103 protein-coding genes, 2 pseudogenes and 1 riboswitch (2 of these 106 running past the window's edge) are annotated in these 111,795 nt (G+C 67.6%); of the genes and pseudogenes, 57 read left to right on the top strand and 48 right to left on the bottom strand.

Going from position 1 to position 111,795, the window contains the following annotated elements; translation table 11 throughout:
• Positions 1–47, bottom strand: the 5' portion of a protein-coding gene (locus ACYJSS_RS11120) for an REP-associated tyrosine transposase (RefSeq protein WP_111259639.1). The gene continues 385 nt to the left of window position 1, outside the view; 47 of the gene's 432 nt are visible here — the first part of the coding sequence; the start codon lies at positions 45–47; its stop codon lies off the left edge, out of view.
• A gap of 112 nt (positions 48–159) precedes the next feature.
• Entirely contained in the window at positions 160–1,608 is a 1,449-nt protein-coding gene (locus ACYJSS_RS11125) for an aminotransferase-like domain-containing protein (protein ID WP_111259640.1), read from the bottom strand.
• 179 nt (positions 1,609–1,787) lie between these two features.
• On the opposite strand from ACYJSS_RS11125, the gene ACYJSS_RS11130 reads away from it, so the two are divergent.
• Complete coding sequence (locus ACYJSS_RS11130) at positions 1,788–2,021, top strand: DUF1127 domain-containing protein (RefSeq protein ID WP_111259641.1); 234 nt, start codon at positions 1,788–1,790, stop codon at positions 2,019–2,021.
• Between the two features lie 39 nt (positions 2,022–2,060).
• Here ACYJSS_RS11130 and ACYJSS_RS11135 read toward each other — a convergent pair.
• Positions 2,061–2,600: pseudogene (locus tag ACYJSS_RS11135) on the bottom strand (methyl-accepting chemotaxis protein); the annotation flags it as partial.
• Positions 2,601–4,279: 1,679 nt separating this feature from the next.
• Positions 4,280–5,086, bottom strand: a complete 807-nt coding sequence (locus ACYJSS_RS11140) for an HDOD domain-containing protein (RefSeq protein WP_244862971.1) — start codon at positions 5,084–5,086, stop codon at positions 4,280–4,282.
• A 228-nt stretch (positions 5,087–5,314) separates the two neighbouring features.
• On the opposite strand from ACYJSS_RS11140, the gene ACYJSS_RS11145 reads away from it, so the two are divergent.
• Positions 5,315–5,572: a DUF1652 domain-containing protein gene (locus ACYJSS_RS11145; protein WP_158545564.1), complete on the top strand. Its 258-nt coding sequence runs from the start codon at positions 5,315–5,317 to the stop codon at positions 5,570–5,572.
• A gap of 6 nt (positions 5,573–5,578) precedes the next feature.
• Here the strand turns inward: ACYJSS_RS11145 and ACYJSS_RS11150 are convergent, their stop codons facing one another.
• Complete coding sequence (locus ACYJSS_RS11150; protein WP_218281306.1) at positions 5,579–6,331, bottom strand: substrate-binding periplasmic protein; 753 nt, start codon at positions 6,329–6,331, stop codon at positions 5,579–5,581.
• Positions 6,332–6,575: 244 nt separating this feature from the next.
• Positions 6,576–7,076, bottom strand: coding sequence for a M48 metallopeptidase family protein (locus ACYJSS_RS11155; RefSeq protein WP_111259646.1), 501 nt, complete (start codon positions 7,074–7,076; stop codon positions 6,576–6,578).
• 508 nt (positions 7,077–7,584) lie between these two features.
• On the opposite strand from ACYJSS_RS11155, the gene ACYJSS_RS11160 reads away from it, so the two are divergent.
• A complete protein-coding gene (locus tag ACYJSS_RS11160) occupies positions 7,585–8,274 on the top strand; it encodes a polysaccharide lyase family 7 protein (RefSeq protein ID WP_236205486.1) in 690 nt (229 codons plus the stop codon).
• Positions 8,275–8,353: 79 nt separating this feature from the next.
• On the opposite strand, the gene fba is transcribed toward ACYJSS_RS11160, so the two are convergent.
• The 7 genes from fba to ACYJSS_RS11195 all read right to left on the bottom strand — a co-directional run bounded on the left by fba (position 8,354) and on the right by ACYJSS_RS11195 (position 15,768).
• The gene (fba, locus tag ACYJSS_RS11165; RefSeq protein WP_021222606.1) at positions 8,354–9,418 is read right to left on the bottom strand and encodes a class II fructose-bisphosphate aldolase; all 1,065 of its coding nucleotides are present in this window, start codon (positions 9,416–9,418) and stop codon (positions 8,354–8,356) included.
• Between the two features lie 150 nt (positions 9,419–9,568).
• Entirely contained in the window at positions 9,569–9,889 is a 321-nt protein-coding gene (locus ACYJSS_RS11170) for an MliC family protein (RefSeq protein WP_111259648.1), read from the bottom strand.
• A gap of 42 nt (positions 9,890–9,931) precedes the next feature.
• Positions 9,932–10,126, bottom strand: coding sequence for a hypothetical protein (locus tag ACYJSS_RS11175; RefSeq protein WP_111259649.1), 195 nt, complete (start codon positions 10,124–10,126; stop codon positions 9,932–9,934).
• Between the two features lie 68 nt (positions 10,127–10,194).
• Entirely contained in the window at positions 10,195–11,358 is a 1,164-nt protein-coding gene (locus tag ACYJSS_RS11180; RefSeq protein ID WP_236205487.1) for a phosphoglycerate kinase, read from the bottom strand.
• A 4-nt stretch (positions 11,359–11,362) separates the two neighbouring features.
• Entirely contained in the window at positions 11,363–12,430 is a 1,068-nt protein-coding gene (epd, locus tag ACYJSS_RS11185) for an erythrose-4-phosphate dehydrogenase (protein ID WP_111259651.1), read from the bottom strand.
• 93 nt (positions 12,431–12,523) lie between these two features.
• Entirely contained in the window at positions 12,524–14,521 is a 1,998-nt protein-coding gene (gene tkt, locus ACYJSS_RS11190) for a transketolase (protein ID WP_236205488.1), read from the bottom strand.
• Between the two features lie 113 nt (positions 14,522–14,634).
• The gene (locus ACYJSS_RS11195; RefSeq protein WP_236205489.1) at positions 14,635–15,768 is read right to left on the bottom strand and encodes a TDT family transporter; all 1,134 of its coding nucleotides are present in this window, start codon (positions 15,766–15,768) and stop codon (positions 14,635–14,637) included.
• A gap of 105 nt (positions 15,769–15,873) precedes the next feature.
• Here ACYJSS_RS11195 and ACYJSS_RS11200 point away from each other — a divergent pair, with 105 nt between their 5' ends.
• The 5 genes from ACYJSS_RS11200 (at position 15,874) to ligB (ending at position 21,543) form a co-directional block, all read left to right on the top strand.
• Positions 15,874–16,755 (top strand): LysR family transcriptional regulator, encoded by an 882-nt coding sequence (locus ACYJSS_RS11200; RefSeq protein ID WP_236205490.1) that lies wholly within the window; start codon positions 15,874–15,876, stop codon positions 16,753–16,755.
• 76 nt (positions 16,756–16,831) lie between these two features.
• Complete coding sequence (locus ACYJSS_RS11205; protein WP_236205491.1) at positions 16,832–17,836, top strand: ArsR/SmtB family transcription factor; 1,005 nt, start codon at positions 16,832–16,834, stop codon at positions 17,834–17,836.
• Between the two features lie 12 nt (positions 17,837–17,848).
• Positions 17,849–19,039, top strand: coding sequence for a methionine adenosyltransferase (metK, locus tag ACYJSS_RS11210; protein WP_111259656.1), 1,191 nt, complete (start codon positions 17,849–17,851; stop codon positions 19,037–19,039).
• Between the two features lie 242 nt (positions 19,040–19,281).
• Complete coding sequence (locus tag ACYJSS_RS11215) at positions 19,282–19,545, top strand: hypothetical protein (RefSeq protein WP_111259657.1); 264 nt, start codon at positions 19,282–19,284, stop codon at positions 19,543–19,545.
• 294 nt (positions 19,546–19,839) lie between these two features.
• The gene (ligB, locus tag ACYJSS_RS11220; RefSeq protein WP_236205492.1) at positions 19,840–21,543 is read left to right on the top strand and encodes an NAD-dependent DNA ligase LigB; all 1,704 of its coding nucleotides are present in this window, start codon (positions 19,840–19,842) and stop codon (positions 21,541–21,543) included.
• Here the strand turns inward: ligB and ACYJSS_RS11225 are convergent.
• On the bottom strand, positions 21,537–21,986 hold the full coding sequence (locus ACYJSS_RS11225; RefSeq protein WP_111262567.1) for a c-type cytochrome: 450 nt from the start codon (positions 21,984–21,986) through the stop codon (positions 21,537–21,539). The two genes, ligB and ACYJSS_RS11225, sit on opposite strands and share 7 nt — an antisense overlap.
• A gap of 173 nt (positions 21,987–22,159) precedes the next feature.
• Here ACYJSS_RS11225 and ACYJSS_RS11230 point away from each other — a divergent pair, with 173 nt between their 5' ends.
• Positions 22,160–22,546, top strand: a complete 387-nt coding sequence (locus tag ACYJSS_RS11230; RefSeq protein WP_111262568.1) for a DUF1090 domain-containing protein — start codon at positions 22,160–22,162, stop codon at positions 22,544–22,546.
• A gap of 16 nt (positions 22,547–22,562) precedes the next feature.
• Here ACYJSS_RS11230 and ACYJSS_RS11235 read toward each other — a convergent pair whose 3' ends face one another.
• Entirely contained in the window at positions 22,563–22,949 is a 387-nt protein-coding gene (locus tag ACYJSS_RS11235) for an MAPEG family protein (protein ID WP_236205493.1), read from the bottom strand.
• Between the two features lie 164 nt (positions 22,950–23,113).
• Between ACYJSS_RS11235 and ACYJSS_RS11240 the strand changes: the two genes are divergently transcribed.
• Positions 23,114–23,713 (top strand): LemA family protein, encoded by a 600-nt coding sequence (locus ACYJSS_RS11240; RefSeq protein ID WP_111262570.1) that lies wholly within the window; start codon positions 23,114–23,116, stop codon positions 23,711–23,713.
• Positions 23,714–23,715: 2 nt separating this feature from the next.
• Positions 23,716–24,624: a TPM domain-containing protein gene (locus tag ACYJSS_RS11245; RefSeq protein WP_111262571.1), complete on the top strand. Its 909-nt coding sequence runs from the start codon at positions 23,716–23,718 to the stop codon at positions 24,622–24,624.
• 3 nt (positions 24,625–24,627) lie between these two features.
• Here the strand turns inward: ACYJSS_RS11245 and ACYJSS_RS11250 are convergent, their stop codons facing one another.
• A complete protein-coding gene (locus ACYJSS_RS11250; protein WP_111262572.1) occupies positions 24,628–25,017 on the bottom strand; it encodes an acyl-CoA thioesterase in 390 nt (129 codons plus the stop codon).
• 178 nt (positions 25,018–25,195) lie between these two features.
• Positions 25,196–25,289, top strand: a riboswitch (S-adenosyl-L-homocysteine riboswitch).
• 21 nt (positions 25,290–25,310) lie between these two features.
• Between ACYJSS_RS11250 and ahcY the strand changes: the two genes are divergently transcribed.
• From ahcY to ACYJSS_RS11280, 6 genes are all read left to right on the top strand, one after another.
• Positions 25,311–26,720 (top strand): adenosylhomocysteinase, encoded by a 1,410-nt coding sequence (ahcY, locus tag ACYJSS_RS11255; protein ID WP_111262573.1) that lies wholly within the window; start codon positions 25,311–25,313, stop codon positions 26,718–26,720.
• A gap of 92 nt (positions 26,721–26,812) precedes the next feature.
• Complete coding sequence (metF, locus tag ACYJSS_RS11260; protein ID WP_111262574.1) at positions 26,813–27,658, top strand: methylenetetrahydrofolate reductase [NAD(P)H]; 846 nt, start codon at positions 26,813–26,815, stop codon at positions 27,656–27,658.
• Between the two features lie 52 nt (positions 27,659–27,710).
• Positions 27,711–29,936 carry a hypothetical protein gene (locus ACYJSS_RS11265; protein ID WP_236205517.1) on the top strand — a complete coding sequence of 742 codons (2,226 nt, stop codon included), beginning with the start codon at positions 27,711–27,713 and terminating at the stop codon, positions 29,934–29,936.
• Between the two features lie 10 nt (positions 29,937–29,946).
• Positions 29,947–30,660 (top strand): DUF3142 domain-containing protein, encoded by a 714-nt coding sequence (locus ACYJSS_RS11270; protein ID WP_373875120.1) that lies wholly within the window; start codon positions 29,947–29,949, stop codon positions 30,658–30,660.
• A gap of 60 nt (positions 30,661–30,720) precedes the next feature.
• Positions 30,721–31,500, top strand: a complete 780-nt coding sequence (locus tag ACYJSS_RS11275) for a substrate-binding periplasmic protein (RefSeq protein WP_111262577.1) — start codon at positions 30,721–30,723, stop codon at positions 31,498–31,500.
• Positions 31,501–31,667: 167 nt separating this feature from the next.
• The gene (locus ACYJSS_RS11280) at positions 31,668–33,545 is read left to right on the top strand and encodes a DEAD/DEAH box helicase (RefSeq protein WP_236205494.1); all 1,878 of its coding nucleotides are present in this window, start codon (positions 31,668–31,670) and stop codon (positions 33,543–33,545) included.
• 177 nt (positions 33,546–33,722) lie between these two features.
• On the opposite strand, the gene ACYJSS_RS11285 is transcribed toward ACYJSS_RS11280, so the two are convergent.
• The 3 genes and pseudogenes from ACYJSS_RS11285 to ACYJSS_RS11295 form a co-directional block, all read right to left on the bottom strand.
• Positions 33,723–34,298 carry a YceI family protein gene (locus ACYJSS_RS11285; protein ID WP_021218384.1) on the bottom strand — a complete coding sequence of 192 codons (576 nt, stop codon included), beginning with the start codon at positions 34,296–34,298 and terminating at the stop codon, positions 33,723–33,725.
• 27 nt (positions 34,299–34,325) lie between these two features.
• On the bottom strand, positions 34,326–34,880 hold the full coding sequence (locus ACYJSS_RS11290) for a cytochrome b (protein ID WP_236205495.1): 555 nt from the start codon (positions 34,878–34,880) through the stop codon (positions 34,326–34,328).
• A gap of 224 nt (positions 34,881–35,104) precedes the next feature.
• Positions 35,105–36,583: pseudogene (locus ACYJSS_RS11295) on the bottom strand (flavin monoamine oxidase family protein); the annotation flags it as partial.
• A gap of 169 nt (positions 36,584–36,752) precedes the next feature.
• Between ACYJSS_RS11295 and ACYJSS_RS11300 the strand changes: the two are divergent.
• Both ACYJSS_RS11300 and ACYJSS_RS11305 read left to right on the top strand, forming a co-directional pair.
• Positions 36,753–38,159 (top strand): adenosylmethionine--8-amino-7-oxononanoate transaminase, encoded by a 1,407-nt coding sequence (locus ACYJSS_RS11300; protein ID WP_111262581.1) that lies wholly within the window; start codon positions 36,753–36,755, stop codon positions 38,157–38,159.
• Between the two features lie 77 nt (positions 38,160–38,236).
• Entirely contained in the window at positions 38,237–38,956 is a 720-nt protein-coding gene (locus tag ACYJSS_RS11305; protein ID WP_236205496.1) for a 16S rRNA (uracil(1498)-N(3))-methyltransferase, read from the top strand.
• 75 nt (positions 38,957–39,031) lie between these two features.
• Here ACYJSS_RS11305 and ACYJSS_RS11310 read toward each other — a convergent pair whose 3' ends face one another.
• The 8 genes from ACYJSS_RS11310 to pilG all read right to left on the bottom strand — a co-directional run bounded on the left by ACYJSS_RS11310 (position 39,032) and on the right by pilG (position 53,065).
• Positions 39,032–39,502: a chemotaxis protein CheW gene (locus ACYJSS_RS11310; protein ID WP_236205497.1), complete on the bottom strand. Its 471-nt coding sequence runs from the start codon at positions 39,500–39,502 to the stop codon at positions 39,032–39,034.
• A 56-nt stretch (positions 39,503–39,558) separates the two neighbouring features.
• Entirely contained in the window at positions 39,559–40,578 is a 1,020-nt protein-coding gene (locus tag ACYJSS_RS11315; protein ID WP_236205498.1) for a chemotaxis protein CheB, read from the bottom strand.
• Positions 40,571–48,484 (bottom strand): Hpt domain-containing protein, encoded by a 7,914-nt coding sequence (locus ACYJSS_RS11320; protein ID WP_236205499.1) that lies wholly within the window; start codon positions 48,482–48,484, stop codon positions 40,571–40,573. Before ACYJSS_RS11320 ends, ACYJSS_RS11315 begins: the two co-directional genes overlap by 8 nt.
• A 9-nt stretch (positions 48,485–48,493) precedes the next feature.
• On the bottom strand, positions 48,494–49,354 hold the full coding sequence (locus tag ACYJSS_RS11325; protein WP_111262621.1) for a CheR family methyltransferase: 861 nt from the start codon (positions 49,352–49,354) through the stop codon (positions 48,494–48,496).
• 62 nt (positions 49,355–49,416) lie between these two features.
• Complete coding sequence (locus ACYJSS_RS11330) at positions 49,417–51,465, bottom strand: methyl-accepting chemotaxis protein (protein WP_111262586.1); 2,049 nt, start codon at positions 51,463–51,465, stop codon at positions 49,417–49,419.
• A gap of 193 nt (positions 51,466–51,658) precedes the next feature.
• The gene (locus ACYJSS_RS11335; RefSeq protein ID WP_111262587.1) at positions 51,659–52,195 is read right to left on the bottom strand and encodes a chemotaxis protein CheW; all 537 of its coding nucleotides are present in this window, start codon (positions 52,193–52,195) and stop codon (positions 51,659–51,661) included.
• 48 nt (positions 52,196–52,243) lie between these two features.
• Positions 52,244–52,609 (bottom strand): twitching motility response regulator PilH, encoded by a 366-nt coding sequence (gene pilH, locus ACYJSS_RS11340; protein WP_003458790.1) that lies wholly within the window; start codon positions 52,607–52,609, stop codon positions 52,244–52,246.
• Between the two features lie 48 nt (positions 52,610–52,657).
• Entirely contained in the window at positions 52,658–53,065 is a 408-nt protein-coding gene (gene pilG, locus ACYJSS_RS11345; protein ID WP_021218373.1) for a twitching motility response regulator PilG, read from the bottom strand.
• 270 nt (positions 53,066–53,335) lie between these two features.
• Here pilG and gshB point away from each other — a divergent pair, with 270 nt between their 5' ends.
• The 7 genes from gshB to ACYJSS_RS11380 all read left to right on the top strand — a co-directional run bounded on the left by gshB (position 53,336) and on the right by ACYJSS_RS11380 (position 59,186).
• On the top strand, positions 53,336–54,307 hold the full coding sequence (gene gshB / locus ACYJSS_RS11350; RefSeq protein WP_111262588.1) for a glutathione synthase: 972 nt from the start codon (positions 53,336–53,338) through the stop codon (positions 54,305–54,307).
• Positions 54,308–54,394: 87 nt separating this feature from the next.
• Positions 54,395–55,288 (top strand): energy transducer TonB, encoded by an 894-nt coding sequence (locus tag ACYJSS_RS11355; RefSeq protein WP_111262589.1) that lies wholly within the window; start codon positions 54,395–54,397, stop codon positions 55,286–55,288.
• Between the two features lie 61 nt (positions 55,289–55,349).
• On the top strand, positions 55,350–55,919 hold the full coding sequence (locus ACYJSS_RS11360; RefSeq protein ID WP_111262590.1) for a YqgE/AlgH family protein: 570 nt from the start codon (positions 55,350–55,352) through the stop codon (positions 55,917–55,919).
• On the top strand, positions 55,916–56,356 hold the full coding sequence (gene ruvX, locus ACYJSS_RS11365) for a Holliday junction resolvase RuvX (RefSeq protein WP_111262622.1): 441 nt from the start codon (positions 55,916–55,918) through the stop codon (positions 56,354–56,356). Before ACYJSS_RS11360 ends, ruvX begins: the two co-directional genes overlap by 4 nt.
• A gap of 12 nt (positions 56,357–56,368) precedes the next feature.
• Positions 56,369–56,881 carry a bifunctional pyr operon transcriptional regulator/uracil phosphoribosyltransferase PyrR gene (gene pyrR / locus ACYJSS_RS11370; RefSeq protein WP_111262591.1) on the top strand — a complete coding sequence of 171 codons (513 nt, stop codon included), beginning with the start codon at positions 56,369–56,371 and terminating at the stop codon, positions 56,879–56,881.
• A gap of 26 nt (positions 56,882–56,907) precedes the next feature.
• The gene (locus tag ACYJSS_RS11375) at positions 56,908–57,915 is read left to right on the top strand and encodes an aspartate carbamoyltransferase catalytic subunit (protein WP_021218367.1); all 1,008 of its coding nucleotides are present in this window, start codon (positions 56,908–56,910) and stop codon (positions 57,913–57,915) included.
• Complete coding sequence (locus tag ACYJSS_RS11380) at positions 57,915–59,186, top strand: dihydroorotase (protein ID WP_236205500.1); 1,272 nt, start codon at positions 57,915–57,917, stop codon at positions 59,184–59,186. The genes ACYJSS_RS11375 and ACYJSS_RS11380 overlap by 1 nt, the downstream gene beginning before the upstream one ends.
• 53 nt (positions 59,187–59,239) lie before the next feature.
• On the opposite strand, the gene ACYJSS_RS11385 is transcribed toward ACYJSS_RS11380, so the two are convergent.
• From ACYJSS_RS11385 to ACYJSS_RS11395, 3 genes are all read right to left on the bottom strand, one after another.
• Entirely contained in the window at positions 59,240–60,424 is a 1,185-nt protein-coding gene (locus tag ACYJSS_RS11385; RefSeq protein WP_111262593.1) for a trans-sulfuration enzyme family protein, read from the bottom strand.
• A complete protein-coding gene (locus tag ACYJSS_RS11390) occupies positions 60,421–61,800 on the bottom strand; it encodes a pyridoxal-phosphate dependent enzyme (protein WP_111262594.1) in 1,380 nt (459 codons plus the stop codon). The genes ACYJSS_RS11385 and ACYJSS_RS11390 overlap by 4 nt, the downstream gene beginning before the upstream one ends.
• A gap of 112 nt (positions 61,801–61,912) precedes the next feature.
• Positions 61,913–62,308 carry an NINE protein gene (locus ACYJSS_RS11395; RefSeq protein WP_111262595.1) on the bottom strand — a complete coding sequence of 132 codons (396 nt, stop codon included), beginning with the start codon at positions 62,306–62,308 and terminating at the stop codon, positions 61,913–61,915.
• Positions 62,309–62,410: 102 nt separating this feature from the next.
• On the opposite strand from ACYJSS_RS11395, the gene ACYJSS_RS11400 reads away from it, so the two are divergent.
• A complete protein-coding gene (locus tag ACYJSS_RS11400) occupies positions 62,411–63,625 on the top strand; it encodes a putative DNA modification/repair radical SAM protein (protein ID WP_021218364.1) in 1,215 nt (404 codons plus the stop codon).
• Complete coding sequence (locus tag ACYJSS_RS11405; protein WP_236205501.1) at positions 63,625–65,118, top strand: UdgX family uracil-DNA binding protein; 1,494 nt, start codon at positions 63,625–63,627, stop codon at positions 65,116–65,118. The genes ACYJSS_RS11400 and ACYJSS_RS11405 overlap by 1 nt, the downstream gene beginning before the upstream one ends.
• Here ACYJSS_RS11405 and ACYJSS_RS11410 read toward each other — a convergent pair.
• Together ACYJSS_RS11410 and pilT are read right to left on the bottom strand one after the other, a co-directional pair.
• Positions 65,051–66,196, bottom strand: coding sequence for a PilT/PilU family type 4a pilus ATPase (locus ACYJSS_RS11410; RefSeq protein ID WP_021218362.1), 1,146 nt, complete (start codon positions 66,194–66,196; stop codon positions 65,051–65,053). The two genes, ACYJSS_RS11405 and ACYJSS_RS11410, sit on opposite strands and share 68 nt — an antisense overlap.
• Before the next feature lie 130 nt (positions 66,197–66,326).
• On the bottom strand, positions 66,327–67,361 hold the full coding sequence (gene pilT, locus ACYJSS_RS11415) for a type IV pilus twitching motility protein PilT (protein ID WP_111262598.1): 1,035 nt from the start codon (positions 67,359–67,361) through the stop codon (positions 66,327–66,329).
• Positions 67,362–67,429: 68 nt separating this feature from the next.
• On the opposite strand from pilT, the gene ACYJSS_RS11420 reads away from it, so the two are divergent.
• The 13 genes from ACYJSS_RS11420 (at position 67,430) to ACYJSS_RS11480 (ending at position 78,140) form a co-directional block, all read left to right on the top strand.
• Positions 67,430–68,125: a YggS family pyridoxal phosphate-dependent enzyme gene (locus tag ACYJSS_RS11420; protein WP_111262599.1), complete on the top strand. Its 696-nt coding sequence runs from the start codon at positions 67,430–67,432 to the stop codon at positions 68,123–68,125.
• 14 nt (positions 68,126–68,139) lie between these two features.
• Positions 68,140–68,958: a pyrroline-5-carboxylate reductase gene (gene proC, locus ACYJSS_RS11425; protein WP_236205502.1), complete on the top strand. Its 819-nt coding sequence runs from the start codon at positions 68,140–68,142 to the stop codon at positions 68,956–68,958.
• Positions 68,959–68,963: 5 nt separating this feature from the next.
• Positions 68,964–70,181 (top strand): hypothetical protein, encoded by a 1,218-nt coding sequence (locus ACYJSS_RS11430; protein WP_146603034.1) that lies wholly within the window; start codon positions 68,964–68,966, stop codon positions 70,179–70,181.
• Positions 70,182–70,331: 150 nt separating this feature from the next.
• On the top strand, positions 70,332–70,925 hold the full coding sequence (locus ACYJSS_RS11435) for a YggT family protein (RefSeq protein WP_111262602.1): 594 nt from the start codon (positions 70,332–70,334) through the stop codon (positions 70,923–70,925).
• Positions 70,925–71,221: a DUF167 domain-containing protein gene (locus ACYJSS_RS11440; RefSeq protein ID WP_111262603.1), complete on the top strand. Its 297-nt coding sequence runs from the start codon at positions 70,925–70,927 to the stop codon at positions 71,219–71,221. The genes ACYJSS_RS11435 and ACYJSS_RS11440 overlap by 1 nt, the downstream gene beginning before the upstream one ends.
• A gap of 198 nt (positions 71,222–71,419) precedes the next feature.
• Positions 71,420–73,399, top strand: coding sequence for a dynamin-like GTPase family protein (locus ACYJSS_RS11445; RefSeq protein ID WP_111262604.1), 1,980 nt, complete (start codon positions 71,420–71,422; stop codon positions 73,397–73,399).
• Between the two features lie 100 nt (positions 73,400–73,499).
• A complete protein-coding gene (gene metX, locus ACYJSS_RS11450; RefSeq protein ID WP_111262605.1) occupies positions 73,500–74,639 on the top strand; it encodes a homoserine O-succinyltransferase MetX in 1,140 nt (379 codons plus the stop codon).
• A 10-nt stretch (positions 74,640–74,649) separates the two neighbouring features.
• Positions 74,650–75,270: a methionine biosynthesis protein MetW gene (gene metW, locus ACYJSS_RS11455; protein ID WP_111262606.1), complete on the top strand. Its 621-nt coding sequence runs from the start codon at positions 74,650–74,652 to the stop codon at positions 75,268–75,270.
• A gap of 15 nt (positions 75,271–75,285) precedes the next feature.
• Positions 75,286–75,705 (top strand): DUF4426 domain-containing protein, encoded by a 420-nt coding sequence (locus ACYJSS_RS11460; protein WP_111262607.1) that lies wholly within the window; start codon positions 75,286–75,288, stop codon positions 75,703–75,705.
• On the top strand, positions 75,702–76,295 hold the full coding sequence (gene rdgB, locus ACYJSS_RS11465; protein WP_111262608.1) for an RdgB/HAM1 family non-canonical purine NTP pyrophosphatase: 594 nt from the start codon (positions 75,702–75,704) through the stop codon (positions 76,293–76,295). Before ACYJSS_RS11460 ends, rdgB begins: the two co-directional genes overlap by 4 nt.
• Entirely contained in the window at positions 76,292–77,488 is a 1,197-nt protein-coding gene (gene hemW, locus ACYJSS_RS11470) for a radical SAM family heme chaperone HemW (RefSeq protein ID WP_236205503.1), read from the top strand. Before rdgB ends, hemW begins: the two co-directional genes overlap by 4 nt.
• Before the next feature lie 16 nt (positions 77,489–77,504).
• Entirely contained in the window at positions 77,505–77,828 is a 324-nt protein-coding gene (locus tag ACYJSS_RS11475; protein WP_111262610.1) for a DUF3392 domain-containing protein, read from the top strand.
• Positions 77,829–77,885: 57 nt separating this feature from the next.
• Positions 77,886–78,140, top strand: coding sequence for a hypothetical protein (locus ACYJSS_RS11480; RefSeq protein WP_111262611.1), 255 nt, complete (start codon positions 77,886–77,888; stop codon positions 78,138–78,140).
• Positions 78,141–78,288: 148 nt separating this feature from the next.
• Here the strand turns inward: ACYJSS_RS11480 and ACYJSS_RS11485 are convergent, their stop codons facing one another.
• The 5 genes from ACYJSS_RS11485 to ACYJSS_RS11505 form a co-directional block, all read right to left on the bottom strand.
• Positions 78,289–79,632: a DUF1329 domain-containing protein gene (locus ACYJSS_RS11485; protein ID WP_236205504.1), complete on the bottom strand. Its 1,344-nt coding sequence runs from the start codon at positions 79,630–79,632 to the stop codon at positions 78,289–78,291.
• A 176-nt stretch (positions 79,633–79,808) separates the two neighbouring features.
• Entirely contained in the window at positions 79,809–80,525 is a 717-nt protein-coding gene (gene trmB, locus ACYJSS_RS11490; RefSeq protein ID WP_111262613.1) for a tRNA (guanosine(46)-N7)-methyltransferase TrmB, read from the bottom strand.
• 8 nt (positions 80,526–80,533) lie between these two features.
• Positions 80,534–81,328: a thiazole synthase gene (locus tag ACYJSS_RS11495; protein WP_111262614.1), complete on the bottom strand. Its 795-nt coding sequence runs from the start codon at positions 81,326–81,328 to the stop codon at positions 80,534–80,536.
• Positions 81,329–81,348: 20 nt separating this feature from the next.
• On the bottom strand, positions 81,349–81,549 hold the full coding sequence (gene thiS / locus ACYJSS_RS11500; RefSeq protein WP_111262615.1) for a sulfur carrier protein ThiS: 201 nt from the start codon (positions 81,547–81,549) through the stop codon (positions 81,349–81,351).
• A 114-nt stretch (positions 81,550–81,663) separates the two neighbouring features.
• A complete protein-coding gene (locus ACYJSS_RS11505) occupies positions 81,664–82,041 on the bottom strand; it encodes a DUF423 domain-containing protein (protein WP_111262616.1) in 378 nt (125 codons plus the stop codon).
• 69 nt (positions 82,042–82,110) lie between these two features.
• Here ACYJSS_RS11505 and mtgA point away from each other — a divergent pair, with 69 nt between their 5' ends.
• A complete protein-coding gene (mtgA, locus tag ACYJSS_RS11510; RefSeq protein WP_111262617.1) occupies positions 82,111–82,821 on the top strand; it encodes a monofunctional biosynthetic peptidoglycan transglycosylase in 711 nt (236 codons plus the stop codon).
• On the opposite strand, the gene ACYJSS_RS11515 is transcribed toward mtgA, so the two are convergent.
• From ACYJSS_RS11515 to ftsY, 5 genes are all read right to left on the bottom strand, one after another.
• Positions 82,822–83,427 (bottom strand): hypothetical protein, encoded by a 606-nt coding sequence (locus ACYJSS_RS11515; RefSeq protein WP_111262618.1) that lies wholly within the window; start codon positions 83,425–83,427, stop codon positions 82,822–82,824. It lies immediately after the preceding gene.
• A 58-nt stretch (positions 83,428–83,485) separates the two neighbouring features.
• Positions 83,486–84,340, bottom strand: coding sequence for an RNA polymerase sigma factor RpoH (gene rpoH / locus ACYJSS_RS11520; protein WP_111262619.1), 855 nt, complete (start codon positions 84,338–84,340; stop codon positions 83,486–83,488).
• A 113-nt stretch (positions 84,341–84,453) separates the two neighbouring features.
• On the bottom strand, positions 84,454–85,473 hold the full coding sequence (gene ftsX / locus ACYJSS_RS11525) for a permease-like cell division protein FtsX (protein WP_236205505.1): 1,020 nt from the start codon (positions 85,471–85,473) through the stop codon (positions 84,454–84,456).
• Positions 85,473–86,141: a cell division ATP-binding protein FtsE gene (ftsE, locus tag ACYJSS_RS11530; RefSeq protein WP_021218338.1), complete on the bottom strand. Its 669-nt coding sequence runs from the start codon at positions 86,139–86,141 to the stop codon at positions 85,473–85,475. Before ftsE ends, ftsX begins: the two co-directional genes overlap by 1 nt.
• A complete protein-coding gene (ftsY, locus tag ACYJSS_RS11535; RefSeq protein WP_236205506.1) occupies positions 86,138–87,544 on the bottom strand; it encodes a signal recognition particle-docking protein FtsY in 1,407 nt (468 codons plus the stop codon). Before ftsY ends, ftsE begins: the two co-directional genes overlap by 4 nt.
• 141 nt (positions 87,545–87,685) lie before the next feature.
• Here ftsY and ACYJSS_RS11540 point away from each other — a divergent pair, with 141 nt between their 5' ends.
• Genes ACYJSS_RS11540 through ACYJSS_RS11555 form a run of 4 tightly spaced genes read left to right on the top strand, consistent with a single transcriptional unit; the run spans position 87,686 to position 92,094 of the window.
• Positions 87,686–89,041, top strand: coding sequence for a M16 family metallopeptidase (locus ACYJSS_RS11540; RefSeq protein WP_236205507.1), 1,356 nt, complete (start codon positions 87,686–87,688; stop codon positions 89,039–89,041).
• On the top strand, positions 89,034–90,515 hold the full coding sequence (locus ACYJSS_RS11545; protein WP_236205508.1) for a M16 family metallopeptidase: 1,482 nt from the start codon (positions 89,034–89,036) through the stop codon (positions 90,513–90,515). Before ACYJSS_RS11540 ends, ACYJSS_RS11545 begins: the two co-directional genes overlap by 8 nt.
• Positions 90,515–91,114, top strand: coding sequence for a 16S rRNA (guanine(966)-N(2))-methyltransferase RsmD (rsmD, locus tag ACYJSS_RS11550; protein WP_236205509.1), 600 nt, complete (start codon positions 90,515–90,517; stop codon positions 91,112–91,114). The genes ACYJSS_RS11545 and rsmD overlap by 1 nt, the downstream gene beginning before the upstream one ends.
• Positions 91,111–92,094: a hydrolase gene (locus ACYJSS_RS11555; RefSeq protein WP_111264451.1), complete on the top strand. Its 984-nt coding sequence runs from the start codon at positions 91,111–91,113 to the stop codon at positions 92,092–92,094. Before rsmD ends, ACYJSS_RS11555 begins: the two co-directional genes overlap by 4 nt.
• On the opposite strand, the gene ACYJSS_RS11560 is transcribed toward ACYJSS_RS11555, so the two are convergent.
• Entirely contained in the window at positions 92,091–92,756 is a 666-nt protein-coding gene (locus ACYJSS_RS11560; protein ID WP_111264450.1) for a TetR/AcrR family transcriptional regulator, read from the bottom strand. The two genes, ACYJSS_RS11555 and ACYJSS_RS11560, sit on opposite strands and share 4 nt — an antisense overlap.
• Positions 92,757–93,029: 273 nt before the next feature.
• Here ACYJSS_RS11560 and ACYJSS_RS11565 point away from each other — a divergent pair, with 273 nt between their 5' ends.
• From ACYJSS_RS11565 to ggt, 6 genes are all read left to right on the top strand, one after another.
• Positions 93,030–94,460 carry a coniferyl aldehyde dehydrogenase gene (locus ACYJSS_RS11565; RefSeq protein ID WP_111264449.1) on the top strand — a complete coding sequence of 477 codons (1,431 nt, stop codon included), beginning with the start codon at positions 93,030–93,032 and terminating at the stop codon, positions 94,458–94,460.
• Positions 94,461–94,494: 34 nt separating this feature from the next.
• Positions 94,495–95,040, top strand: a complete 546-nt coding sequence (locus tag ACYJSS_RS11570; RefSeq protein ID WP_111264448.1) for a twin-arginine translocation pathway signal protein — start codon at positions 94,495–94,497, stop codon at positions 95,038–95,040.
• A gap of 86 nt (positions 95,041–95,126) precedes the next feature.
• Positions 95,127–96,722, top strand: coding sequence for a GMC family oxidoreductase (locus ACYJSS_RS11575; RefSeq protein ID WP_459479880.1), 1,596 nt, complete (start codon positions 95,127–95,129; stop codon positions 96,720–96,722).
• Positions 96,723–96,814: 92 nt separating this feature from the next.
• Positions 96,815–97,294 (top strand): pantetheine-phosphate adenylyltransferase, encoded by a 480-nt coding sequence (gene coaD / locus ACYJSS_RS11580; protein ID WP_111264446.1) that lies wholly within the window; start codon positions 96,815–96,817, stop codon positions 97,292–97,294.
• A gap of 116 nt (positions 97,295–97,410) precedes the next feature.
• On the top strand, positions 97,411–97,662 hold the full coding sequence (locus tag ACYJSS_RS11585) for a YfhL family 4Fe-4S dicluster ferredoxin (protein ID WP_111264445.1): 252 nt from the start codon (positions 97,411–97,413) through the stop codon (positions 97,660–97,662).
• Between the two features lie 4 nt (positions 97,663–97,666).
• Positions 97,667–99,373, top strand: a complete 1,707-nt coding sequence (gene ggt, locus ACYJSS_RS11590) for a gamma-glutamyltransferase (protein ID WP_111264444.1) — start codon at positions 97,667–97,669, stop codon at positions 99,371–99,373.
• Between the two features lie 10 nt (positions 99,374–99,383).
• On the opposite strand, the gene ACYJSS_RS11595 is transcribed toward ggt, so the two are convergent.
• From ACYJSS_RS11595 to ACYJSS_RS11615, 5 genes are all read right to left on the bottom strand, one after another.
• Entirely contained in the window at positions 99,384–101,216 is a 1,833-nt protein-coding gene (locus ACYJSS_RS11595; RefSeq protein ID WP_236205510.1) for a Na/Pi cotransporter family protein, read from the bottom strand.
• A gap of 111 nt (positions 101,217–101,327) precedes the next feature.
• Positions 101,328–101,666, bottom strand: coding sequence for a multidrug transporter (locus ACYJSS_RS11600; protein WP_111264442.1), 339 nt, complete (start codon positions 101,664–101,666; stop codon positions 101,328–101,330).
• Between the two features lie 77 nt (positions 101,667–101,743).
• The gene (locus tag ACYJSS_RS11605; RefSeq protein WP_111264441.1) at positions 101,744–102,322 is read right to left on the bottom strand and encodes a lysophospholipid acyltransferase family protein; all 579 of its coding nucleotides are present in this window, start codon (positions 102,320–102,322) and stop codon (positions 101,744–101,746) included.
• Between the two features lie 71 nt (positions 102,323–102,393).
• Entirely contained in the window at positions 102,394–103,206 is an 813-nt protein-coding gene (mutM, locus tag ACYJSS_RS11610; RefSeq protein WP_111264440.1) for a bifunctional DNA-formamidopyrimidine glycosylase/DNA-(apurinic or apyrimidinic site) lyase, read from the bottom strand.
• Between the two features lie 30 nt (positions 103,207–103,236).
• Positions 103,237–104,049 carry an HDOD domain-containing protein gene (locus ACYJSS_RS11615; RefSeq protein WP_173175271.1) on the bottom strand — a complete coding sequence of 271 codons (813 nt, stop codon included), beginning with the start codon at positions 104,047–104,049 and terminating at the stop codon, positions 103,237–103,239.
• A gap of 188 nt (positions 104,050–104,237) precedes the next feature.
• Between ACYJSS_RS11615 and ACYJSS_RS11620 the strand changes: the two genes are divergently transcribed.
• The 5 genes from ACYJSS_RS11620 to ACYJSS_RS11640 all read left to right on the top strand — a co-directional run.
• On the top strand, positions 104,238–104,777 hold the full coding sequence (locus ACYJSS_RS11620; protein WP_111264438.1) for a type 1 glutamine amidotransferase domain-containing protein: 540 nt from the start codon (positions 104,238–104,240) through the stop codon (positions 104,775–104,777).
• A gap of 76 nt (positions 104,778–104,853) precedes the next feature.
• Complete coding sequence (locus ACYJSS_RS11625) at positions 104,854–106,050, top strand: class I SAM-dependent rRNA methyltransferase (protein WP_236205511.1); 1,197 nt, start codon at positions 104,854–104,856, stop codon at positions 106,048–106,050.
• A 190-nt stretch (positions 106,051–106,240) separates the two neighbouring features.
• Positions 106,241–108,271 carry a hemopexin repeat-containing protein gene (locus ACYJSS_RS11630; protein ID WP_111263476.1) on the top strand — a complete coding sequence of 677 codons (2,031 nt, stop codon included), beginning with the start codon at positions 106,241–106,243 and terminating at the stop codon, positions 108,269–108,271.
• Positions 108,272–108,515: 244 nt separating this feature from the next.
• Positions 108,516–110,357 (top strand): dihydroxy-acid dehydratase, encoded by a 1,842-nt coding sequence (ilvD, locus tag ACYJSS_RS11635; protein WP_111263477.1) that lies wholly within the window; start codon positions 108,516–108,518, stop codon positions 110,355–110,357.
• A 339-nt stretch (positions 110,358–110,696) separates the two neighbouring features.
• On the top strand, positions 110,697–111,795 hold the 5' portion of the coding sequence (locus tag ACYJSS_RS11640; RefSeq protein ID WP_111263478.1) for a nucleobase:cation symporter-2 family protein. Its footprint extends 281 nt past the window's final position; only the first 1,099 of its 1,380 coding nucleotides appear in the window; the start codon lies at positions 110,697–110,699; the stop codon falls past the right edge of the window.

Genomic DNA, 111,795 nt, shown 5'->3' on the forward strand with positions numbered 1-111,795 from the left:
CTGCCGAGTTCGGAAACGCGCCCTTTGCGCAGGTCGCGACTGCCCACTGGCCAGCCCTCCTTCCATGGAAAGCTGGGACTCTAATCAACGGGGAAAGACATGGCTGCGCGAGCGCGCCCAGGAAAACGCCGGTCTATCGGTAGCCGAAGGCCGCCGAGTTCAAAGCATCGCGAATGAATTCGCTTCCACGGTCGTCTCCTCCATCAACGCCTTCACCGTCTCGCCCACCTTGCGCACGGCGGCTTCCTGCTCGGCATCGGGCTTGCGCGAGTAGTTCATGCGCAGGCAGCTGCGGTATTTGCCGGAGGCGGAGAACAGGCTGCCGGAGGCGATCTGTACGCCCTTGTCGAGCAGGGCGCGATTCAGCCGCAGGGTGTCGAACCCCTCGTCCAGCTCGACCCAGAGCATGAATCCACCCTGGGGCCGGCTGGCGCGGGTGCCTTCGGGGAAGTACTTCATCACCCAGTCGATCATCTGGTCGCGGCCGTTCTGGTACTGGCTGCGCATGCGCCGCACATGGGGCTCGTAGGCGCCGCTGGCGAGGAATTCGGCCAGGGCGATCTGCGGCTGGGTGGCGGTGGCGCCGGTGGAGATGTACTTCATGTGCAGCAGCCGGTCGAAGTAGCGGCCGGGGGCGATCCAGCCGATGCGGATGCCGGGCGCCACGGTCTTGGAGAAGGAACTGCACAGCAGCACGCGGCCGTCCTCGTCGAAGGACTTGATGGTGCGCGGACGCGGGTAGCGGTAGGCCAGGTCGCCGTAAACGTCGTCTTCGATGATCGCCACGTCGTAGCGCTGGGCCAGGGTCAGCAGGGCGCGCTTGCGGGCCTCCGGCATGATGTAGCCCAGGGGGTTGTTGCAGTTGGGGGTGAGCTGGATGAGCTTGATCGGCCACTGCTCCAGGGCCATCTCCAGCGCCTCCAGGCTGATGCCGTTGATCGGGTCGGTGGGCAGTTCCAGGGCCTTCATGCCGAAGCCCTTCAGCGCCTGCATGGCGCCGTGGAAGCTTGGCGAGTCCACCGCGACTATGTCCCCCGGCTGGCAGATGGCGCGGATGGAGGCGGACAGCGCCTCGTGGCAGCCGGTGGTGATGATCAGGTCGCTGGCCGGTATCTGGCAGCCGGCATCCACCAACAGCCGGGAAATCTGTTCCCGCAATGGCAGCGAGCCCTGGATGGCGTCGTAGTACAGGCCGCCCAGGTCCGGACGCCGGGCGACCTGCGCCAGGCTGCGCAGCAGCGGTCGCAGGGTCGGGCTGGTGACGTCGGGCATGCCCCGGCCCAGTTGCACCAGGCCGTCGCGGGCGCCGCGCTTGACCAGCTCCAGCACGTCACTCCATTGCGACACGTCCACCGGGCGCTGCGCCGCGCGGGTCATGGCCGGCAGCGCCGGGGCCGCGCGACGGGGCGGCACGAAGTAGCCGGACTTGGGCCGGGGCACGGCCAGGCCGCCATCCTCCAGCAGGCGGTAGGCCTGCTGGACGGTGCTGAGGCTGACGCCGTGCTCCTGGCTCAGGGCGCGGACCGAGGGCAGGCGGTCGCCGGGCCGGTAGTAGCCCTGCTCGATGCGAGCGGCGAGGGTTTCGGCGAGCTGGGTGTAGAGCTTCATGACAGTTCCCCTTGCGTGGAGCCCGCTTTCTACGGACCGGTACAGATGACGGGTAAATTGTGGATTCAGACGCTCCACTGCGCAATCTGTATGAAAAAAATAACAGATCCTTGAATCTGTATCGCTTTTTACCCGCCGCGCATCATGTCTTCCATACACCCCGGCATGAGGAGATCGACATGAACGGCCTGAGCGATACGCGGCTGAGCCTCCACGCGAAAGAACTGGAGCTGGAGCACCTGCGCGTCCGTGCGAGCACCCGCTCCGCGGGAGACGGCCGCTGGCATCGCTTCTGGCGCCGCCTGCAAACCCGCAAGGCGCTGCTGGACCTGGACGAGCAGGCCCTGCGCGACATCGGCCTGACTCGCGAGCAGGCCCGCGACGAGGCGCTGAAACCGTTCTGGAAGCTCTGATGAAGGCCGGCCGCCCACAGGCGGCCGGTTGCCCGGCAATCAGGCCAGGCGGAAGCGCGACGTGTTCTGGTTCAGGGCCTGGCTGCCGCGATGCAACTGCTCGGCGGCGGCCTGGACCGACTGGGCCCCTTGCAACAGCAAGCTGGCGGCCTGGTCGACCTGCTGGATATTGCCGCTGACCTCGTCCGCCGTTGCGGCCTGTTCCTCGGCGGCGGTGGCGATCTGCGCCAGGCGGTCGCTGACCCGCTGCACCGCATCGGCGATACCGGACAGGTCCTCACCCATGCTCAGCACGCTGCCCACGTCGCCTTCGGCCTGCTTGAAGGCGGCCTCCATCAGGGCGACCGCCTGGCCGACCACGCCCTGCAGGCTGGCGACGGTGTCGCCGATCTCCTGGGTGGAGTCCTGGGTACGCTGCGACAGGCTGCGCACCTCGTCGGCCACCACGGCGAAGCCACGGCCCTGCTCCCCGGCGCGCGCCGCCTCGATGGCGGCGTTGAGCGCCAGCAGGTTGGTCTGCTCGGCGATGCCCTTGATCACGTCCACCACGCGGTTGATCTGCTGCGCCTGGTCACGCAGCTGCTGCAACGCGGAGACGGTGTCGCCCAGGCGCGTGCTCAGTTCGCGCATGCTGGCTCCGGTGCGGGCGCTGCGCTGGTTGCTCTGCATGGCGATTTCACGGGTCTGCTGGGCATCCTGGGCCGCCCCCTCGCAACTCTCCGCCACGCTCTGGGCGGTGGCCGCCAACTCGTGCGCGGCAGCGGCGATCTGGCTGACCTGGCCCTGCTGCTGCTCCACCGAGGTGAGGGTGTCCTGGGCCTGGGCGTTGAGCTGTTGCACGGTCCCGCCCAGTTGCCTGCTCTCCAGGTTCACGCCTTCCAGCGAGCTGCGCAGCTGCGCCAGCGCGGCATTCAGCGCTTCGGCGATCTGCGCCAGGTCATCGCGGCCATGCACGGCCGCGGCCACGCGCAGGTCGCCGGCGCGCAGGCCCTCGGCGGCCTCGGTGATGGCAGCGGTGCCACGGCGGATGGCGGCGTTCAGGCACAGCAGCATGTACAGGGCCAGCAGGGTGAGCAGGCTGAAGGCGCCGATCACCTGGACCATGCTGCGCAGCGCCTGGGTACGGAAGTCGCCGAGGCGTGCCTGGAAGCGCTCGGTCAATGCCTGCTGCAGCGCTACCAGCTGCCCATCGAGGCGCTCGACCTGCTGGACGAACTCGGCGGTGCCGAGGGTGAAGGGGTTGGCCTCGAACATGCCCTTGTCGACCCGGGCGAGGAAGTCGCTCATGGCCTGGTCGGCCTGGCGGAACGGACCTTCCAGCGCGGCGTTGACGTCGGACGCCTGGGCGATGGCGTCCTGGGCCTTGCGCAGTTGCCGCGCGGTGTCGTCCAGGGAGCGGCGCAGGTCACGCACGGCGACCCGGCTCTGCAGGGTGAAGTGCTGCGACACCACGGCGCCATGGGCGTTGGCAGCGAAGCTGCCGAGCAGCTCCTGGGCGCGCGGCTGCACGTAGGTGAGCTGCTCCATCATCAGGTAGGTGTCCATCCCCGGGTCGAGGATGAGGCCGGTCTCGGTGGCCACCTGCTCGCGCAGGGATTGCAGGCTTTGCAGCACGTCCTGGAAGCGCTCCAGGGCATCGGGCAGGGCCAGCGGAGCCAGGGCCTGGAAGCCGATGCGCTCACTGCGCGAACGGGCCTCCTCGTACAGCTTGCGGCTCTGCGCGCCGAGCCCTTCCGCCTTCAGCTGCGCGTCGACCTTGGCCAGGGCTTCCTGCAGGCGGCCGCCACGTTGTTCGAGTTGCGACCTGGCGGCGTCCTCGGTGCCCTTCCAGCGGGCCAGGAGCAGGCGCTGGGCGCCCACTTCGTGCTGGGCGTCGGCCAGGGTGGCGATCACCCGCATGCCGCTGAGCTCGCCGTCGACCAGGCCGAGGCGGTCCAGGTAGGACGCGGTGATCACCCACAGGGCATAGCCCAGCGGCAGGATGAACAGGAGGAAGAGCAGCTGGAACTTGCGTGCGAAGCTGAACCCTTCGAGCAGACGCACGCCCGGCGTGAGTAATGCTGTCATGACGACACCTCAGTGGACCCGGATCGGCAGGTAAGCCGAAAGCCTGCATCATGCAAAAGCCGAACCCGGGGTGGCACCCAAGAACGCCGATGCCGCCGGAAAGGCTGCGCACGGCGCATTACGAGGCTCTCCGGCCAGCGGAACCCCGCAGCGACCCTGCGACGGGAAGGCAATGCACCCGAACGGTGCAACTACTGGAGCAGCGACTCCACCCGCTGGATCTCGGCGCGCTGGCTGGCTACCAGGGCCAGGCCATTGCCGCTGGGGTCCAGGGCATTGAGGGGCGGCTGCAACTTGCGATAGGCAGCCAGCTCCCGCAGCGGCGGCAGCAGGGCGGTGGGCCCGGCCTCGCGGAGCGCGTGGAACAGGCCGAGGTTGATCAGGTCGACGAGCTCGACGCCGGGACCGCTGGATTCGTCCCAGGCGCCCAGGCCGCGCACCACTGCAATATAGCTGTCGTCCACCGCCCACTTCTTCAGGACGATGACGCCGAGGGACTTGCCGTATTCCCGGCACAGGCGCGAGTAGAGCTCGGGCGAGGGGATCTGCTGGGCGTCCTTGAACGCGGACAGGATCGCCAGGGCACCGATGTCGCTGAGCACGCTGGCCAGCAGCACGTGCTCGGAAGAGGCGTGCCCGAGCAGGCGCGCGAGCACGGCGCTGATGCTGCCGCGCCGGGCCAGGCGGCTCCAGGTGTCGACGAAGAGCTTCTTGTGCGAGGCGCTGTGCAGGGTGAACAGGCTCTTGATGCTGTGGACCATGGTGATGCGGTCCACCTCCAGCATGCCCAGGGTGCGGATCACATCCTCCAGGGTCTTGGGCGGCAAGGCGGTGCGCAGGCGGGTGCTGGCCGCATGCTTGACCAGCGTTGCGCTCAGCGCCGGGTCCTTGTTGATGACCCGCGCTAGGGAAGAGGTACTGGCATCCGGATTGGCCAGGGCCCGGCGGATCTCCATGGTGATCATGGGCAAGCTGGGGAGCTGCTCTTCACCGTTCATCAATTGCGAAACCAGACGCCTATAGATCGAATAACCCGACTCTTCAGTACTCACGACAGTCCCCACATGGCCTTGTGCCAGTGTAGCCATCGGCGCTGCCGGCAAACAGTGCAGCGCCACTCCGCCGACGAGCGACACGCAGGTACGGGGAACCGAACGCCCGCCGCACGTTCCACTCCATGGGTGGGTAGCGTCCACCTTCCCACCCACAGCACCGAGGCCATTCCCGTGGAAACCGAACGACTGTCCAGGACCCTGGACTTCATGCGTACCCAGTTGCTGCCACTGGGGTTCTCCGGGCACATGGACAGCGACCGCAGCCTGCATGTGCTCATTTACGACCAGCGCACCCGCAAGACCATCCTCGAGTCCGCCGGCATCCCCTTCTCCGCCACCTGCGGCAAGGCCGAGGCGCTGCACCTGGTCCAGCGCCTGAAGCGCGACATCGACGCGCAGTTCCAGGCCCCGCCACGTATCGCGCCATGACGCCCCTCAGGGGATGGTGACGCCCTGGCGCAGGGCAAGCGCGCTCAGGCGGCCCTCGGCGACCAGGCTGGCGAAGGCGTGGTCGAAGTCCTTGCGCAAGGCGGCATGCTCGTCGGTCCTGGGGAAGGCGAAGTAGCCGTCCTGGGTATCGATGATCGGTTGCAACTGGCTGATGGCCCCGTGTTCCAGGGTGTCGATGCGTGGCCGGGTGTTGCGCTCGTTGCTCGCCAGCAGGTCGATGCGGCCCATCACCAGCATGCGTATCGCGTTGTCGACGCTCTCGATGCTGTGCAGGTCCATCGCCTGGCGGCCCTGGTCGAAGCTCGGCCCGTAGGTCCAGCCACGGATGACCCCGATGCGCTTGCCGGCCAGGTTGGCGTAGTCGCCCTGCCAGGCGAGAGCGAGGCCGGAACGGGCGAAGAACACGATGCGGTCGCGGTAGAAGGGGCGCTGGCTGAAGAGGAACAGCCCCTCGCGCTCCGGCGTGCGATAGGGGCCGATGAGGATGTCCGCGCGCCCCTGTGCCACCATCTTCTGCGCCCGGGCCCAGGGGTAGACCTCGAAGCGCACCGTGTCGCCCATGCGCTGCACCACCTCGCGCAGCACGTCAGGGCCGAGTCCGATGAAGCGACCTTCCACGGTCTGTCCGAACAGGCGCGGGAACTCGGCCCCCACGGCCAGCCATTCGCGGGCCGGCGCGGATGGTGCGAACACCAGGCACAGCAGCACTGGACACAACATCCGTAGGTAGCGGCTCATGCCCGCGAATACTCGACGACAGGGATGGGGAGAGCCTAGCAGGCTTTTTCCGGCGGACGCGAGCCGGTACGGGGAGCTCACCGGAGCATTCGGCGGAGCCTTTGGGACGGGGCCTACATCGACCAACCGGGACGCATGGGTATAGTCGGCCCCGTCATGCCCGCCTCAGGACTGCGCTCATCCTGCAGCCCTCCACAGCTGGGGTTGGGCATGACACTCCCCCTCCCTCCCCACCCATTGCCCTTCAGTTTCCCGCCTCCAGCTCGCGCTGGATCAGGTACAGGCGCAAATCGAACTCCAGTTGGTGATAGCCCGGCAGCATGTGTTCGCAGAGCTGGTAGAACGCCTTGTTGTGGTCGCGCTCGCGCAGGTGCGCCAGCTCGTGCACCACGATCATCCGCAGGAACTCCGGCGCCGCCTCCTTGAACAGCGAGGCCACGCGGATCTCCTTCTTCGCCTTCAGCTTGCCGCCCTGCACCCGCGAGATCGCCGTGTGCAGCCCGAGGGCCTTCTGCACGACATCCAGCTTGTTGTCGTAGACCACCTTGTCGATGGCCGGCGCATTGCGCAGGTGCTCCTGGCGCAGGGCATTGGTATAGCCGTAGAGGGCCTTGTCGCTTTGCACCTCATGACGATCCGGGTAGCGCTTGGCGAGGTATTCGCCCAGGCGGCGCTGCTCGATCAGCAGGCGGATCTGCTCCTGCAGGTGGGCGGGGTAGGACTGGATGTAGCGGAGCGGGTTCATGGGGGATCGGTGCGGCCGGGGGAAAGCCCGCATTCTACCGCCGGTGACAGTTTGCGACGCAGCCTGTCAGCGCAGCGGCAGACGCCCGGCGACCGTTCATCGGATGCCCTCGAAGCCCCTGCCCGCCCCCAGCGAAACGGGGCTGCCGCTGCGCTTACGGAAAAATGACGCCAATGATTCGGCGCAAGCCGCATTCCACCTGAGGACGGCATTCCGGACATGAACCATCTGGTTAGTTTTTGCGATTGCACCTTGATGGCAAAGCCCGTTCCAGACGGCTTTTTGACAGGCCCGACGGCGACGATCGGTGATTAACAAGGGGCTTGCACAACCCTATAAAGCGTTCCGCGAGACGGCGTAAATGCCTTCGGACGACACGGCAGCCCCCTGCCACTCCCTAGCTTTCACTTTTAGTTCGTGTGCAGTTGGCCGGATGCCGCAGTAAGTGATTACGTCTCGTGGATGAGATAGCACCCGACTGAAAGTTCTCTTAGAGAACTCAGTCAAAATGATCGATCTCGGAACCTGGAACCTCACCATCCCCGTCGGTAGCCCTTCGGTGACCATCGAAACCCCCGCCCTGATGGGTGGCTATCAGGACAACTACTTCAAGGCGGCCAACGGCACCCTGTTCTTCTGGACCCCGGTGAACGGCAGCGCCACCGCCAACGCCGTCTACCCGCGCAGCGAGCTGCGCGAGACCTACGCCGACGGCAAGCTGCGCAACTGGACCTATGGCGCCGCCGACAACTACATGAGCGCCAACCTGGCGGTCGGCCAGGTCCCGTCCACGGGCAAGATCGTCATCGGCCAGATCCACGCCTTCGGCAGCACCAGCCCGCTGCTCAAGCTGGAGTACCAGTTCAAGACCAAGACCGGCACCGGCAACATCGTCGCCAAGGTGCGCAACACCCCCACCGACGAAGCCGGTGCGGTGGTCACCCTGCTCAGCGGCGTGAAGCTCAACCAGCGCTTCACCTACGTCATCAACATGTCGCCCACCGGGCAGTTGAGCATCCTGGTCAACAGCACGATGTTCACCCAGCAGTTGGACCCCACCTGGGCGCCCAAGCCGCTGTACTTCAAGGCCGGGGTCTATGCCCAGGACAACGTCGGCGACGCCACCGAAGCCGGCAGCGCCACCTTCTACAACCTGAAGCTCGAGCACCGGGCCCTGGCGAGCAGCACCGCCCAGTAAGGACGCCGCATGCGGGTTCCAGGCCCCGAAAAGCAGAAAGCCCCGCGAATGCGGGGCTTTCCGTTTACAGCACCAGAACTCAGTTGACCTTGGCGGTCAGCTCGCCCTTGGCGTAGCGCTGGTACATGCCTTCCAGGGAGATCGGCTTGATCTTCGAGGCGTTGCCGGCAGTGCCGAAGGCTTCGTAGCGGGCGATGCAGATATCACGCATGGCGACGATGGTCTTGGCGAAGAACTTGCGCGGGTCGAACTCGCTCGGCTGCTCGGCCATCATGCGGCGGATGGCACCGGTGGAGGCCAGGCGCAGGTCGGTGTCGATGTTGACCTTGCGCACGCCGTGCTTGATGCCTTCGACGATCTCCTCGACCGGCACGCCGTAGGTTTCCTTGATGTCGCCGCCGAACTCGTTGATCACCTTCAGCCACTCCTGCGGTACCGAGGAGGAGCCGTGCATCACCAGGTGGGTGTTGGGGATGCGCTTGTGGATCTCCTTGATGCGCTCGATGGAGAGCACGTCGCCGGTCGGCGGCTTGGTGAACTTGTAGGCGCCGTGGCTGGTGCCGATGGCGATGGCCAGGGCATCGACCTGGGTCTTCTTGACGAAGTCCGCGGCCTCTTCCGGGTCGGTCAGCAGCTGGCTGTGATCCAGCACGCCCTCGGCGCCAACGCCGTCTTCCTCACCGGCCATGCCGGTTTCCAGGCTGCCCAGGCAGCCCAGCTCGCCTTCCACCGACACGCCGCAGGCATGGGCGAAGGCCACGGTCTGCTGGGTCACGCGGACGTTGTAGTCGTAGTCGGCCGGGGTCTTGCCGTCTTCACGCAGGGAGCCGTCCATCATCACCGAGGAAAAGCCCAGCTGGATGGAGCGCTGGCAGACGTCCGGGCTGGTGCCGTGGTCCTGGTGCATGCACACCGGGATGTGCGGGAACTCTTCGATGGCCGCCAGGATCAGGTGGCGCAGGAAAGGCGCGCCGGCGTATTTGCGGGCACCGGCGGAAGCCTGGACGATCACCGGGGAATCGGTCTTGTCGGCCGCTTCCATGATGGCGCGCATCTGTTCCAGGTTGTTGACGTTGAAGGCCGGGACGCCGTAGCCGAATTCGGCGGCGTGGTCCAGCATCTGGCGCATGCTGATGAGTGCCATGGTGTTTCAGTCTCCCGAGTGGGTGGGCATTCGAAATGCGAAGCCTGCCGCAGGGGCAGGCCAGGTTCAAGTTCCATGGAGGACGGCGAGCGTCCTCCCGTAAAAACCGGCCGGCGATGACGCCGGCCCGGTGCAATCGTCGGCGCCGGTTCAGGGCGCCTTGCAGCCGCGACCGATCAGGTCATCGGTGGCGACCCAGTACACCAGTCCCTCGTCACCCTTGGTGTGGAAGGCCAGGCGGCTGTCGCTATAGAGCGCGCCGGACCCCGAAGGTTCTTGCTTGAGGCGGTAGACGATATCGCCGCCGCCCAGGCGCAGGTCCACCTGCTCCCGGTCGGCATCGACGAAGCGCCACAACACCTCGGCCTGGCTGTCGCAGACCCAGCGGGTCCACTCGTCGTCCGCAGGCGCCTGGACACCCGCACAGCCGCCCAGCGCCAACAGCGCCGCAAGGGCGAACATGCCTTTCATCCTTTCACTCCCTTGGCCAGAAGGCCGTTCACCCGCAACGGGTCATGGACAGTGCTGCTCCTGGCTGCCGTTGACGGTGGGGTCACCGCTGCTCTGGGCCTCGACGCGCTGGTCGTCCTGGGATTGCGGCAGGATGACCTGGGGCGGGCTCAACACCTCGCAGGTGGCGGGGGAAGAACCTCCCGCACAACCGGTGAGCATCGCGAACAACGACAGCAGGATCAGGTTGGTACGCATGGCGGCAACTCCTTTTCTCGGGTCCTGTTCAAGGGACCACGGGCCACCGCCATGGTTTAGCCGCTATTTCAGGCCTTGGCGCGCTGTTCCAGCACGTCCACGGCCGGCAGGACCTTGCCCTCGACGAACTCGAGGAACGCGCCGCCGCCAGTGGAAATATAGGAGATGCGCTCGCCGACGCCGTACTTGTCGATGGCCGCCAGGGTGTCGCCACCGCCCGCGATGGAGAAGGCCGGGCTCTCGGCGATGGCCTGGGCCAGCACCTGGGTGCCGTTGCCGAACTGGTCGAACTCGAAGACGCCGACCGGGCCGTTCCAGAGGATGGTCTTCGACGACTTCAGCAGCTCGGCGAACTGGGCGGCGGTCTGCGGGCCGATGTCGAGGATCATGTCGTCATCGGCCACGTCGCCGATGAGCTTGACGGTGGCCTCGGCGGTCTCGGCGAATTCCTTGGCCACCACCACGTCAACCGGCAGCGGCACGCTGACCTTGGCGGCGATGGCGCGTGCGGTATCCAGCAGGTCGGCTTCGTGCAGGGACTTGCCGACCTTGTAGCCCGCAGCGGCGAGGAAGGTGTTGGCGATGCCGCCACCGACGATCAGCTGGTCGCAGATCTGGCTCAGGGAATTGAGCACGTCGAGCTTGGTGGAGACCTTGGAGCCGGCGACGATGGCGGCCATCGGGCGGGCCGGGTTGCCCAGGGCCTTGCCCAGGGCGTCCAGTTCGGCGGCCAGCAGCGGGCCGGCAGCGGCGACCTTGGCGAACTTGGCCACGCCGTGGGTCGAACCCTCGGCGCGGTGGGCGGTGCCGAAGGCGTCCATCACGAACACGTCGCACAGGGCGGCGTATTTCTGCGCCAGCTCGTCGACGTTCTTCTTCTCGCCCTTGTTGAAGCGCACGTTCTCGAACAGCACCACCTGGCCGGGGGCGACGTCGACGCCGTCCAGGTAGTCGGCCACCAGCGGCACGTCGCGGCCCAGGGCCTTGGCCAGGTACTCGGCGACCGGCTTGAGGCTGTTCTCCTCGGAGAACTCGCCTTCGGTGGGACGACCCAGGTGCGAGCAGACCATCACCGCCGCGCCCTTCTCCAGTGCCAGCTTGATGGTCGGCAGGGAGGCGAGGATGCGCGCATCGCTCTTCACGACACCGTCCTTCACCGGGACGTTGAGGTCTTCGCGGATCAGTACGCGCTTACCCTGGAGGTCGAGGTCGGTCATTTTCAACACGGTCATGGGGTCAGTCCTTCACGGGGCTGGATGTTGTGGAAACAGCGGAAACCCGCAGGTAGTGGCCTGCGGTGTCGAGCATGCGGTTGGCGAAGCCCCATTCGTTGTCGAACCAGGCCAGCAGGTTGACCAGGCGCGGCCCGGACACACGGGTCTGGCTGCCGTCGACGATGGCGGAATGGGGGTCGTGGTTGAAATCGCAGCTGGCGTGGGGCAGCTCGGTGTAGGCCAGGAGGCCCTTGAGCGGGCCGCTTTCGGCGGCCTCGCGCAGCACGCGGTTGATCTCGGCGGCACTGGTGTCGCGGGCGGTCTGCAGGGTGATGTCCAGGCAGGACACGTTCACCGTCGGCACGCGGATGGCCTTGGCCTGGATGCGCCCGGCCAGCTCCGGCAGCAGCCGCTCGATGCCCCTTGCCAGGCCGGTGGAGACCGGGATCACCGACTGGAAGGCCGAGCGCGTGCGGCGCAGGTCCTCGTGGTGATAGGCGTCGATTACCGGCTGGTCGTTCATCGCGGAGTGAATGGTGGTGATGGAGACGTATTCCAGACCCACGGACTCGTCGAGAAGTTTCAGCAAGGGCACGCCGCAGTTGGTGGTGCAGGAGGCGTTGGAAACCAGGGTCTCGGTGCCGACCAGGCTGTCCTGGTTGACGCCGTAGACGATGGTGGCGTCGATGTCCGCCTCGCTGGCCATCGGCTGGGAGAACAGCACGCGTGGCGCGCCGGCCCGCAGGAAGCGCTCGGCCTGGGCGCGGTTGGTGTACTGGCCGGAGCACTCGAGCACCAGGTCGACGCCCAGCGCCGTCCAGTCGATGCCCTCGGGCGCCGGGTTGCGCAGCACCTTCACGCAGTCGCCGTTGATGTGCAGGCAATCGCCGTCGACCTTCACGTCACCCGGGAAGCGGCCGTGGGTGGAGTCGAAGCGCGTCAGGTACTCGATGCTGGCCTGGTCGGCCAGGTCATTGAGGGCGACGATCTCGAAGCCATCACGCCCGCCACGCTCATGCAGGGCACGCAGGACGCAACGACCGATACGGCCGTAGCCGTTCAGGGCAACGCGGAAGGGAGTGCTGGGCATCTGATCGCGAAGAGCTCGAAGCCGGAAGCTTGAAGCCGGAAGAAGGGCGCACGGGGCGCTCCAGCTTCCAGCTTCCGGCTCTCGGCTTCCGGCTCAGTCCTCCAACAGTTCTTCAGCAGTGGCGACGATGTTCTCGACGGTGAAGCCGAAGTGCTCGAACAGGGCCGGGGCCGGGGCGGATTCGCCGAAGCTGGTCATGCCGATCACGCGGCCTTCCAGGCCCACGTACTTGTACCAGTAGTCGGCGTGGGCGGCTTCGATGGCGATGCGCGCACCGACTTCCAGCGGCAGCACGGACTGCTTGTAGGCGGCGTCCTGCTGGTCGAACAGGCTGGTGGACGGCATGGAGACGACACGCACCTTGCGGCCGGCAGCGCTCAGTTGGTCGAAGGCCTGTACCGCCAGGCCGACTTCGGAGCCGGTGGCGATGAGGATCAGCTCGGGCTCGCCGTCGCAATCCTTGAGCACGTAGCCGCCACGGGCGATGTTGGCCAGCTGGGCGGCATCGCGCGCCTGGTGGGGCAGGTTCTGGCGGGAGAAGATCAGCGCGCTCGGGCCGTCATTGCGCTCGATGGCGGCCTTCCAGGCCACGGCGGATTCCACCGCGTCGGCGGGGCGCCAGGTGTCCAGGTTCGGGGTCGAACGCAGGCTGGCCAGTTGCTCGATGGGCTGGTGGGTCGGGCCGTCTTCGCCCAGGCCGATGGAGTCGTGGGTGAAGACATAGAGCACGCGCTGCTTCATCAGGGCGGACATGCGCACGGCGTTGCGGGCGTATTCCATGAAGATCAGGAAGGTCGCGCCGTAGGGGATGAAACCGCCGTGCAGGGCGACGCCGTTCATGATGGCGCTCATGCCGAACTCGCGGACGCCGTAGAACAGGTAGTTGCCGGCGGCATCCTCGGCGGAGACGCCCTTGCAGCCTTTCCACAGGGTCAGGTTGGAGCCGGCCAGGTCGGCGGAGCCGCCGAGGAACTCGGGCAGCAGCGGGCCGAAGGCGTTCAGCGCGTTCTGGCTGGCCTTGCGGCTGGCGATGGTCTCGCCCTTGGCGGCGACTTCGGCGATGTAGGCAGCGGCCTTCTCGGCGAAGTCGGCCGGCAGCTCGCCCTTGATGCGACGCTGGAATTCAGCGGCCAGTTCGGGGTGGGCGGCGGCGTAGGCGGCAAAGCGCTCGTTCCAGGCGGCCTCGCGTGCGGCGCCGGCTTCCTTGGCGCTCCACTCGGCGTAGATGTCGGCCGGGATCTCGAAGGGCGCGTGGCTCCAGCCCAGGTTGGCGCGGGTCAGGGCGATCTCGTCGTTGCCCAGGGCAGCGCCGTGGCACTCTTCCTTGCCCTGCTTGTTGGGCGAACCGAAGCCGATGATGGTCTTGCAGCAGATCAGGGTCGGCTGCGCGCTCTTGCGCGCGGTCTCGATGGCGGTGCGGATCTCGTCGGCGTCATGGCCGTCGACATTGCGGATCACCTGCCAGCCGTAGGCTTCGAAGCGCTTCGGCGTGTCGTCGGTGAACCAGCCATGGACCTCGCCGTCGATGGAGATGCCGTTGTCGTCGTAGAAGGCGATCAGCTTGCCCAGGCCCAGGGTGCCGGCCAGGGAGCAGACCTCGTGGGAAATGCCTTCCATCATGCAGCCATCGCCCAGGAAGGCGTAGGTGTAGTGGTCGACGATCTCGTGGCCTTCACGGTTGAACTGCGCACCCAGCACCTTTTCGGCGAGGGCGAAGCCCACGGCGTTGGCGATGCCCTGGCCCAGCGGGCCGGTGGTGGTCTCGACGCCGGCGGTGTAGCCGTATTCCGGGTGGCCCGGGGTGCGGCTGTGCAGCTGGCGGAAGTTCTTCAGGTCATCGACGGTGACGTCGTAGCCGGTGAGGTGCAGCAGCGAGTAGATCAGCATCGAGCCGTGGCCGTTGGACAGCACGAAACGGTCGCGGTCGGCCCACTGCGGGTTGTTCGGGTTGTGCTGCAGGTAGTCCCGCCACAGCACTTCGGCGATATCGGCCATGCCCATCGGGGCGCCGGGGTGGCCGCTGTTGGCTTTCTGCACCGCATCCATGCTGAGGGCACGAATGGCATTGGCACGCTCACGACGGCTGGGCATCGCTGATCTCCTGCGGGTCTGAAAAGACGCTGAACGAAAAAAGGCGGCTATTTTCGCCCAGCGGGCAGGCTTCGGGCAATGACAGATGGTCGAAGATGCGCCGTCGCCCGATTTCAGCCCCGCGCCGGGCCCGCGAGGGGGCACAGGCAGGGCGCGCGGAACAGCTCGCCATGCCAGATGCCGGCCAGGGTGCGACGCATCACCAGGACCCAGACGGTGGCCAGTTGCAGCGCCAGCAGGGCGCCGACGCCGGCGAACAGCGCGAGGCCCGTCTGCCGTTGCAGCTCGAAGGTGGCCAGGGCGAACACCCCGAGCGGGAAGGTGAAGCCCCACCAGCCCAGGTTGAAGGCCATGCGCTGGCGGATATAGCGACGGGTGAACAGGCAGGCCGTGACCAGCCACCAGAGGCCCGCCCCCCAGAGCACCAGGCCGCCCACCAGGCCGATGGCCGGCAGCAGCTCGGCCACGCCCTGCAAGGGCGAGCCGGCCAACGCAGCGGGTGCGGCGCGGCCCAGCGCCAGCAGCCCCAGGCAGCCGGTGGCCAGCGGCCCCAGGGGCAGCCAGCTGGTGGCGGCGAAATCGGTATCCGGCAGCTTGTGCAGCGCCAAGCGCAGCAGCACCAGGGTGATCAGGGAAAAGGCCAGGGCCATCGACAGGCCCCATAGCAGGTAGCCCATCACCAGCAGCAGGCGCGCATCGGCGGCCTCCAGATGCGGAGCGATGACGCCGGCACTGGCGGCTGCCACCTCGGGCGCGACGATGGGCAGCAGCCAGACGGCGGTGAGCTTCTCCAGCGCGTGCTCCTGGCGGGTGAACATCAGGTAGGGCACCAGCAGCGCCGCCCCCAGGGCCAGCGCCGCATCCAGCCACCAAAGGCCGTGGGCGACGGCATGGGCGGCCTCCCCCCAGCGCGGACCGCCATAGAGCACCAGGCCGTTGATCAGGGTCGCCAGCCCCATGGGGATGGCGCCGAGGAACATCGACTGCACCGGGTGCGCCAGCATCGGCGCGACGGTATCCGGGTGCAGCAGCAGGCGGGCCACGAACAGCACTGCGCAGGCCGCGAACAGCAGGGCATTGAACAGCCACAGCGCCTCGCCGAGGCGATTCAGGGCCGGCACCTGCCAGGGCAGGGCGCCCAGCACCAGCGCCAGTACGCCGGTGCCCATGGTCACGGCGAACCAGCCGGGAATGAAGTGGCGAACCAGCGCACGCGGTTCGACGAGTCGGGAAAGGGGACGAGGCATGATGGCTCCGGTCGGGTGGACCCGTTGCAGAAGATGACTGCACGGTAAACCCGGGCGTGCTATACGAAAAATACATCCTCGATATGCACGGCATGCCTTTCATTTATGAATCTCCATCACCTCAAGGTGTTCCTCGCCGTCGCCGAGAGCGGCAGCATCAGCGCCGGCGCCGAGCGCCTGCACATCAGCCAGCCGGCGGTGACCCGCGAAGTGCGCGAGCTGGAGGCGCGCCTGGGGATCACCCTCTTCGACCGCCAGCCCCGCGGCGTGACCCTGACCGAAGGCGGCGTGCGCCTGCACCGCTATGCGCAACGCATCTTCGCCCTGGAACAGGCGGCCGAGGCGGACCTGCGCAGCTTCGCCGGCCTCGACGACGGCGAACTGCGCCTGGGCGCCAGCGCCACCCTGGGCAGCTACCTGTTGCCCGGCCTGATCGCCCGCTTCCACCTCCGGCACCCGGAGATCCGCGTCGACCTGCAGGTGAGCAACACCCGCGAGATCACCCAGGCACTGGCCGACGAACGCATCGCCCTGGGCTTCGTCGAAGGCGACTTCGATCGCGCGAGCCATGCCTTCAGCCTCCTGGAGCGCGACCGCCTGCTGCCCGTCTGCGGTCCCGGCCACCCCCTGGCGGCCCGTGGCCGCCTGCATGCGGCCGAGCTGGCCGACCAGGCGCTGTACCTGCGCGAGGAGGGTTCGGGCACCCGCGCCAGCATCGAGCAGGCCTATGCCCGCCAGGGCCTGGAGGCACGCCCGCGCATGGCCATCGCCAGCACCGAGGCGCTGAAACGCCTGGTGCGCGACGGCCAGGGCATCGCCTGGCTGTCGCAGCGGGTCATCGAGGACGATCTCGCCGCCGGCCGCCTGCTGGCGCTCGATGTGCACGACCTGCGTATCGAGCGCGAACTGCACCTGCTCTGGCACCCCACGCGAACCCTGAGCCCCGCGCCGGCCGCCTTCCTCGCGACGATCCTGGACAAAAAATAACCACCCATCGGCAATATCAAAACTTTTTGATATTGCTGTTGCGAGCCGCAGGAGCGGGGACTAGACTGCGCCACCTATGAACCTGCGCGTACCCCAGATCCGCCACGACGACTGCGACGAGCTGGCCGCACTGTGCAAGGCCGGGGGCGACCCGCTGCGCCTGAACGTGCTGCGTGCCCTGGCCAACGATTCGTTCGGGGTGCTGGAGCTGGCGCAGATCTTCGCCATCGGCCAGTCCGGCATGAGCCATCACCTCAAGGTGCTGTCCCAGGCAGGGCTGGTGGCCACGCGCCGCGAAGGCAACGCGATCTTCTACCGCCGCGCCATCGCCCAGGGCGATCGCCTGGGCGGCACCCTGCACGGGGCGCTGCTGGAGGAGGTCGATGCGCTGCAACTGCCGCTGGAGGTGCAGGCGCGGATCGCCGAAGTGCATGCCCAGCGCGAGGCGGTGAGCCGCGAGTTCTTCGCCCGCTCGGCGGAGAAATTCCAGGCCCAGCAGGACCTGATCGCCGGCCTGCCGCAGTACCGCGACAGCGTGCTGGCCCTGCTGGACGCACTGAACCTGCCGGCCAGCGCCTGCGCCCTGGAAGTGGGTCCGGGCGACGGGGGCTTCCTCCCCGACCTGGCCCGGCGCTTTGCCCGTGTCACCGCGCTGGACAACAGCCCGGCGATGCTGGAACTGGCGCGCAGCCGTTGCGCCGCCGAAGGATTGGGCAACGTCGAGCTCAAGCTCGCCGACGCCCTGGATGACGAACACGAGGCCGCCGACTGCGTGGTGCTGAACATGGTCCTGCACCATTTCGCCGCCCCGGCCGAGGCCCTGAAGCAGCTGGCCCACCACCTCCTTCCGGGAGGCAGCCTGCTGATCACCGAGTTGTGCAGCCACAACCAGAGCTGGGCCAGGGAGGCCTGCGGCGATCTCTGGCTCGGCTTCGAACAGGATGACCTGGCCCAGTGGGCCGCCGCAGCAGGGCTTGCGCCCGGCGAGAGCCTCTACATTGGTTTAAGAAACGGCTTTCAGATTCAGGTACGGCACTTCGCCAAGCCGGATTCGCGAAGCGACCTCACCCACCGGTATTAAAGGAACCGTTAGATGAGCGAATACTCCCTCTTTACCTCCGAGTCCGTGTCCGAAGGCCATCCGGACAAGATCGCCGACCAGATCTCCGATGCCGTCCTCGACGCCATCATCGAGCAGGACAAGCACGCCCGCGTGGCCGTGGAAACCCTGGTCAAGACCGGTGTCGCCATCGTCGCCGGTGAAGTCACCACCAGTGCCTGGGTCGACCTCGAGCAGATCGTCCGCGACGTCATCTGCGACATCGGCTACACCAGCTCCGACGTCGGCTTCGACGGCGCCACCTGCGGCGTGATGAACATCATTGGCAAGCAGTCCCCCGACATCAACCAGGGTGTCGACCGCGCCAAGCCGGAAGACCAGGGTGCCGGCGACCAGGGCCTGATGTTCGGCTACGCCAGCAACGAGACCGACGTGCTGATGCCGGCACCGATCCGCTTCTCCCACGCCCTGGTCGAGCGCCAGGCCGAGGCCCGCAAGTCCGGCCTGCTGCCGTGGCTGCGCCCGGACGCCAAGTCCCAGGTCACCTGCCAGTACGAGAATGGCAAGGTCGTCGGTATCGACGCCGTGGTGCTGTCCACCCAGCACAACCCGGAAGTCTCGCTGTCCGACCTGCGCGAAGCGGTGATGGAGCTGATCATCAAGCACGCCCTGCCGGCCGAACTGCTGCACAAGGGCACCCAGTTCCACATCAACCCGACCGGCAACTTCGTGATCGGTGGCCCGGTGGGCGACTGCGGCCTGACCGGCCGCAAGATCATCGTCGACTCCTACGGCGGCATGGCCCGTCACGGTGGTGGCGCCTTCTCCGGCAAGGACCCGTCCAAGGTCGACCGCTCCGCTGCCTACGCCGGCCGCTACGTGGCCAAGAACATCGTCGCCGCCGGCCTGGCCGAGCGTTGCGAGATCCAGGTCTCCTACGCCATCGGCGTGGCCGAGCCCACCTCCATCTCGATCAACACCTTCGGCACCCACAAGATCGCCGAAGAGAAGATCATCAAGCTGGTGCGCGACGTGTTCGACCTGCGTCCCTACGCGATCACCAAGATGCTCGACCTGCTCCACCCGATGTACCGCGACACCGCGGCCTACGGCCACTTCGGCCGTACCCCGGAGCAGAAGACCGTCGGCAACGACACCTTCAGCACCTTCACCTGGGAGAAGACCGACAAGGTCGACGCCCTGCGTGCCGCCGCCGGCCTGTAAGGCTTCGCGACACAAGGAAGCCCGGCCCTGTGCCGGGCTTTTTCATGGGCGGCCTTCAGCCTCCTCATCCCCGCCGGCAGAGGCGCGATAGCCATTTGCCGCATTCGTGAATCGGTCGAGCTTTCCCCTGCCCCAGCAAAGGGGCGCCGCTGCTAGAATCCGCGCCCTCTCGCCCCTCCCTCACGGATGACTCGAGCGCCCGGGGCGAGCAAGCATTGGCGCTGGAGCCCAAGGAGATACCCATGCGCAGCACCTCCATTCTTCCCGCCGCCCTCTTCGCAGCCCTGTTCGCCGTCCAGGCGCAGGCCGTCGACCTGGGCAACCCCCTGGGCGACAAGCTCAACAAGGGCTGCGAGGAAAAGAGCGCGGAAGCACAGGCCAAGCTGGACGAGGCCAAGAAGGAACAGAACGGCCTGGGCGCCAGCCTGCTCGGCTCGGTGGCCGACAAGGCCGAGAAGCAGCTTTCCGAAGGCTGCGAGAAGCTCGACGAAGCCAACAAGGGCTGAGCAGAGGGGGCCGACGAGCGTCGGCCCTTCCTGTAGGACGCCGCCGCACACCCCCTTCCCACACGCAGCGCCAGCCCGTCGAATCCATCCATTGGCGCATCCCCCCTTGCCGTGGCAGCACACGGCAGCCGCCCCCACCCCCGCCAGCCACCTGCCCACCCTGGCGCCGCACCGCCCTCCCACCTGCCAAGCTCCCGCCCTGGGTCCCGCGGTTCGCGCCAGCGATGACCCCGCACAGGGTGTATTCCTGCGTCCCCCGGGCACGGAGCCCGGATCGTTCGCATGGAGGCCCGCATGCCCAACCCCCTGTCTACCCACCTGCTCGCCCTGGCCCTTTGCCTGCCCGGCCTCGCCCTCGCCGCCGGCGCGTGCCCACCCTGGAGCGATGCCCACGCCAAGCGCGAGCTGCACGCCCTGCATGAACGGCTGTCGGGCTGGGAGCACAGCTACCACCGCGACCGCCTCTCGCCGGTCCCCGACGAGATCTACGACCAGGCGCGCTCGCGCTTCGCCGAACTGCGCCAGTGCTTCCCCCAGGCCGAGGCGCAGGAAACGCAGCCCCTGTCGACGGTGGGCGGCAAGCACCCGCACCCCGTCGCCCAGACCGGCCTCGACAAGCTGGAGGACGCCAAGGCGCTGCGCACCTGGATGCGCGGCCGCGACGACCTCTGGGTGCAGCCCAAGGTGGACGGCGTGGCGGTGACCCTGGTCTACCGTGGCGGCCGCCTGCAGCAAGCCATCAGCCGCGGCGATGGCGAGCGCGGCGAAGACTGGACGGCCAACGCCCGGCGCATCCCGGCCATCCCCGAGCGCCTCGCCGAACCGGGCGACCTGGTGCTGCAGGGCGAGCTCTACTGGTCGCTGCCCGGGCACGTGCAGGCGCAGGCCGGAGGACGCGGCGCCCGGGGCAGGGTCGCCGGGCTGATGGCCCGGCAACGCCTGGGGGATGAGGAGGCACGCGGCATCGGCCTGTTCGTCTGGGACTGGCCGGGCGGCCCCGGCGGCATGCTGCAACGCCTGGACGGACTGACCCGCCTGGGCTTCGCCGACACCCAGCGCCATACCCTGCCGGTGCGAAGCGCCGACCAGGTGGCGCACTGGCGCGAGCACTGGTACCGCAGCGGCCTGCCTTTCGCCAGCGACGGCGTGGTGGTCCGCCAGGGCGTGGTGCCCGCCGCGCGCAACTGGGAAGCACGGCCGCCGCACTGGGCCATCGCCTGGAAGTATCCCTTCGCCCAGGCCCTGGCCGAGGTGCGGCGGGTGGAATTCCTCGTCGGTCGCACCGGGCGCATCACCCCGCGCCTGCTGCTCTCGCCCGTGACCCTGGAGGACAGGCGCATCCAGCGGGTCAGCCTGGGTTCCCTGGAGCACTGGCGCGAACTGGACATCCGCCCCGGCGACCAGGTCGCCATCGCCCTGGCCGGTCTGACCATCCCGCGCCTGGAGTCGGTGGTGCTGCGAGCAGGCGAGCGCGTGGAGCTGGAGGTACCGGACCCGGCCGCCCTGCACGCCCTGAGCTGCTGGCACCCGACGCCCGGCTGCGAGGCGCAGTTCCGTGCACGCCTGGAGTGGCTGTCCGGGAGCGGTGGCCTGGCGATGCGCGGCGTCGGCCCCGGCACCTGGGAGCGACTGCTGGCGGCCGGCAGGATGGACGGCCTGCTGGACTGGCTGGAGCTGGAAGAAGAAGAGTTGGCCAGGCTACCGGGCTTCGCCCAACGCAATGCCCGGCGCTTCAGGGAGGCGACAGCCGAAGCCAGGCGCCAGCCCTTCGCCCGCTGGCTCAAGGCCCTCGGCCTGCCGCCCAGCGGCAAGGCCGACCTGGAAGACGGCTGGGAGGTCCTGGCCGCACGCAGCGAAGCGGACTGGCGAGCGACCCCGGGGCTGGGGGCCGAGCGGGCGCGTCAATTGCGGGCGTTCTTCGAACACCCCGAGGTGCAGACGCTGCGCGAGCGCCTGGCCGAAGCGCAGGTGGACGGCTTCGCGGGCGCGCCTCAGTAGGCGCGGAATTCCTTGTGGCAGGCCTCGCAGGCGTCCTCGGCCTTCTGCACCAGCGGTGCCATGGCGTCCGGGGCCAGGGGGCGCTTCGTCGTGGCGGCAGCCAGCTGGCCGGTAGCGGCCTCCAGTTCGCGGGCCAGGCTCTGGAAGCGCTCCTGCCGCTGCCAGACGTCGTCACGGGCGTCGCTGTCGCCTTCGTCACGCACCTTGGGGAAGTGCTGCCAGGGCTCATGGGACAGCTGGTCGAGCTTCACCGCGTTCTCGGCGAACTTCTGCTCGTTGAACTCGACGCGGCCACGCAGCATGCCGCCGAGGTCCTCGCTGGTGTGCAGCATCTGCTTGAAGATCGCCTGGCGCTTGCCCAGCGGCGAGTTGGGGTCGACGCCACCGCAGGCGGCGAGAGTCAGGCAGGCGCAAAGCAGGGTCAGGGCGGTCGTTCTTTTCATGGCGGATCACGGGGTACTGCGACGGGCGGGGCGCACAGTATCGATAGATGCCCGGCAAATACCAAGGGTGGCGACAGTTTGTCGCAGATCATGGAAAGCCCGATCAGCCATGTGGGACGGCGCATCCGCGGTCACAATGCAGGCAACCGACACCATCCAAGCGAGGTAGATCCATGCGCCATTCCACTGCATTCCTGCTAACCGCCGGCCTGGCCCTGGCGGGCATCGCCCACGCGGCCGAGGCGCCGCTCACCGGCTGCGCGGCGAAGCGCCAGGCCCTCGAAGCCCGCATCGAACAGGCGCGCGCCCATGGCAACGAGGCCCAGGTGGCCGGCCTGCAGAGGGCCCTGGCGCGCGTCCGGACCTACTGCACCGATGACGGCCTGCGCCGGGACCGCGAAGCCGCCGTCGAGAAGCGCCGCGCCGAGGTGCGCGAGCGCGAGGCCGAGCTCCGCGAAGCCCGGGCCAAGGGCGATGCCGGCAAGATCGCCAAGCGCGAGGCCAAGCTGGCCGAGGCTCGTCGCGAATTGAACGCCGCCGAGGCGCAGCTGCAACGCTGAGCCCCGGCGCGAGCGATCAGGCGGCGACGAAGAAGAAGCTGGCGATCAGCCCCATGCCGGCGAACCAGACCAGCGAGCGCAACGCCGCCCAGTCGGCCAGGTAGCAGATGAAGTAGGCGATGCGGCTGGCCACGAAGGCGATGGCCAGGGCATCCAGCGTTCCCTGCTCGGCGCCCCCGGCGAGATGACCGATGACGACGGCGATGGCGAACGCCGGGGTGACCTCGAAGGCATTGAGCTGGGCGTTGTGGGCACGCTTGCGCCAGCCTTCGAGCCCGGCGAGGAAGGTACGCGGATCATGGTTCTGCCGAGGGCCGAAATCGCCTCCGGTGAACTTCGCCGCGGCGGTGGACAGGTAGGGCAGGAACAGCGCGATCAGCACGCACCAGTAGGCGAGGGTCATGTGGACTCCAGGAACGAAGGGTGAGCGTAGAGCCTGGTGATTCCGACGGTCGGCGTCCATGGCTGCGGAAAACGTGGCGATCGGCACATCGGCCAATGGCCACGATTGTCCGCAGGGCGCATCGCCTGTACTAATGCGTGTTTTTCACGGACGAGAAACCCCCCATGCCTCGATTCGCCATCCTCCTGATGTCCCTGCTGCTGCTCAGCGGCTGTGGCTACAACGCCATGCAGAGCGCCGACGAGCAGGTCAAGGCCGACTGGGCCGAAGTGCTCAACCAGTACCAGCGCCGCGCCGACCTGATCCCCAACCTGGTCAGCACCGTGCAGGGCTACGCGACCCACGAACAGGCCGTGCTCGCCCAGGTCAGCGAGGCCCGCGCGCGGGTCGGCAGCGTCCACCTCGAAGCCGGCCAGCTCACGGATGAGCAGGCGGTGAAGAACTTCCAGAACGCCCAGGGCCAACTCAGCTCCGCGCTCTCGCGCCTGCTCGCGGTGAGCGAGAACTACCCGCAGCTGAAGGCCGACGGGCTGTTCCAGGACCTGCTGGCGCAGCTGGAGGGCACCGAGAACCGCATCACCGTGGCGCGCTCGCGCTACGTCAAGGCCGTGCAGGCCTACAACGTGCTGGTGCGCCAGTTCCCCGGCAACCTGACCGCGATGGCGTTCGGCTACGAGCCCAAGGCCAACTTCAGCGTCGCCAACGAGGCGGAGGTCTCGGTCGCACCCAAGGTCGACTTCGCCACGCCGCATCGCGAGGGCTGACCATGCGCGCCTCACTGTTCAGCCTGCTGCTGGTGCTGGTCAGCCTCGGCGCCGGCGCCGCGCAGCCGGTGCCGGCCCTCACGCAGCGGGTCACCGACCTCACCGCCACCCTGGACGCCGGCCAGAGTGCCGCCCTCGAACACCAGCTCGCTGCCCTGGAGAAGGAGAAAGGTGCCCAGCTCGCGGTGCTGATCATCCCCAGCACCGGCGAGGAAAGCATCGAGGCCTATGCCATCCGCGTGTTCGAGCAGTGGAAGCTGGGGCGCAAGGGCGTGGACGACGGCATCCTGCTGCTGGTGGCCAAGGACGACCGCGCGCTGCGCATCGAGGTGGGTTACGGGCTGGAGGGCGCGGTGTCCGACGTGCTGGCCTCGCGCATCATCCGCGAGCGCATCACCCCGGCCTTCCGCGAGGGCGATTTCTTTGGCGGCATCCAGGCTGGCACCGATGCCCTATCGGCCCTGGTGCGCGGCGAGGCGCTGCCGGAACCGGTTGGCGGCAACCGCCAGGCGGACAGCATCAACCTGTTCAGCCTGATTCTGTTCTTCGCCCAGTTCTTCATCGCACCGGCCCTGGTCAAACGCATTCCCAGGCCCTGGGCGCGGCAGCACAGCGGGCAGCGCTACTTCGCCTGCGTCGGCCTGGTGACGGTGGCGACCCTGGCATATTGCCTGGTCACCCTCACGCCCACCGACCTGCTGCTGTTCTTCACCCTCACGGCGGGCTTCATCGGCCTGTTCGCGTTCATCTTCATCATCGCGCCGCTGTCGACCTGGCAGTTCGGCAGCGGCTCGGGCTCCTCCGGCAGCTCGTCGGACAGCAGCTCGGGCAGCTCGTCCGGCAGCTCCGGCGGCGGCTTCAGTGGTGGCGGTGGTTCCAGCGGCGGTGGCGGTGCCTCCGGCCGCTGGTAGCCGTCAATCCTTGAACTGGTCGCGGATGTAGGTGATTTCCGTCTTGCCGTGGGGGGCGGGCTTGCCGTCCTCGCCCAGGTTGACGAAGACCATGCGGTCGATGGTGAGGATGCTCTTGCGGGTGATCTTGTTGCGCACCTCGCAACGCATGGTCATGGAGGTGCGGCCGAACTCGGTGGCGGTGATGCCCAGTTCGATGATGTCGCTCTGGCGGGCCGAGCTGAGGAAGTTGATCTCCGACATCATCTTGGTCACCACGCGCTGGCTGCCGAGCTGGATGATGGCGTAGATCGCCGCCTCCTCGTCGATCCACTTCAGCAGGCTGCCGCCGAAGAGGGTGCCGTTGGGGTTGAGGTCCTCGGGCTTGACCCATTTGCGCGTATGGAAATTCATGCGTCCTTCTCCTTGCGTCGATGACGCCGGGGATCATGGCAGAGGCCCGACGCGCTGTCCCGGCAACGAAATCGATCGCCCTGATAGTTCGTTCGCCGGACGACGGAAAACCTTGGGCAGATCGCCTCGCGCAGCTATAATCCCCCGGCTTCACGCGGCCATCGGCCGCGCCCGCCACCTGTCCGAGGGGCGCTGCAGCAGGCCTGTTCTCCAAGGGGTCTGTCAGGCTCGGATGGGGCGTTATCCAAACGCATCAACGGCGCCCATTCGCACACAACGAATGGAGAGTACGCATGAGCGCTGTCATCACGCCTGCCGATTTCAACGACTACAAGGTCGCCGACATTTCCCTGGCCGCCTGGGGCCGTCGCGAGCTGATCATCGCCGAGTCCGAAATGCCCGCCCTGATGGGCCTGCGTCGCAAGTACGCGGCCAGCCAACCGCTCAAGGGCGCGAAGATCCTCGGCTGCATCCACATGACCATCCAGACCGGCGTGCTGATCGAGACGCTGACCGCCCTGGGCGCCGAAGTGCGCTGGTCGTCCTGCAACATCTTCTCCACCCAGGACCAGGCCGCTGCCGCCATCGCCGCCGCCGGCATCCCGGTGTTCGCCTGGAAGGGCGAGACCGAGCAGGAGTACGAGTGGTGCATCGAGCAGACCATCCTCAAGGACGGCCAGCCCTGGGACGCCAACATGGTGCTGGACGACGGCGGTGACCTGACCGAGATCCTGCACAAGAAGTACCCGCAGATGCTCGAGCGCATCCACGGCGTCACCGAAGAAACCACCACCGGTGTGCACCGCCTGCTCGACATGCTCAAGGCCGGCACCCTGAAAGTCCCGGCGATCAACGTCAACGACGCGGTCACCAAGAGCAAGAACGACAACAAGTACGGCTGCCGCCACAGCCTGAACGACGCCATCAAGCGCGGCACCGACCACCTGCTGTCCGGCAAGCAGGCCCTGGTGATCGGTTACGGCGACGTGGGCAAGGGCTCCGCCCAGTCCCTGCGCCAGGAAGGCATGATCGTGAAGGTCTCCGAGATCGACCCGATCTGCGCCATGCAGGCCTGCATGGACGGCTTCGAGCTGGTCTCCCCCTACAAGGACGGCATCAATGACGGCACCGAAGCCAGCGTCGACGCCGCCCTGCTGGGCAAGATCGACCTGATCGTCACCACCACCGGCAACGTCAACGTCTGCGACGCCGGCATGCTCAAGGCGCTGAAGAAGCGTGCCGTGGTGTGCAACATCGGTCACTTCGACAACGAGATCGACACCGCCTTCATGCGCAAGAACTGGGCGTGGGAAGAGGTCAAGCCGCAGGTGCACAAGGTCCACCGCACCGGCGCCGGTTCCTTCGACCCGGCCAACGACGACTACCTGATCCTGCTGGCCGAAGGCCGCCTGGTGAACCTGGGCAACGCCACCGGCCACCCGAGCCGCATCATGGACGGCTCCTTCGCCAACCAGGTGCTGGCGCAGATCTTCCTGTTCGAGCAGAAGTTCGCCGACCTCTCCGCCGAGAAGAAAGCCGAGCGCCTGACCGTGGAAGTCCTGCCGAAGAAACTGGACGAGGAAGTGGCGCTGGAAATGGTCAAGGGCTTCGGTGGCGTCGTCACCCAGCTGACCAAGCAGCAGGCCGACTACATCGGCGTCGACGCCTCCGGCCCGTTCAAGCCGGACAGCTATCGCTACTAACCAATAAAGCCAGAAGCTGGAAGCTGGAAGCCAAGCACGCAGGTGCTCCCACTTCCGGCTTCGAGCTTACGGCTTCAAGCTTGGAACTCTCCATGTCTCAAGAACGCCGCTACAGCTTCGAGTTCTTCCCCACCAAGACCGAAGCCGGGCATGAAAAACTGCTGAACACTGCGCGTCAGCTGGCCTCCTACAAGCCGGACTTCTTCTCCTGCACCTACGGTGCCGGTGGCTCGACCCGCGACCGTACCCTCAACACCGTGCTGCAGCTCGATGGCGACGTGAAGGTGCCGACCGCGCCGCACCTCTCCTGCGTCGGCGACAGCAAGGCCGACCTGCGCAGCCTGCTTGAGCAGTACAAGGCCGCCGGCATCAAGCGCATCGTCGCGCTGCGTGGCGACCTGCCCTCGGGCATGGGCATGGCCAGCGGCGAGCTGCGCCACGCCAACGAACTGGTCGAGTTCATCCGCGCCGAAACGGGCGACCATTTCCACATCGAAGTCGCCGCCTACCCGGAAGTGCACCCCCAGGCACGCAACTTCGAAGACGACCTGGCCAACTTCGCCCGCAAGGCTAAAGCCGGTGCCGACAGCGCCATCACCCAGTACTTCTTCAGCGCCGACTGCTACTTCTACTTCGTCGACCGCGTACGCAAGCTGGGCGTGGACCTGCCGATCGTCCCGGGCATCATGCCCATCACCAACTACAGCAAGCTGGCCCGCTTCTCCGATGCCTGCGGCGCCGAGATCCCGCGCTGGGTCCGCAAGCAGCTGGAAGCCTACGGCGACGACCTGGAGAGCATCCAGGCCTTCGGCGAACAGGTGGTCAGCGAGATGTGCGAGCGCCTGCTCCAGGGTGGCGCACCAGGGCTGCACTTCTACACCCTGAACCAGGCCGAACCCAGCCTGGCCATCTGGAACAACCTCAAACTGCCACGTTGAGGCGAAGGGCCGGCGGCAGGATGCGCCGGCTCCTTCACTCAAGGAAGAGACCATGAAGACCACCCTCCGCCTTGCCCCGCTCGCCCTCCTGATCGGCTGCGCCAGCCCCGGCGCCTTCGCCAGCTTCGACTTCGTCTGCAGCCCTACCTGGGCCATCGCCGGCGACCAGTTGCAGGGGTGCAGCAACCTGCCCTTCCTCAGCCCCGGCAACGACAGCCGCGCCAACCTGCAACTGCTGCTGGCCGACGCCGGCCGCCTGCGCCTGCCGGAGACGCTGAAGTCCACCAGCGGCTACGAGGATGGCTACGCCCAGGTGCCCTTCACCCTGGAAATGCTCGACCCGGCCGTGGCCGAGGCGGCCGAGCGTGAAAAGGCCAGCGAAGGCCAGGAGAACGACACCGAGAGCACCGAGACCGAACAGGAAGACCCGCGCAAGGAAAACCTGTCCCTGGCGCTCGAGCAGTTGGGGGTCGAACTGGGTGATACCGACCTGGCCGAGCACTACTTCGCCGAAGGCGAAGGCAATCGCTGCCGCAGCAACGACTTCGACAGCGCCCATGCCTTCGTCGACCAACTGGCCGGCACCGAGGCACTTTCGGCCGGCGAGCGCAAGGCGCTGGCCGACAGCCGCGTCAACCTGCTCACCGTCTGCGGCGAGGGCGACCCGCAACCCGACGAGGTGCTGCCCGCCGCGACCCTGCTCACCTCCCCCGTCGCCCAGGCCTTCGCCACCTACCTGGCCGGTGCCGACGCGTTCTACCGGGGCGACTTCGCCGGCGCCCGCCAGCAGTTCACCAGCCTCGCCAGCAGCGAGCAGCCCTGGCTCAGGGAAACCGCCCTGTACATGCAGGCGCGCGTCGCGCTGAACCAGGCCCAGCAGGACGCCTTCGACGAGTACGGCATCCCCGACCTGGCCAGGATCGACCGCAACGCCATGGCCAGCGCCGAGTCCGGCCTCAGGGCCTACCTGCAGGCCTACCCCGAAGGGCTCTACCACGCCTCCGCGCGCGGCCTGCTGCGCAAGGTCTACTGGCTGCTGGACGACCCGCGCAAGTTCGCCGCCGAGTACGCCTGGCAGTTCGCCCAGGACGAGGACAGCGCCCAGCGCAACATGAGCGGCCGCGCGCTGATCGAGGAGCTCGACGTCAAGCTGCTGCCGGCGCTCAAGCCCGAGGACGTGCAGGACCCGACCCTGCTCGCGGTGATGGACCTGATCCGCCTGCGCAAGCCCGGCAGCGAGCTCAGCCCGAGCATCAGCCTGGAGCAGTTGCAGGCGCAGAAGCAGCGCTTCGCCAGCCAACCCGGCCTGCACGACTACCTCGTCGCCGCCTGGCACTTCTACCGCGGCGGCGATGCCGCCAAGGCCCTGGCGGCCCTGCCCGCCGGCGACACCCAGGCGCCCATGAGCCTGCTGGTGTTCAGCCAGGAAACCCTGCGCGGCCTGGCACTGGAAGCGACCGGCAAACCCGACGCGGCACGCGAGCTCTGGCTGCAGCTGCTGTCCCGCCAGCCTTCCGCGCTGCAGCGTGGCCAGCTCGAACTGGCCCTGGCACTGAACCTCTCGCGCAATGGCAAGGTGGCCGAGATCTTCGCCGCCGACTCACCGATCCGCACCGCGCCGATCCGCGAGATCGTCCTGCGCAACCTCGCCTCCGCCGACCTGCTGCGCCAGCAGGCCAAGGACGGCGCCGCGCCTGCCACCGAGCGTGACACCGCCCTGTTCACCCTGCTCTACAAGGAGCTGGTGTTCGGCGACTACGCCCACTTCCAGCAAGACCTCGCCCTGCTGCCGAGCCCGGCGCCCAAGGTAGAGGAAGGTGCCACCTGGGCCCTCGGCCGCTTCGCCTGGGCCGGCCAGTCCGGTGCCGGCGAGTACGCCTGTCCATCGCTGGCCAAGGTCGCCGAGCGGCTGCAGGAGAACGACGGCGACGGCCTGGCACTCAACTGCCTGGGCGATTTCATCCGCACCAACGGCCTGGACGGTTTCAGCCTCAACGACCAGCCGCCGAAAGACGAGCTGGGCGGCTCGACCACCGACTTCCCCGGCTCGCCCTGGTCGCGCCTTGCCGGCTACCAGCGGACCATCGACGACCCCCACGCCAGCGCCGACGAAATGGCCTATGCGCTATTTCGCGCGGTGAACTGCTTCGCCCCCGCCGGCTACAACACCTGCGACGGCCAGGACATCGCCAAGTCCCAGCGCAAGCAGTGGTTCCAGGACCTGAAGAAGAACTACCCGGGCAACCCCTGGGCGCAGAAGCTCAAGTACTACTGGTAAGCGACGCGTGATCGCCAGGGCGCTGGCCCTGCTGCTGGCCCTGGCGAGCCTTCCCGGCTTCGCCGGGGAGCGGGTGGATGCCGCCGACTACGACGCCTTCTGGGTCTGGAGCGGCGTGCGTTCCCAGGCGGTACTGGCCGAGGCGCGCACGCTCTACATCCTCCAGGGCCAGATCGACGGGCCGCGCCAGAGTGGCGACCCGCAGGCGCGCTTCATCGCCCAGGGCATGGCGGTGCCGCGCCTGTCGCGGGGCCAGGTCTGGGTGGTGTACCGCGCCCATACCCTGCGCTGGACCGAGCCCGTCTACGCCACCCTCCTCGCCCAGCTCGAACGCTGGCGCCGTGCGGGCAACCCGGTGGTCGGCGTGCAGATCGACTTCGACGCCCGCACCCTGCACCTGGACGGCTACGCCGATTTCCTCGAGCAGCTGCGCCAGCGCCTGCCCCGCCAGTACCGCCTCGGCATCACCGGGCTGCTCGACTGGGGCAGCAACGGCGACCCGGCGGTGCTCAACCGCCTGGGCAAGGTGCTCGACGAGGTGGTGGTGCAGACCTACCAGGGCCGCCACAGCATCCCCGACAACGCCCGCTACCTGCCCCGCGTCGCCAGGCTGCATCTGCCCTTCCGCATCGGCCTGGTCCAGGGCGGCGAATGGGAGGCCCCGGACCACCTGGAAGACAGCCCCTGGTTCCGCGGCTACGTGGTGTTCCTGCTCAATCGCTGAGCCATCGAGGAGCCGCTACGCTCACTTCCCAGCCTGGAGGGCGCCGCGTATTCTGGCCTTATGCCAGCATTCCGTCGCCTCCTCGCCCTGCTGCTGATCGCCTGCCTCGGCCCCCTTGCCCAGGCGGGGCCGCTGCGCATCGTCACGGATCCCTGGGCGCCCTATGTGTTCGAGGAGGACGGCCAGGCACGTGGCCTGGACCACGGCGCCGCCGAGGAGGTATTCCGCCGCCTGGGCGTGCAGGTGCAGTGGCAGTTCATGCCCTGGAAGCGCTGCCTTACCGAGATGGAGAACGGCCAGGCCGACGCGATCCTGGACATCTTCATGACCGCCGAACGCCGCACGCGCATGCATTTCGCCGAAGAGCCGCTGTCGCATACCGAGTTCGTGCTCTTCTACGACCGCTCGCGGCCCTACCCCTTCACCGGCCTGGAGGATCTCCAGGGCCTGAAGGTCGGGGTCTCACCCGGCTACTGGTATGGCGATACGGCCTTCCGCACCTCGCCGCTGTTCATCCGCGAGCCCGCGCCCAGCCATGAGGCCAACTTCGGCAAACTGGTGCGCGACCGCGTCGACCTGGTGGTCAACGACCGCCGCGCCGGGCTCTACCTCGCCGAACGGCTGGGGCTGTCGCGGCAGATCGCCCACCATCCCCTGCCCGTGGGTGAGGACGCCCTCTACATCGCCTTCCGCCAGGCACCGGAACTGCAGGAACTGGCCCGGCGCTTCGCCGAGGAATTGCGCCGTTTCAAGCAGGAGCCGGGCTACGCCGCGCTGCAGGCCCGCTACCTCGCACCCGGTCGGGCCGTCGCGGCGCGAACGCCGTTGAGCAGTCGATAGGCTGCACGCCGGAAATGCTCTGTTATACTCCCGGCTCCCGCCAGGCATACGCCCGGATGTTGGCCCCCCAGGCCAGCAGGACCGGACGGGAATCGCGCCTCCCCGCTGCGATTTTCTAGCCAGGCAGACACTCCCCCGGGCCAAGCCCTAACTAGACAGGATCTCCCATGTCCTTTGCCTCCCTCGGTCTCTCCGAGGCTTTAGTCGGTGCTGTGGAAGCAGCCGGCTACAACCAGCCCACTCCGGTGCAACAGCGGGCCATCCCCGCCGTGTTGCAAGGTCGCGACCTGATGGTTGCGGCACAGACTGGCACTGGCAAGACCGGCGGCTTCGCCCTTCCGGTTCTCGAGCGCCTCTTCCCCAACGGCCACCCGGACAAGTCGCACCGCCATGGCCCGCGCCAGGCCCGCGTACTGGTCCTGACCCCGACGCGCGAACTCGCCGCCCAGGTGCACGACAGCTTCAAGGTCTATGCACGCGACCTGCCGCTGGCCAGCGCCTGCATCTTCGGCGGTGTCGGCATGAACCCGCAGGTCCAGGCCGTAGCCAAGGGCGTCGACGTTCTCGTCGCCTGCCCCGGGCGCCTGCTGGACCTCGTGGGCCAGGGCAGCATCGACCTCTCCCACGTGGAAATCCTCGTGCTGGACGAAGCCGACCGCATGCTCGACATGGGCTTCATCCACGATGTGAAGAAGGTCCTCGCGCGCCTCCCGGCCAAGCGCCAGAACCTGCTGTTCTCGGCGACCTTCTCCAAGGACATCACCGACCTCGCCGGCAAGCTCCTGCACAACCCCGAGCGCATCGAAGTGACGCCGCCGAACACCACGGTCGAGCGCATCGAGCAGCGGGTGTTCCGCCTCCCGGCCAACCACAAGCGCGCGTTGCTGGCCCACCTGGTCACCGTCGGCGCCTGGGAACAGGTGCTGGTGTTCACCCGTACCAAGCACGGTGCCAACCGCCTGGCCGAGTACCTCGACAAGCATGGCCTGCCGGCTGCCGCGATCCACGGCAACAAGAGCCAGAACGCGCGCACCAAGGCCCTGGCCGACTTCAAGGCCAACAACGTGCGCATCCTGGTGGCCACCGACATCGCCGCCCGCGGCCTGGACATCGACCAGTTGCCCCACGTGGTCAACTACGAGCTGCCCAACGTCGAGGAAGACTACGTTCACCGCATCGGCCGCACCGGTCGTGCAGGCCGTAGCGGCGAAGCCATCTCCCTGGTCGCCCCCGACGAAGAGAAGCTGCTCAAGGGCATCGAGCGCCTGACCAAGCAGCGCATTCCCGATGGCGACATGCAGGGCTTCGACGCCTCCACCGTGGAAGCCGAACGCCCCGACGTGCGCCCGCCGCAACCGGCGCGCCAGCCGCGTGCCGACCGTCCGAAGCGCGAAGGGGCCACCCCGCCCGCTGCCGACGGCGAAGGCAAGCCGCGCAAGAGCCGCAACCGCCGTGGCAAGGGCAAAGGCAAGGAAGGCGAGAACGCCCAACCGGCCGCCGGCAACAACAGCCAGCCACAGCAGGCGCGTCCGGCACGCCCGCCACAGCCCACGCGTGATCGCGACCCGGAAGAGTTCCTCGACGACGACGTGGACAACTTCGGCAACCGCGCCGACTACGTCAGCCCCTACCCGGACAAGACCCAGAGCCGCAACCGCCGTGGCGGCCAAGGGCAGGGCCAGGGTCAAGGCCAGACCCCGGGCAGAAGCCAGGGCCAGGGCGCCGGTGCGCGCAGCCAGGGCGCAGGCCAGGGCAAGGCCCGCAGCGGCGGCGGTGGTTCCGGCCAGGGCGCCGGCAACGGCCAGCGCCGCAATGGCCAGGGCCAAGGCCGTGGTACCGGTGGTGGCCAGGGTCGTCGCGACGAGCAACGCAGCTCCCGCACCCGTGAAGAACCCGCCGTCCAGGAGCCGCGCAAGCCGCAGCCGAAGATCATCCACAAGGAATCCAAGGGTGATCGCTTCCCCACTGCGGAACAGCTGGACCAACTCTCCAGCAGCAACCGCCCCCGTGGCGAGAAGCCGGCGCTGCTGACCCGCAACCGCTGAGCTGCAACGCCATGGAAAACGCCGGCCCCTGGGCCGGCGTTTTCATTTGTGGCTCGGAGCGCCGCATCGTGGCCCGGGCTTCAGCCCGGGATGGGCGTTCAGTCCGACACGGCGCTGCGTGGTGCCGGAAATGAAAAACGCCGGCATCAGCCGGCGTTCTTCGTCATCCGCGCCGTCTTACTTGCGCACACCCTCGAAGGAGATGATCAGCTCGACTTCCTGGGAAGCCGGGCCGAGGTCCTTCTGGATGTCGAAGTCCTTCAGCTTCAGGGTGGTGGTGCCCTCGAAGCCGGCGCGGTAGCCGCCCCACGGGTCATCGCCTTCACCGATGAACTTGGCCTTGACCACGACCGGCTTGGTCACGCCGTTCAGGGTCAGGTTGCCGGTCACGTCGGCGGTGCCGTTGCCGGTGGATTTCACGCCAGTGGACTCGAAGGTGGCGGTCGGGTTCTTGCTCACATTGAGGAAGTCGCCGCTCTTGATGTGCTTGTCGCGTTCGGCGTGGTTGGTGTCGACGCTGGCGGTCTGCAGGGTGACCTTGATCTTGCTCGCTTCCGGCGCCTTGGCGTCGAAGCTGAAGGAGCCGTCGAAGTCCTTGAAGGTGCCGTACAGCCAGCTGTAGCCCAGGTGGCTGATCTTGAAGTTGACGAAGGCGTGCTGGCCTTGCTTGTCGATGGCGTAGTCGGCGGCCATGGCCTGGCCGGCGAACAGGGCGGCACCGAGGGTCAGCGCAGCGATGGATTTCTTCAGCATCGGTATTTCTCCTTGTGAGGGTGCAGCTTATTTGGCGGCGCGCCCGAACATGCGGGTCAGGGTGGCGTCGCGATCGATGAAGTGGTGCTTGAGCGCAGCGAGCGCATGGATGCCGGCGAAGATCACCAGGCCCCAGGCAAGGTATTCGTGAATGACGCCGGCGACGTCTTCCTGGTCGGGAATGCTGGTCAGGGTGGCCGGCACCTCGAACAGGCCGAAGACGGCGATGTCGCGACCGTCGGCGGTGGAGATCAGGTAGCCCGAGACCATGATGGCGAACAGGCCCAGGTAGAGCGCCAGGTGGCCCAGCTTGGAGCCCAGGCGGGTGAGCTGGCCGTGGTTGGGCAGGGCCGGCGGCGGCGGGCTGACGAAGCGCCAGAGCACACGGGCGAGCATCACCAGGAACAGCAGGATGCCGATGCCCTTGTGGATGTCCGGGGCTGTCTTGTACCAGCCGCTGTAGTAGTCGAGGCCGACCATCCACAGCCCCAGGCCGAACAGGCCGAAGACGACCAGGGCGACGCCCCAGTGCAGGACGATGCTGACGAGGCCGAAGCGGTTGGGAGTATTGCGCCACTGCATCAGGAGGGTTCCTTGAAAAACGGATGGGCAAAGCCTAGCGGCAAAAATATCGAAGAAAAGTAGAAAATGTCGCTTTGAAATATCGGGCAATACGATAGGTAGGACGAATTGGCCCGGGCGGGAATTAGGCGTGGGAAGGTGCTTTAAGTTCTGTCCGAGGTGCACGAACGGCACCCCGGAGGCGACTGGAGGTCAGGGGCGTTGCGCCCGCGTCCCCGTCAGTTGAACAGGCGGGAGAAGAAGCCTTTCTTTTCTTCCTTGCCATCGGCCTTGGCCTTGGCCGGGGCCGTCGGCGCGGCGGTGGCGACCTGCTCCACCGGTTCCAGGGTCTTGCCGGCGAACAGGTCGCGAGCCTGGCCGGCGGCGCGCTGGCCGCTGCGCAGGGCGCCTTCGAGGGTGCCCGGGTACAGGGCGTCGGTGTGCTCGCCGGCGAAGATCACCCGCCCCAGGGGTTTCTCCCACATGCGCCAGTAGAGGCTGATCTCGCCGGGGCCGTAGGCCAGGTAGGCGCCGCCCACCAGGGAGTCCTTGCCGTAGCGGCGCAGCTCGTAGCCGGTGAACTGCTCGCGGGCACCGGGGAACAGCTTGTCGAAACGGATCAGCACCTGGTCGACCATCTGCCGATCGCCGAAGGCCTGCAGCAGGCGGGCGTTGTCGCCGGAGATGTTGACCAGCAGGTTGGCGCCGCCCTTGAGCGCGGGCTCGACCCACATCATGCCCAGGCCCTGGTCGCTGTAGACCTCGCCGGAGAGGCGCGATTTGCCCCACACGGGCTTCTTGAACTTGAGCAGCATCTGGTCGCGCCAGCCGTAGTTGATGTCCTTCAGCGAGCGCAGCTGCAGGGCCGACAGGGACGGTGTCAGGCTGATCTTGTCCAGCGCCGGCAGCGGCACGGCGAGCACCACGTAGTCGGCGCTGTAGCCGGCGCCGCCCACTTTCACGGTGACGCTGTCCTTGTCCTGGACGATGGCGGAGACCCGCGCATTGGTCTTGATGGTCTTGATCTTCTTGGCGAAGGCCTGGGCCAGGGCCGCACTGCCACCCGGCAGGCGGGCAGCGCGCAGGTCGCCTTCCGGCAGGCCGCGATAGACCCGGCCCTGCTGGGCGAGGTAGAGCAGCGACAGGCGCGAAGGCTCGTCGTAGCGCGAGCGGATGCGCTGGTCCACCAGCGCGCGGGCGGTCGGCGGCAGCGCCAGCTTGTCCAGCCAGCGTGCCACGCTGATGGAGTCGAGGGTCTTCAGGGTGGTGTTGACCAGCGGCTGCAGCGGGTCCTCGATGGAGGCCGCGAGGTCGTCCAGGCTCTTGTCGAATCGCTTGAGCCCCTCGATCGTGGTGGGTGCTTCCTTGAGCAGGTCGGCCTCGTTGAAATAGCGACCGGCGATCAGGTAGCCGGGGGCGCGCACGTATTCGGGCGCGGCCACGGTCGCCAGCTTGAAGTCCTTGAGGTAGGCATGCAGGGTCGGTTGCAGCTTGCCGGAGCCGATCCATTCGGTACTGGCCAGGCCCGAACGCCCGCCGATGCTCGGCTTGGCTTCCAGCAGGGTCACCTGCCAGCCCTGCTGCTGCAGTTCGTAGGCGGCGGTGAGGCCGGCCATGCCACCACCGACCACGATGGCGGCCGGTTGCTTTTCCTTGCCCTGCGCAACGGCACTGAGCACTCCCAACAGAATCAGCGCGCAGGTGCGCAGCCAGGCAGCAGACATTGGATTCCCCCGAGGAACGGTCGTATTTCTTGGATGGCGCGCAGGATACGCCAGGCACCCGGCAGCCACCAGAGATGCCCGTCGGCGCCCGTCATTGTGCCGGCGCGGCGCGCTTGTCCATCTCACCCCTATTGCATAGTCTTCCCCGACCCTTTCCGGAGACCACCCCATGGGCCAAAACGCCGACTGGATGCAGCGCGACCTCGCCGTGCTCTGGCATCCCTGCACCCAGATGAAGGACCACGAACGCCTGCCGGTGGTGCCGATCCGCCGTGGCGAAGGTGTCTGGCTGGAAGACTTCGAGGGCAAGCGCTACCTCGACGCGGTCAGCTCCTGGTGGGTCAACGTCTTCGGCCACGCCAACCCGCGCATCAACCAGCGCATCAAGGACCAGGTCGACCAGCTCGAGCACGTGATCCTCGCGGGCTTCAGCCATCAGCCGGTGATCGAACTGTCCGAGCGCCTGGTGAAGATCACGCCCCGGGGCCTGGACCGCGTCTTCTACGCCGACAACGGCTCCTCGGGCATCGAGGTGGCGCTGAAGATGAGCTACCACTTCTGGCGCAACCAGGGCCGCGAAGGCAAGAAGCGCTTCGTCACCCTGACCAACAGCTACCACGGCGAGACCATCGCGGCGATGTCGGTGGGCGACGTGGCGCTGTTCACCGAAACCTACAAGTCGCTGCTGATGGACACCCTCAAGGTGCCCAGTCCCGATTGCTACCTGCGCCCCGAAGGCATGTGCTGGGAAGAGCACTCGCGCAACATGTTCGCCCACATGGAGCGCACCCTCGCCGAACACCACGCGGAGGTCGCCGCGGTGATCGTCGAACCGCTGATCCAGGGAGCCGGCGGCATGCGCATGTACCACCCGGTCTACCTCAAGCTGCTGCGCGAGGCCTGCGACCGCTACGGCGTGCACCTGATCCACGACGAGATCGCCGTCGGCTTCGGCCGTACCGGAAGCATGTTCGCCTGCGAGCAGGCCGGTATCGCACCGGACTTCCTCTGCCTGTCCAAGGCCCTCACCGGCGGCTACCTGCCGATGGCGGCAGTGCTCACCAGCGAGGCCGTCTACCAGGGCTTCTACGACGACTACCAGACCCTGCGCGCCTTCCTCCACTCGCACACCTACACCGGCAACCCGCTGGCCTGCGCCGCCGCCCTGGCGACCCTGGACATCTTCGAGCAGGACAAGGTGATCGAGGCCAATCGCGCGCTGTCCATGCGCATGGCCCAATCCACCGCCCACCTCGTCGACCACCCGCACGTCGCCGAAGTGCGCCAGACCGGCATGGTGCTGGCCATCGAGATGGTCCAGGACAAGGCCAGCCGCGCGCCCTACCCCTGGCAGGAACGACGTGGCCTCAAGGTCTTCCAGCACGCCCTGGAACGCGGCGCCCTGCTGCGCCCGCTGGGCAACGTGGTGTACTTCCTGCCGCCCTACGTGATCACCCCGGAGCAGATCGACTTCCTCGCCGAAGTGGCCAGCGAAGGCATCGACATCGCCACCCGCGACTCGGTGAGCGTCAGCGTCGCCAGCGACCTGCATCCCAATCACAGGGATCCGGGCTAGAGGAGCAGCCGGAAGCTGGAAGCTGGAAGCGCCGCACGGGTAGACTTCAGGCTTTCAGCTTCAGGCTTCCAGCTCCCATGCGCCTTTCCCGCTTCTTCATCGATGCCCCCCTTTCCCTCGGCCAGCATGCGCTGCCCGAGGCCCAGGCCCACTACATCGGGCGCGTGCTGCGCCTCGCCGTGGGCGATGCCGTGCAGCTGTTCGACGGTTCCGGCCAGGAGTACCTGGGCGAGCTGGTCGAAGTGGGCAAGAAGACCGTGAGCGTCGAGTTGCGCGAGGCCTTCGCCGGCCAGGCCGAGTCCCCGTTGCGGGTGCACCTGGGCCAGGGGCTGTCGCGGGGCGAGCGCATGGATTGGGCGATCCAGAAGGCCACCGAACTGGGCGCCGCCGAAATCAGCCCCATCGTCAGCGAACGCTGCGAAGTGCGGCTGAAGGACGAGCGCGCCGACAAGCGCCTGGCCCACTGGCGCCAGGTGGCGATCAGCGCCTGCGAGCAGTGTGGCCGCTCGGTGCTGCCGGTGATCCACGCTCCCCTCACCCTCGCCGACTGGCTCGCCCAGACCCAGGCGGACCTCAAGTTGGTGCTGCACCCGGTCGCCGAGCCCCTCGCCAGCCACGCCAAGCCGCAGACCCTGGCCTTCCTCATCGGTCCCGAAGGCGGCCTCAGCGACGCCGAAGTCGCCCAGGCGCAAGCCGCCGGCTTCCATTCGGCACGCCTGGGACCCAGGGTATTGAGGACGGAGACAGCACCGGTGGTGGCGCTGAGCGTGGCGCAGCAGTTATGGGGTGACTTTTAGCTGGAAGCGTTTTTAGCTTGAAGCTGGAAGCAAAAGCCAAGGCACCGCTTCCGGCTTCCGGCTTCCGGCTTCCGGCTAGATAATCCCCGCATCCTCGAGCATCTGCTCGAGTGCGATCAGGTCGGGGATGCGGGCGACGTCCTCGCCCAGTTGCACGGCATCCAGCTCCAGGGGGGCCAGGGGCACGGCGGCGCGGGGCAGGTCGGAGTCGACCTTCAGCGAACGCGGGATGCCCTGAACCAGCAGGGCGATGAATTTCACGTGGCCGCGCCCGCCGAGGGCGTTGAGCACCACCACGCGGGCGCCGGCGCCGACCTGGGGCTGGCCGTCGGAGGCGGCTTCGAAGGACAGCAGCGGCAGGCGCAGGTCGCGCCAGGCCACCTGGCCGAGGAACCAGGCCGGCATGCCCGCCGACACCTGCGGCGCGCGATAGGGGATCAGCTCGGCCACCGCCACGTTGGGCACCAGCAGGGTGCGATCGGACAGCGGCACCAGCAGGCCGGTGAGGCTGTTGGCGCTGTTCGTGTTGGCGACGGCTTGGCTCATGGTTCTTCCTTCAACGATTCTTCATTCCCGGCGCAACCGCCCGGAGCCCCTGGGGCTCAGGCGCACTGCTCCGCCAGGTGGTTCACCAGCGCCTGGGCCAGTTCACGGGGGTCGGCGCTGAACGTGCTGTAGCCGCCTTCGCGCAGGCTGTCGGGCATGCTCGCGCAGGCGCAGCTGTCGCCGCGCTGGGTCCAGATCGGCGCGCCCTGACGGCGCACGTAGGCGGCGGCGGCGCTGCCGTCGCTGCCCATGCCGCTGAAGGCGATGACGCCGCACTGGGCACCGTAGTGCTGGGCGAGGTTGAGCATGACCTGGTCGATGGACGGGCTGTAGGGCTCCGGCCAGGGGCGATCGCCGACTTGCATGGCGCCGCCTTCGGCGAAGCTGAGTTCGCGGCTGATCGGCACCACCACCACTTCACCGGCGCGTACCGCATCACCGGGGCGGGCCAGGTTGACCGGCCACTGGCTGTGACGGCCGACGGCCTGGGGCAGTGCCGTCTCGAAGGTCGGATCGATGTGCTGGGCGTAGATGAAGCCGATGGGCAGGCCACCGGGCAGGGCGTCGAGGAACGCCTTCACCGCCGCCGGGCCCCCGAGGGAGGCGGCCAGCAGCCATACCTGGCGCGCCGGCTCGCCCGCCACCAATGGTGTGTCGGCCAGGGCGCGGGGCAGGTCCAGGCGCGCCGGGCGCTGGGCCTCGGCGAGCAGCGCCTCGAGGCTGGGGCCAACGGCCACCGCCGGGTCGCCGACCAGGCGCTTGAGCTTGCCGAACAGGCGGCGCTCCCAGCGCGGGTAGTTCTCCGAATGCCGCTCGGGGGCGTGGCCCTCGCCGAACAGCACCGGAGCACTGGCGCGCTCCATCAGGTTGTCGACCAGGGGCGAGTCATCCGACTGCGCCAGGTCCACCAGCCAGAGGTCCACTTCACAGGCGCTCAGGGTTTCCTCGTCCAGCCGGGCCGGATCGCTGTTGAGCACCACCTGGTAGCCGTTGCCCGCCAGCGCCTGCTGCAGCACATGGCGCTGCAGCGAGGTGTCGGCGATGACGGCGATACGCGCAGAGGTTTTCTCAGTCATTTCCCTTGACCAGTCGCTGGATGGTTTCAAGCAGCAGGGACTCCTGGTACGGCTTGCCCAGGTAGTCGTTGACGCCGATGGTCATGGCCCGCTCGCGGTGTTTCTCACCGGTACGCGAGGTGATCATGATGATCGGCAGGTCTTTCAGTCGCTCGTCGTGGCGCACCAGGGTGGCCACCTCGAAACCGTCCATGCGCGGCATCTCGATGTCCAGCAGCATGATGTCCGGGCGGTGTTCCTGCAGTTGCGAGATCGCGTCCACCCCGTCCTTGGCGGTGAGTACGTTCATGCCGTTGCGTTCCAGCAGGCGGCTGGTGACCTTGCGCACGGTGACCGAGTCGTCCACCACCATCACCAGCGGCGGACGGTCGTGGTCGAGTTCCGCCGGCAGCGCGGCCTGGGTCGCGGAGCGCGGCAGCATCTGCACCAGGTGCGCGTGCATGGCACGGATGGTCGCCAGCAGGTCGAGGATCACCACCACGCGGCCGTCGCCGAGGATGGTCGCGCCGGAGATGCCATGCACCCCGGCGAACTGCGGGCCGAGGCTCTTCACCACGATCTCGCGGGAGCCCGCCAGGGAGTCCACCTGGACCGCTACGGCGTGATCGGTGGAGCGCACCAGGATCACCGGCAGCGGCAGGCTCTGGCCCACCAGCTTGGGTTGCTGGCCGTTGTTCAGCAGGTCGCCCAGGTACTTCAGTTCATAGGCCTGACCGGCGTATTCGAAGCGCGGTGCGTCCGGCTGGTAGTAGGCCTCCAGCTCGTACGGGGAGACCCGCACGATACCTTCGATGGTGTTCAGCGGGATGGCGTACAGGTCTTCGCCGGAGAGCACCATCAGCGCGCGGTTCACCGACACGGTGAACGGCAGGCGGATGAGGAAGCGGGTGCCCTCGCCCGGCGTCGAGTCGATGCTCATGGAGCCGCCGAGCTGTTTCACCTCGGAGTGCACCACGTCCATGCCCACGCCACGACCGGAGATCTGCGTGACCTTCTCGGCGGTGGAGAAACCGGCCTCGAGGATGAACTGCAGCACGTCGTAGTCGGAGAGGTCGGAATCGGCGTCCATCATCCCGCGCTCGATGGCCTTGCGGCGCACGGCGTCGAGGCGGATGCCACCGCCGTCGTCGGCCAGGGCGAGGACGATGTCGCCGCCCTCGCGGCCGAGGGTCAGGCGGATGGTGCCAGCCTCGGACTTGCCGGCGGCGCGGCGTACCTCGGCCGGCTCGATGCCATGGTCGACGGCGTTGCGCAGCATGTGCTCCAGCGGCGCGACGATGCGTTCGAGCACGGTACGGTCCATCTCGCCCTCGGCGTTGCCGACGACGAATTCGACCTGCTTGCCCAGCTCGCTCGCCACCTGGCGGACGATCCGGCGCAGGCGCGGCACCAGGCGGTCGAAGGGCACCATGCGCGTGCGCATCAGGCCTTCCTGCAGCTCGGTGTTGACCCGCGCCTGTTGCAGCAGCAGGGTTTCGGCGTCGCGGTTACGCGCCGCCAGGGTTTCCTTGAGGTCCAGCAAGTCGGACGCGGACTCGAACAGCGCACGGGAAAGCTGCTGCAGTTGCGAGTGACGGTCCATCTCCAGGGGGTCGAAGTCCTCGTAGCCGGCACGCTCGGCCTCGGCCTGGTAGCGGCTGAGGATCTGCGCCTGGGTCTCGGTGTCGAGGCGACGCAGCTGGTCGCGGACCCGCTCGATGGTGGCTTCCATCTCGCTCAGGGTGAAGCTGAAGTCGCTCACCTGCTGTTCGACCCGACCGCGGAAGATCGAGGTCTCACCGGCCAGGTTGACCAGGCCTTCCAGCAGGTCCGCCGGGACCTTGACCAGCTCCTGGGGCGCGCGACGGGACGCGGCGTCCTGGGCGGCTTCCTGGGCCTTGCGGACGAAGGGCAGGACCTTGTGCTCGGCGACCGCCTGCGGCAATGCGCTGGCGGCGACTATGGGCGCGGCCAGGCTCGGCGCCGGCGGCTGGGCGGCCGGTGCCGGCTCGGTGGCCTCGGGCTCCTGGGCCTCTTCGGCCAGCACGGCGTCGAGACGCTCGCGCAGCTGGTCGAGTTCGGCCTGCAGGCCTTCGAAGCCGGATTGCACGTCGAGGAACAGGCTGTCCGGCCAGGGCGCACCCTGCTGCTGCGCCTCGGTCAGGTGTTGTTCGAGGTCATGGCTGAGGTCACCCAGGCGCTTCTGCCCGGCCAGGCGCGCGCCCCCCTTGAGGGTGTGCAGCAGGCGCAGCAGTTCGTCGATCTGGGCACCGTCTTCGCGACGCTCTTCCCAGCGGCCGATGGTGCGTTCCATGGCTTCGAGCAGGTCGTCGGCTTCCTCGAGGAAGATGTCGAGGATGTCGTCGCTCTCGGCCACGTCATCCTCGACGGCCTGGGCGGCCGGCTGCAGGTGCACGCTGGAGGGCATGCTCAGTTGCTCGTCCGGGTTGGCGCGGAAACGCTTGATCGCCTCGATCAGCGCGTCGCCACTGGGCACGCCGCGCTTGTCACGCACCGCCTCGAGCATTTCGGCGAGCCGGTCATGGCAGGCCTGGAGCAGGGTGAACAGGCCGGGGCTGGCGCGCAGGCGCCCGCCGCACAGGCCTTCGTAGAGGAATTCCAGCTCATGGGCGAGGTCGCCGATCTCGCGGATCTCGGCCATGCGCGCCCCGCCCTTGAGGGTGTGCAGGTCACGCTGCAGGGCTTCGACTTCGAGGATGTTGTTGACGTCGTCCATCCAGCGCTGCAGCGACGCGCCAGCGCTGTCGATGATGTCGAAGCCTTCCTCGAGGAAGATCTCCACCAGCTCCGGATCACGATCGTCGAAGGCACTGGTCGCGGGCTCGGCGGCGCGCGGCGGCTCGATCAGCGGTGCGGCTGTCGGCTCGGGCTCGGGCTCGGGCTCGATGGCAGCAGGCGCGTCGATGCCGGACAGGTCCAGCACCTCCGGCTCGGCCTGCAACTCGACGTCCGGCTCGGCTTCGGCTTCGGCTTCGGCTTCGGCTTCGGCTTCGGCGGCAGCGGGCGTGCTTTCCAGCGCTTCGTCCAGCAGCCATTGGTCGAGTTCGGGCTCGTCGTCGTGCACCGGCTCGGCATGCAATACGTGCAGCTCGGGGTCGACATCCAGCGGCGCTTCCGCAAGCGGCTCGCCCACGGCTTGCGCCGGCAGATCCTCCACCACCGTTTCGATGGCCTCCAGGGCTTCGACGGTGTCCAGCGGGTCGGTTTCGGCGATCAGCGCCAGGGGGGGCTGCTCTTCGTCGATGGCGATGCTCTCGCCGAGCTCGGCGCCGGGGGCGTCGTCTGCGGCCAGATCGATCTCCTCGACCTCGGCGACCCCTTCGATGTCCTCGAGCGGCAGCGAGGCCGCTGCGGCGGACAGGCTCAGCCCACCGTTCTGGCGAAAGGTGCGGATGGCCTGGATCAGCTGCCGGGGGTCGTCCAGGGGCAGGCGCGCCTGCAACTGGTCGAGCAGTACCGCGAGGCTGTCGTGGCTCTGCTGCAGCAGGCCGCCGAGCGCCGGCGAGTAGCTGAAGCGGCGATCCACCAGGCCTTCGTAGAGGGACTCGAGTTCATGGGCGAGATCACCGATCGGGGCGATCTCGGCCATGCGCGCGCCCCCCTTGAGGGTGTGCAGGTCACGCTGCAGCGAGAGCAGCGAGGTGTGGTTGTCGGGCTCGCCCAGCCAGCGGTCGAGGGATTGGCCGGCGCTTTCCAGGATGTCCACGGCCTCCTCGAGGAAGATGGCGACCATCTCCTCGTCGAGGGATTCGTAGGCGCTGGGCGCGGCGACGGCGTCTGCCACTACCACCGGAGCGGGCTCGGCGGGCGGGGCGGACAGGTCGTCCTCCAGGCCGGCACCGGTCAGCTCGGGGAGGGAGACCTCGTCGAACACCGGCGGCTCTTCCACCAGCTCGGCCAGGGGCGGCAGCTCGGTGTCGGTGGCATTCCAGTCGATCAGGTCCGCCAGCGGGGCGTCGTCCAGCTCTTCAACGGTCAGGCCGCTGGTCAGCTTGGGGTCGAGCAGCGCCAGGGCGGCGGGGTCGACCACTTCCTGCAGCAGCTCGCGCAGGGCCTGCACGCGCTCGGGCTGGGGCGTGACCTGTAGGGCGGCGGCCACCTGGTCCATCATGCCGATCAGCGCCTCGTGGGCACGCTCGGCTTCGGCGAAGAAGCGCTCGCTGACGGCGAGGCTGCCTTCTTCCACCGCACCATAGGTGTCCAGCAGGGCTTCGCAGAGCTCTTCGATCTGCGGCAGCTCGGCCATCTCGGCGCCACGGCCGAGGGTGTTCAGTTCTTCCAGCAGGGCGCCCAGTTCCTGGCGCTCGGACGGGTGCTCGCGCCAGCGGCGCAGCAGATCTTCGGCGTCCAGCAGGATGTCCATGCCCTCGGCGAGGAAGATGGAGATCAGTTGCGGGTCGCGTACCGTCTCGCCCTGCTCGCCCAGGCGGGCCGCTTCGGCGGCGCCAAGGCGATCCAGGTGCAGCTGCTGCACGCGCTCGAGGAATTCGGCGGTGCCGGGGATGCGGACCAGGGGCGTGGTCTCGAGCTGTTCGAGGCCGGCACGGAACAGGTGCTCGGCATCACGCAGCAGCTCGGCCTCGGCCAGGTCCATCTGCACCAGGTTGGTCTTGTATTCCTTGGCCAGCTTCTCCAGGGGCGTGGCGATCTCGGCGATCGGCAGGATGCCCGCCATGTGCGCACTGCCCTTGAGGGTGTGCAGGGCGCGCTGGAGGCTGTCGGTCACCGGCTGCGGCAGGGACTGGGCGCAATCGGCGAGGAAGCCCACCAGGCTGTCCAGGTGCGTTTCGGCTTCGTTGCGGAAGATCTCCAGCAACTGCGGGTCGAGCGGCTCCTCGTCGCTTTCGACGGCGACGGGGGCTTGCGCGACGACGGTGGGCTCCGCGACGACCTGCGCTTCCGGCTCGCCCTCGGGCTCGACTGGCTGTGCTGAGTCCGGGGCGTCAGATTTTGGGAGTCGCTGCCCCTTCGCCAGGGCATGCGCCTCGGCGGCGAGGTGGTCGACATCGTCGCGTTGGCGCTGGGCCTTGGCGGCGAATTCGTCCACCAGTTGCGGCAGCAGGGCGACCACGTCCTGGATCACGCCACGGACATCGTCGTCGGGCTGGATGCTGCGATCCAGCACGCGGTTGAGCAGGTTCTCGATGGCCCAGGACAGTTCGCCGATGACCAGCGCGCGCACCATGCGACCACTGCCCTTGAGGGTGTGGAAGGCGCGGCGGATCTCGGTCAGGGCGTCCTTGTTCTCGGTGTCGGCCAGCCACTGGGGCAGGAAGTCGCCGATGGTTTCCAGGACCTCGCCGGCTTCTTCGATGAAGACTTCCAGCAGTTCGTCGTCGACCGGCTCTTCGTCGGCGGGCGGCGGCAGCAGGCTGGGCGGCACGTCGCGGGCGGGCGGGTTGATGGCCTGGGTCGGCGCCGCCATGACATCGGCCATGGACAGCGGCTTGTCCTCCTCGGCCACGGGCGCCGGCTGCTCGACGGGGGCGGCGGGCAGTTCGACTTCCGGCAGGTCGAGCCCGGCGAGCTCCACGTCGTCCCAGCTCATGGAGGATTCGGGCAGCGGTTCCAGGCTGAGGACTTCACCTTCGAGCGGTTCGAAGCGCTCCAGCGGCGTGGCGTCCGGCAGCGGCTCCAGGTCGTCCAGGTCGAAGCTCTGCAGGGGCTCCAGGCTGTCCTGGGGCTCCTGGGCGGCGTGCAGTTCCAGCGGCACGTCGAGGCTGAAGTCGATGACCTCGGGCGCCTCGCTCGGCAGCTCGCCGAGGTTCCAGTTGTCGTCCGAGACCAGCAGTTCGCCGGCGTCGGCAGCCGTCTCTTGCGGAGTGAGCGCGTCGAGGGGCGGCAGGGACTCCAGATCGCCCAGCGCAGCGGGCTCATCCAGGGCATCCAGCTCGGGCAAGGGTTCGAGGTCCGGCAGCTCGTCGGCGGCCGGGATCGGAGCGGCAACGGGCTGGGGCTCGATCGCGGCGACCGGCTCCAGCTCGGGCAGGGGGTCGAGTTCCGGCAGCGCATCGAGGCTGGCCGGGGGCGCCTCTTCGGCGACCACCGGCTCGGCGAACTCGGCAGCGACCGTCACGTCTTCGTGCGGTTCCAGGGGCTCCAGGTCCAGCGGCTCCGACAGCTCCGATTCCTCGGCGGCCAGCACTTCGATTTCCTGCAGCGGGTCGGCCAGGGGCAGCGGCTCCTCTTCCGGCTCGATGCGATCGAGGATCGAGGGCTTTTCCTTGAGCGGATAGCCCAGGGCCTCCAGGCTTTCCTCGGCCACGTCGAGAATCAGGTCGCCCTGGGTCGCATGGTCCTCGGAGAGGCGTTCGAGGTAGTACTCGACGCTGGTGATGGCGTCGGCGAGGGTATCCAGGCTCTGCCAGTTGGGCACGGCCTTGCGCGCCAGGAGCTGTTCCTGGATGTAGCGGTTGCAGGCTTCCAGCAAGGTCGCCGCGCGGCTCAGCGGGATCATCGCCAGGCCACCACGGACCTGGGTCAGCAGCTCGGGGACGCGAGCCAGGTGCTCGTGGTTCCACTGCGAGGCGATGAACTCGATGATCGCGTCCTTGGCCTGCTCCAGGCCATTGCGCGCTTCCTTGATCACCAACTGGTGGATCTGCGCCACGTCGGTGGTGGGCAGGTGGCTTTCTTCGGCGCGGCCATCATCGGCCGGGCCGACCATGCCGTTGAGCGTGGCTTCGACGTACAGCAGCGCTCCGGCGACGTCCATGAGGACGGCGTCATTGGGCTCGCGCTGGCCGAGGGAGAGGCTGTGGACCACATCGATCTGATCGAGGATCACCCGGCGCGGCTGGCCGAAGCCGAGCACGGCGAGGGTGTCGGCGATCTGCTTGAGCGGGGCCAGCAGGCCGTCCAGCTCGGTGACGCCGCGACGATCGCTGCGTACGAAGATGTCCAGGCTGTCCTTGACCCGCACCAGTTCCTCGCACAGGGCGGCGACGACGGAGCGCATGGCATCGCGGTCGGGGCCGGCGAGCCGTGCACGCTCCTCGTCCACCACGTCGGTGTCGGGCAGCGCTTCGTCGAGGCGGTACTGTTCCTTCAGCGCGCGGATGCGCGGCGACTGCGCGGGAGCCTTGGCGATGTAGAACAGCAGGTTCTTCACCAGCTCCTCGGGAGCCGGCTGGTTGATGCCGTCGGCGCCCTGGTCGAGCAGGCGCTTGAGTTCCTTGTCGATCTGCCGCAGCAGGGTGCGCACGGAAGTGCCGTTCACCACACTGCCGTTGGCCAGGCCTTCGACCATGCCGGAGGCGATGGGCCAGAGCGGGCCGAGCGGCGCCTCCTTGCACAGGGACTCGAGGCGGGCGAAGACGCGCGCCATGTAGCCGAGGTTGGTGGCCAGGTCCTGGTTGCGGATGATCCCGACCAGGGCCAGCTGCAGCATCTGCCGCAGCTTGCGCAGCAGCACCGGCAGCTCGGCGGTGCGCATCTGCGCCAGGGCGTCCATGGACAGCGCGGGCAGGCGACCGGAGAGGTCCGGGGAGAACAGGCTGGTTTCCGACAGCAGCTTCTCGCCGCGCGCGGCGCGCAGGTCGTTGAGCAGCGGCAGCACCACCATGGGCAGGTCGCGGCGCGCGCTCTGGATGCGGTCGAGGTAGACCGGCAGTTGCAGGATGGCCTGCATCAGCACTTCCAGGGCTTCGCCCTGGTTGGTCACGCGGCCTTCCATCAGCGCCTGGGCGAGCTGCTCCATTTCCTCGGCGAGCAGGGCCGCGCCGTAGAACTCGACCATCTGCAGGGTGCCGTGGACCTGGTGCACGTAGGTCAGGCAGAAACGCATGCGGGTCGGGTCCTGGGTGTTCTCGACGAACGCCTCCAGAGCCTGTCGCGCCTGCTTCAGGGTTTCCGCGATCTCGCCCTTGACCCACTCAAGGGCGACATAATCGTGCCGATCACTCATAGCCGTCTGCTATCCCTTCCGGGTGAATGCCAGAACCTGATCGTCGGCGACCGGAACCAGGTCCGGGTGATGCCAACCCACTACTTCGCCCACGCCCACCACCATCAGCCCCCCCGGCGCCAGGCGCTCGGCCAGGCGATTGAGGATTTCACGGCGACGCCAGCGGCGAAAATAGATCAACAGGTTCTGACAGAAGATTACGTCCATGCCGGACATTGGCGCCTTCGCCAGTTCCAGCACATTGAGCCGGGCGCAGCAAACGCGCGCGGCCAGGCTCTCAACAACTTTCAAGCGGCCATCGTCCATGACCTGGAAATAACGTTCGGCCTGGTCAGCGTCCAGCTGTTCCAGGCGGCGTGCGGCGAAGACACCCTGCCGCGCCTTGTTGAGGGCGCTGAGGCTGATGTCGGTACCGGTCACACCGAAGAATTCCGGCCGGTCGCTGCCCTGCAGCGCTTCGGCGGCGGCAATCGCCAGCGAATAGGGCTCCTCGCCGCTGGAGCAGCCGACGCTCCAGAGCGCCAGCGGGTTTTCCAGGCCCGCGGCGACCCGCTCACGCAGGTAGGCATCGAGCAGGTCGAAGGAGGGGCGGTGGCGAAAGAACCGGGTTTCCTGAACGGTGAGGCGGTCCAGCAGCGTGGACCATTCCACAGCACCACGCGGGCCATCGGTGACCTGCCGGTAGTAGCTGCTGTAGTCATCCATGCCCAGCTCGCGCATCCGTGCAGTGAGATTGGTCTGCAGGAAGGAGCGACGCTGTTCGTTGATCACCACGCCCGTGCGTTCCTCGAGCAGCGACTGCCAGTCGTGGAACTGCGCGGGCGTCATGTCGGCCAGGGGTTTCAAGGCCCACACGCCGCTTGGCTGCATGCTGTCGTGCCTCTCGCTCATGGCCGCTGCGCCGCGGCTTCAAGCCGCGGCACCTCCCTTGGTCAGGCCTGTTCCGGAGCGTCCGGCAGGTTGAAGCCGGATACCGATTTGCGCATCTCGCTGGCCATCTTGGCCAGGTTACCAATGCTCTTGGCGGTAGCAGTGGTACCTGCGGAGGTCTGCGAGGTGATCTCCTGGATCACGTTCATGGTGTTGGAGATATGGCCCGCCGAGGAGGCTTGCTGACGAGCGGCGTTGGAGATGTTCTGGATAAGGGCCGCGAGGGTCTTGGATACCTTCTCGATTTCTTCCAGTGCCACACCGGCGTCCTGAGCCAGGCGAGCACCACGGACCACTTCGGAAGTGGTCTGCTCCATGGAGATAACCGCTTCGTTGGTGTCGGTCTGAATGGTCTTTACCAGGGCCTCGATCTGCTTGGTCGCGGCAGAGGAACGTTCCGCGAGTCGCTGTACCTCGTCCGCTACCACGGCGAAGCCGCGGCCCGCATCACCGGCCATGGACGCCTGGATCGCGGCGTTCAGTGCGAGGATGTTGGTCTGGTCGGCAATGTCGTTGATCAGGCTTACGATGTCACCGATCTCCTGGGACGATTCACCGAGGCGTTTGATCCGCTTCGAGGTGTCCTGGATCTGCTCACGGATGTTATCCATGCCGGTGATGGTGTTGTGCACCACTTCGTTGCCCTTGTTGGCGATGGCTACGGAACGTTCCGCTACCGCGGAGGATTCCGAGGCGTTTGCCGATACCTGGTCAATGGACACCGCCATCTCGTTGATCGCCGCGGAGGCGCCAGCGATTTCCTGCGCCTGGTGCTCGGACGCTTCGGCGAGGTGCATCGCGGTGGCCTGGGTTTCCTGGGCCGCCGCCGCTACCTGCACGGCGGTCAGGTTGATGGTCTCTACGAGGTCGCGGAGCTGGTCGATCGAGTAGTTGATCGAGTCCGCGATCGCACCGGTGAAGTCCTCGGTCACGGTCGCGGCCACCGTCAGGTCACCGTCCGCGAGGTCGGCGATCTCGTCGAGCAGTCGCAGAATCGCCGCCTGGTTGCGTTCGTTCTTCTCGGCGGTCTCGGCCAGTCGGCTGCGGGTGGTCTGAACCATGACCAGGCCGATCAGGATGATCGAGCCCAGGGCCAGGGCGCCCAGCACGTAACCGGCGAGGGTGTTGAAGCTACGACCTTCGGCCTGCTTCTCGAAGCCGCCGGCCAGGGTGGAAGCCTTGTCCAGCAGGGTCTGCGAACCGGTGAAGATGGTGTTGGCGGATTCACGGACCTGGAACAGTTCGGGCGAGGTTTCGAGGATCTCGTCCACGGAACCGGAAACGAACTCGAACAGCTCGGAAATCTCTTGCAGGCGCTCCAGGGCTTCGTTGTCGGTCACCTTGGAGATTTCCATCGCCGCGTTGCCTTCCAGCATCGCGTTCAGTACGCGACCGAAGAGGCTGGCGTCACGACCGAACATGTCGGCGGCCTGGACGGAGTCTTCGTCACCGGCAAGCACCTTGTTCACCGAACCGAGGATACGTTCGGCCAGCAGCGACTGGCGCTGGGCGACCGAGACCTGGTCGGCGGGCGCGCCGCTTTCCAGCAGGATGTCGACCACTTCCTCGTACTCGACCTGCAGCTGCGGAATGGTTTCCGCCAGGGTGGCGGCTACCTGGTGCAGGGACAGAACGGTCTGCTCGCTGGCGAGGATGGCGTCGGAGTTCTGGCGCAGGCTGTTCCAGTCGGCCTGCACCGCATCCATCTCGGCCTTGACGCCTTCGGGAGCGGGCGGCAGCCCCGTGCTCTCGTCGCCGTTGAGGAGGATGTTCCAGCGCTTCTCGAAGTCGTTCCGGGCGTCTTTCAACAGGGCGAAGGCCTCTGCCTTGCCCGCCGCCGCTTCGGTGGCGTTCTTGGCGATACGCTGGGACAGTACGCGCAGTTCACCGGAGTGACCGAGGTATTCCTTGTCGTAGTTCGCCTGGGTGTTCAGGTATGCGAAGTTGGCGAACAGCAGCACGATGGACACGATCAGGACTACGAAGAGCCCCGCGATCAACGTACTACTGCGCGTTCCCGCAAGTAGATTGCCTGCGTTAAGTTTTTTCATTATCGGGCCCCCGCCTGGACCAACAACACAACGATTTCCATGTAACGCCAAAGGGCCGGCATGAACCGGCCCAACCTTGAATCAGCGGCACCACCGGTGCCGCGCACGCGACGGGGAGTCGCCCCGCCACGCTGGATCGCCCCTCCCGGCAACAATCCGCCGCACCAGGCCGTTGAGCCTGGCGCGGATGAAGCTATACCGCCACGTCGAGGAACACCTGGTGCTGCGCCAGCACGTGTGGGCTGAACACCAGCCAGGGCTGTTCACGCTGGAACACGCCATGGATGAACGGCTGGATCGACGCCTCCAGCGGAGGCAACTCCTCGGAGAAGGCATCCACCGGGAAATGCTGCATGCCGAAGACTTCATCGACGATCAGGCCGGCGAATATCTCCTGGTGATCCACCACCAGCACCCGGCGCTGCTTGCGCAGGGGAGACAGCTCGCCACCGAAGAAGCCGCACAGGTCCATGATCGGCAGCAGCCGGCCACGCACGTTGGCCACGCCCTTGACCCAGGTCTTCACACCCGGCAGCAGCGTATGCCGCGGCTCGTGAAGCACTTCGCCGACTTCACCCATGGGCGCCACGAACAGGCGCTCGCCCATGCGGAAACCGATGCCACTCCAGGTCTGCACGGTTTCCTGCTGCGCAGGAAGACCTGCCGCCAGCGCACGGCAACGCTGGTCGATCTCGAGGAGAAGCTGGAAAGGGGTCTGCGTGTCCGACATGCCGGCCAGGGCCTTCTTTCTTCTAGTTATCAGCAGGCTGAGCCGGCATCAGCCGGCCAGCACCGCATTGAGGGTTTTCAGCAGGGTGTCTTCGTCGATCGGCTTGGTCAGGTAATCCTTCGCGCCCTGGCGCTTGCCCCAGACCTTGTCGGTTTCCTGATCCTTGGTGGTGACGATGATCACCGGGATGTGGCTGGTCTCGGCGTCCTTGGTCAGCTGGCGCGTGGCCTGGAAGCCGTTGAGGCCGGGCATGACGATGTCCATCAGCACGGCATCGGGTTTTTCCTGGCGCGCCAGGGCTACGCCGTCGGCGCCATTCTCGGCCTTCAGCACCTGATGGCCGTGCTTCTCGAGCATGGCGGTCAGTTTGTACATCTCGGTCGGCGAGTCATCAACAATCAGAATACGAGCCATGTTTGTCCCCAATACGGAAAGGCATCACCGGCCATGGGAGGCCGGACTTCAGGAGGCTTGTTCCACCGGGGTGAAATCAGGCACGTGAGTCTTGATCGCGCCGAGCAACTCTTCCTTGCTGAAAGGCTTGGTGAGGTATTGATCGGAACCGACGATGCGACCCTTGGCCTTGTCGAACAGGCCGTCCTTGGAGGACAGCATGATCACCGGGGTGGACTTGAAAGCACTGTTGTTTTTGATCAGGGCGCAGGTCTGATAGCCATCGAGCCGCGGCATCATGATGTCGACGAAGATGATATTGGGGTGGGTGTCGGCGATCTTTGCCAGCGCGTCGAAACCGTCGACGGCCGTGATGACTTCACAACCCACCTTCTTCAGCAGAGTTTCAGCGGTGCGACGAATCGTTTTCGAATCGTCGATCACCATGACCTTCAAACCCTCGGAATGCTGTTCCATGTTCGCCCTACCATCGCCTCGGTGAGTCGTTATTTTGCTTAGTTCAGTGCGCCTGAGGCCCTGTCAGCGACGGGCTACGACCCAATCGTCGGGCCTTTTTAGCACACTCTCCGGACGCAAGCTACAAAGCGCCAGCCTCCGGGAATCCTAGTTCATACGGCGAGGTTTCCCTTGACCGCGACAACCTCCAGCGCCAACCTGAGCGCCTCGTTACCGGGCCTGGAATTCTCCAGCGCCCCTCATCTATTACCAGTCGCGGAGAACACACCCATGAGCGTTCGCCTCGGGATCGTCATGGACCCCATTGCGCACATCTCCTTCAAGAAGGACAGCTCCCTGGCCATGCTGCTGGCAGCCCAGGCCCGCGGATGGTCCCTCTACTATATGGAGCAGCAGGACCTGTACCAGAAAGCCGGCGAGGCCCGCGCCCGCATGCGGCCGCTGAAGGTGTTCGCCGATCCGCAACACTGGTACGAGCTGGAAGACGAGAGCGACGCTCCGCTGAGCGAACTGGACGTCATCCTGATGCGCAAGGACCCGCCCTTCGACAACGAGTTCGTCTATTCGACCTACCTGCTGGAACAGGCCGAACGAGCCGGCGTGCTGGTGGTGAACCGCCCGCAGAGTCTTCGCGACTGCAACGAGAAGTTCTTCGCCACCCTGTTCCCTCAACTGACCCCACCGACACTGGTCAGTCGCAGGGCTGACATTCTGCGCGAGTTTGCGAAAGAGCAGCGTGACATCATTCTCAAACCCCTTGATGGCATGGGCGGATCGATGATCTTTCGTCACCGCGAGGGGGACCCGAACCTTTCCGTCATCCTCGAGACCCTGACCCGTCACGGCGCCGAGCAGATCATGGCCCAGCGCTACCTGCCCGCGATCAAGGACGGCGACAAGCGCATTCTGATGATAGACGGTGAACCGGTGCCCTACTGCCTGGCACGCATCCCCGCCGCTGGCGAGACCCGGGGCAACCTGGCGGCCGGCGGTCGAGGCGAGGCCCGCCCGCTGTCCGAGCGCGACCGCGAGATCGCCGCCACCGTCGGCCCGGCGCTGCGCGAGCGCGGCCTGCTGTTCGTCGGCCTGGACGTGATCGGCGACAGCCTCACCGAGATCAACGTCACCAGCCCGACCTGCATCCGCGAGATCGATGCCGCCTACGACACGCGCATCGGCGAACGCCTGATGGACAGCATCGCCAGCAAGCTCTCCGCGAACGGGCGCAAGCCCCAAGCTTGATGCAGCTAACAGCTTTGGACATGCAACTTGCAGCCTGCCGCCCCAGTTCGGCAGACTGCGCGCCATCCTGAGCAGACCCGATGTGCGATGAACGCAGCCGCTGACTTTCCCGACTTCCCGTCCTCCGGCGTGCGCCCGGCGGACCGGCTGGGTTTCACCCTGTTCCTCGCGGCCGTCCTGCACGTCGCCTTGATCCTCGGGGTCGGCTTCACCTTTGCCGACCCCAGCCAGATCAGCAAGACGCTGGAAGTCACCCTCGCCACCTTCAAGAGCGACAAGAAGCCCGAGAAGGCCGACTACCTGGCGCAGATGAACCAGCAGGGCAGCGGCACCCTGGAGCACAAGGACACGCCCAAGACCACCGAGCAGGCGCCGTTCCAGGACCAGGAGATCAAGAAGGTCACGCCGCCGGCCGCGCCGCAGCAGGCCGCACGCCAGGAAGCCCCCAAGGCCGCCGTCGCCACCACCGCGCCCAAGGTGCAGAAGACCCCGGTCAAGCACGAGGAAGCCAAGCCCGAGCCCGAGGCCCGCCCGGCGCCGGTATTCGACAGCACCCAGCTGTCCTCGGAGATCGCCAGCCTCGAGGCCGAACTGTCCCAGGAGCGCCAGCTCTATGCCAAGCGCCCGCGCATCCACCGCCTCAACGCGGCCTCGACCATGCGTGACAAGGGCGCCTGGTACAAGGACGACTGGCGCAAGAAGATCGAACGCGTCGGCAACCTCAACTACCCCGAGGAAGCCCGTCGCCAGCGCCTCTACGGCAGCCTGCGCCTGCTGGTGTCGATCAACCGCGACGGCACCCTCTATGAAGTGCAGCTGCTGGAGTCATCCGGCCAACCGGTGCTGGACCAGGCCGCCATGCGCATCGTCCGCCTCGCCGCCCCCTTCGCCCCCTTCACCGGCGACCTGGCCGATATCGACCGCCTGGAAATCATCCGCACCTGGCGCTTCGAGCGCGGCGACCGCCTGTCGAGCAACTGACGGGCCTGGACGGCCGCTCCCGCCCTTGAAGCTTGCGGCGCGAAGGTCGAAACTAGCGCCCATGAAAAGCACCGCGCCCAGCTACCTCAAGCACCATTTCCTGATCGCCATGCCGCACATGGACGATCCCAACTTCGCCCAGACCGTCACCTACCTCGTCGAACACAACGAGCAAGGCGCCATGGGCCTGGTGATCAATCGCCCCAACGGCCTCAGCCTCAGCGACGTGCTCGAACAGCTGCGCCCCGAGGTCGACCCGCCAGCCCGCTGCCAGACCCTGCCGATCTATGCCGGCGGCCCGGTGCAGACCGACCGCGGCTTCGTCCTCCACCCCAGCGGCCTGACCTTCCAGGCCACCCTGGAGCTGGGCGAACTGGCGCTCTCCACCTCCCAGGACGTGCTCTTCGCCATCGCCGAAGGCCAGGGCCCGGAAAAGAGCCTGATCACCCTCGGCTACGCGGGTTGGGACGCCGGCCAGCTGGAGGCCGAACTGGCCGACAACGCCTGGCTCACCTGCCCGGCCGACCCGGCCATCCTCTTCGACACCGCCGCCGATCAGCGCCTGGCCGCTGCCGCCGCGCGCCTCGGCGTCAACCTCAACCTGCTCACCGCCCAGGCCGGGCACGCCTGATGGCCGCCAAGCCCCTGCGCCTGCTGCTGGGTTTCGACTACGGCACCAAGCAGATCGGCGTCGCCGTCGGCCAGGCCGTCACCGGCCAGGCCCGTGAACTCTGCGTGCTCAAGGCACAGAACGGCGTGCCGGACTGGCAGAAGGTCGAGGCCCTGCTCAAGGAATGGCAGCCGGACGCCATCGTCGTCGGCCTGCCCCTGAACATGGACGGCACCCCCAGCGACATGAGCGAGCGCGCCCAGAAGTTCGCGCGGCGCCTCAACGGCCGCTTCAACCTGCCGGTCTTCACCCACGACGAACGCCTGACCACCTTCGAAGCCAAGGGCCAGCGGCTCGCCCAGGGCCAACGCGGCAGCTACCGCGAGAACCCCGTCGACGCCCTGGCCGCCGCCCTCCTGCTGGAAGGCTGGCTGGCGGAACACCCCGGACACGAATAGCGAGGAACGCCCATGACCCTGCCCAACCCGGCCGAACTGCTGCCGCAGATGGCCCGCGCGCTGAACGCCCACCTGGCCGCGCGCGGCATCGCCACACCCCGCTTCATCGGCATCCGCACCGGCGGTGTCTGGGTCGCCCAGGCCCTGCTGGCGGAACTGGGCAGCGACGAGCCCCTGGGCACCCTGGACGTCTCCTTCTACCGCGACGACTTCACCCAGAACGGCCTGCACCCGCAGGTGCGCCCCTCCGAGCTGCCGTTCGAGATCGAAGGCCAGCACCTGATCCTCATCGACGACGTGCTGATGAGCGGCCGCACCGTGCGCGCGGCCCTCAACGAGCTGTTCGACTACGGCCGCCCGGCCAGCGTGACCCTGGTCAGCCTGCTCGACCTCAACGCCCGCGAGCTGCCGATCCGCCCGGACGTGGTCGGCGCCACCCTGTCGCTCGCCGCCGATGAACGGGTAAAATTGCTCGGCCCCGCGCCGCTCGCCCTCGAGCGCCAGGTCCTCACCCCCGCTTCCTGAAACTCCCGACCCCCAGGGCCTGCCCCATGCCGACAGACGCCAAGCGCCCGCTGCAGCTCAACGACCAGGGCCAGCTGCGCCACTTCCTCTCGCTCGACGGCCTGCCCCGCGAGCTGCTGACGGAAATCCTCGACACCGCCGACTCCTTCCTCGAAGTCGGCGCCCGCGCCGTGAAGAAGGTCCCGCTGCTGCGCGGCAAGACCGTGTGCAACGTGTTCTTCGAGAACTCCACGCGCACCCGTACCACCTTCGAACTGGCGGCCCAGCGGCTGTCGGCAGACGTGATCACCCTCAACGTCTCCACCTCCTCCACCAGCAAGGGCGAGACGCTGTTCGACACCCTGCGCAACCTGGAGGCGATGGCCGCCGACATGTTCGTGGTGCGCCACGCCGACTCCGGTGCCGCCCATTTCATCGCCGAGCACGTGTGCCCGGACGTGGCCATCATCAACGGCGGCGACGGCCGCCACGCGCACCCGACCCAGGGCATGCTCGACATGCTCACCATCCGCCGCCACAAGGGAGGGTTCGAGAACCTCTCGGTGGCCATCGTCGGCGACATCCTGCATTCGCGCGTGGCGCGCTCGAACATGCTCGCGCTCAAGGCCCTGGGCTGCCCGGACATCCGCGTGATCGCACCCAAGACCCTGCTGCCCATCGGCATCGAGCAGTACGGCGTCAGCGTCTACACCGACCTGGCCGAGGGCCTCAAGGACGTCGACGTGGTGATCATGCTGCGCCTGCAGCGCGAGCGCATGCAGGGCGGCCTGTTGCCCAGCGAAGGCGAGTTCTACCGCCTCTACGGCCTCAGCACCCAGCGCCTGGCGCTGGCCAAGCCGGACGCCATCGTCATGCACCCCGGCCCGATCAACCGTGGCGTGGAGATCGAATCGGCGGTGGCCGACGGCGCCCACTCGGTGATCCTCAACCAGGTCACCTACGGCATCGCCATCCGCATGGCCGTGCTGTCCATGGCCATGAGCGGCCAGAACACCCAACGCCAGATCAATCAGGAAGCCGAGGTGCAGAACTGATGCGTACCCACATCATCGGCGCCCGCCTCATCGATCCCGCCAGCGGTACCGACCAGGTCACCGACCTCTACCTGGAGGCCGGCAAGGTCGCCGGCATCGGCCAGGCGCCCACCGGCTACGAGGCCGAGCACAGCATCGACGCCAAGGGCCTGGTCGCCGCGCCCGGCCTGGTGGACCTGAACGCCGCCCTGCGCGAGCCGGGCTACAGCCGCAAGGGCAACATCGACAGCGAGACCCGCGCCGCCGCGGCCGGTGGCGTCACCAGCCTGTGCTGCCCGCCACTGACCCGCCCGGTGCTGGACACCCCCGCCGTGGCCGAGCTGATCCTCGACCGTGCCCGCGAGGCCGGCCACACCAAGGTCTTCCCCATCGGCGCACTGAGCAAGGGCCTGGCCGGCGAACAGCTGGCCGAACTGGTGGCCCTGCGCGACACCGGCTGCGTCGCCTTCTCCAACGGCCTGGCCAGCTTCGACAGCAACCGCACCCTGCGTCGTGCCATGGAATACGCGGCCACGTTCAACCTGACCCTGGTGTTCCACGCCCAGGACGCCTCGCTCGCCGACGGCGGCATGGCCCACGAGGGCGCCACCGCCGGCTTCCTCGGCCTGGCCGGCATCCCCGAGAGCGCGGAGACCGTGGCCCTGGCCCGTGACCTGCTGCTGGTGGAGCAGAGCGGCGTGCGCGCACACTTCAGCCAGCTCACCAGTGCCCGTGGCGCGCAGATGATCGCCGACGCCCAGGCCCGCGGCCTGCCGGTGACCGCCGACGTCGCGCTCTACCAGTTGCTGCTCACCGACGAGGCGCTGATCGACTTCTCCAGCCTCTACCACGTGCAACCGCCGCTGCGCACCCGCGCCGACCGCGACGGCCTGCGCGAAGCGGTGAAGAGCGGTGTGATCAGCGCCATCGCCAGCCACCACCAGCCCCATGAAGCCGATGCCAAGCTGGCGCCCTTCGCCGCCACCGAACCGGGCATCAGCAGCGTCGAACTGCTGCTGCCGCTGGCCCTGAGCCTGGTGGAGGACGGCCTGCTCGACCTGCCCACCCTGCTCGCCCGCCTCACCGCCGGCCCGGCCCGTGCACTGCGCCTGCCGGTGGGGCGCCTCGCCGTGGGCGCGCCGGCCGACCTGGTGCTGTTCGACCCGGCCGCCCGCACCCATGCCGGGGAGCAATGGCTGTCCAGGGGTCGCAACAGCCCCTTCATCGGCCAGGACCTGCCGGGCAAGGTGCGCTACACCCTGATGGACGGGCACCTCACCTACCAGGCCTGACCGCCCGTGCATGCAGAAGCCCGCCATCCGGCGGGCTTCTTCGTTCCTGGCCGCTAGACCCGCGCCAGCGCCCGGGCCAGGTCGGCGCGCAGGTCCAGGACATCCTCCACGCCCACCGAGAGGCGCACCAGGCTGTCGCCGATGCCCAGTTCGGCGCGGGTCCCGGCGGGGATGGTGGCGTGGGTCATGATCGCCGGATGCTCGATCAGGCTTTCCACACCCCCCAGGCTCTCGGCCAGGGCGAACAGCTCGACGGCCTCGAGGAAGCGCCGTGCACCGGCCAGGTCGGTGGCCAGCTCCAGGGAGATCATCCCGCCGAAGGCGCGCATCTGCCGCCGCGCCAGTTCGTGCTGCGGGTGGCTTTCCAGGCCCGGGTAGTGCACCCGCGCCACCTGGGGCTGGCGCTCCAGCCAGCGCGCCAGCTCCAGGGCGTTGGCGCAGTGGCGCTCCATGCGCAGGGCCAGGGTCTTGACCCCGCGCAGGGTGAGGAAGGCATCGAAGGGCCCGGCGATGGCACCCACCGCGTTCTGCAGGAAGCCCAGCCGCTCGCGCAGCGCATCGGCGCGGGCAGCGCCACTGACCACCGCCACCCCGCCGATCACGTCCGAGTGGCCGTTGAGGTACTTGGTGGTGGAGTGCACCACGACGTCGAAGCCCAGCTCCAGCGGGCGCTGCACCCAGGGGCTGGCGAAGGTGTTGTCGGCGACGCTGATGATGTCGCGCTCGCGACACAGCGAGGCGATGGCCTCCAGGTCCGCCAGGCGCAGCAGCGGGTTGCTCGGCGTCTCGATCAGCACCATGCGCGTGTCCTCGCGCAGGGCCGCTTCCAGGCGACCGATGTCGGTGAGGTCGGCGAAGGCGAAGCGGTGCCCGGCGCTGCGCTGGCGCACCTTGTCGAAGAGGCGGAAGGTGCCGCCGTAGAGGTCGTTGCCGGAAACGACGTGCGAGCCGGCATCCAGCAGTTCCAGCACCGTGGAGATGGCCGCCAGCCCCGAGGCGAAGGCGAAGGCCTGGGCGCCGCCCTCCAGGTCCGCCACGCAGCGCTCCAGGGCCCAGCGCGTGGGGTTGTGCGAGCGCCCGTAGTCCAGGCCCTTGTGCACGCCGGGGCTCTCCTGGATGAAGGTGGAGTTGGCGTAGATGGGCGGCATGATGGCCCCGGTGGAGGGGTCCGGCGCCTGCCCGGCATGGATCACCCGGGTGGCGAAGGCGCGCCCGGCGCCCTTGTGGTCGTGGCTCATGGCAGTGTCCTCCGCAGGTGGTTGAGCAGGTCGAAACGGGTGATGAGGCCGTGGAAGCCGGCGGCATCGGCGACGATCGCCACCAGGCCGCGATCCAGCACCGCCTCCAGCTCCACCAGGCTGGCGCCCGGCGCCAACGTCTGCGGCGCGTCGGTCATGGCATCGGCGACCGGAGCGCGGAAGCGTTCGGCGTCGGCGTGCACGCTGAGCAGGATGTCCGACTCGTCGATCACCCCCACCAGGCGTGCGCCCTCCAGCACCGGCAGCTGCGAGACATCGGCCAGGCGCATGCGCTGGAAGGCGGTGAGCAGGGTGTCGCGCGGGCTGACGCTGACCACCCGCCCCTCCTCGAAGCGCCGCGAGATGAGGTCGCGCAGGTCACCGTAGCGCTTGCGCGCCAGCAACCCCTGGTCGCTCATCCACTGGTCGTTGTAGACCTTCGACAGGTAGCGGGTGCCGGTGTCGCAGACGAAGCTGACCACGCGCCTGGGCGTCGTCTGCTCACGGCAGTAACGCAGTGCGGCAGCCAGCAGCGTGCCGGTGGAGGAGCCGCCGAGGATGCCCTCGTTGCGCAGCAGTTCGCGGGCGTGGGCGAAGCTCTCCTCGTCGCTCACTGTGTAGGCACGGCGCACGCTGGAGAGATCGGCGATGGCCGGGATGAAGTCCTCGCCTATGCCTTCCACCGCCCAGGAGCCGGGCGTGCCCAGCTCGCCGCTGCGGCTGTACTCGGCGACGATCGAGCCTTGCGGGTCCGCCAGTACCATCTCCAGCTCAGGCTGCACCCGCCGGAAGTAGCGGCTGAGCCCGGTGAGGGTGCCCGCCGAGCCGACCCCGACCACGATGGCGTCGACGTCCTGGCCGGTCTGCTGCCAGATCTCCGGCCCGGTGGTGCTCTCGTGGGCCAGGGGGTTGGCGGGGTTGTTGAACTGGTCGGCGAAGAAGGCGCCGGGTATCTCCGCCGCCAGGCGCGCGGCCTGGTCCTGGTAGTACTCGGGGTGGCCCTTGCCGACGTCGGAGCGGGTGATGTGCACCTCGGCCCCCATGGCCTTGAGGTGCAGCACCTTCTCGGTGGACATCTTGTCCGGCACCACCAGCACCACCCGGTAGCCCTTGGCGCGCCCCACCAGGGCCAGCCCAAGGCCGGTGTTGCCGGCGGTGGCCTCGACTATGGTGCCGCCCGGCTTCAGCCGTCCGTCGCGCTCGGCCGCGTTGATCATGGCGATGCCGACGCGGTCCTTGATCGAGCCGCCGGGATTCTGCGATTCCAGCTTGAGGAACAGGGTGCAGGGGCCGGTATCGAACCGGCTGACCCGCACCAGCGGTGTGTTGCCGATCAGGTCCAGCACTGCGGGACGCGTCGCGCTCTGCCCAGCCATTCTCTTCTCCTCATGGGACGGCCACATCGGTTTGGACGAGGCGGTCGCACCTGGGTTCAGGGATTGCTGAACATAGACGCCGCAAGGCAGCCCCGCAAAGCGGGGCGCAGGTTCAGCGGCGGGCGTTGAGTACCGAGACCTGGGTGTTCAGGGTCCAGAAGTCGTAGAGCACGCCGAGCAGGAAGAAGCCGCCGGTGAACAGGTAGAGGATGCCGGTGATCCACTTGCCCTGGTACATGCGATGCACGCCGAAGACGCCGAGGAAGGTGAGCAGGATCCAGGCGAGGGTGTAGTCGTAGGAGCCGGCGTTGAAGCGCAGCGACGCCTCGCGGTCCATGGACGGGATCAGGAACAGGTCGATGATCCAGCCGATGAAGAACAGGCCCAAGGTGAAGAACCAGATCGTGCCGCTCACCGGCTTGCCGTAGTAGAAGCGGTGGGCGCCGAGGAAGCCGAAAATCCACAGCAGGTAACCGATGAACGTGCTGTGCGTGTCTGGGCGTTGCATGTGTACTCCTTGAGGTCGCGACCATCCGTCGTTGACGGGCTTGCGCAGGTTTCGAGGGCGGAAAATACTGTATGCACATACAGTCACTCATGACCCCCCTCCATGGAACTCATCGACAAGCTAACCGTGCTGGCCGACGCCGCCAAGTATGACGTTTCCTGCGCCAGCAGCGCCGCCCCCAAGCGCAGCTCGGCAGGCAAGGCCGGCGTCGGCGCCACCAATGGCATGGGCATCTGCCACAGCTTCACCCCCGACGGGCGCTGCGTGGCGCTGCTGAAGATCCTGCTGACCAATTTCTGCCTCTACGACTGCCAGTACTGCGTCAACCGCCGCTCCAGCGACGTGCCCAGGGCGCGCTTCACCCCCGAGGAGGTGGTGACCCTGACCCTGGACTTCTACCGGCGCAACTGCATCAGCGGGCTGTTCCTCAGCTCCGGGATCATCCGCTCCTCCGACTACACCATGGAGCAGCTGATCCGCGTCGCCCGCCTGCTGCGCGAGGAGCACCAGTTCCGCGGCTACATCCACCTCAAGACCATTCCCGACGCAGCGCCGGAGCTGATCGCCGAGGCGGGGCGCTACGCCGACCGCCTCAGCGTCAACATCGAGCTGCCCACCGAGGACGGCCTCACCCGCCTGGCCCCGGAGAAGCGCGGCGCGCCGATCCGCCGCGCCATGGGGCGCATCCGCCTGGGCGTCGAGGAGGCCAGCGCGGAGAAGCACGCCCCGGCCTTCGCCCCCGCCGGGCAGAGCACGCAGATGATCGTCGGCGCCGACGACACCGACGACCGCACCATCCTCGACACCGCGCAGACGCTGTACGGCGCCTATCGCCTCAAGCGCGTCTACTACTCAGCCTTCAGCCCCATCCCGCAGAGCCCGAAGACCGTGCCCTTCGAAGCCCCGCCGCTGCTGCGCGAGCACCGCCTGTACCAGGCCGATTTCCTCCTGCGCGGCTACGGCTTCGCGGTGAACGAGCTGATCGCCACCCCCGGCAACCTGCCGCTGGACATCGACCCCAAGCTGGCCTGGGCCCTGGCCAACCGTGCGCAGTTCCCGCTCGACCTGAACCGCGCGGAACCCGCGATGATCGCCCGCGTGCCCGGCATCGGTGTGCTCAGCGCCAACCGCCTGGTGGAACTGCGGCGCGAACGGCGCATCCGCTACGCCGACGTGGCCCGCCTGCGTTGCGCCATGGAAAAGGCCAGGCCCTTCATCGTCACCCAGGACTACCGCCCCCGCGACGCCACCCTGGAGTCCGCCGTGCTGCGCCAGCGCCTGGGCGATGCGCCGGCCCAGCAGATGGCGCTCTGGTGATGCGTGCCATCCGCTTCGACGGCAGCTTCGCCGGCTGGCGCGAACAGGCCCGGCAACTGCTGCTAGAAGGCGTGGAGCCCCAGGCCGTCGACTGGGCGCCCGGGTTGTTCGACGGCGTCGAGCCGACGCCCGCTCCCGCCGGTGCGGCCACGGTCTCCATTCCCCGCGAGCTGCCGGGGTTGCTGGCCGATGCCGCGCGCTTTCGCGCGGGCGACCGCTGGGCACTGCTCTACCAGGTGCTCTGGCGCGTGGCCCAGGGGGATCGCAGCGCCATGCTGGCGGGCGATCGCGACGGCTCCGAGCTGCAGCGGCGGATCAAGGCGGTGCGCCGCGAGGCCCACCACATGCACGCCTTCCTGCGCTTCCGGCCGGGTGACAAGGCACGGGGCGCACCGGACTACCTGGCCTGGCACGAACCCGCCCACGACGTGCTGGACCTGGGTGCCGAGCACTTCGTGCCGCGCATGGGCCGCCACAGCTGGCTGATCGGCACCCCCGAGGGGCTGGCGCATTTCGATGGCGAACGGCTGGTCTACCAGTCGCCCTGCCCACCCGGGCTGCGCGAGGCCATCGAAGGCCACGACGACCCGAGCGAGGCGCTGTGGACGGCCTACTACCGCAGCACCTTCAACCCGGCCCGGCTGAATCCCGAGGTGATGCGCAGCCATATGCCGGCACGCTTCTGGAAGCACCTGGCCGAAGGCCCGCTGATTCCGCAACTGGTGGCCGATGCGCGCAGCGGCCGGCAGCGCCTGGCACAGGCCCCCGAGGTCGGCGCCCGGCAAGGCAAGGAAGTGCTGATCGCCAGCGATGCCGCGCAGCCGGAGCGGGCGGCCGACACGAACCTGGACCAGTGCCGGCGCTGCGATATCTGGCGCAACGCCACCTGCGCGGTACCGGGCGAGGGGCCGGCCCAGGTGCGGATCATGCTGGTGGGCGAACAACCCGGCGACCAGGAGGACCTGGCCGGGCGCCCCTTCATCGGCCCTGCCGGGCAGGTGCTGCAACGCGCCCTGGCCGAAGCCGGGCTGTCCCGGCAGGACATCTACCTGACCAACGCGGTGAAGCACTTCAAGTGGGAGCCCAGGGGCGGCGCGCTCGGCCGCGCGGCGACGCGCTGGCACGCCACGCCCAAGCCGGCGGAGATCCGCGCCTGCCATCCCTGGCTGGCCCAGGAGCTCGACGAACGGCAACCACAGTGGGTGGTGGCGCTGGGGCGCACCGCCCTGGCCTCGCTGCTGGGCCTGCACGACCCGCAGCGTGTACGCCTGGCGGACTTCGTCGGCAGGCCGCTGCGCCATGGAGACAGGTGGATAGTGGTGGCGCCGCATCCTGCGGCGGTGTTGCGCAGCCGCGAGGGCGGCCAGCAGTTGTACGGGGAGTTGGTGGACGCCCTGCGGCAGGCGCGGCAGGGCGACAGGCCGGTCAGCGGAAGCGACGGCCCGGGTCTTCCTCCGACACTTCCAGCGACAGGCCACCGCTCATGCTCGTGAGGTGGTCGCCGTCGGTCTCGGAGCCGAGCTTGATCATCAGGCGCAGGTCGTTCGCCGAGTCGGCGTAGAGCAGCGCGTCTTCGTAGGTGATTTCGCCCTGGGAGTAGAGGGTGTACAGCGCCTGGTCGAAGGTCTGCATGCCCTGCTCGGTGGAGCGCTTCATCAGCGGCTTGAGCTCGTGGACCTCGCCCTTGCGGATCAGGTCGGCGGCCAGCGGGGTGTTGATCAGCACCTCGATCACCGCGCGGCGACCCTTGCCGTCCGGGGTCGGCACCAGTTGCTGAGCGACGATGGCCTTGAGGTTGAGGGACAGGTCCATCCACACCTGCTGCTGACGGTCGGCAGGGAAGAAGTTGATGATCCGGTCCAGCGCCTGGTTGGCGTTGTTGGCGTGCAGGGTGGCCAGGCACAGGTGGCCGGTTTCGGCGAAGGCCACGGCATGGTCCATGGTTTCGCGGGTCCGCACCTCACCGATGAGGATCACGTCCGGCGCCTGGCGCAGGGTGTTCTTCAGCGCCACCTCGAAGGACTCGGTGTCGATGCCCACTTCACGCTGGGTGACGATGCAGCTCTGGTGCTGGTGGATGTACTCGATCGGGTCTTCGATGGAGATGATGTGGCCGCTGCTGTTCTTGTTGCGGTAACCGATCATCGCCGCCAGCGAGGTGGACTTGCCGGTGCCGGTGGCGCCGACGAAGAGCACCAGGCCGCGCTTGGTCAGTGCCAGCTTCTTGAGGATTTCCGGCAGCTTGAGGTCATCCAGGGTGGGGATGTTGGTCTCGATGCGGCGCAGCACCATGCCCACCAGGTTGCGCTGGTAGAAGGCACTGACGCGGAAACGGCCGATGCCCCGGGCGCTGATGGCGAAGTTGCACTCGTGGTTCTCGGCGAAGTCGCGGCGCTGCTGCTCGTTCATCACCGCGAGCACGGTTTCACGGGTCTGCTCCGGGGACATGGCGTTCTTGGTCACGGGCATGATCTTGCCGTTGACCTTCATCGACGGGGGGACGCCGGCGGTGATGAACAGGTCGGAGCCGCCCTTCTCGACCATCAGGCGCAACAGTTTCTCGAATTCCATGGTCTTTCTCGCAGTGAACGTGCCGGTCGCCTGGGGGCGACGCCGAAAGCCCCGATGACCGGGGTTGCCGTCGCGGCGCGAGGCCGCGCTACGGCGAAACGGGCACCCCGACCGGGGCACCCGCCGCAGGTTAGAAGTTTTCCGGGCTCTTGGCCTTCTCGCGAGCGCTTTCGCGGCTCACCAGGCCCTTGGCCACCAGCCCCTTGAGGCAGCTGTCCAGGGTCTGCATGCCGAGGCCACCGCCGGTCTGGATGGCGGAATACATCTGCGCCACCTTGTCCTCGCGGATCAGGTTACGGATGGCCGGGGTGCCGATCATGATTTCGTGGGCCGCCACGCGACCACCGCCGATCTTCTTCAGGAGGGTCTGGGAAATGACCGACTGCAGGGATTCGGAGAGCATCGAGCGAACCATCGACTTCTCCTCGGCCGGGAACACGTCGACCACGCGGTCGATGGTCTTGGCGGCGGAGGTGGTGTGCAGGGTGCCGAACACCAGGTGGCCGGTTTCCGCGGCGGTCAGCGCCAGGCGGATGGTCTCCAGGTCGCGCATCTCACCCACCAGGATGATGTCCGGGTCTTCCCGCAGGGCCGAGCGCAGGGCTTCGTTGAAGCCGAGGGTGTCGCGGTGCACCTCGCGCTGGTTGATCAGGCACTTCTTCGATTCGTGGACGAACTCGATGGGGTCCTCGACCGTGAGGATGTGGTGGTACTTGGTGCCGTTGAGGTAATCGAGCATCGCCGCCAGGGTGGTGGACTTGCCCGAACCGGTCGGCCCGGTCACCAGCACCAGGCCGCGCGGCACGTCGGAGATCTTCTTGAAGATCTCGCCCATGCCCAGGTCCTCCATGCTCAGCACCTTGGAGGGAATGGTACGGAACACGGCGCCGGCGCCACGGTTCTGGTTGAAGGCGTTGACCCGGAAACGCGCCACGCCAGGGACTTCGAAGGAGAAGTCGGTCTCGAGGAACTCCTCGTAGTCCTTGCGCTGCTTGTCGTTCATGATGTCGTAGATCAGCGCGTGCACCTGCTTGTGGTCCATGGCCGGCAGGTTGATGCGGCGCACGTCACCATCGACGCGGATCATCGGCGGCAGGCCGGCAGAGAGATGCAGGTCGGATGCGCCCTGCTTCGCGCTGAAGGCGAGCAGCTCAGTAATATCCATGGGACTCCCCAATTCCAAGCGGTTAGAATGCCGCAGACCCACTCAGGCCGGGCTGTAGAGCGCAGGTAATGTCCACGATAGCAGAGAATATTGCAAAGGTTCGCACGCGTATCCGTGAGGCGGCGCAAGCCTCGGAGCGTGATTTTTCAGCCATCGGCCTGCTGGCCGTGAGCAAGACCAAACCGGCGACCGCGATTCGCGAAGCACACGCCTGTGGCGTCGTCGATTTCGGTGAGAACTACCTGCAGGAGGCCCTGGCCAAGCAGCAGGAACTCACGGACCTGCCATTGACCTGGCATTTCATCGGCCCCATCCAGTCGAACAAGACCAAGCCCATCGCCGAACACTTCCACTGGGTGCACTCGGTGGACCGCCTGAAGATCGCCGAGCGCCTCTCCGCGCAGCGCCCCACCCACCTGCCGCCACTGAACATCTGCCTGCAGGTGAACGTCAGCGGCGAGGCGAGCAAGTCCGGCTGCGCCCCCGAGGACCTTTCGGCCCTGGCGGCGGCGGTCTCGACCCTGCCGAACCTGCGCCTGCGCGGGCTGATGGCCATCCCCGAACCCACGGAGGACAGGGCCGAGCAGCACGCCGCCTTCGCCCGCCTCCGGCAGCTTGCACACACACTGGACCTGCCACTGGACACCCTGTCCATGGGCATGAGCCACGATCTCGAAGCGGCCATAGCCGAGGGTGCCACCTGGGTCCGCATCGGTACGGCCCTGTTCGGCGCCCGCGACTACGGCCAGCCCGCACAGCAATAAGGAAGGAAGCATTCATGAGCACTACCCGCATCGCGTTCATCGGCGCCGGCAACATGGCCGCCAGCCTGATCGGCGGCCTGCGCGCCCAGGGCGTCCCGGCCAGCCATATCCGCGCCAGCGATCCCGGCGCCGAGCAGCGCGCCAAGGTGGCCGCCGAGCACGGCATCGAGGTGGTGGAAAGCAACGCCGAGGCGGTGCGTGACGCCGACGTGGTGGTCCTGGCCACCAAGCCCCAGGTGATGAAGGCCGTGTGCGAAACCCTCGCGCCGAGCCTGTCCGCCGGCCAGTTGATCGTTTCCATCGCCGCCGGCATCCCCTGCGCCAGCCTCGCGCGCTGGCTGGGCGTCGACTCCATCGTGCGCTGCATGCCCAACACCCCGGCACTGCTGGGTGAGGGCGCCAGCGGCCTGTACGCCACCGCCGCGGTGAGCGCCGAACAGCGCCAGCAGGCCGAGCAGTTGCTCAACGCCGTGGGCATCGCCCTGTGGCTGGACGAGGAGAAGCAGATCGACGCCGTCACCGCGGTTTCCGGCAGCGGCCCGGCCTACTTCTTCCTGCTCATGGAAGCCATGACCGCCGCCGGCGAGAAGCTCGGCCTGAGCCCGGACGTCGCCGCCCGCCTGACCCTGCAAACCGCCCTCGGCGCCGCGCGCATGGCGGTGGCCAGCGATGTCGGCCCGGCCGAACTGCGCCGCCGCGTGACCTCGCCCAACGGCACCACCGAGGCGGCCATCAAGTCCTTCCAGGGCAACGCCTTCGAGTCCCTGGTGCAGCAGGCGCTGCAAGCCGCCGACCAGCGCTCCGCCGAGCTGGCGGAACAGCTGGGCCAGTGACCGCCATGCGCCCGCCGTCGCAGCGACACCCGCGCTCCCCGCTGGAGCGCGCCACTGCGGGCGCAGCCTTGCTGACCCTGGCCGCCTTTTTCGGCAACACCGCACAGGCTGCCGACTGCCCCGCCCCTGCGGCATCGGAACAGACGGTGGCCGCCGCCCAGCAGGAACTGCAACGCCGCCTCGACGAGCGCACGGGCGAACTCGACGACGCCCTCGCCGCGCCCCTGGTGGCCGCACTCGACGCCTACAAGGAAGCGCTCGCCAGCGCCATCGACGCGCAACTGGCCTGCAGCGACGCAGCCGTCGACCCTGCCGCCCTGCAGGCGCAACTCGCCTCCCACCTGGCACCTCGCGACGGCGAGACCGGGACGGGCGAGGAAGGCACCGTTTTCGTGGTTCGCCGCGAGGACGCCCCCGATCCCATGCTGCTGGTCAACGCCGGTTTCGGCATCCCCTGCGGGGACGACAACCTGCTGCTCGGCTACAGCCGCGAGGACGGCCACTGGGTGCGCAGCCTGGACTGGCGCAGCAAGGGCTATACCGAGATTTCCGGGGCCAACGGCGACTTCTTCCGCTTCCTGCGCCTGGCCGGCGGGCAGCTGGTGATCGCCCACGGCACGCCCTGGTGCACCTCGCGCTGGAGCCGCCTGGCCATCGATGTCGTCCAGCCGCGCCAGGGCGATCAGCCACAGCGCGTCCTCGACCACGTCGAGCACGGCTATGTGCGCGACGAGGTGGAGACCCGCCTCAAGCCCACCCCGGATGGTTTCGAGCTGCGCACCGAAGTGGGCATGCTGGATGTGGACCTGCTCACCCGTCCCGGCATCCTCCGCTACCGCTTGGACGGCGAGGCGCTGCACCGGGTGCAACCCGCCGCCAGGAGCGGCCGCGACTTCGTCGACGAGTGGCTGCAGGTGGGGGCGGAAACCGCCCGCGAATGGAGCGACCCGGACACCGCCAGCGACGCCCTCGCCGCCCGCGAGCGCCTGCTGGCCCTGGAAGCGCGGCGCGACGTGACCCTCAACTACGGCGCCGTGCGCGGTTGCAAGGCCGCGCCGGAGCGCTTCCAGGTGGAAGTGGAGCTGAGCAGCGAGCAGCCCCTGGAGGGCGGCGACCACCGCTACCTGACGATCCGCCAGGAGCCCGGCGGCTTCACCCTGCTGTCGGTGAACGACGCGGCGGACCCGGGTTGCCAGGGGCCCAACCTGATGGCGGGACGCTGAGAAGACCGCCATGCATACAGCCCGCAACAGATTTTCGCGACTGCCGGCAACGAATTCCCTACATTATTCCCACGCAAACCCATGGCTCGCCGAGCGCGCCATGCACCCCGTGCTCCTCCACGGGGTCCCAACGCCCACAAGGAACGCCTAATGACCGGACTTTCCACCGCCGCCATCTACGTCATCCAGACCCTCGGCAGCCTGTACCTGCTGATCGTCCTGCTGCGCTTCATCCTGCAACTGGTGCGCGCCGACTTCTACAACCCGCTCAGCCAGTTCATCGTGCGTGCCACCAAGCCGCTGCTGAACCCCCTGCGCAAGGTCATCCCCGGCTTCGCCGGGCTGGACGTGGCCTCCCTGGTGCTGGCCATCCTGATCCAGTTGCTGCTGATGATCGTGACCCTGGTCCTGATGGGCTACGGCGTCGCCGGCTACGTGCTGCAACTGCTGGTCTGGTCGCTGATCGCGGTGACCTCGCTGTTCATCAAGGTGTTCTTCTTCGCGATGATCATCAGCGTGATCCTCTCCTGGGTCGCCCCCAACAGCTACAACCCCGGCGCCCAGCTGGTGAACCAGATCTGCGAGCCGCTGCTGGCGCCCTTCCGCAAGCTGCTGCCCAACCTCGGCGGCCTGGACATCTCGCCCATCTTCGCCTTCATCGCCCTGCGCCTGATCGACATGCTGGTGATCGGCAACCTGGCGGTGATGACCGGGATGCCGAAGATCCTCAGCCCCTTCATGTGATGAGCTTCTTCCGCTGGGACGGCGAGGACCTGATCCTCGACGTCCACCTGCAGCCCAAGGCGAGCCGTGACGAATTCGCCGGGCTGCATGGCGAACGCCTGAAGATCCGCCTTACCGCGCCGCCGGTCGAAGGCAAGGCCAACGCCCACCTGCTGGCCTTCCTCGGCCAGGCCTTCGGCGTCGCCAAGAGCCTGGTGAACCTGGAGAGCGGCGAGCTGAACCGGCAGAAGCGCGTGCGCATCCGCAACCCGCAGAAGCTGCCGGACCTGCCCGGACTGACCGCTCGGCCCCTCTGACAGACCTTAAGGCGGGTGGCCGGGCAGGCCGATTGACGGCATCGCCAGGCCCCGGATAATGCAAGCCATTCCTCCGCTCGCGCCACTCAGGGGCGGGCCGCCCGGCCAGGGCAAGCGGCAGCCGCCAGGTCGCCGTCGCATCGATATCGAGTTCCCACATTTCTGTACGCAGGACGCGCTACCGGAAGGAGAGCCAGGATGAGCATGGAACGTCTCAGTCAACAGGTCGATGCCTACGTGGCCTGGAAGCGCGAGCTGGTCCGCGAGATCACTCGCTACCGCAGCTGGCTGGAGCACAACCGCCTCAATTCCGCTGCGGTGCAGGACAAGCTCGAGCGTGCCCTGCGCCTGCTGCGCACCGACCACATCACCCTGGCCTTCGTCGGCGAGTTCTCCCGCGGCAAGACCGAGCTGATCAACAGCCTGTTCTTCTCCGAGTTCGGCCAGCGCATGCTGCCCTCCCACGCCGGGCGCACCACCATGTGCCCCACCGAGCTGTTCTTCGACCCGCGCTCGGAACGCTCCTATATCCGCCTGCTGCCGATCGAGACGCGCACCGCCTCGGCCAGCGTCGCGCAGTTCAAGCGCATCCCCCGGCACTGGGTGAACATCCCGCTGGACACCAGCGACCCGGACAACATGGTCCAGGCCTTCACCCAGGTGGCCAAGACCAAGCCGATGCCGGTGGAGCAGGCGATCCAGCTGGGCTTCCACCCCGACGCCCTCGAATCCGCCGGCCGCCCCGGCATGGTGCTGGTGCCGGCGTGGCGCCACGCGATGGTCAACTTCGACCACCCGCTGCTGCGCCAGGGCCTGCGCATCCTCGACACCCCGGGCCTGAACGCCCTGGGCAGCGAGCCGGAGCTGACCCTGTCGATGCTGCCCAGCGCCCAGGCGATCATTTTCCTGCTGGCCGCCGACACCGGCGTCACCGCCAGCGACATGGACATCTGGCAGCAGCACATCCGCCAGCTCGACGAGGACACCCAGACCAGCCTGTTCGCCGTGCTGAACAAGATCGACGTGCTCTGGGACGACCTGGCCGGCGAAACCTTCGTGCAGAACGCGATCCGCCAGATCCAGGAGTCCACCGCCCGACAGCTCGGCATCCGCCGCGAGGACGTCTTGCCGCTGTCGGCCAAGCAGGCGCTGCTGGCCAAGGTACGCAAGGACCACGAACTGCTCGAGCGCAGCCAGATGGCCAACCTCGAGACCCTGCTCTGCGAGCGCATCGTCGCGCAGAAGGAGCGCCTGCTCGAAGTCCGCGTGGTCAACCAGGTGCTGGCCCTGCTGCAGAACAGCCAGCACGTCCTGAGCCTGCGCCTGGAGAAGGTGCGCGAGCAGCAGGAGCTGCTCAGCAATCACCAGCAGGACAATGGCCAGATGCTCTTCGAGCTCACCGCCCGCACCAAGGAAGACCATGCCCGCCACCACCGCCGGCTGCTCGGCCTGAAGACCAACCAGCGCCTGCTCAAGCGCCAGGGCGACACGCTGCGCGCCGCCGCGCGCCCCGAACGCCTGGAGGAACACCTGGCCAAGGTGCGGCGCAACCTCACCAGCAGCTGGACGACGGTCGGCATCAACCAGGCCATCCTGCATTTCTTCCGTTCGGTGGAGGCCGACCTGCACAGCCTCGAACACGAGGCCGACATGGCCAACAAGATGGTCCTGGCCATCTACCGCCGGCACAACGAGGAGAACCCGCTGCAGGGCGTCGACGCTCCGCAGTTCGATGTCTTCCGCTACCAGCGCGAGCTGCGCCAGCTGCGCGGCAAGGCCGACCAGTTCCGCCTGCACCTCAAGACCCTGCTCACCGAGCAGCGCCTGCTGACCCGCCGCTTCTTCGCCACCCTGGTGCAGGAAGTGATCGGCATGCACCAGCGCCTGCGCCAGGACGCCGCGCAGTGGGCCAACGAGGCGCTGATGCCGCTGATGCAGAACACCCTGGAGCACAAGCAGCTGCTGGAAACCCACATGCTGCGCCTCAAGGCCCTGGCCCAGGACACCCAGCAGGCACGCCAGCGCGTGCTGCAGCTATCGCGCTACATCGACGAGCTGGAGAAGCAGCTGGCCCAGGCCAACGACATGCTCCGCGCGCTGCGTCGCCCAGCGCCCATCCAGCGCCAGGGCAAGGTGGTCAGCCTGCCCGGACTGGTGCGCCAGCAACACGAGGCCTGAGCCTTTCGATTCAAGGGTTTGGCCGCCGTTCCGCCTGCTTGCCGGGTGGGACGGTGCTCTTTAGACTGGCGCCCTTCCCAGATAAAGAGCAGCGGCTGCGATGCCCACCGTCATCCCCGAAGATTCCGTCGGCCTGGTCACGCCCCAGGTGCAGCGTTTCAGCGAACCGCTGCCGCTGGCCTGCGGTCGCAGCCTGGCCGAGTACGAGCTGGTCTATGAAACCTACGGCGAGCTGAACGCCAGCCGCAGCAACGCCGTGCTGATCTGCCACGCCCTCTCCGGCCATCACCACGCCGCCGGCTACCACAGCATGGAAGACCGCAAGCCGGGCTGGTGGGACAGCTGCATCGGCCCCGGCAAGGCCATCGACACCCGCCGCTTCTTCGTCGTCAGCCTGAACAACCTCGGCGGCTGCAACGGCTCCACCGGCCCCTCCAGCACCAACCCGGCCACCGGCAAGCCCTTCGGCGCCGACTTCCCGGTGATGACGGTGGAGGACTGGGTGCACAGCCAGGCACGCCTGGCCGACACCCTGGGCATCGGCCAATGGGCCGCCGTGGTCGGCGGCAGCCTCGGCGGCATGCAGGCCCTGCAATGGACCATCAGCTACCCCGAGCGCGTGCGCCACTGCCTGGCCATCGCCTCGGCGCCCAAGCTGTCTGCCCAGAACATCGCCTTCAACGAGGTGGCGCGCCAGGCCATCCTCACCGACCCGGAATTCCATGGCGGCCATTTCCAGGACCAGGGCGTGATCCCCAAGCGCGGCCTGATGCTGGCGCGCATGGTCGGCCACATCACCTACCTCTCCGACGACGCCATGGGTGAGAAATTCGGCCGGGGCCTGAAGAGCGAGAAGCTCAACTACGACTTCCACAGCGTCGAATTCCAGGTGGAGAGCTACCTGCGCTACCAGGGTGAGGAATTCTCCGGCCGCTTCGACGCCAACACCTATCTGCTGATGACCAAGGCCCTGGACTACTTCGACCCGGCCGCAGCCCACGACGGCGACCTGGCCAGGACCCTGGCCGGCGCCACGGCGGACTTCTGCGTGATGTCCTTCACCACCGACTGGCGCTTCTCCCCGGCCCGCTCGCGGGAGATCGTCGACGCCCTGACCGCCGCGCGGAAGAACGTCTGCTACCTGGAGATCGACGCGCCGCAGGGCCACGACGCCTTCCTCATGCCGATCCCGCGTTACCTGCAAGCCTTCAGCGGTTACATGAACCGCATCGCCGTCTAAGGGAGCCACCGTGCGCGCCGACCTCGAAATCATCCAGGACTGGATCCCCGCCGGCAGCCGCGTGCTCGACCTCGGCTGCGGCGACGGCGAACTGCTGGCCTGGCTGCGTGACCACAAGCAGGTCACCGGCTACGGCCTGGAGATCGACCCGGACAACATCGCCCAGTGCATCGGCAAGGGCGTCAACGTCATCGAGCAGGACCTGGACAAGGGCCTGGGCAACTTCGCCAGCAACAGCTTCGACGTGGTGGTGATGACCCAGGCACTGCAGGCCGTGCACTACCCCGACCGCATCCTCGAAGAGATGCTGCGCGTCGGCCGCCAGTGCATCATCACCTTCCCCAACTTCGGCCACTGGCGCTGCCGCTGGTACCTCGCACGCAACGGCCGCATGCCGGTGTCCGAGTTCCTGCCGTACACCTGGTACAACACGCCGAACATCCACTTCTGCACCTTCAAGGACTTCGAGGCCCTGTGCCGGGACATGAAGATGAAGGTGCTCGACCGCCTGGCGGTCGACCATGAGCACCGCCACAACCTGGGAAGCCGTCTATGGCCTAATCTCCTGGGTGAGATCGGCATCTATCGCGTCAGCGGCCCCAGCGTGCTGGAAAGCCGTATCGCGATCTGACTGGAGACCGCCACCATGCGCCGCCTGACCCTTTTCCTCTTCGCCCTGTGCCTGGCCCTGCCGGCCGTGGCCGAACGCAAGCAGACCTTCGGTGACCTGGACGTGCACTACAGCGCGTTCAACTCGAGCTTCCTGCAGCCCGATGTCGCCGCGGCCGTCGGCCTGATCCGCAGCAAGACCCAGGGCGTGGTCAACATCGCCGTGCTCAAGGCCGGCAAGGCCAGCACCGCCCAGGTCAGCGGCCAGGTCAAGGACCTGCTCGGCAAGGTCACCCCGCTCACCTTCAAGCAGGTCAACGAGGGCGGCGCCATCTACTACCTGGCGCAGTTCCCCTTCAGCCAGCGCGAGATGCTCAACTTCACCCTGACGGTGCAGCAGGGCGGCGGCGCGCCGAACACCTTCAACTTCGACCAGGAATTCTTCCCAGACGAATGATGCCCTTCAAAGAACTGGTGCTGGCCAGCCACAACGCCGGCAAGCTCAAGGAACTCCAGGCCATGCTCGGCGACAGCGTGCGTGTGCGCTCGATCGGCGAGTTCAGCGACATCGAGCCCGAGGAAACCGGCCTGACCTTCGTCGAGAACGCCATCCTCAAGGCGCGCAACGCCGCCCGCGTGTCCGGCCTGCCGGCCCTGGCGGACGACTCCGGCCTGGCCGTGGACGTCCTCGGCGGCGCCCCCGGCATCTACTCGGCGCGCTACGCCGACGGCCAGGGTGACGCGGCCAACAACGCCAAGCTGCTGGCCGCCCTGAAGGACGTACCGGAAGCCGAGCGCGGCGCGCAGTTCATCTGCTCCCTGGCGCTGATGCGCCATGCCGACGACCCGCTGCCGATCCTCTGCGAAGGCGTCTGGCGCGGACGCATCCTCTTCGAGGCCCGCGGCGAGCACGGCTTCGGCTACGACCCGCTGTTCTGGGTGCCGGAGGGCGACTGCTCCAGCGCCGAGATGCCGCCTGCCGAGAAGAACCGCTTCAGCCATCGCGCCCGCGCCATGGCCCTGTTGAAGCAGCGGTTGGGGATATGAAAGCCGAAAGCCGGAAGCTGGAAGCTGGAAGCGACTTCAAGCTTCAAGCTTCGGGCTTCGAGCTGCCTCCCCTGGCGGCCTACATCCATATCCCGTGGTGCGTGCGCAAGTGCCCGTACTGCGACTTCAACTCCCATGCCGCCGGCCCCGAGCTGCCCGAAGAGGCCTATGTCGACGCGCTGCTGGCGGACCTGGACGCCGACCTGCACCACGTCCACGGCCGCGAGCTGACCTCGATCTTCTTCGGTGGCGGCACGCCCAGCCTGTTCAGCGCGAAGGCCCTGGGCCGCCTGCTGGACGGCGTGGAGCGGCGCGTGAGCTTCGCCCGCGACATCGAGATCACCCTGGAAGCCAACCCGGGCACCTTCGAGCAGGCCAAGTTCTCCGCCTACCGGCAGCTGGGCATCAATCGCCTGTCCATCGGCGTACAGAGCTTCCAGGAAGCCAAGCTCAAGGCCCTGGGCCGCATCCACGACGGCGGCGAGGCGATCCGCGCCGCCGACATGGCGCGCAAGGCCGGCTTCGACAACTTCAACCTGGACCTGATGCACGGCCTGCCGGAGCAATCCATCGAGGACGCCCTGGACGACCTGCGCATCGCCATCGAGCAGGCGCCGACGCACCTGTCCTGGTACCAGCTGACCATGGAGCCGAACACGGTGTTCTGGACCCAGCCGCCGGAACTGCCCGAGGACGACATCCTCTGGGACATCCAGGAAGCCGGGCAGGCGCTCCTGGCCGAGTACGGCTATGCCCAGTACGAGGTCTCCGCCTATGCCCGGGAAGGCCGGCGCGCGCGGCACAACCTCAACTACTGGACCTTCGGCGACTTCCTCGGCATCGGCGCTGGCGCCCACGCCAAGCTGAGCGACCCGGCGGGCCACATCGTACGCACCTGGAAGACCCGCCTGCCCAAGGACTACCTGGACAGGAGCAAGCCCTTCCAGGCCGGCGAACGGGTGCTGGACGCAGGCGAGCTGCCCTTCGAGTTCCTCATGAACGTGCTGCGCCTCAGCGATGGCGTCGACGCCGAGCTCTTCACCACACGCACCGGCCTGCCGCTCTCCGGCCTCGCCGAAGCACGCCGCGAAGCCGAGGCACGCGGCCTGCTGGACGCCGACCCGGCACGCCTGGTGGCAACCCGGGAAGGCCAGCTGTTCCTCAACGACCTGCTGCAACACTTCCTGCCCTGAGGGCTAAGGACAACGGATGGACCTGCTTCTGGACCTGGTCGCGACCCTCTCCCGCTGGAGTCGCAGCCACCTCTACGACATCTCCCTGGCCATCATGGCGACCCTGCTGGTGCTCCTCGGCCCCGGTATCAACGCCTGGATCCAGCAACGCATCGGCGGCCTCAACTTCCTCTTCCGCACGCTGCTGTTCGTCGCCCTCTGCGCGCTGGGCTACGGCCTGGCGATGATCTTCCTGACCCCCTGGCTGGCCAAGGGCCTGGGCTATTTCAACAACTACACCCTGGCGCCCGTCCTGCTACTAGTCTTCTTCCTGATCGGCGTCCTCGCCGACCGCAACTGAGGCCCAGGGCACGCTCCGGCGGCCACTGGCCGCCATGTCATCGACAAGGAGCACGCCATGAAGCCGATCAAGCACCTCTATATGCACTTCCAGGACGGCCAGCGCCTGGCGCTGCGCTTTCCCCAGCAGTCCAGCGACCCGGTGGAGGTCGCGCGCGGCCTGCGCAAGCAGATGGAATCGGCCTTCGTCAGCATCGAGGTGGACGGCGACCTGCTGCTCATCCCCCGCGAGAGCATCAAGTACATGCAGATCAGCCCCGCGCCGCCGGCCCTGCCGGAGCAGACCATCCTCGGCGCGGAGATGATCAACTAGAAAGGGCCCACCCCTACCCGCATCGTAGGATGGGTAGAGCGAAGCGAAACCCATCACCTCGACGCACATGCCACCCGGCCGACGCTTTTCCCCGCCCAATAAAAAGCCGCCCCGAAGGGCGGCTGGAGTGGCCAGGCAGGCCGGAATATCAGTTGCCTTCGCGGCGCAGGGCCTGCGGCGTGAAGTCACGCGGGCTCAGGGGCGCGTTGAAGTCGTACATGGGCTCGTTGTTGTCGAGGCCATCGGCGAAGTAGCGGCCGCCCTTGAAGTCGTAGATGGTCTCCAGGGTGCTGCCGAACATCGGTACATCGTAGTAGCTGATCGGGTGGCTTTCCTGCAGGCCGATCAACTGGCCGTCCTTGTCGTACAGGTCGACCGCGAGGATCTGCCAGCTGTCTTCGTCTATGTAGAAGCGACGCTTGGCGTAGGGGTGGGAGAAGCCCTTGCGCAGGTTCGCCTCGACCACCCAGGTGCGGTGCAGCTCGTAGCGCAGCAGGTCCGGATTGACGAACTTGGTCTTGAGGATCTGATCGTAGGGGATGCCCTTCTGGTGCAGGGCATAGCTGTTGTAGGGGACCAGGGTCTCCTGCTTGCCCACCAGCTTCCACTCGTAGCGTTCCGGCGCGCCGTTGTAGGAGTCGACGACGTCGGCGGTGGCCATGCCGTTGGTGTCCGGCTGCAGGGTGTCGTAGGCCAGCATCGGCAGGCGACGCACGCGGCGTTCGCCACGGTTGAAGCGCCACGCCTTGCGGATCGACAGCACCTGATCGAGGGTCTCCTGCACCACCAGCGCGGAACCGGCCAGCTTGGCCGGCGCAACGACCGCGTACTTGTAATAGAAGATGGTGTTTTCCAGGTCCTTCGGCTGCACGCCTTCACGGCCATAGACGAAGTAGATGTTGCGATCCAGCTTCTGCAGGTTGTAGCTGCCGTTGGCCAGCACAGCCGCCTGGTTGGTGACGAAGTGGATCTGGTCGCCACGGTAACGCAGGATGTGGTTCCAGATGACTTCCAGGCCGCTGGAAGGGATCGGGAAGGGGATGCCCGCCGCCACGCCCTGCACACCGTTGCCGCCGGCGATCAGCTCGCCGTTGAGGGCGTTGAAGCGGGTGGCGTCATAGATGCGCTGCGGCGCAGCCGCGCTGCGATGGGTGGGGAACACACGCACGGAGTAGTCCGGGTAGGTTTCCACCAGGGCCTTGAGGCCGGCCGGCAGCTGCGTCGCGTACTGGCCGACGTTCTTGCTGTTGATGACGTACTTGGGGGCCTCGGCCCCGAAGGGATCGGGGTGGTGCATGCCGGGCTGGTAACCCGCCGGCGGCGTCGACAGGCCGCCGCCCCACGCCGGGATCGAACCTTCGGCATTGCCCGCACGTTGACCGCCCAGTGGCGTCAGCTCCCCTCCGAGCCGCGCGGCATCGTCGGCACCGACCTTGGCCTGCGCCTGCAGGGCACAGGAGGCCAGAAGCAGAATTGCAAACTTTCTCAACACAGCCTTCTCCTCGCGGTGCGCTCGAGTCGCACCGCTATTGTTCTTGTGCCACCACCACTATAGGCGGGGCTCTTTATCTACGTCGGATCAGGTGAGGGTGCCGTCCTGGCGCCGGGTGGTCCCGGTCTAGGGTTGTGCTCGTCCGTGGCGTTCGCGGCCTGGGCCGCGAAGGTGTATCAGTCGACGCGCTGGAACTTGAGGTCCCATACGCCGTGGCCGAGGCGCTCGCCGCGGCGTTCGAACTTGGTGATCGGGCGCTCTTCCGGGCGCGGTACGTAGCGGCCGTCTTCCGCCAGGTTGCGGTAGCCGGGCGCGGCGTTCATCACCTCCAGCATGTGTTCCGCGTAGTGCTCCCAGTCGGTGGCCATGTGCAGCACGCCCCCGATGCGCAGCTTGCTGCGGACCAGTTCGGCGAAGGCCGGCTGGACGATGCGGCGCTTGTGGTGGCGCGACTTGTGCCACGGGTCCGGGAAGAACAGCAGCACGCGCTCGAGGCTGGCATCGGCCACGCAGTCGCGCAGCACCTCCAGGGCGTCGCAGCTGTAGACGCGGATGTTGGTCAGGCCCTGGGTCATGGCGCCGTTGAGCAGCGCGCCGACGCCGGGGCGATGAACCTCGACACCGATGAAATCCTGTTCCGGCGCGGCGGCGGCCATCTCCAGGGTGGCGTGGCCCATGCCGAAGCCGATCTCGAAGGTACGCGGGGCGCTGCGGCCGAACACCGCATCGAAGTCACGCGGGCCGTCGGCCAGCTCCAGGCCGAATTTCGGCCAGCCCTGGTCGAGGCCACGTTGCTGGCCCTCGGTCATGCGCCCGGCGCGCATCACGAAACTCTTGATGGTGCGGTGACGCACTTCGCCGGCTTCTGCCGGCGAGTCCTGCTGTTCAGTCATGGTTTATCTCAGCGGATCAGACCATCCAGCGGCGACGAGGCGCTGGCGTAGAGCTTGCGCGGCATGCGCCCGGCGAGGTACGCGAGGCGGCCGGCGACGATGGCGTGCTTCATGGCCTCGCCCATCATCACCGGGTCCTGGGCGTGGGCGATGGCGGTGTTCATCAACACGGCCTCGCAACCCAGTTCCATGGCGATGGTGGCATCGGAAGCGGTGCCCACGCCGGCATCCACCAGCACCGGGACCTTGGCTTCCTCGAGGATGATGCGCAGGTTGTAGGGGTTGCAGATGCCCAGGCCCGAGCCGATCAGGCCGGCCAGGGGCATCACCGCGATGCAGCCCATCTCGGCCAGTTGGCGGGCGATGATGGGGTCGTCGCTGGTGTAGACCATCACGTCGAAACCTTCCTTGACCAGCACTTCGGCGGCCTTGAGGGTCTCGATCACGTTGGGGAAGAGGGTCTTCTGGTCGGCCAAGACTTCCAGCTTCACCAGGTTGTGCCCGTCCAGCAGCTCGCGGGCCAGCCGGCAGGTACGCACCGCTTCCACCGCGTCGTAGCAGCCGGCGGTGTTGGGCAGGATGGTGTAGCGGCTCGGCGGGATCACGTCGAGCAGGTTGGGCTCGCCGGGGTTCTGACCGATGTTGGTGCGGCGCACCGCCACGGTGACGATCTCGGCTCCCGAGGCTTCGATGGCGCGGCGGGTTTCGTCGAGGTCCTTGTACTTGCCGGTGCCGACCAGCAGGCGCGACTCATAGGTGCGACCAGCCAGGGTGAACGGCTTGTCGATCGGCGTTTGGCTCATGAGGACTCCTAGCGGGCGGCCTAGCCGCCACCGATGGCGTGTACCACTTCGACCCGGTCGCCTTCGCTGAGCGCGGTGGCGGCATGCTGGCTGCGCGGCACGATATCGAGGTTGAGTTCGACCGCGACACGGCGGCCAGTCAGGTCCAGGCGTGCGATCAGGTCCGCGACGGTCTGGCCGTCGGGCAGCTCGAAAGGTTCGCCGTTCAACTGAATGTGCATGACGATGCGGTCACAACTTGAGGGGTCGGCATTCTAGCCCGATCCATGCCGATGACCAAGGCTGAATGGCGCCATTCGTCCTCATTTTTGACGCCAGGGTCAGACTCGGGACGATCAGCGCGCCGCCAGTTGCCAGGCCGCCAGACCCAGGCACAACCAGCCACCGAGGAAGGCCACGCCGCCAAAGGGCGTGATGATGCCGAGCTTGCCGACCCCGGTGAGGGTGAGCACGTAAAGGCTGCCGGAGAACAGCAGGATGCCGAGGGCGAACAGGCCACCGGCGGCATTCACCAGGCGGCCGGGCAGGTGCAGGGACAGCAGCCCGACGCCGAACAGGGCGAGTGCGTGGATCAGTTGGTAATGCGTACCGGTCTGGAATACCGCCAGGTGCTCGGGCGTGAGGCGAGCCTTGAGGCCATGGGCGGCGAAAGCGCCGAGGGCGACGCCAGTGAACCCGGCGAAGGCGGAAAACAGCAGGAACAAGCGGGCCATCGAAGACTCCAGACAAGTAGGAAGCGGTCGCTATAATGGCGCGCAAACCATCCCCCGGCCAAGCCACGCATGTTCCGATCCCTCAGCCGTCGCCTGTTCAAACTGCTGCTCTGGTTCGTCGCCGGCTCGGTGTTGCTGGTCCTGCTGTTCCGCTGGGTGCCGCCGCCCGGGACCATGCTGATGGTGGAGCGCAAGGTCGAGTCCTGGATCGACGGCGAACCCATCGACCTCAAGCGCAGCTGGCGCCCCTGGAAGGAGCTGCCGGACGACCTGAAGATCGCAGTGATCGCCGCCGAGGACCAGAAGTTCGCCGAGCACTGGGGCTTCGATGTCCCGGCCATTCGCGCCGCCCTCGCCCACAATGAGCGCGGCGGCTCGCTGCGCGGCGCCAGCACCCTGAGCCAGCAGGTGGCCAAGAACGTCTTCCTCTGGTCCGGCCGCAGCTGGCTGCGCAAGGGGCTGGAGGCCTGGTTCACCGCGCTGATCGAGCTGTTCTGGTCGAAGCAGCGGATTCTCGAGGTCTACCTCAACAGCGTGGAATGGGGTGATGGCGTATTCGGCGCCGAGGCAGCGGCCAAGTACCATTTCGGCATCGGCGCGCCTTACCTGTCACGCCAGCAATCGAGCCTGCTGGCCGCCGTGCTGCCCAACCCGCGCGAGTGGCATGCCGGGCGCCCAGGCAACTATGTCGCGCGCCGCGCCGGCTGGATTCGCCGGCAGATGGCCCAGCTCGGCGGCACCCACTACCTCGAGCAGCTCAAGCCGTCCACACCGATCTGATCAATGCCTGAGCGTGCTGCGCGGCACCACGCGAACCTGATGCACCTGCTCGTCGAGCACATGGGCGGTCAGCCCCTCGGCCGGATAGACCCAGGCCTCGCCCTCCCCCAACTGCAGGCGCAGGCGCGGCTGACCGACGCTGGCGGCAAGGCGCGAGGCCGCCGGTGGTTGCTGCGGACGCAACTCCAGCGCGGCCAGGCGGTGCCCGGCCAACTGCTCCAGCATCTGCGGACTCAAAGGTTGGTCACCCTGGCCAGCGCCGGTCCCCAGGGCCTTGAGCAGGCTCTCGCGCTCGCCCGCGTCCAGGGCCAGCTCCGCTTCCAGGTTGCAGGCATCCGCACCGTCACCGGTGCTGCGGAACAGCAGGCGCGGCCCGTCGCTGCCGGGCTGCAGCCATAATTCACCCGGCGACTCGCGGTTCAGCGCCCCCAGGGTCAGTTCGCCCTCGGCCATGGGCTCCAGCAACGGCTGCTGCCAGGCGCTCACCCAGGCCAGTGGTTCGCCGGACTCACCGCCGCGCTGCATCCACAGCGCCAGGGAGAAGAAAGCCGCTGCGACCAGGACGAACAACAGCCAGTGTTGAGGACGGAGAGTGGGCATCGGCATGGTTCGCTCCGGGCAGAAAAAAGCCGCCCGAAGGGGCGGCTTGGATGGGGTCGCTGGCTTACGCCTGGATGAAGCCCTTGAGCTTGTTCATCGCATTCTTCTCCAGCTGGCGGATGCGCTCGGCGGAGACGTTGTACTTGGCGGCCAGGTCATGCAGGGTCGCCTTCTCCTCGGCCAGCCAACGCTGGTTGAGGATGTCACGGCTGCGCTCGTCCAGGCCTTCCAGCGCTTCGTGCAGGCTGGCGGTGGAGCTGTCGCTCCAGTCCGCTTCCTCCAGCTGCCGTGCCGGGTCGTAGCGGTGGTCTTCCAGGTAGTGGGCCGGCGACTGATAGGCGGTGTCGTCGTCGGCATCCGCCGCCGGGTCGAACGCCATGTCATGGCCGGTCAACCGGCTTTCCATCTCCCGCACTTCACGCGGTTCCACGCCCAGGCTCTCGGCCACGGCGTGGACTTCATCGTTGTTCAGCCAGGCCAGGCGTTTCTTCTGGCTGCGCAGGTTGAAGAACAGCTTGCGCTGCGCCTTGGTGGTGGCGACCTTGACGATGCGCCAGTTGCGCAGGATGAACTCGTGGATCTCGGCCTTGATCCAGTGCACCGCGAAGGACACCAGACGCACGCCCATTTCCGGGTTGAAGCGTTTCACGGCCTTCATCAGGCCGACGTTGCCTTCCTGGATCAGGTCGGCCTGGGCCAGACCATAGCCGGAATAGCTCTTGGCGATGTGTACAACGAAGCGCAGGTGCGCCAACACCATTTGCCGCGCCGCTTCCAGATCCTGTTGGTAGAAGAGGCGTTCGGCCAGTTCGCGCTCCTGCTCGGGGGTCAGCAGCGGGATGCCATTGACCGCATGCACGTAGGCATCCAGGTTCGCACCGGGAGCCAGGGCATAGACAGGTTGCAGGGAAGTGGTCATGCGAATCCTCCGATTCACTAAGCTCGCGCAGTTTAGCACTGGCTTTTATGACTGCAAGGGGGCGTAAAAGTTTCGTTACACCCCGATCGGGAGCAGCCTTTCCCGAAGCGTTTCTAGCGGGGCGCGAGCTCGCTCAGGTGACGCGCCACGGCCAGCCAGGCGCCAATGTAGCCCAGCAGCACGGCGCCCAGGAGCAGGGACAGGCCATCGGCCATGGGCACGCCGCCGAGGGCGAAGTCGCTGCCGTAGAGGCCGGCGAGGCGAACCACCGCGTCGTTCAGCCAGTCCAGGCCGAAGGCCAGCACCAGCCAGGAGAGCAGGCCGGCGCCGATGCCGTAGAGCGCCCCCATATAAAGGAAGGGACGTCGTACGTAGGCATCGGTTCCACCTACCAGCTTGATGACCTCGATCTCGGTGCGGCGGTTCTCGATGTGCAGGCGGATGGTGTTGCCGATCACCAGCAGCAGCGCCGACACCAGCAGCAGGGTCAGGCCGAAGACGAAGCGCTCGCCCAGCTTGAGGATCGCCGAGAGGCGCTCCACCCAGACCAGGTCGAGCTGAGCCTGCTCCACCTTGGGCAGCTCGGCCAGGCGCAGGCGCAGGGCTTCGAGTGTGGTCTTGTCGACTTCCTTGGGCGTCACCAGGATCACCCCGGGCAACGGGTTCTCAGGCAGCTCCTTGAGCGCCTGGCCCAGGCCGGACTGCTGCTGGAACTCGTCCAGCGCCTGCTCGCGGCTGATCCACTCGGCCTCGGCGACATCCGGCATGCGGCTGATCTCCTCGCGCAGCTTCTGGCCGTCGGCCTCGCCGGCGTCCATCTGCAGGAACAGCGAGATCTGCGCCGCACGCTGCCAGGAACCCCCCAGGCGCTCGACGTTGTTGAGCAGCAGCGACAGGCCCATGGGCAGGCTCAGGGCGATGGCCATCACCAGGCTGGTGAAGAAGCTGCCGATGGGCTGGCGGCCCAGTCGACGCAGGCTGTCCACCAGGCTGGCGCGATGGGCCTCCAGCCAGGCGTGCAGCAGGGCGCGGAAATCCGGGCCGTCGTCGCCGCCCTTCTGTGGCTCGGTCGGCTTGGCGGTGGCGCCTACGCGCTCGGCGGGCTTGGGCGGCGGCATGCGGGTCGCGCTCATCAACCGGCCTCCCCATCGCCGATCAGGCGGCCACGTTGCAGGGTGAGCATGCGGTGGCGCATGCGGGCGATCAGCGCCAGGTCGTGGCTGGCGATCAGAACCGTGGTGCCCAAGCGATTGATGTCCTCGAAGACGCCCATGATCTCGGCCGCCAGGCGCGGGTCGAGGTTGCCGGTGGGCTCGTCCGCCAGCAGCAGGGCCGGGCGGTGCACCACCGCACGGGCGATGCCGACGCGCTGTTGCTGGCCGGTGGAAAGATCGGCCGGATAGAGCTCGGCCTTGTCGGCCAGGGAGACACGCTCCAGCGCCACGCCGACGCGCTTGGCGATCTCCGGCTTGGCGAGGCCGAGGATCTGCAAGGGCAGGGCGACGTTGTCGAACACGGTGCGGTCGAACAGCAGCTGGTGATTCTGGAACACCACGCCTATCTGCCGGCGCAGGAAGGGGATCTGCGAGGTGGTGATCTGCGACAGGTCCTGGCCCGCCAGCAGGAGCTTGCCGGTGGTCGGCCGCTCCATGGCGAGCAGCAGGCGCAACAGGGTGCTCTTGCCGGCGCCGGAGTGGCCGGTGACGAAGAGGAACTCGCCACGGCGTACGCGAAAGCTCAGTTCATGCAGGCCGACGTGGCCGTTGGGGTACCGCTTGCCCACCTGCTCGAAACGGATCATGCGCGCTCCCGCTCCGCGAACAGCGCGCGAACGAAGGACTCGGCTTCGAAATCGCGCAGGTCGTCGATGCCTTCGCCGACGCCGATGTAGCGGATCGGCAGGCCGAACTGCTTGGCCAGGGCGAAGATCACCCCGCCCTTGGCGGTGCCGTCGAGCTTGGTTAGCGCCAGGCCCGAAAGGCTGACCGCCTGGTGGAACTGCTTGGCCTGGTTGATGGCGTTCTGGCCGGTGCCGGCGTCCAGCACCAGCAGCACCTCGTGGGGGGCGCTCTCGTCCTGCTTGCCGATCACCCGGCGCACCTTCTTCAGCTCCTCCATGAGGTTGTCCTTGGTGTGCAGGCGGCCGGCGGTGTCGGCGATCAGTACATCGATGCCACGGGCCTTGGCGGCCTGCACGGCATCGAAGATCACCGAGGCGGAATCGGCACCGGTGTGCTGGGCGATGACGGCGATGTTGTTGCGCTCGCCCCAGACCTGCAGCTGCTCGACGGCTGCGGCGCGGAAGGTGTCGCCCGCGGCGAGCATGACCTTCTTGCCTTCGAGCTGCAGCTTCTTGGCCAGCTTGCCGATGGTGGTGGTCTTGCCGACGCCGTTCACGCCGACCACGAGGATCACGTAGGGGCGCTTCCCGGCATCGATCACCAGGGGTTGTTCGACCGGCTTGAGCAGCGCGGCGAGTTCATCCTGCAGGGCCTTGTACAGGGCGTCGCTGTCGGCCAGCTGCTTGCGCGCGACCTTCTGGGTCAGGCTCTGGACGATGGCAGTGGTCGCCTCGACGCCGACGTCGGCGGTCAGCAGGCGGGTCTCGATCTCGTCAAGCAGGTCATCGTCGATGGCCTTGCGACCGAGGAACAGGCTGGCCATCCCCTCGCCCAGGCTGGCGCTGGTCTTCGACAGGCCCTGCTTGAGACGGGCGAAGAAACCGGCCTTGGCGGCCTCGGCCACGGGCTGCGGCTGGGCCGCTGCGACGGCCGGCGCATCGACGGCGGGCTCGGCAGCCGGAACAGGAGCCTCGACAACCGGCGCCGGAGCGACCTCGGCGGCCGGCGCGGGGGCACTGACCGGCTCGACCGGCGCTACAGGTGCAGGTGCAGGTGCAGGTGCAGGTGCAACAGGTTCGGGCAGGGCCGGCGTCAGTTCCATCGGCGGCTGCGGCGCAGCGGGGGGGGTGGGCTCGGGCTGCGGCTCGACCGACGGGGCGGCGACGGGCGCCACCTCGGCAACGGACTCGACCACCGGGGCGGGCGCAACCGGCTGCGTCTCGGCGGCGGGCACCTCGGGTTGGGTGGGTTCTGCGGGCGGCACGGGAGCCGCTTCCTGCGGTTTCTTGCGCAGCCAGCCGAACAGTGATTTTTTTTCAGCGGCCTCGGCCGGCGTCTTCTTGTCGTCGTTGGAACCAAACATGGGTAGCTTGTATCTCAAGGAGCGGCCGCTCTGGGCCTGGCCCGGTAGCGTCGCCGTGCCGGAAAGGGATGGAGTATCCTAGCACCTCTTCGCCCGCAGGCGGTACGTCCGCCGGGGCCGTCCGAAAGGTCAAAAACATCGATGAAAGCGATTGCCCGCCACGCCGCCGGCTTGCTGTTCGGCGCCCTTTGTCTGCCGATAGCCGCCCATGCCGCAGAATCCCAACCCACCCATGAATACACCCTCGAAAACGGCCTGAAAATCGTCGTCAGAGAAGACCACAGGGCACCGGTGGTAGTTTCCCAGCTCTGGTACAAGGTCGGCTCCAGCTTCGAGACCCCGGGCCAGACCGGCCTCTCCCACGCCCTCGAACACATGATGTTCAAGGGCAGCCGCAAGCTCGGCCCGGGCGAGGCTTCCCTGGTGCTGCGCGACCTCGGTGCCGAGGAGAATGCCTTCACCAGCGACGACTACACCGCCTACTACCAGGTCCTGGCCCGCGATCGCCTGAGCGTCGCCTTCGAGCTGGAGGCCGACCGCATGGCCAGCCTGCGCCTGCCGCCGGAAGAGTTCGTGCGCGAGATCGAGGTGATCAAGGAGGAACGCCGCCTGCGCACCGACGACCGCCCCACCGCCAAGGCCTTCGAGCGTTTCAAGGCCATGGCCTATCCCGCCAGCGGCTACCACACCCCCACCATCGGCTGGATGGCCGACCTGGACCGCATGAAGGTCGAGGAGCTGCGCCACTGGTACGAATCCTGGTACGTGCCCAACAACGCCACCCTGGTGGTGGTCGGCGACGTCAAGGGCGAAGAGGTCAAGGCCCTGGCCCAGCGCTGGTTCGGCGGCATCCCCAGCCGCGCCGTGCCGCCCTCGAAGAAGCCCCTGGAGCTCGCCGCACCGGGTGAGCGCCGCATCGTCCTGCACGTGAAGACCCAGCTGCCGAGCCTGATCATGGGCTTCAACGTCCCCGGTCTCGCCACCGCCAAGGAGCCGCGCCAGGTCCACGCCCTGCGCCTGATCTCCGCGCTGCTCGATGGCGGCTACAGCGCCCGCCTGCCCAGCCGCCTGGAACGTGGCGAGGAGCTGGTCAGCGGCGCCTCGGCCAACTACGACGGCTACCCGCGCGGCGACAGCCTGTTCATGCTCAGCGCCACGCCCAACGTGCAGAAGGGCAAGACCCTGGAGCAGACCGAAGCCGGCCTGTGGAAGGAGCTGGAAGACCTGAAGAACAACCCGCCGAGCGAGGAGGAACTCAAGCGCGTGCGCGCCCAGGTGATCGCCGGGCTGGTCTACGAGCGCGACTCCATCACCAGCCAGGCCACCACCATCGGCCAGCTGGAAACCGTCGGCCTGTCCTGGAAGCTGATGGACCAGGACCTCGCCGCCCTGGAAGCCGTGACCCCGGCCGACATCCAGGCCGCTGCCAAGACCTTCTTCACCCGCGACCGCCTGAGCGTCGCCCACGTCCTGCCCGAGGAGGCTAGCCATGAGTGAGCGCAACGGCCTGCGATACGGCCTGCTCGGCCTGGCCCTGATCGCCCTGCTGGGCGTCCTGCTGTTCATCGTCGTCGACCGCACCCCGCCGGCCCAGGCCGCCGAGGCCGATGAGCCGCCGAAACTCGAATCCATCACCGAACTGGACGGCAAGGCCCCGGCCCGCCGCGACCTGGACATCCAGACCTGGGACACCGCCGAGGGCGCCAAGGTACTCTTCGTCGCCGCCCCCGAGCTGCCGATGTTCGACCTGCGCCTGACCTTCGCCGCCGGCAGCAGCCAGGACGGCGACGCCCCCGGCCTCGCCACCCTGACCAACGCCATGCTCAACGAAGGCGTGAAGGGCAAGGACGTCACCGCCATCGCCCAGGGCTTCGAAGGCCTGGGGGCCGACTTCAGCAACGGCGCCTACCGCGACATGGCCGTGGCCGGCCTGCGCAGCCTGACCGACCCTAAGCTGCGCGACCCGGCCCTGGAACTGTTCACCCAGGTCATCGGCGCGCCGACCTTCCCCGAGGACTCCCTGGCGCGCATCAAGAACCAGATGCTCGCCGGCTTCGAGTACCAGAAGCAGAACCCCGGCAAGCTCGCCGGCCTGGCGCTGTTCGACAAGCTCTACGGCAAGCACCCCTACGCCCACTCCAGCGAAGGTGACGAGAAAACCATCCCCGCCATCGGCGTCGCCCAGCTGCAGGCCTTCCACAAGAAGGCCTACGCCGCCGGCAACGTGGTGATCGCCCTGGTCGGCGACCTCTCCCGCGAGGAAGCCGAAGCCATCGCCAAGCGTGTCTCCACCGCCCTGCCGAAAGGGCCGAAGCTGGCCAAGGTCGCGACGCCCGAGACGCCCAAGCCGGGCACCACCCACATCGAGTTCCCGTCGGCGCAGACCCACCTGCTGCTGGCCCAGCTCGGTATCGACCGTAACGAGCCCGACTACGCCGCGCTCTACCTGGGCAACCAGATCCTCGGCGGCGGCGGCTTCGGCACCCGGTTGATGGAAGAGGTGCGCGAGAAGCGCGGCCTGACCTACGGCGTCAGCTCCGGCTTCACCGCCATGCAGGTCGCCGGCCCCTTCATGATCGGCCTGCAGACCCGCGCCGAGCTGAGCGACGGCACCCTCAAGCTGGTCAAGGACATCGTCCGCGACTACCTGGCCAAGGGCCCGACGCAGAAGGAACTGGACGACGCCAAGCGCGAACTGGCCGGCAGCTTCCCGCTGTCCACCGCCAGCAACGCCGACATCGTCGGCCAGCTCGGCGCCATCGGCTTCTACGGCCTGCCGCTGACCTACCTGGAAGACTTCATGAAACAGGTGCAGGGGCTCAGTGTCGAACAGGTCAAGGCCGCCATGGACAAGCACCTGAACCCGGACAGTTTCGTCATCGTCACCGCCGGCCCGACCGTTCCCCAGAAGGAGCTGCCGGCGCCGACGGAGAAGCGTTTCAAACCCAGCTTTGGCATCCCGGAGCACTGATGGCCGCACGTTCACCGAAGAAAGCCCCGCCCCCCCACGGGGGCCAGGGCCAGTTGCGCATCATCGGTGGCGAGTGGCGTTCGCGCCGCTTCGCCTTCCCCAACGGCCCGGGCCTGCGCCCGACGCCGGACCGGGTGCGCGAAACCCTGTTCAACTGGCTCGCGCCCTACGTGGAGGGCGCTCGGGTGCTCGACCCCTTCACCGGCAGCGGCGCCCTGTACCTGGAGGCGCTGTCCCGCGGTGCCCAGGAAGCCCTGGCCCTGGACCTGAACCCCGACTCGGTCGCCGCCCTGCGCGGCACCCTGGACACCCTCGGCTGCGGTGCCGGCCAACTGCTGCAGGCCGACGCCCTGCGCTACCTGGCCACCCAGACGCCACGCCCCTACGACCTGGTGTTCCTCGACCCGCCCTTCAACCTCAACCTGCTGCAGCCGGCCTGTGCGCTGCTGGAGGAGAACGGCTGGCTGGCCGCCGACGCCTGGATCTACACCGAAAGCGAGAGCGCCCCTTCCACCCTCGGCCTGCCGGGCAACTGGCGCCTGCACCGGGAGAAGAAGGCCAGCACCGTGCACTACGCACTGTGGCATCGACAGGCGTGAGCGACTTCACCCCCGCCTGGTGGCTGCCGGGCCCGCACCTGCAGACCCTCTGGTCGCCCTTCTGCCGCAAACCGCCGCAGCTGGAACGCCGGCGCGAGCGCCTGTGGCTGGAGGACGGCGACTTCCTCGACCTCGACTGGCACGGTCCCCACGACGCCGAGTCGCCGCTGGTGCTGGTGCTCCACGGCCTCACCGGCTCGTCCGCCTCGCTCTACGTGCTCGGCCTGCAGCAGCAACTGGCCGGGCGCGGCTGGTCCAGCGTGGCGATCAACTGGCGCGGCTGCTCGGGCGAGCCCAACCTGCTGCCCCGGGGCTACCACTCCGGCGCCAGCGAAGACCTGGCCGCCACCGTCGAACACCTGCGCCGCGTGCGCCCGCTGGCACCGCTGTTCGCCGTCGGCTATTCGCTGGGCGGCAACGTGCTGCTCAAGTACCTGGGTGAAAGCGGCGAGGCCTGTGCCCTGCGCGGGGCCGTCGCGGTCTCGGTGCCCTTCCGCCTGGACCAGTGCGCCGACCGCATAGGCGCCGGCTTCTCGCGGGTCTACCAGCGCCATTTCATGCGCGAGATGGTCGCCTACGTGCGCGACAAGCAGCGCCTGTTCGCCCACCAGGGCCAGGCCGATCGCCTGTCGGTACTGGAGAAGCTCGGCCCGCTGGACGGTATGCGCACCTTCTGGGATTTCGACGGCCGCATCACCGCCCCCCTGCATGGCTACGCCGACGCCGACGACTACTATCGCCGGGCGTCCAGCCGCTATTTCCTCGGCGACATCCACGTGCCCACATTGCTGATCCAGGCCGCCGACGACCCCTTCGTATTCCGCCACAGCCTCCCCGAGGCCCACGAACTGTCCGCCAGCACGCGCCTGGAACTGCATGAGAAAGGCGGCCATGTCGGTTTCATCGGCGGTACGCCGGGCAAGCCCGACTACTACCTGGAACGGCGCATCCCCCAGTGGCTGGCGGGGCTCGCCCGCTAGCCCTGCACCACCAGGTCGAGGGGCACGTAGAGCTTCTCGTAGAGCGCCGCCACCGCCTCCTGCGCCTCGGCGGCGATGTAGCCCCCCTCCAGCGCCAGCACCTGGTAGATGCCACGGCGCAGCATCTCTTCGTTGAGGTCGCCCGGGTCACCCCGCGTGGTGCAGAGGAAGCGCACCCAGGAGGTCATGATGATCCAGCTGTTCAGTGCCAGGGCCTCGATCTGCGCGTCGTTCATCAGCAGGATGCCGACCTCGACGAAGCCCCGGTAGATGGCCTGGGCATGCCCCAGGCAGCGCTGGGCGAAGACCCGGTAGCGCGCCGCCAGCTCGGCGTCGGATTCCAGCAGGTGCTCGAGGTCGCGGTGCAGGAAGCGGTAGTGCCACATCGCCGCCAGCAACGCCTCCAGGTAGAAGGTCTTGTCCTCCACCGTCAGCGCGCGATCCCCGGGCAGGCGCAGGAAGGCGTCGACCCGTGATTCGTACTCGGCGAACAGCTCGGCGATGATCACCTGCTTGTTACGGAAGTGGTAATAGAGGTTGCCCGGCGACATCCCCAGGTGAGCGGCGATGTGGTTGGTGGTGACGTTGCGCTCCCCCTGGGCATTGAACAGCTCCAGGCTGGATTGCACGATTCGCTCGCGGGTCTTGATACGTGGGGCCATGCGCGGATCGGTCTCACTGCTGCCGGGGAGCCGGCGAGGGTAACAAAACTACACAGAGTCCCGGAACAGAGAGTGCCTCCACAGCGCTCCGCGTTCCGTATCGCACCCTGTTCGTGTGGCCTCCCGGCCCCCTTCAGAGGCCGCCTGGAGGCCGGCCCAACTTTCTTTCGGTAGGCAGGGCGAGCCCTGTCGCGCCATGCTATTTGACACACTAGAGCAATTACTCTAAAAATCCAGCACCGGTTTTCAACAATAATTAGAGAGGTGTCGCTCATGGTCGCCGACGTAGCCTATCTGCAGCAGGCCCAGCAGCAGATCAACCAGCTCGAGGAGCTGTTCGCCCGCCAACGTGCCGCCTATGGCGACAACCCGATGCCCAGCGCCGAGCAGCGCATCCAGTGGCTCAAATCCCTGCGTGACCTGATCTTCGACGAGCAGGACGCGCTGATCCGCGCCATCAGCCAGGACTTCAGCAACCGCTCCGCGGACGAAACCCTGCTGGCCGAGATCATGCCCAGCCTGCACGGCATCCACTACGCCAAGAACCGCGTGCGCCGCTGGATGAAGCCCTCGCGCCGCTCCGTCGGCATGGCCTTCCAGCCGGCCTCCGCCAAGGTCATCTACCAGCCCCTGGGCGTGGTCGGCGTGATCGTGCCGTGGAACTACCCGCTGTTCCTCGCCATCGGCCCGCTGGTCGGCGCCCTGGCCGCCGGCAACCGCGTGATGGTGAAGATGAGCGAATCCACCCCCGCCACCTCCCAGCTGTTCAAGACGCTGATGGCGCGCATCTTCCCCGAGGACCTCGTCGCCGTATGCCTGGGGGAAGCCGATGTCGGCGTCGCCTTCTCCAAGCTGCCCTTCGACCACCTGCTGTTCACCGGCGCCACCAGCATCGGCCGCCACGTCATGCGCGCGGCTGCCGAGAACCTGACCCCGGTCACCCTGGAGCTGGGTGGCAAGTCGCCGGCCATCGTCTCCCACGAGGTGCCCCTGGATCACGCCGCCGAGCGCATCGCCTTCGGCAAGACCATGAACGCCGGGCAGACCTGCGTCGCCCCCGACTACGTGCTGGTGCCCAGGGAGCGCGTCGAAGGCTTCGTCGAGGCCTACCGCACTGCGGTGAAGTCCTTCTACCCGCAACTGCAGAACAACCCCGACTACACCGCCATCATCAACGAACGCCAGCTGCAGCGCCTCAACGGCTACCTGCAGGACGCCGAAGCCAAGGGGGCACGCCTGGTGCCGCTGTTCCCCGAGGCCCAGGGCCGCCGCCTGCCGCACACCCTGGTGCTGGACGTGAAGGACGACATGAAACTGATGCAGGACGAGATCTTCGGCCCGCTGCTGCCCATCGTCCCCTACGAGCGGCTGGACCAGGCCTTCGCCTATATCAACCAGCGCCCGCGCCCGCTGGCGCTCTATTACTTCGGCTACGACAAGCGCGAGCAGCAGCGCGTGCTGCACGAAACCCATTCCGGCGGCGTGTGCCTCAACGACACCCTGCTGCACGTGGCCCAGGACGACATGCCCTTCGGCGGCGTCGGCCCCTCGGGCATGGGCCACTACCACGGGCATGAAGGGTTCCTCACCTTCAGCAAGGCCAAGGGCGTGTTCATCAAGCAGCGCTTCAACGCCGCGCGGATGATCTACCCGCCCTACGGCAAATCGATCCAGAAGCTGGTCTACAAGCTGTTCGTGCGCTAACGCCCCCTAAGGATCAGACGGGTACATAACAACAATGACCGAGACCACCCTGAACGCGCCGGGACTTTCCCGGCGCAGCCTGCTCAAAGTCGGCCTGTTCGGCTCTGCCTTCCTCGCCACGGCCGGCGTCACCGCCACCCTCTCCGGCTGCTCCGCCAGCGTCCCGGCCAACGGCCTGGCGATCCTGCGCGACTCCGACCTGCCCTTCCTGCGCGCCCTGATCCCGGTGATGCTCGAGGGCGCGGTCAGTGCCGAGCAGATGCCGCAAGCCGTAGCCGGCACCATCCAGAGCCTGGACTACGCCCTGGACCGACTCTCGCCGGAGATGCTCAAGCTCACCGTGCAGCTCTTCGACGTGCTCGCCCTGCCCATCACCCGGGGGCCGCTGACCGGTGTATGGGGCAGCTGGGAGAACGCCAGCGCCGAGGACGTGCGCAACTTCCTCGATCGCTGGCAGAACAGCTTCATCGGCCTGCTGAAGATGGGGCACGCCTCCCTGCTGCAGCTGGTGATGATGGCCTGGTACAGCAGGCAGGAAGCCTGGGCGCATTGCGGTTACCCCGGTCCGCCGACCGTCTGAGCGCGCGCCCCCACAACGACAAGAAACACCACTCGACCAGGCGCCGGCGACGACCGGCCGCTTTCGGCGAGAGCGAGGATTGACTGATGCCCGTACCCGATCTGTTCGCCGACGGCATGGCCCGCGGCTGGAAGACCCACAATGGCTCGCGACTCGAGCAGGACCTGACCCTGGAGGCCGACGTCGCCATCGTCGGCTCGGGGGCGGGCGGCGGCACCACCGCCGAGATACTCAGCGCCGCCGGCTACAAGGTGCTGATCATCGAAGAAGGCCCGCTCAAGACCAGCAGCGACTTCAAGATGCAGGAAGCCGAGGCCTACCCGAGCCTCTACCAGGAAGGCATCGGCCGCATGACCAAGGACGGCGCGGTGACCGTCCTCCAGGGCCGCGCCGTGGGCGGCACCACCCTGATCAACTGGACCTCCAGCTTCCGCACCCCCGACCCGACCCTGGAACACTGGGCCAGGGAGCACGGCGTCAAGGGCCACAGCCCGGCCGAGATGGCCCCCTGGTTCGAGAAGATGGAACAGCGCCTCGGCGTCGCGCCCTGGGCCATTCCGCCGAACCCCAACAACGACGTGTTGCGCAGCGGCTGCGAGAAGCTCGGCCTGCACTGGAAGGTCATCCCGCGCAACGTGCGCGGCTGCTGGAACCTCGGCTACTGCGGCATGGGCTGCCCGACCAACGCCAAGCAGTCGATGCTGGTCACCACCATCCCCGCCACCCTCGACAAGGGCGGCGAGCTGCTCTATCTCGCCCGCGCCCATCGCCTGCTGATCGACGGCGACAAAGTCACCGGCATCGAATGCCAGGGCATGGACGAGCGCTGCGTGGCGCCCACCGGCCGCACCATCACCGTCAAGGCGCGGCACTACGTGCTCTCCGGTGGCGGCATCAACACCCCCGGCCTGCTGCTGCGCTCCGACGCGCCCGACCCGCACGGCCGCACCGGCAAGCGCACCTTCCTGCACCTGGTGAACTTCTCCGCCGCGCAGTTCGAGCAGGTGATCAACCCCTTCTACGGCGCGCCGCAGTCCATCTATTCCGACCACTACCAGTGGGACGACGGCACCACCGGGCGCATGTCCTACAAGCTCGAAGTGCCGCCGCTGCAGCCCGCGCTCACCGCCACCCTGCTCGGCCGCTTCGGCATCGACAACGCCCTGCGCATGGAGCAGTTGCCGCACACCAACGTGATGCTCGCTCTGCTGCGTGACGGCTTCCACCCGGACAGCGCCGAAGGCACGGTGGAACTGCGCGGCGACGGCAGCCCGGTGCTCGACTACCGCATGACCGACTACACCTGGGACGGCGTGCGTCGCGCCTTCCAGGTGATGGCCGAGATCCAGTTCGCCGCCGGGGCCAAGGCCGTGCTGCCGCTGCATGCCGACGCCGGCTACGTGAAGACCGCCGCCGAGGCGCGCACGCTGATCGATGGCCTGTCGCTCGAGCTGTACCGCACCCGCCTGGGCAGCGCCCACGTGATGGGCGGTTGCGCCATGGGCGAGGACCCGAAGCAGGCGGTCACCGACAGCCTCGGTCGTCACCACCAGTTGGCCAACCTGTCGATCCACGATGGTTCGCTGTTCCCCACCAGCATCGGCGCCAACCCGCAGCTGTCGGTCTACGGGCTGACCGCGCAGCTCTCCATCGCCCTCGCCGAGCGCCTCAAGAGCGCCTGAGCGGGATAAACCGGCATGCTCCGGCGTCTTGGCCGCCGGGGCATGCTGCGCTACCATCCGATTCCCTTACGGACCCCTGCCAGGACGTAGCGATGAACCGAGTGTTGTATCCGGGCACCTTCGACCCGATCACCAAAGGCCACGGCGATCTGATCGAACGTGCCTCCCGCCTGTTCGACACCGTGATCATCGCGGTAGCCGCCAGCCCCAAGAAGAACCCCCTGTTCTCCCTGGAGCAACGCGTCGAGCTGGCCCGGGAAGTCACCAAGCACCTGCCCAACGTCGAGGTGGTGGGCTTCTCCACCCTGCTGGCGCACTTCGTCAAGGAGCAGAAGGCCAATGTCTTCCTCCGTGGCCTGCGCGCCGTTTCCGACTTCGAGTACGAGTTCCAGCTGGCCAACATGAACCGCCAGCTGGCACCGGACGTGGAGAGCATGTTCCTCACCCCGTCGGAGCGGTACTCCTTCATCTCCTCCACCCTGGTGCGCGAAATAGCGGCCCTGGGCGGAGACATCACCCAGTTCGTCCACCCTGCGGTGGCCGAGGCCCTGGCCGAGCGCTTCAAGCGCTGAGCCCCGCGATACGGCGGTCGGCGCGCGCAAAAGGTGCGCCGACCGCGCCATTCCGGCACAATTCCGCCATTGTCTGCTGAGCACCGCCGCCGCACGGCGACGGTAGGAGTTGTTCCATGTCCCTCAAGATCACCGACGACTGCATCAACTGCGACGTCTGCGAACCCGAGTGCCCCAACGGCGCCATCTCCCAGGGCGAGGAGATCTACGTCATCGACCCCAACCTGTGCACCGAGTGCGTCGGCCACTACGACGAACCGCAGTGCCAGCAGGTCTGCCCGGTGGACTGCATTCCCCTCGACGACGCCCGTGTCGAAACCCGCGAGCAGTTGATGGACAAGTACCTGAAGCTCACGGGCAAGGCCTGACGCCATGGGCCGCCAGCTGCGTGACACGGCCTGGCGTCCCGCCCTGCTCGCGGCGCTGCTGCTGTTCAGCGTCGCACTGCGGGCGGCGCCCCCCGACCAGGCCGCCGTAGCCAGCGCCCAGCCCTCGGCCACGGTCGCCGGTCTGGAAACCCTGGCCATGGGCGGCAACGCCTTCGACGCCGCGGTGGCCATCAGCGCCGCCCTGGCAGTGGCCGAGCCCCACGGCTCGGGCCTGGGCGGCGGCGGTTTCTTCCTCCTGCGCAAGGCCGGCGACAAGCAGCCCACCTACCTGTTCCTCGACGCCCGCGAACGCGCGCCGCTGGCCGCGCGCCCGGATCTCTACCTGCGCGATGGCAAGGTACAGCCGCAGCTGTCCATCAACGGCCCGCTGGCCGCCGCCATTCCCGGCCTGCCCGCCGCGCTGGTGGACCTGGCCCAGCACCACGGCCGCCTGCCCCTCGCTGATTCCCTGGCCCCGGCCATCCGCCTGGCCCGCGACGGCATCTCGGTCGATCGCGTGTACATCGAGCGCGCCGGCTTCCGCATCGCGGCGATGCGCGACGACCCCGAGACGGCGCGCATCTTCCTCGACGACAAGGGCGAGGTGCCCGATGAGTTCAGCCTGCTGCACCAGCCCGACCTGGCCCGCACCCTGGAGCGCATCGCCCGCTACGGCAAGGCCGGCTTCTATGCCGGCGAGACCGCCGCCAGGCTGGTCAAGGGCGTGCGCGATGCCGGCGGCATCTGGACCCAGCAGGACCTGGACAGCTACCGCGTGGTGGAACGCCAGCCGCTGCGCTACGCCCTGGCCGACGGCCGCGAGCTGATCAGCGCACCGCCGCCCTCGGCCGGCGGCGTGGCCCTGGCCCAGAGCCTGGCGATGTTGCAGCAGCTGCCCTGGCGCGAGGGCGACAAACTGCAGCGCACCCACTACGTGGTCGAGGCGCTGCGCCGTGCCTACCGTGACCGTGGCCTGCTGGGCGACCCCGACTTCATCGCCAACCCGGTGAGCCAACTGCTCGCACCGGACTACCTGAAGGGCCTGGCCGCCGGCATCGACCCGCAGCGAGCCACCCCCAGCGCCAGCCTGCCGCCGGCTCCCGCGTGGCGCGAAGGCGACCACACCACCCACTTCGCGGTGATCGACAAGGACGGCAACGCCGTCGCCGCCACGCTGTCGGTGAACCTGCCCTTCGGCGCCGCCTTCGTCGCCCCGGGCACCGGCGTGCTGCTCAACGACGAGATGGACGACTTCGCCGCCGATACCCAGGGTGCCAACGCCTACGGCCTGGCCGGCAGCCAGGCCAACGCGGTGGCCGCCGGCAAGCGCCCGCTGTCGAGCATGAGCCCCACCTTCATCGAGAGCGCCAAGGAATTCACCGCCTTCGGCACCCCGGGCGGCAGCCGCATCCCGAGCATGGTGCTGCTGTCGATACTGGAATACCTCGACGGCCAGCCCGTCGCCCGCTGGCCGGCGGTGCCGCGCTACCACCACCAGTACCTGCCCGACGTCATCGAGCACGAGCCGAGCACCTTCAGCGACGCCGAGATCGCCGCGCTGCAAGCGCGTGGCTACAGCCTGAAACGCGTCGAGCGCGGCTACGGCAACCAGCAGGTGCTGTTCTGGGACAAGGACGGCGGCCGCATCGAAGCCGCCAGCGACCCACGCGGCGTGGGCCTGGCCAAGACGCTGGAAAAGGAGCAGCGCTGAGCCTCACGGCTCAGGGCAGCTCGATCAGCCCCTCTTCCTCTTCCGCCGACGCTCCTGCGCGCAGCAAGCCTTGGCGCTGGCCGATCATCAGCACATTGCGCAAGCTCTGGATGATGCGGCTGGCATAGCCCAGGTCGTTCATCAGCGAGCTCATCTGCAGGCCATCCAGCTGACCACTGCGCACAGCGGCGAACAGGCGGTTGCGGAACTCGCCATCGAAGTCCGCGGCCTTCTCGTCGAGCCATTGCAGGTGTTGTGACCAGACCTCGTCCGGCAATTGCGAACGGCTCAGCTCGCGCATCTGGTGCAAGGTCGCCAGCAGGTGGCGGCGCAGCTCCACGTAGGCATCCCGCGTCGCCGACGGCCCACCCTCCAGGTAATGGCCGAGGTTCTTCTGCAGGTGCTTGGCATCCTTCACCGCATCCACCAGTTGCAGCGCCGTCACCTGGCAACTGACCCAGAACTGCTGGTGCGCCTCGTCCAGCGTCACTTCCAGGCGCCCCATGAAGCTCAGCAGGTCGCCGTAAACGCCCTTGATGTGGCGCTGGTAGAGCGTCTCGGCATCCAGGTGATGGCGCACGGGCGGTGCCTGCAGCGCGGCCTCGTCGGGGTGGTCCTTGCCCAGCAGGTCCACCGGCAGGAACAGCGCATGGCAGATCACCTCCAGGCTCAGGCGCCCGAGGTGGCGCAGCTCCTGCACCACCGCGCTGGCCGCCGCGTCGGCCGAATCCAGGGCGCGCTCGCTGAGATAGCGCGCGCGGACCCGCTCCGGCTCCGCCGGCCCCGCCGCCAGCTCGGTGATCAGCACCTGGGGCTCGCTGCGTTCGGGCAGCCAGCGCACCAGCAGGGTCGCGAGGCCCGCCTGCCAGGGCCAGAACAGCGCCACGCCGAAGGCATTGAACAGGGTATGGAACATGGCCAGCTGGATCAGCGGGTTGTCCGCCAGGCCCACCGGCTCCGCCAGGGCATGCACCAGCCAGGTCAGGGGCCCGAGCAGAGCGAAAGCGAGTACCCCGGTAACGATGTTGAACAGCACATGGGCCAAGGCCAGCCGCTGGCCGCTGCGGTTGCCACCGAGGGAGCCAACGAAGGCCGTGGTGACGCTGCTGCCGACATTCGAGCCGATAGCGATCGCCAGGCTCTGCCCCAGCTCCAGCTGGCCGCTGGCAAGCGCCGCGAGGGTCAGCATCAGGGCGGCGTGGCTGGATTGCAGCACCACGGTCACCAGCATCCCCACCGCCACGAACAGCAGGCTGCCGAGCAGGCCATCGACCTGCAGGCCGGTCATGTCGAAGCCATCATCGAAGGCGGAGAAGCCGTCCTTGATCTGGTCGATGCCGAGGAACACGAAGGCGATGCCCAGCACGATGCGCCCGGCCGCCTTGCTGCGCGGGCCGATGAAGCCGGCCAGCACGCCGAACACCAGCAGGGGCAGCGCCAGGGGCGAGAGGCTGAGATTCTGCCCCGCCATGGCCAGCAGCCAGATGCCGCTGGTGGCCCCGAGGTTGGCGCCGAAGAGGATGGCGATGCCACCGGCCAGCTGGATCAGCCCGGTACTGATGAAGGCGATGGTGAGCAGCGAGACCAGGGTACTGGACTGCAGCAGCAACGTGCCGCAGACACCGAACATCAGGCCCTTGAACGGCGTCGAGGTGCTGCGCCCCAGCAACTGCTCGAGCTTGCTGCCGGCCAGGTCGCGCAGCCCTTCCTCCAGGCACTGCATGCCGAAGAGGAACAGCGCCAGGCCCGCGCAGAGCTGCAGCCAGCCGGCACTCATCCAGAAGCTGCCGGCAAGCCCGACGGCCGCCAGCACCAGCAGTGCGACAACTGGAAAACCCTTCACCTCATCCGTCTCCCTGGCAGGCGCCGAACAGGGCGCCATAAATGCAAACGGCCCCTTGCTCATCGCTGGGCAAGGGGCCGTCTCCGGCTCGATGAGCCGAGAATAGCGCGATCAGTCTTTCTGGTAACCGCTGCTGGTGCAGCCCAGGCAACGCACGAAGGCTTCCTTGCCCGGATCGACCACGAGGGCCTTGCCGGCGGCGCCGACATTGCCGCCCAGGGCGCTGAAGGGCAGGCTCACCACGAACAGGCCGGCACCGACGACGGTGGCACCGATGAGCAGCGGACGGGCGATCAGCAGGTCGCCGACCATGGAATAAGCGGGCGGAGCGTCGGCGGTGTACATCGGGTCGCCGCTGGTGTTCTGCTGCACCACCTCAGCCTGCGCCTGCAGCGCCATGAGGCCAGTGGTCAGCGCCAAGACAGCAGCGGAAGTGCGGAACAGGTTCATGATGCAATCCTTCGGCTATTAGAGGAGTAATGCGGCTAACTATAACAGTGCCCGCGCGCTTTTCAGCGTGACGGCCTTCAATCGCCGTTAAAAGCGTAGTCGGGTTTTTTCGGCTCGTACGGCAGGTAGAACGCCAGCAGGCGGCGCAGATCGGCCGCAGCATCGCCGGTGGTCCGGAACGGCTCGCCGATGACGATGCGCCGGTTGCGGTAGTCCAGTGCCGCCGGCACCACCGGGACGTCGGCGCCACGGGCGATGTGGTAGAAGCCCATCTTCCAGCGCTCCACCCGTTTGCGCGTGCCCTCCGGCGACAGCACGAGGATGAACTCGCGGTTCTCGCGAAAGGCCTGAACGGCCTGTTCGACCTGGTTGAGCTTGAGGTGGCGCTGGATGGGAATGCCGCCCCAGCGCTCCATCAGCCCGGCGAAAGGCCAGCGGAAGATGCTGTGCTTGCCGAACCAGCGGGCGTTCAGGCGGAGGATGAACTTGGCCGCGATGAACAGCACGAAGTCCCAGTTGGACGTGTGGTGCGCGCCGATCACCACGAACTTGTCGAGGGGCGGCAGCTGCCCCTCGATGCGCCAGCCAAGCAGTTTGAACACGCCATGGCCGATGGCTTGCGCAACCGCGTTGCGGGGCAGGTAGTTGCCGGACATCCGTCACCTCTTCTTATTGTTCTCGGCATCTCTCGAGGACCACGGCGGCGGGCCGACAAGGCCGCGCCGGCCTAGCGCTGGCAGCGCGGGCAGTAGACGCTCGCCCGCTGCCCCAGCTTCACCTCGCGCAGGGTGGAACCACAGACCTTGCAGAACTCGCCGCCGCGCCCATAGGCGAACAGCTCTTGCTGGAAATAGCCCGGCTGGCCGTCGCCGCCGACGAAGTCGCGCAGCGTGGTGCCCCCACGCTCGATGGCGTGGGCGAGGATGCGCTTGATCTCCTCGGCGAGCTTCAGGTAGCGCGCCCGCGACACGCTTCCCGCCTCGCGGCGCGGGTCGATCCCGGCGGCGAACAAGGCTTCGGTGGCGTAGATGTTGCCCACGCCCACCACCACGGCGTTGTCCATGATGAACGGCTTGACCGCCATGCTGCGCCCACGGGAGAGCTGGTACAGGCGCTCACCGTCGAACAGGTCCGTCAACGGCTCGGGACCGAGGTTGCGCAGCAGTTCGTGGTTGTGCGGGTCGAGGCTCCAGAGCAGGGCGCCGAAGCGGCGCGGGTCGGTGTAGCGCAGCGCCAGGCCCGACTCCAGCTCGATATCCACGTGCTCGTGCTTGGCCGCCACCGTCCCCGTCTCCACCAGGCGCAGGTTGCCGGACATGCCCAGGTGGCTGATCAGCGTGCCCGCCTCGGCCTGCAACAGCAGGTACTTGGCGCGGCGTTCGACGACCACGAAGCGCTGGCCGGAGAGGCGCACGTCCAGGTCCTCGGGGATGGGCCAGCGCAGGCGGCGCTCACGCACCACCACGCGGCTCACGCGCTGGCCCTCGAGGTAGGGCGCGATGCCCCGCCGCGTGGTTTCGACTTCAGGTAGTTCAGGCATGGATATCTCGACGTACAGCGTCGCGGGCGATCAGTGGGCGCCCAGTTCGCGGATGCTTTCCTTGAGGTTCTCGAAGTCGTACTCCGAAAGGCCGACGTAGTCGAGCACCAGCGCCCTGACGCTGTTCCACTCGTGGTCATCGGCCTGGTTGCCCAGCACCAGGTGCGAGGCACAGACGTGCTCGGCCATCTTCAGGATCGCCAGCAGCGTCTTCAGCGGCGCATCGCGCCCGGAGTCATCGCTGAAGATCGACAGCGCGTTGTGGTGGTTGGCGATGGCCTCGCAGAGGTGCTCCGGCAGGCGCCAGGAGCGCGCGGTGAAGTAGCCCACCACCGCATGGTTGGTGTTGAGCAGGCGGTTCTCGGTGTCGACGATGCGGCGCTCGGCATTGGCACTGGCATAGGCCTCCTCCAGCACCGTCATGTAGTCCGGGAAGCGCTTGAGCATCAGCGGGATGCCGCAGTTGTGGAACAGCCCCAGCGCGTAGGCCTCGTCCGCCTGCTGGTGGCCGATGCGCTTGGCCAGGGTCAGGCAGGTCATGGCCACGTCCTGGGCGGTGTCCCAGAAGCGGTTGAGGGTGACGATGGTCTCGTCGGTCATCTCGCCCTTGATCGACTGCGCGTTGATCAGGTTGATCACCGTGTTGCAGCCCAGCAGGTTGACCGCCTGCTGGATCGAGGCAATGCGGTTGGTCAGCCCGTAGAACGGCGAGTTGACGATCTTCAGCAGTGCGCCCGACAGGCCCGGGTCCTGGCTGATGAGCTTGGCGATGGTGCGCAGGTCCGGGCTGGGCATGACCTGCTCCATCTGCAGGTCGACCATGATCTGCGGCTGGGGCGGCACGCTGATGCCCTGGAGGAAATGGCGAATCTGTTCTGCAGAGAGTTCTTGGGCCATGACAGCGGGACTGAGGCGGGGAATTGGGATGACAGTCTAACTCCAGCCACTGGTGAACAGGCCATCGATTTAGCTGAACTTTCGCCTAACGGTCGCCTCGGAAACTGAACACCCACAACGACGGGAGACCCCCAATGAGCCAGTCCATCAAGGGCAAGCGCGTGGCCCTGCTGGTGACCGACGGTTTCGAGCAGGTCGAGCTGACCGGGCCGAAGAAGGCCCTCGAAGACGCCGGCGCCATCGCCGAGATCGTCTCCGCCAGCACCGGCAAGGTCACCGGCTGGAACCACACCACCCCGGCCGACAGCTTCGCCGTCGACCGCACCTTCGACACCGCCCGCATCGAGGACTACGACGCCCTGGTGCTGCCCGGCGGCGTGGTCAACGCCGACACCATCCGCCTGGACGAGATGGCCCAGGAACTGGTGCGCGACGCCGCCCGAGCCAACAAGCCCATCGCGGTCATCTGCCACGGCGCCTGGCTGCTGGCCAGCGCCGACCTGGTCAAGGGCAAGACCCTGACCAGCTGGCCGTCCCTCACCGACGACCTGAAGAACGCCGGCGCCAACTGGGTGGACGAGGAAGTGGTGGTCGACGGCAAGCTGATCAGCAGCCGCAAGCCCGACGACATCCCGGCCTTCAACCGCAAGCTGATCGAAGCCCTCGCGGCCTGAGCACGAGCGCCCGCCGGTAGCAGGATCGGCGGGCGCCTTCGGTTATAATCCCGCTCTTTTTTCCGGAGAGCGACCCATGTCCCTGCCCAGCCTGCGCCTCAAAGCCAACGCCGATCGACGCCTGCGCGCCGGCCACCTGTGGGTCTACAGCAACGAGATCGACGTGGTCGCCACTCCGCTGAACGCCTTCCAGCCCGGCGACCAGGCCATCCTCGAAGCCGCCGGCGGCAAGCCCCTGGGCGTGGTCGCACTGAGCCCGAACAACCTGATCTGCGCGCGCCTGGTGTCCCGCGACACCAAGCACAGCCTCGACAAGTCGCTGCTGGTGCACCGCCTCAACGTGGCCCTGAGCCTGCGCGAGCGCCTGTTCGACAAGCCCTACTACCGCCTGGTCTATGGCGACTCCGACCTGCTCCCCGGCCTGGTGGTGGACCGTTTCGGCGACCACATCGTGGTCCAACTGGCCTCCGCCGCCATGGAGCGCAACAAGGACGCCGTGCTGGATGCCCTGGTGCAGGTGCTCAAGCCCCGTGGCGTGCTGTGGAAGAACGACTCCGCCGCCCGTGACGCCGAGGGCCTGGAGCGCTACGTGGACACCGCCTTCGGCGTGGTGCCCGAGTGGGTCGCCCTGGAAGAGAACGGTGTGAAGTTCGAAGCCCCGGTGCTGGAAGGCCAGAAGACCGGCTGGTTCTACGACCACCGCATGAACCGCGCCCGCCTGGCGCCCTACGTCAAGGGCAAGCGCGTGCTCGACCTGTTCAGCTACATCGGCGGCTGGGGCGTGCAGGCCGCGGCCTTCGGCGCCAGTGAAGTGTTCTGCGTCGACGCCTCCGGCTTCGCCCTCGACGGCGTCGAGCGCAACGCCACCCTCAACGGGGTGGCGGAGCAGGTCACCTGCGTGGAAGGCGACGTGTTCGAAGCCCTGAAGGAGCTGAAGGCCGCCGAAGAGCGCTTCGACGTGGTCGTGGCCGACCCGCCCGCCTTCATCAAGCGCAAGAAGGACCTGAAGAACGGCGAGGCCGCCTACCGCCGCCTCAACGAACAGGCCATGCGCCTGCTCAACAAGGACGGCATCCTGGTCAGCGCCTCCTGCTCCATGCACCTGCCCGAGGACGACCTGCAGAACATCCTGCTCGGCAGCGCCCGCCACCTGGACCGCAACATCCAGCTGCTGGAACGCGGCGGCCAGGGCCCGGACCACCCGGTGCACCCGGCGATCCCGGAAACCCGCTACATCAAGAGCATCACCTGCCGCCTGCTGCCCAACAGCTGAGGGTCCGACGGCGCCCCGGCCGCAGCGTCGGGGCGCCGTCATCCGCCTGCCGCAAACCCTTCACCAAAACTTCATCCCCTCCCGCCCCGCTGTCATTCCCCCGCAATCCGGCCACGCTGGTATAGACCACCGCGAGGCAAGCCAGCCGTCTGCATCGCATCGCAGCAACCACAACAATCAAGGATGCGTCATGACAACGATGAAACGCGCGGGGCGCCTGCTGGCCCTCGCAACCGCCTCGCTGCTCGCCTTGCAGGCCCAGGCCGGTGCCAACAAGGTGCTGTTCTTCGGTATCGACGGCTTCAAGGCCGATGCCATTCCCGCCGGCAACATGGTCAACCTCGAGCAACTGATCGCCAGCGGCGTCTACACCGACGGCGGCTGGTCGCCGGACACCTCCATGAGCGGCCCCGGCTGGTCGACCCTGTTCATGGGCGTCGAGCGCGACAAGCACGGCGTGCGCGACAACAGCTTCACCGGGCAGAACTACGCCCAGTACCCGCACTTCCTCACCCTGCTGGAACAGCGCAAGCCCCAGCTGGTGACCGCCTACGCCTACAACTGGTCGCCGCTCTACGCGCAGATGAAGCCCCAGGCCGACCTCAGGTTCGACGGCCCGGAAGCCAATGACCCGGTGCTGATCGCCCAGGCCGAGGACTGGCTGCGCAACCGCGCCGACCTCGACGTGCTCAGCGCCTACTACTACGGCGTCGACGAAGCCGGCCACAGCCACGGCTTCCACTCCGACACCCCGCAATACGTCCAGGCCATGGGCCAGGCCGACGCCGCCCTCGGCCGCCTGCTGCAGGCGATCAAGTCGCGCCCCACCTACACCCAGGAAAACTGGCTGATCGTGGTCAGCACCGACCACGGCGGCAGCAGCACCGGCCACGGCGCCAACCGCCCCGAACACCGCAAGGTGGCGGTGGTGCTCAGCGGCGCCGGCATTCCCGCCCTCGGCCGCAACCGCCTGGCCACCCCGTTGCGCCAGGTGGACGTGGTGCCGACGCTGTTCGAGCACCTGGGCGTCTCCACCCAGGGCCTGGCCCTGGACGGCCGCTCGCGCCTGCACCTTGTGCCGCGCACCTTCGCCTTCGGCCAGAACCTCTTGGCCAACCCCGGCGCCGAATATGGCGCGGCCCACTCCGACCTGGCCTACGACCCGGACATCGCCGGCTGGACCAAGGGCGGCCTGCAGACGGTGATGCGCTACGGCGCCCGCAGCGAACTGCCCGCCGGCCAGGGCCAGCTCTTCGTCGGCCAGGGCAAGGGTTCCCTGACCCAGCGCATCGAGCTGCCGCCGGAGGCCGCCGGCCGGCCCTTCCAGCTCGACGCCCTGCTCGGCGCCAGCGCCGGCAGCAGCCATGACGCCCGCGTGCTGGTGCGCTTCCACGCCGCCGAGAAACGCAGCGCGGTGTACTGGAACGACGACACCGGCTACTTCTTCGCCGGCGATCGCTACTACCGCTACAACTACCGCGACGACAAGGTCGACGCCGGTTATCCACAACCCATCGCCGGCAACTGGATCGGCTTCGAGGGCTTCGAGGGCGGCGCGCGGGACATCGACGCCGGCTTCAACGCCGGCAACGGCAAGGCGTACTTCTTCAAGGGCACCCAGTACGTGCGCTTCGACATCGCCAGCGACCGCGTCGACCCCGGCTATCCCAAGCCCATCGCCGGCAACTGGTCGGGCCTGGAGCGCTTCACCGGCGGCGCCCGCGACATCGACGACGTGCTCGAGGTCAACGGCTCCAGGCTGTACTTCTTCAAGGGCAGCCAGTACATCCGCTACAACCTGACCACCGGCGACAAGGCGGACAAGAACTACCCGCTGGACGTCTCCGGCGCCACCTGGGCCGGCGTGCAGCAGTGGCCCCTGGGCCTGGAGGCGGCAGTCAAGCGCAACAGCTCCATCGCCTACCTGTTCAACGGCGGCGAGTACGTGCGCTACAACCTGATCACCGACAAGGCCGAGAGCGGCTACCCGCGCCCCGTGGACGGCGCCACCTGGCCGGGCCTGGCAGGGTTCGTCGAAGCGGGCACCGCCTTCGCCACGCCCGCCCTGACCGCCGCCGAGCGCAACGGCCAGCCCCTGGCCCGCAACCTCTATGGCACGGTGCCGGCCGGGGCCACCTCGGTGGAGGTCGAGCTGCGCTTCGAGAAGGGCAGCGGCGCCGGTTTCCCCTTCGCCGATGAGCTGAACTTCCGCGTCGACTGACCCCCGGTCATCCAGGTGCGCGCCGACCGCTCGGCCCCCGGCCTTCCGCCCGGAGCGCACCTGGGATTAGAATCCCCGCTTCCCTGCCACACCCTCAGGCGGGCCAGTGAGCCCCGGCCGAGCGCGCGGTGATCCCGCGATGCCCTCACGCCACCCCGGACGCAACGACCACATCCGTTTGCCAACGGCACCCACCGCGCTCACGATACGACCTATAACCTGATCAGCCTGCAGGACATCAGACATGCCCGATTACCGCTCGAAGACCTCCACCCACGGCCGCAACATGGCCGGCGCCCGCGCCCTCTGGCGCGCCACCGGGATGAAGGACGAAGACTTCAAGAAGCCGATCATCGCCATTGCCAACTCCTTCACCCAGTTCGTGCCCGGCCACGTGCACCTGAAGGACCTGGGCCAGCTGGTCGCCCGCGAGATCGAAAAGAACGGTGGCGTGGCCAAGGAATTCAACACCATCGCCGTGGACGACGGCATCGCCATGGGCCACGACGGCATGCTCTATTCCTTGCCGAGCCGCGAGATCATCGCCGACTCCGTGGAATACATGGTCAATGCCCACTGCGCCGACGCCATCGTCTGCATCAGCAATTGCGACAAGATCACCCCCGGCATGCTGATGGCCGCCCTGCGCCTGAACATCCCCGTGGTGTTCGTCTCCGGCGGCCCGATGGAAGCCGGCAAGACCAAGCTGGCCAACCACGGCCTGGACCTGGTGGACGCCATGGTGGTGGCCGCCGACGACTCCTGCTCCGACGAGAAGGTCGCCGAGTACGAGCGCAGCGCCTGCCCCACCTGCGGTTCCTGCTCCGGCATGTTCACCGCCAACTCGATGAACTGCCTGGTCGAAGCCCTGGGCCTCGGCCTGCCGGGCAACGGCTCCACCCTGGCCACCCACTCGGACCGCGAGCAGCTGTTCCTGCGCGCCGGCCGCCTGGCCGTCGAGCTGTGCCAGCGCTACTACGGCGAAGGCGACGAGTCCGTGCTGCCGCGCAACGTCGCCAGCTTCAAGGCGTTCGAGAACGCCATGACCCTGGACATCGCCATGGGCGGTTCCACCAACACCATCCTGCACCTGCTGGCCGCCGCCCAGGAGGCGGAGATCGCCTTCGACCTGCGCGACATCGATCGCCTGTCGCGCAAGGTGCCGCAGCTGTGCAAGGTGGCGCCGAACATCCAGAAGTACCACATGGAAGACGTGCACCGCGCCGGCGGCATCTTCAGCATCCTCGGCGAGCTGGCCCGTGGCGGCCTGCTGCACACCGACGTGCCCACCGTGCACAGCCCGAGCATGAGCGACGCCATCGCCCAGTGGGACATCACCCAGACCGACGACGAAGCCGTGCACACCTTCTTCAAGGCAGGCCCGGCCGGCATCCCGACCCAGGTCGCCTTCAGCCAGAGCACCCGCTGGGACACCCTGGACGACGACCGCGCCGAAGGCTGCATCCGCAGCGTCGAGCACGCCTACTCCCAGGAAGGCGGCCTGGCCGTGCTCTACGGCAACATCGCCCTGGACGGCTGCGTGGTGAAGACCGCCGGCGTGGACGAGTCCATCCACGTGTTCGAAGGCACCGCGAAGATCTTCGAAAGCCAGGACAGCGCCGTGAAGGGCATCCTCGCCGACGAAGTGAAACCCGGCGACATCGTCATCATCCGCTACGAAGGCCCGAAAGGCGGGCCGGGCATGCAGGAGATGCTGTACCCCACCAGCTACCTGAAGTCCAAGGGCCTGGGCAAGCAATGCGCCCTGCTCACCGACGGCCGCTTCTCCGGCGGCACCTCGGGCCTGTCCATCGGCCACGCGTCCCCGGAAGCCGCCGCCGGTGGCGCCATCGGCTTGGTGCAGGACGGCGACAAGGTGCTGATCGACATCCCCAACCGCAGCATCAACCTGCTGGTGTCCGATGAAGAACTGGCCACCCGCCGCGCCGCGCAGGACAAGAAAGGCTGGAAACCCGCCGCCCCGCGCGCGCGCAAGGTGACAACCGCCCTCAAGGCCTACGCCCTGCTCGCCACCAGCGCCGACAAGGGCGCCGTGCGCAACAAGGCGATGCTGGAAGACCTGTAAGCGCCGCCTGCGAACGGAAAAGCCCGGCCTCGTGCCGGGCTTTTCATTGGCCGCTTTTCGGTGGCATCGATTGGTGGATGAAAAGAGCGTCATCCACCCTACAGCCCGGGCAACTCAGCAGCCCACCCGGCACGCCCCGTAGGATGGCGTAGAGCGCAGCGAAACCCATCACCCACTACATACCCTCTACCCACCGACACAAACGCGTTCGCAGCGGGATCTTCGCGAGCAGACCGCGTTCCTGTCCCTACGTTCCAGCACCCGCCACACAGCTGACCGGCGCCCCCCGCCGCCCCCGGCCATTCAGGTAGAATCGCCGCTTTTTTGCGGACCATCGCCATGAGTTCACTGGAAAACCCGGCCACTTCCACCTCCCGCAACGAGCTGGTCTATGGCCTCGACGACAAGCCGCGCCCGCTGGTGGCGCTGCTCGCCGCCCTGCAGCACCTGCTGGCGATCATCGTGCCCATCGTCACGCCCGGCCTGCTGATCTGCCAGGCCATCGGCGTCTCGGCGCGCGACACCAACCTGATCGTCTCCATGTCGCTGGTGATCTCCGGCATCGCCACCTTCGTCCAGTGCAAGCGCTTCGGCCCGTTCGGCGCCGGGCTGCTGATCGTCCAGGGCACCAGCTTCAACTTCGTCGGCCCGCTGATCGCCGGCGGCGCACTGATGGTCAAGCAGGGCACCCCGGTGGAAGCGGTGATGGCCGCCATCTTCGGCGTGGTCATTGCCGGCTCCTTCGTGGAGATGGGCATCTCGCGCATCCTGCCCTTCGTCAAACGCCTGATCACCCCGCTGGTGACCGGCATCGTGGTGCTGATGATCGGCCTGACCCTGATCAAGGTCGGCCTGATCAGCATGGGCGGAGGCTTCGGCGCCATGGCCAACGGCACCTTCGCCAACGGCGAGAACCTGCTGCTGTCCGGCACCGTGCTGGCGATCATCGTCGTGCTCAACCGCATTCCCGTGGTGTGGATGCGCAGCTGCGCCATCGTCATCGCCCTGGCCGTGGGCTATGCCCTGGCCGGCTACCTGGGCCGCCTGGATTTCACCGGCATGCACCAGGCCGAGCTGTTCCAGGTGCCGATGCCGCTGCACTTCGGCCTGGGCTTCTCCTGGAGCCTGTTCATCCCGATGCTGGTCATCTACCTGGTCACCGCGCTGGAAGCCATCGGCGACGTCACCGCCACCAGCAAGGTCTCGCGCCAGCCGGTGGAGGGCCCGCTGTGGATGCAGCGGATCAAGGGCGGCGTGCTGGTGAACGGCGCCAACTCGCTGCTGGCCGGCGTGTTCAACACCTTCCCCAGCTCGGTGTTCGCGCAGAACAACGGCGTGATCCAGCTGACCGGCATCGCCAGCCGCCACGTCGGCCTGTGGATCGCCGTGGTGCTGGTGATCCTCGGCCTGTTCCCGGCGGTGGCCGGCGTGATCCAGG

This window comes from Pseudomonas sp. No.21, from assembly GCF_054558415.1.

Excerpts from the sequence above, each read along its gene's own strand:
- ACYJSS_RS11335 (WP_111262587.1), bottom strand. The coding sequence starts at position 52,195 with ATGTCGGACACGCAGACCCCTTTCCAGCTTCTCCTCGAGATCGACCAG.
- proC (WP_236205502.1), top strand. The coding sequence starts at position 68,140 with ATGAGCACTACCCGCATCGCGTTCATCGGCGCCGGCAACATGGCCGCC.
- ACYJSS_RS11575 (WP_459479880.1), top strand. The coding sequence starts at position 95,127 with ATGCCCGTACCCGATCTGTTCGCCGACGGCATGGCCCGCGGCTGGAAG.
- ftsX (WP_236205505.1), bottom strand. The coding sequence starts at position 85,473 with ATGAGCGCGACCCGCATGCCGCCGCCCAAGCCCGCCGAGCGCGTAGGC.
- ACYJSS_RS11400 (WP_021218364.1), top strand. The coding sequence starts at position 62,411 with ATGGAACTCATCGACAAGCTAACCGTGCTGGCCGACGCCGCCAAGTAT.
- ftsY (WP_236205506.1), bottom strand. The coding sequence starts at position 87,544 with ATGTTTGGTTCCAACGACGACAAGAAGACGCCGGCCGAGGCCGCTGAA.
- ACYJSS_RS11360 (WP_111262590.1), top strand. The coding sequence starts at position 55,350 with ATGAAAAGCACCGCGCCCAGCTACCTCAAGCACCATTTCCTGATCGCC.
- fba (WP_021222606.1), bottom strand. The coding sequence starts at position 9,418 with ATGGCACTCATCAGCATGCGCCAGATGCTGGACCACGCCGCCGAATTC.
- ACYJSS_RS11330 (WP_111262586.1), bottom strand. The coding sequence starts at position 51,465 with ATGAAAAAACTTAACGCAGGCAATCTACTTGCGGGAACGCGCAGTAGT.
- ACYJSS_RS11305 (WP_236205496.1), top strand. The coding sequence starts at position 38,237 with ATGCGCCTTTCCCGCTTCTTCATCGATGCCCCCCTTTCCCTCGGCCAG.
- ACYJSS_RS11320 (WP_236205499.1), bottom strand. The coding sequence starts at position 48,484 with ATGAGTGATCGGCACGATTATGTCGCCCTTGAGTGGGTCAAGGGCGAG.
- ACYJSS_RS11475 (WP_111262610.1), top strand. The coding sequence starts at position 77,505 with ATGGACCTGCTTCTGGACCTGGTCGCGACCCTCTCCCGCTGGAGTCGC.
- ACYJSS_RS11315 (WP_236205498.1), bottom strand. The coding sequence starts at position 40,578 with ATGACTGAGAAAACCTCTGCGCGTATCGCCGTCATCGCCGACACCTCG.
- ACYJSS_RS11265 (WP_236205517.1), top strand. The coding sequence starts at position 27,711 with ATGAAGACCACCCTCCGCCTTGCCCCGCTCGCCCTCCTGATCGGCTGC.
- ACYJSS_RS11300 (WP_111262581.1), top strand. The coding sequence starts at position 36,753 with ATGGGCCAAAACGCCGACTGGATGCAGCGCGACCTCGCCGTGCTCTGG.
- ACYJSS_RS11195 (WP_236205489.1), bottom strand. The coding sequence starts at position 15,768 with ATGCCTCGTCCCCTTTCCCGACTCGTCGAACCGCGTGCGCTGGTTCGC.
- ACYJSS_RS11275 (WP_111262577.1), top strand. The coding sequence starts at position 30,721 with ATGCCAGCATTCCGTCGCCTCCTCGCCCTGCTGCTGATCGCCTGCCTC.
- ACYJSS_RS11515 (WP_111262618.1), bottom strand. The coding sequence starts at position 83,427 with ATGCCGATGCCCACTCTCCGTCCTCAACACTGGCTGTTGTTCGTCCTG.
- ACYJSS_RS11385 (WP_111262593.1), bottom strand. The coding sequence starts at position 60,424 with ATGAGCCACGACCACAAGGGCGCCGGGCGCGCCTTCGCCACCCGGGTG.
- ACYJSS_RS11460 (WP_111262607.1), top strand. The coding sequence starts at position 75,286 with ATGCGCCGCCTGACCCTTTTCCTCTTCGCCCTGTGCCTGGCCCTGCCG.
- ACYJSS_RS11140 (WP_244862971.1), bottom strand. The coding sequence starts at position 5,086 with ATGAACGGTGAAGAGCAGCTCCCCAGCTTGCCCATGATCACCATGGAG.
- ACYJSS_RS11235 (WP_236205493.1), bottom strand. The coding sequence starts at position 22,949 with ATGACCCTCGCCTACTGGTGCGTGCTGATCGCGCTGTTCCTGCCCTAC.
- ACYJSS_RS11250 (WP_111262572.1), bottom strand. The coding sequence starts at position 25,017 with ATGAATTTCCATACGCGCAAATGGGTCAAGCCCGAGGACCTCAACCCC.
- ACYJSS_RS11285 (WP_021218384.1), bottom strand. The coding sequence starts at position 34,298 with ATGCTGAAGAAATCCATCGCTGCGCTGACCCTCGGTGCCGCCCTGTTC.
- ftsE (WP_021218338.1), bottom strand. The coding sequence starts at position 86,141 with ATGATCCGTTTCGAGCAGGTGGGCAAGCGGTACCCCAACGGCCACGTC.
- ACYJSS_RS11495 (WP_111262614.1), bottom strand. The coding sequence starts at position 81,328 with ATGAGCCAAACGCCGATCGACAAGCCGTTCACCCTGGCTGGTCGCACC.
- ACYJSS_RS11310 (WP_236205497.1), bottom strand. The coding sequence starts at position 39,502 with ATGAGCCAAGCCGTCGCCAACACGAACAGCGCCAACAGCCTCACCGGC.
- ACYJSS_RS11405 (WP_236205501.1), top strand. The coding sequence starts at position 63,625 with ATGCGTGCCATCCGCTTCGACGGCAGCTTCGCCGGCTGGCGCGAACAG.
- ACYJSS_RS11390 (WP_111262594.1), bottom strand. The coding sequence starts at position 61,800 with ATGGCTGGGCAGAGCGCGACGCGTCCCGCAGTGCTGGACCTGATCGGC.
- ACYJSS_RS11160 (WP_236205486.1), top strand. The coding sequence starts at position 7,585 with ATGATCGATCTCGGAACCTGGAACCTCACCATCCCCGTCGGTAGCCCT.
- ACYJSS_RS11150 (WP_218281306.1), bottom strand. The coding sequence starts at position 6,331 with ATGAGCCGCTACCTACGGATGTTGTGTCCAGTGCTGCTGTGCCTGGTG.
- metX (WP_111262605.1), top strand. The coding sequence starts at position 73,500 with ATGCCCACCGTCATCCCCGAAGATTCCGTCGGCCTGGTCACGCCCCAG.
- ACYJSS_RS11445 (WP_111262604.1), top strand. The coding sequence starts at position 71,420 with ATGAGCATGGAACGTCTCAGTCAACAGGTCGATGCCTACGTGGCCTGG.
- ACYJSS_RS11630 (WP_111263476.1), top strand. The coding sequence starts at position 106,241 with ATGACAACGATGAAACGCGCGGGGCGCCTGCTGGCCCTCGCAACCGCC.
- ACYJSS_RS11230 (WP_111262568.1), top strand. The coding sequence starts at position 22,160 with ATGCGCCATTCCACTGCATTCCTGCTAACCGCCGGCCTGGCCCTGGCG.
- pilG (WP_021218373.1), bottom strand. The coding sequence starts at position 53,065 with ATGGAACAGCATTCCGAGGGTTTGAAGGTCATGGTGATCGACGATTCG.
- ACYJSS_RS11125 (WP_111259640.1), bottom strand. The coding sequence starts at position 1,608 with ATGAAGCTCTACACCCAGCTCGCCGAAACCCTCGCCGCTCGCATCGAG.
- ACYJSS_RS11290 (WP_236205495.1), bottom strand. The coding sequence starts at position 34,880 with ATGCAGTGGCGCAATACTCCCAACCGCTTCGGCCTCGTCAGCATCGTC.
- ACYJSS_RS11430 (WP_146603034.1), top strand. The coding sequence starts at position 68,964 with ATGCGCCCGCCGTCGCAGCGACACCCGCGCTCCCCGCTGGAGCGCGCC.
- ACYJSS_RS11410 (WP_021218362.1), bottom strand. The coding sequence starts at position 66,196 with ATGGAATTCGAGAAACTGTTGCGCCTGATGGTCGAGAAGGGCGGCTCC.
- ACYJSS_RS11130 (WP_111259641.1), top strand. The coding sequence starts at position 1,788 with ATGAACGGCCTGAGCGATACGCGGCTGAGCCTCCACGCGAAAGAACTG.
- ACYJSS_RS11170 (WP_111259648.1), bottom strand. The coding sequence starts at position 9,889 with ATGAAAGGCATGTTCGCCCTTGCGGCGCTGTTGGCGCTGGGCGGCTGT.
- ACYJSS_RS11395 (WP_111262595.1), bottom strand. The coding sequence starts at position 62,308 with ATGCAACGCCCAGACACGCACAGCACGTTCATCGGTTACCTGCTGTGG.
- ACYJSS_RS11375 (WP_021218367.1), top strand. The coding sequence starts at position 56,908 with ATGCCGACAGACGCCAAGCGCCCGCTGCAGCTCAACGACCAGGGCCAG.
- ACYJSS_RS11200 (WP_236205490.1), top strand. The coding sequence starts at position 15,874 with ATGAATCTCCATCACCTCAAGGTGTTCCTCGCCGTCGCCGAGAGCGGC.
- ACYJSS_RS11205 (WP_236205491.1), top strand. The coding sequence starts at position 16,832 with ATGAACCTGCGCGTACCCCAGATCCGCCACGACGACTGCGACGAGCTG.
- rdgB (WP_111262608.1), top strand. The coding sequence starts at position 75,702 with ATGATGCCCTTCAAAGAACTGGTGCTGGCCAGCCACAACGCCGGCAAG.
- ACYJSS_RS11600 (WP_111264442.1), bottom strand. The coding sequence starts at position 101,666 with ATGAACCTGTTCCGCACTTCCGCTGCTGTCTTGGCGCTGACCACTGGC.
- pyrR (WP_111262591.1), top strand. The coding sequence starts at position 56,369 with ATGACCCTGCCCAACCCGGCCGAACTGCTGCCGCAGATGGCCCGCGCG.
- ACYJSS_RS11355 (WP_111262589.1), top strand. The coding sequence starts at position 54,395 with ATGAACGCAGCCGCTGACTTTCCCGACTTCCCGTCCTCCGGCGTGCGC.
- hemW (WP_236205503.1), top strand. The coding sequence starts at position 76,292 with ATGAAAGCCGAAAGCCGGAAGCTGGAAGCTGGAAGCGACTTCAAGCTT.
- ACYJSS_RS11325 (WP_111262621.1), bottom strand. The coding sequence starts at position 49,354 with ATGCAGCCAAGCGGCGTGTGGGCCTTGAAACCCCTGGCCGACATGACG.
- ACYJSS_RS11440 (WP_111262603.1), top strand. The coding sequence starts at position 70,925 with ATGAGCTTCTTCCGCTGGGACGGCGAGGACCTGATCCTCGACGTCCAC.
- ACYJSS_RS11435 (WP_111262602.1), top strand. The coding sequence starts at position 70,332 with ATGACCGGACTTTCCACCGCCGCCATCTACGTCATCCAGACCCTCGGC.
- thiS (WP_111262615.1), bottom strand. The coding sequence starts at position 81,549 with ATGCACATTCAGTTGAACGGCGAACCTTTCGAGCTGCCCGACGGCCAG.
- ilvD (WP_111263477.1), top strand. The coding sequence starts at position 108,516 with ATGCCCGATTACCGCTCGAAGACCTCCACCCACGGCCGCAACATGGCC.
- mutM (WP_111264440.1), bottom strand. The coding sequence starts at position 103,206 with ATGCCTGAACTACCTGAAGTCGAAACCACGCGGCGGGGCATCGCGCCC.
- rpoH (WP_111262619.1), bottom strand. The coding sequence starts at position 84,340 with ATGACCACTTCCCTGCAACCTGTCTATGCCCTGGCTCCCGGTGCGAAC.
- pilH (WP_003458790.1), bottom strand. The coding sequence starts at position 52,609 with ATGGCTCGTATTCTGATTGTTGATGACTCGCCGACCGAGATGTACAAA.
- mtgA (WP_111262617.1), top strand. The coding sequence starts at position 82,111 with ATGTTCCGATCCCTCAGCCGTCGCCTGTTCAAACTGCTGCTCTGGTTC.
- epd (WP_111259651.1), bottom strand. The coding sequence starts at position 12,430 with ATGCCCAGCACTCCCTTCCGCGTTGCCCTGAACGGCTACGGCCGTATC.
- ACYJSS_RS11180 (WP_236205487.1), bottom strand. The coding sequence starts at position 11,358 with ATGACCGTGTTGAAAATGACCGACCTCGACCTCCAGGGTAAGCGCGTA.
- metK (WP_111259656.1), top strand. The coding sequence starts at position 17,849 with ATGAGCGAATACTCCCTCTTTACCTCCGAGTCCGTGTCCGAAGGCCAT.
- ligB (WP_236205492.1), top strand. The coding sequence starts at position 19,840 with ATGCCCAACCCCCTGTCTACCCACCTGCTCGCCCTGGCCCTTTGCCTG.
- ggt (WP_111264444.1), top strand. The coding sequence starts at position 97,667 with ATGGGCCGCCAGCTGCGTGACACGGCCTGGCGTCCCGCCCTGCTCGCG.
- ACYJSS_RS11560 (WP_111264450.1), bottom strand. The coding sequence starts at position 92,756 with ATGGCCCCACGTATCAAGACCCGCGAGCGAATCGTGCAATCCAGCCTG.
- ACYJSS_RS11225 (WP_111262567.1), bottom strand. The coding sequence starts at position 21,986 with ATGAAAAGAACGACCGCCCTGACCCTGCTTTGCGCCTGCCTGACTCTC.
- metF (WP_111262574.1), top strand. The coding sequence starts at position 26,813 with ATGTCTCAAGAACGCCGCTACAGCTTCGAGTTCTTCCCCACCAAGACC.
- ACYJSS_RS11565 (WP_111264449.1), top strand. The coding sequence starts at position 93,030 with ATGGTCGCCGACGTAGCCTATCTGCAGCAGGCCCAGCAGCAGATCAAC.
- ACYJSS_RS11480 (WP_111262611.1), top strand. The coding sequence starts at position 77,886 with ATGAAGCCGATCAAGCACCTCTATATGCACTTCCAGGACGGCCAGCGC.
- ACYJSS_RS11605 (WP_111264441.1), bottom strand. The coding sequence starts at position 102,322 with ATGTCCGGCAACTACCTGCCCCGCAACGCGGTTGCGCAAGCCATCGGC.
- ACYJSS_RS11620 (WP_111264438.1), top strand. The coding sequence starts at position 104,238 with ATGAGCCAGTCCATCAAGGGCAAGCGCGTGGCCCTGCTGGTGACCGAC.
- tkt (WP_236205488.1), bottom strand. The coding sequence starts at position 14,521 with ATGCCCAGCCGTCGTGAGCGTGCCAATGCCATTCGTGCCCTCAGCATG.
- ACYJSS_RS11155 (WP_111259646.1), bottom strand. The coding sequence starts at position 7,076 with ATGAACCCGCTCCGCTACATCCAGTCCTACCCCGCCCACCTGCAGGAG.
- ahcY (WP_111262573.1), top strand. The coding sequence starts at position 25,311 with ATGAGCGCTGTCATCACGCCTGCCGATTTCAACGACTACAAGGTCGCC.
- rsmD (WP_236205509.1), top strand. The coding sequence starts at position 90,515 with ATGGCCGCACGTTCACCGAAGAAAGCCCCGCCCCCCCACGGGGGCCAG.
- ACYJSS_RS11570 (WP_111264448.1), top strand. The coding sequence starts at position 94,495 with ATGACCGAGACCACCCTGAACGCGCCGGGACTTTCCCGGCGCAGCCTG.
- coaD (WP_111264446.1), top strand. The coding sequence starts at position 96,815 with ATGAACCGAGTGTTGTATCCGGGCACCTTCGACCCGATCACCAAAGGC.
- gshB (WP_111262588.1), top strand. The coding sequence starts at position 53,336 with ATGAGCGTTCGCCTCGGGATCGTCATGGACCCCATTGCGCACATCTCC.
- ACYJSS_RS11215 (WP_111259657.1), top strand. The coding sequence starts at position 19,282 with ATGCGCAGCACCTCCATTCTTCCCGCCGCCCTCTTCGCAGCCCTGTTC.
- ACYJSS_RS11280 (WP_236205494.1), top strand. The coding sequence starts at position 31,668 with ATGTCCTTTGCCTCCCTCGGTCTCTCCGAGGCTTTAGTCGGTGCTGTG.
- ACYJSS_RS11625 (WP_236205511.1), top strand. The coding sequence starts at position 104,854 with ATGTCCCTGCCCAGCCTGCGCCTCAAAGCCAACGCCGATCGACGCCTG.
- pilT (WP_111262598.1), bottom strand. The coding sequence starts at position 67,361 with ATGGATATTACTGAGCTGCTCGCCTTCAGCGCGAAGCAGGGCGCATCC.
- ACYJSS_RS11380 (WP_236205500.1), top strand. The coding sequence starts at position 57,915 with ATGCGTACCCACATCATCGGCGCCCGCCTCATCGATCCCGCCAGCGGT.
- ACYJSS_RS11585 (WP_111264445.1), top strand. The coding sequence starts at position 97,411 with ATGTCCCTCAAGATCACCGACGACTGCATCAACTGCGACGTCTGCGAA.
- ACYJSS_RS11240 (WP_111262570.1), top strand. The coding sequence starts at position 23,114 with ATGCCTCGATTCGCCATCCTCCTGATGTCCCTGCTGCTGCTCAGCGGC.
- ACYJSS_RS11245 (WP_111262571.1), top strand. The coding sequence starts at position 23,716 with ATGCGCGCCTCACTGTTCAGCCTGCTGCTGGTGCTGGTCAGCCTCGGC.
- ACYJSS_RS11420 (WP_111262599.1), top strand. The coding sequence starts at position 67,430 with ATGTCCACGATAGCAGAGAATATTGCAAAGGTTCGCACGCGTATCCGT.
- ACYJSS_RS11175 (WP_111259649.1), bottom strand. The coding sequence starts at position 10,126 with ATGCGTACCAACCTGATCCTGCTGTCGTTGTTCGCGATGCTCACCGGT.
- ACYJSS_RS11540 (WP_236205507.1), top strand. The coding sequence starts at position 87,686 with ATGAAAGCGATTGCCCGCCACGCCGCCGGCTTGCTGTTCGGCGCCCTT.
- ACYJSS_RS11545 (WP_236205508.1), top strand. The coding sequence starts at position 89,034 with ATGAGTGAGCGCAACGGCCTGCGATACGGCCTGCTCGGCCTGGCCCTG.
- trmB (WP_111262613.1), bottom strand. The coding sequence starts at position 80,525 with ATGACTGAACAGCAGGACTCGCCGGCAGAAGCCGGCGAAGTGCGTCAC.
- ACYJSS_RS11505 (WP_111262616.1), bottom strand. The coding sequence starts at position 82,041 with ATGGCCCGCTTGTTCCTGCTGTTTTCCGCCTTCGCCGGGTTCACTGGC.